General features: G+C 72.0%; 95 protein-coding genes and 4 pseudogenes (1 of these 99 cut by a window edge). 43 read left to right on the top strand and 56 right to left on the bottom strand.

Features of this window, described 5'->3' with window-relative positions:
• Positions 1-409, bottom strand: partial view of a SigB/SigF/SigG family RNA polymerase sigma factor gene (locus AB0D74_RS38930; RefSeq protein ID WP_362597722.1) — the 5' portion only. It extends 422 nt beyond the left edge of the window; the window shows 409 of its 831 coding nt (coding positions 1-409); the start codon lies at positions 407-409; the stop codon falls past the left edge of the window.
• Positions 410-646: 237 nt separating this feature from the next.
• On the bottom strand, positions 647-1,066 hold the full coding sequence (locus AB0D74_RS38925) for an ATP-binding protein (protein WP_362597719.1): 420 nt from the start codon (positions 1,064-1,066) through the stop codon (positions 647-649).
• 400 nt (positions 1,067-1,466) lie between these two features.
• Here AB0D74_RS38925 and AB0D74_RS38920 point away from each other — a divergent pair, with 400 nt between their 5' ends.
• Positions 1,467-1,916, top strand: a complete 450-nt coding sequence (locus tag AB0D74_RS38920) for a cyclic nucleotide-binding domain-containing protein (protein ID WP_362597716.1) — start codon at positions 1,467-1,469, stop codon at positions 1,914-1,916.
• 4 nt (positions 1,917-1,920) lie between these two features.
• On the opposite strand, the gene AB0D74_RS38915 is transcribed toward AB0D74_RS38920, so the two are convergent.
• Together AB0D74_RS38915 and AB0D74_RS38910 are read right to left on the bottom strand one after the other, a co-directional pair.
• A complete protein-coding gene (locus AB0D74_RS38915; protein ID WP_362597775.1) occupies positions 1,921-3,195 on the bottom strand; it encodes an MFS transporter in 1,275 nt (424 codons plus the stop codon).
• 162 nt (positions 3,196-3,357) lie between these two features.
• Entirely contained in the window at positions 3,358-3,975 is a 618-nt protein-coding gene (locus AB0D74_RS38910) for a LysE family transporter (protein WP_362597713.1), read from the bottom strand.
• A gap of 90 nt (positions 3,976-4,065) precedes the next feature.
• On the opposite strand from AB0D74_RS38910, the gene AB0D74_RS38905 reads away from it, so the two are divergent.
• A complete protein-coding gene (locus tag AB0D74_RS38905) occupies positions 4,066-4,953 on the top strand; it encodes a LysR family transcriptional regulator ArgP (protein WP_362597710.1) in 888 nt (295 codons plus the stop codon).
• Positions 4,954-5,064: 111 nt separating this feature from the next.
• Here the strand turns inward: AB0D74_RS38905 and AB0D74_RS38900 are convergent, their stop codons facing one another.
• Positions 5,065-5,757, bottom strand: coding sequence for a TetR/AcrR family transcriptional regulator (locus AB0D74_RS38900; RefSeq protein ID WP_362597707.1), 693 nt, complete (start codon positions 5,755-5,757; stop codon positions 5,065-5,067).
• A 122-nt stretch (positions 5,758-5,879) separates the two neighbouring features.
• Here AB0D74_RS38900 and AB0D74_RS38895 point away from each other — a divergent pair, with 122 nt between their 5' ends.
• Together AB0D74_RS38895 and AB0D74_RS38890 are read left to right on the top strand one after the other, a co-directional pair.
• Positions 5,880-7,094: a saccharopine dehydrogenase C-terminal domain-containing protein gene (locus AB0D74_RS38895; RefSeq protein ID WP_362597703.1), complete on the top strand. Its 1,215-nt coding sequence runs from the start codon at positions 5,880-5,882 to the stop codon at positions 7,092-7,094.
• Between the two features lie 114 nt (positions 7,095-7,208).
• The gene (locus AB0D74_RS38890) at positions 7,209-7,463 is read left to right on the top strand and encodes a WhiB family transcriptional regulator (protein ID WP_362597700.1); all 255 of its coding nucleotides are present in this window, start codon (positions 7,209-7,211) and stop codon (positions 7,461-7,463) included.
• Here AB0D74_RS38890 and AB0D74_RS38885 read toward each other — a convergent pair.
• The 4 genes from AB0D74_RS38885 to AB0D74_RS38870 form a co-directional block, all read right to left on the bottom strand.
• Positions 7,456-9,342: a HAMP domain-containing sensor histidine kinase gene (locus tag AB0D74_RS38885; RefSeq protein WP_362597697.1), complete on the bottom strand. Its 1,887-nt coding sequence runs from the start codon at positions 9,340-9,342 to the stop codon at positions 7,456-7,458. The genes AB0D74_RS38890 and AB0D74_RS38885 overlap by 8 nt on opposite strands.
• The gene (locus AB0D74_RS38880; RefSeq protein WP_362597694.1) at positions 9,339-10,040 is read right to left on the bottom strand and encodes a response regulator transcription factor; all 702 of its coding nucleotides are present in this window, start codon (positions 10,038-10,040) and stop codon (positions 9,339-9,341) included. Before AB0D74_RS38880 ends, AB0D74_RS38885 begins: the two co-directional genes overlap by 4 nt.
• 19 nt (positions 10,041-10,059) lie before the next feature.
• Complete coding sequence (locus tag AB0D74_RS38875; protein ID WP_362597691.1) at positions 10,060-10,803, bottom strand: L,D-transpeptidase family protein; 744 nt, start codon at positions 10,801-10,803, stop codon at positions 10,060-10,062.
• A 122-nt stretch (positions 10,804-10,925) separates the two neighbouring features.
• Positions 10,926-12,329, bottom strand: coding sequence for a M1 family metallopeptidase (locus tag AB0D74_RS38870; protein ID WP_362597688.1), 1,404 nt, complete (start codon positions 12,327-12,329; stop codon positions 10,926-10,928).
• A gap of 166 nt (positions 12,330-12,495) precedes the next feature.
• Between AB0D74_RS38870 and AB0D74_RS38865 the strand changes: the two genes are divergently transcribed.
• Positions 12,496-12,843 carry a DUF488 family protein gene (locus tag AB0D74_RS38865; protein WP_362597686.1) on the top strand — a complete coding sequence of 116 codons (348 nt, stop codon included), beginning with the start codon at positions 12,496-12,498 and terminating at the stop codon, positions 12,841-12,843.
• 106 nt (positions 12,844-12,949) lie between these two features.
• Here the strand turns inward: AB0D74_RS38865 and AB0D74_RS38860 are convergent, their stop codons facing one another.
• Positions 12,950-14,623, bottom strand: coding sequence for an FAD-binding dehydrogenase (locus tag AB0D74_RS38860; RefSeq protein ID WP_362597683.1), 1,674 nt, complete (start codon positions 14,621-14,623; stop codon positions 12,950-12,952).
• A 14-nt stretch (positions 14,624-14,637) separates the two neighbouring features.
• The gene (locus AB0D74_RS38855; protein WP_362597680.1) at positions 14,638-15,267 is read right to left on the bottom strand and encodes a TetR/AcrR family transcriptional regulator; all 630 of its coding nucleotides are present in this window, start codon (positions 15,265-15,267) and stop codon (positions 14,638-14,640) included.
• A gap of 165 nt (positions 15,268-15,432) precedes the next feature.
• Here AB0D74_RS38855 and AB0D74_RS38850 point away from each other — a divergent pair, with 165 nt between their 5' ends.
• From AB0D74_RS38850 to AB0D74_RS38840, 3 genes are all read left to right on the top strand, one after another.
• Positions 15,433-16,059, top strand: coding sequence for an alpha-ketoglutarate-dependent dioxygenase AlkB (locus AB0D74_RS38850; RefSeq protein WP_362597677.1), 627 nt, complete (start codon positions 15,433-15,435; stop codon positions 16,057-16,059).
• Between the two features lie 86 nt (positions 16,060-16,145).
• Entirely contained in the window at positions 16,146-16,895 is a 750-nt protein-coding gene (locus tag AB0D74_RS38845) for an MBL fold metallo-hydrolase (protein ID WP_362597674.1), read from the top strand.
• A 24-nt stretch (positions 16,896-16,919) separates the two neighbouring features.
• Positions 16,920-18,155 carry a DUF4032 domain-containing protein gene (locus AB0D74_RS38840; protein WP_362597671.1) on the top strand — a complete coding sequence of 412 codons (1,236 nt, stop codon included), beginning with the start codon at positions 16,920-16,922 and terminating at the stop codon, positions 18,153-18,155.
• A gap of 34 nt (positions 18,156-18,189) precedes the next feature.
• Here the strand turns inward: AB0D74_RS38840 and AB0D74_RS38835 are convergent, their stop codons facing one another.
• Positions 18,190-19,059, bottom strand: coding sequence for a universal stress protein (locus AB0D74_RS38835; protein ID WP_362597668.1), 870 nt, complete (start codon positions 19,057-19,059; stop codon positions 18,190-18,192).
• A 532-nt stretch (positions 19,060-19,591) separates the two neighbouring features.
• On the opposite strand from AB0D74_RS38835, the gene AB0D74_RS38830 reads away from it, so the two are divergent.
• The 6 genes and pseudogenes from AB0D74_RS38830 to AB0D74_RS38805 all read left to right on the top strand — a co-directional run bounded on the left by AB0D74_RS38830 (position 19,592) and on the right by AB0D74_RS38805 (position 26,862).
• On the top strand, positions 19,592-22,300 hold the full coding sequence (locus AB0D74_RS38830; protein WP_362597665.1) for a tetratricopeptide repeat protein: 2,709 nt from the start codon (positions 19,592-19,594) through the stop codon (positions 22,298-22,300).
• A 353-nt stretch (positions 22,301-22,653) separates the two neighbouring features.
• Positions 22,654-22,795 (top strand): annotated as a pseudogene (locus AB0D74_RS38825) (IS5/IS1182 family transposase); the annotation flags it as partial.
• Between the two features lie 352 nt (positions 22,796-23,147).
• Complete coding sequence (locus AB0D74_RS38820; protein ID WP_362597779.1) at positions 23,148-23,660, top strand: hypothetical protein; 513 nt, start codon at positions 23,148-23,150, stop codon at positions 23,658-23,660.
• 290 nt (positions 23,661-23,950) lie between these two features.
• Positions 23,951-24,172, top strand: a pseudogene (locus AB0D74_RS38815) (transposase); the annotation flags it as partial.
• Positions 24,173-24,450: 278 nt separating this feature from the next.
• A complete protein-coding gene (locus tag AB0D74_RS38810) occupies positions 24,451-26,052 on the top strand; it encodes a S53 family peptidase (protein ID WP_362597662.1) in 1,602 nt (533 codons plus the stop codon).
• Positions 26,053-26,235: 183 nt separating this feature from the next.
• Positions 26,236-26,862, top strand: a complete 627-nt coding sequence (locus AB0D74_RS38805; RefSeq protein ID WP_362597659.1) for a hypothetical protein — start codon at positions 26,236-26,238, stop codon at positions 26,860-26,862.
• Positions 26,863-26,866: 4 nt separating this feature from the next.
• Here the strand turns inward: AB0D74_RS38805 and AB0D74_RS38800 are convergent, their stop codons facing one another.
• Positions 26,867-27,781: a hypothetical protein gene (locus tag AB0D74_RS38800; protein WP_362597656.1), complete on the bottom strand. Its 915-nt coding sequence runs from the start codon at positions 27,779-27,781 to the stop codon at positions 26,867-26,869.
• Positions 27,782-28,203: 422 nt separating this feature from the next.
• Positions 28,204-28,815, bottom strand: a complete 612-nt coding sequence (locus tag AB0D74_RS38795; RefSeq protein ID WP_362597772.1) for a recombinase family protein — start codon at positions 28,813-28,815, stop codon at positions 28,204-28,206.
• Between the two features lie 107 nt (positions 28,816-28,922).
• On the opposite strand from AB0D74_RS38795, the gene AB0D74_RS38790 reads away from it, so the two are divergent.
• From AB0D74_RS38790 to AB0D74_RS38775, 4 genes are all read left to right on the top strand, one after another.
• Complete coding sequence (locus tag AB0D74_RS38790) at positions 28,923-30,596, top strand: FAD-dependent oxidoreductase (RefSeq protein WP_362597653.1); 1,674 nt, start codon at positions 28,923-28,925, stop codon at positions 30,594-30,596.
• The gene (locus AB0D74_RS38785) at positions 30,593-32,071 is read left to right on the top strand and encodes an ATP-binding protein (protein WP_362597650.1); all 1,479 of its coding nucleotides are present in this window, start codon (positions 30,593-30,595) and stop codon (positions 32,069-32,071) included. Before AB0D74_RS38790 ends, AB0D74_RS38785 begins: the two co-directional genes overlap by 4 nt.
• A complete protein-coding gene (locus AB0D74_RS38780; RefSeq protein ID WP_362597648.1) occupies positions 32,068-32,421 on the top strand; it encodes a UBP-type zinc finger domain-containing protein in 354 nt (117 codons plus the stop codon). Before AB0D74_RS38785 ends, AB0D74_RS38780 begins: the two co-directional genes overlap by 4 nt.
• A 123-nt stretch (positions 32,422-32,544) precedes the next feature.
• Positions 32,545-35,421: an AAA family ATPase gene (locus AB0D74_RS38775; protein WP_362597645.1), complete on the top strand. Its 2,877-nt coding sequence runs from the start codon at positions 32,545-32,547 to the stop codon at positions 35,419-35,421.
• A 65-nt stretch (positions 35,422-35,486) separates the two neighbouring features.
• Here the strand turns inward: AB0D74_RS38775 and AB0D74_RS38770 are convergent, their stop codons facing one another.
• The 5 genes from AB0D74_RS38770 to AB0D74_RS38750 form a co-directional block, all read right to left on the bottom strand.
• A complete protein-coding gene (locus AB0D74_RS38770; protein WP_362597642.1) occupies positions 35,487-36,800 on the bottom strand; it encodes a GDSL-type esterase/lipase family protein in 1,314 nt (437 codons plus the stop codon).
• Positions 36,797-39,142, bottom strand: a complete 2,346-nt coding sequence (locus AB0D74_RS38765; protein WP_362597639.1) for a glycoside hydrolase N-terminal domain-containing protein — start codon at positions 39,140-39,142, stop codon at positions 36,797-36,799. The genes AB0D74_RS38770 and AB0D74_RS38765 overlap by 4 nt, the downstream gene beginning before the upstream one ends.
• Positions 39,143-39,256: 114 nt before the next feature.
• Positions 39,257-41,053: a CBM35 domain-containing protein gene (locus AB0D74_RS38760; protein WP_362597636.1), complete on the bottom strand. Its 1,797-nt coding sequence runs from the start codon at positions 41,051-41,053 to the stop codon at positions 39,257-39,259.
• 31 nt (positions 41,054-41,084) lie between these two features.
• Positions 41,085-42,275, bottom strand: coding sequence for an ROK family transcriptional regulator (locus tag AB0D74_RS38755; RefSeq protein WP_362597632.1), 1,191 nt, complete (start codon positions 42,273-42,275; stop codon positions 41,085-41,087).
• A 205-nt stretch (positions 42,276-42,480) separates the two neighbouring features.
• Positions 42,481-44,262: a M4 family metallopeptidase gene (locus AB0D74_RS38750; RefSeq protein ID WP_362597629.1), complete on the bottom strand. Its 1,782-nt coding sequence runs from the start codon at positions 44,260-44,262 to the stop codon at positions 42,481-42,483.
• Between the two features lie 307 nt (positions 44,263-44,569).
• Here AB0D74_RS38750 and AB0D74_RS38745 point away from each other — a divergent pair, with 307 nt between their 5' ends.
• The 7 genes from AB0D74_RS38745 to AB0D74_RS38715 all read left to right on the top strand — a co-directional run bounded on the left by AB0D74_RS38745 (position 44,570) and on the right by AB0D74_RS38715 (position 52,598).
• Positions 44,570-45,796: a serine hydrolase domain-containing protein gene (locus AB0D74_RS38745; RefSeq protein ID WP_362597626.1), complete on the top strand. Its 1,227-nt coding sequence runs from the start codon at positions 44,570-44,572 to the stop codon at positions 45,794-45,796.
• A 103-nt stretch (positions 45,797-45,899) separates the two neighbouring features.
• Positions 45,900-47,243, top strand: a complete 1,344-nt coding sequence (locus AB0D74_RS38740) for a CAP domain-containing protein (protein ID WP_362597623.1) — start codon at positions 45,900-45,902, stop codon at positions 47,241-47,243.
• 56 nt (positions 47,244-47,299) lie between these two features.
• The gene (locus AB0D74_RS38735; RefSeq protein ID WP_362597620.1) at positions 47,300-47,977 is read left to right on the top strand and encodes an AIM24 family protein; all 678 of its coding nucleotides are present in this window, start codon (positions 47,300-47,302) and stop codon (positions 47,975-47,977) included.
• Positions 47,978-48,110: 133 nt separating this feature from the next.
• On the top strand, positions 48,111-49,070 hold the full coding sequence (locus tag AB0D74_RS38730; protein WP_362597770.1) for a threonine/serine dehydratase: 960 nt from the start codon (positions 48,111-48,113) through the stop codon (positions 49,068-49,070).
• Positions 49,071-49,270: 200 nt separating this feature from the next.
• Entirely contained in the window at positions 49,271-50,899 is a 1,629-nt protein-coding gene (locus AB0D74_RS38725; protein ID WP_362597617.1) for a serine/threonine-protein kinase, read from the top strand.
• Between the two features lie 135 nt (positions 50,900-51,034).
• A complete protein-coding gene (locus tag AB0D74_RS38720) occupies positions 51,035-52,069 on the top strand; it encodes a hypothetical protein (protein WP_362597614.1) in 1,035 nt (344 codons plus the stop codon).
• 103 nt (positions 52,070-52,172) lie between these two features.
• Complete coding sequence (locus AB0D74_RS38715) at positions 52,173-52,598, top strand: SsgA family sporulation/cell division regulator (protein ID WP_362597611.1); 426 nt, start codon at positions 52,173-52,175, stop codon at positions 52,596-52,598.
• A gap of 16 nt (positions 52,599-52,614) precedes the next feature.
• Here the strand turns inward: AB0D74_RS38715 and AB0D74_RS38710 are convergent, their stop codons facing one another.
• The 3 genes from AB0D74_RS38710 to AB0D74_RS38700 all read right to left on the bottom strand — a co-directional run bounded on the left by AB0D74_RS38710 (position 52,615) and on the right by AB0D74_RS38700 (position 55,133).
• Entirely contained in the window at positions 52,615-53,100 is a 486-nt protein-coding gene (locus AB0D74_RS38710; RefSeq protein ID WP_362597608.1) for a DUF6328 family protein, read from the bottom strand.
• Positions 53,101-53,183: 83 nt separating this feature from the next.
• On the bottom strand, positions 53,184-54,167 hold the full coding sequence (locus AB0D74_RS38705) for an aldo/keto reductase (RefSeq protein WP_362597605.1): 984 nt from the start codon (positions 54,165-54,167) through the stop codon (positions 53,184-53,186).
• Between the two features lie 69 nt (positions 54,168-54,236).
• Positions 54,237-55,133 carry an SDR family oxidoreductase gene (locus AB0D74_RS38700; RefSeq protein WP_362597602.1) on the bottom strand — a complete coding sequence of 299 codons (897 nt, stop codon included), beginning with the start codon at positions 55,131-55,133 and terminating at the stop codon, positions 54,237-54,239.
• A 133-nt stretch (positions 55,134-55,266) separates the two neighbouring features.
• Here AB0D74_RS38700 and AB0D74_RS38695 point away from each other — a divergent pair, with 133 nt between their 5' ends.
• Positions 55,267-56,175: a LysR family transcriptional regulator gene (locus tag AB0D74_RS38695; protein WP_362597599.1), complete on the top strand. Its 909-nt coding sequence runs from the start codon at positions 55,267-55,269 to the stop codon at positions 56,173-56,175.
• Here the strand turns inward: AB0D74_RS38695 and AB0D74_RS38690 are convergent.
• The 3 genes from AB0D74_RS38690 to AB0D74_RS38680 form a co-directional block, all read right to left on the bottom strand.
• Entirely contained in the window at positions 56,172-56,861 is a 690-nt protein-coding gene (locus tag AB0D74_RS38690) for a TetR family transcriptional regulator (RefSeq protein ID WP_362597596.1), read from the bottom strand. The two genes, AB0D74_RS38695 and AB0D74_RS38690, sit on opposite strands and share 4 nt — an antisense overlap.
• Positions 56,858-58,351 (bottom strand): MFS transporter, encoded by a 1,494-nt coding sequence (locus AB0D74_RS38685; RefSeq protein WP_362597593.1) that lies wholly within the window; start codon positions 58,349-58,351, stop codon positions 56,858-56,860. The genes AB0D74_RS38690 and AB0D74_RS38685 overlap by 4 nt, the downstream gene beginning before the upstream one ends.
• Before the next feature lie 98 nt (positions 58,352-58,449).
• Positions 58,450-59,640, bottom strand: a complete 1,191-nt coding sequence (locus AB0D74_RS38680) for an FAD-dependent monooxygenase (protein WP_362597767.1) — start codon at positions 59,638-59,640, stop codon at positions 58,450-58,452.
• 343 nt (positions 59,641-59,983) lie between these two features.
• Here AB0D74_RS38680 and AB0D74_RS38675 point away from each other — a divergent pair, with 343 nt between their 5' ends.
• Both AB0D74_RS38675 and AB0D74_RS38670 read left to right on the top strand, forming a co-directional pair.
• Positions 59,984-60,454 (top strand): tyrosinase cofactor, encoded by a 471-nt coding sequence (locus tag AB0D74_RS38675; RefSeq protein ID WP_362597590.1) that lies wholly within the window; start codon positions 59,984-59,986, stop codon positions 60,452-60,454.
• Positions 60,455-60,480: 26 nt separating this feature from the next.
• Positions 60,481-61,311, top strand: coding sequence for a tyrosinase family protein (locus tag AB0D74_RS38670; RefSeq protein WP_362597587.1), 831 nt, complete (start codon positions 60,481-60,483; stop codon positions 61,309-61,311).
• 74 nt (positions 61,312-61,385) lie between these two features.
• Here AB0D74_RS38670 and AB0D74_RS38665 read toward each other — a convergent pair whose 3' ends face one another.
• A complete protein-coding gene (locus AB0D74_RS38665) occupies positions 61,386-62,090 on the bottom strand; it encodes a ribonuclease H (protein WP_362597583.1) in 705 nt (234 codons plus the stop codon).
• A 47-nt stretch (positions 62,091-62,137) separates the two neighbouring features.
• Complete coding sequence (locus AB0D74_RS38660; protein ID WP_362597580.1) at positions 62,138-62,932, bottom strand: VOC family protein; 795 nt, start codon at positions 62,930-62,932, stop codon at positions 62,138-62,140.
• 148 nt (positions 62,933-63,080) lie between these two features.
• Between AB0D74_RS38660 and AB0D74_RS38655 the strand changes: the two genes are divergently transcribed.
• The 4 genes from AB0D74_RS38655 to AB0D74_RS38640 all read left to right on the top strand — a co-directional run bounded on the left by AB0D74_RS38655 (position 63,081) and on the right by AB0D74_RS38640 (position 67,764).
• Complete coding sequence (locus AB0D74_RS38655) at positions 63,081-64,088, top strand: zinc-binding alcohol dehydrogenase family protein (protein WP_362597764.1); 1,008 nt, start codon at positions 63,081-63,083, stop codon at positions 64,086-64,088.
• 229 nt (positions 64,089-64,317) lie between these two features.
• On the top strand, positions 64,318-65,760 hold the full coding sequence (locus tag AB0D74_RS38650; RefSeq protein WP_362597577.1) for a family 2B encapsulin nanocompartment shell protein: 1,443 nt from the start codon (positions 64,318-64,320) through the stop codon (positions 65,758-65,760).
• Between the two features lie 17 nt (positions 65,761-65,777).
• A complete protein-coding gene (locus tag AB0D74_RS38645; protein ID WP_362597574.1) occupies positions 65,778-66,830 on the top strand; it encodes a family 2 encapsulin nanocompartment cargo protein terpene cyclase in 1,053 nt (350 codons plus the stop codon).
• Between the two features lie 49 nt (positions 66,831-66,879).
• Positions 66,880-67,764 (top strand): geranyl diphosphate 2-C-methyltransferase, encoded by an 885-nt coding sequence (locus AB0D74_RS38640; protein ID WP_362597571.1) that lies wholly within the window; start codon positions 66,880-66,882, stop codon positions 67,762-67,764.
• Between the two features lie 60 nt (positions 67,765-67,824).
• Here AB0D74_RS38640 and AB0D74_RS38635 read toward each other — a convergent pair whose 3' ends face one another.
• Positions 67,825-68,307 (bottom strand): VOC family protein, encoded by a 483-nt coding sequence (locus tag AB0D74_RS38635; RefSeq protein WP_362597761.1) that lies wholly within the window; start codon positions 68,305-68,307, stop codon positions 67,825-67,827.
• 157 nt (positions 68,308-68,464) lie between these two features.
• Here AB0D74_RS38635 and AB0D74_RS38630 point away from each other — a divergent pair, with 157 nt between their 5' ends.
• The 3 genes from AB0D74_RS38630 (at position 68,465) to AB0D74_RS38620 (ending at position 71,631) form a co-directional block, all read left to right on the top strand.
• Positions 68,465-69,670 (top strand): epoxide hydrolase family protein, encoded by a 1,206-nt coding sequence (locus AB0D74_RS38630; protein WP_362597568.1) that lies wholly within the window; start codon positions 68,465-68,467, stop codon positions 69,668-69,670.
• 55 nt (positions 69,671-69,725) lie between these two features.
• Complete coding sequence (locus AB0D74_RS38625) at positions 69,726-70,538, top strand: class I SAM-dependent methyltransferase (RefSeq protein ID WP_362597565.1); 813 nt, start codon at positions 69,726-69,728, stop codon at positions 70,536-70,538.
• A 205-nt stretch (positions 70,539-70,743) separates the two neighbouring features.
• On the top strand, positions 70,744-71,631 hold the full coding sequence (locus AB0D74_RS38620; protein WP_362597758.1) for an RNA polymerase sigma factor SigF: 888 nt from the start codon (positions 70,744-70,746) through the stop codon (positions 71,629-71,631).
• Positions 71,632-71,736: 105 nt separating this feature from the next.
• On the opposite strand, the gene AB0D74_RS38615 is transcribed toward AB0D74_RS38620, so the two are convergent.
• Together AB0D74_RS38615 and AB0D74_RS38610 are read right to left on the bottom strand one after the other, a co-directional pair.
• On the bottom strand, positions 71,737-72,189 hold the full coding sequence (locus AB0D74_RS38615) for an ATP-binding protein (RefSeq protein ID WP_362597562.1): 453 nt from the start codon (positions 72,187-72,189) through the stop codon (positions 71,737-71,739).
• Between the two features lie 473 nt (positions 72,190-72,662).
• A pseudogene (locus AB0D74_RS38610) lies at positions 72,663-73,772 on the bottom strand (DUF6777 domain-containing protein); the annotation flags it as partial.
• Positions 73,773-73,957: 185 nt separating this feature from the next.
• Between AB0D74_RS38610 and AB0D74_RS38605 the strand changes: the two are divergent.
• The gene (locus AB0D74_RS38605) at positions 73,958-75,217 is read left to right on the top strand and encodes a streptophobe family protein (protein WP_362597755.1); all 1,260 of its coding nucleotides are present in this window, start codon (positions 73,958-73,960) and stop codon (positions 75,215-75,217) included.
• 27 nt (positions 75,218-75,244) lie between these two features.
• On the opposite strand, the gene AB0D74_RS38600 is transcribed toward AB0D74_RS38605, so the two are convergent.
• From AB0D74_RS38600 to AB0D74_RS38590, 3 genes are all read right to left on the bottom strand, one after another.
• Positions 75,245-75,793 (bottom strand): hypothetical protein, encoded by a 549-nt coding sequence (locus AB0D74_RS38600; protein WP_362597559.1) that lies wholly within the window; start codon positions 75,791-75,793, stop codon positions 75,245-75,247.
• 7 nt (positions 75,794-75,800) lie between these two features.
• Positions 75,801-78,140: an FHA domain-containing protein gene (locus tag AB0D74_RS38595; RefSeq protein WP_362597556.1), complete on the bottom strand. Its 2,340-nt coding sequence runs from the start codon at positions 78,138-78,140 to the stop codon at positions 75,801-75,803.
• A 69-nt stretch (positions 78,141-78,209) separates the two neighbouring features.
• Positions 78,210-78,620, bottom strand: coding sequence for a hypothetical protein (locus AB0D74_RS38590; RefSeq protein ID WP_362597553.1), 411 nt, complete (start codon positions 78,618-78,620; stop codon positions 78,210-78,212).
• Between the two features lie 773 nt (positions 78,621-79,393).
• Here AB0D74_RS38590 and AB0D74_RS38585 point away from each other — a divergent pair.
• The gene (locus AB0D74_RS38585; RefSeq protein WP_362597550.1) at positions 79,394-79,681 is read left to right on the top strand and encodes a DUF1905 domain-containing protein; all 288 of its coding nucleotides are present in this window, start codon (positions 79,394-79,396) and stop codon (positions 79,679-79,681) included.
• A gap of 33 nt (positions 79,682-79,714) precedes the next feature.
• On the opposite strand, the gene mgrA is transcribed toward AB0D74_RS38585, so the two are convergent.
• On the bottom strand, positions 79,715-80,707 hold the full coding sequence (gene mgrA, locus AB0D74_RS38580; protein ID WP_362597547.1) for an L-glyceraldehyde 3-phosphate reductase: 993 nt from the start codon (positions 80,705-80,707) through the stop codon (positions 79,715-79,717).
• Between the two features lie 111 nt (positions 80,708-80,818).
• On the opposite strand from mgrA, the gene AB0D74_RS38575 reads away from it, so the two are divergent.
• From AB0D74_RS38575 to AB0D74_RS38565, 3 genes are read left to right on the top strand one after another with little or no spacing between them, the layout of a single operon-like run.
• Entirely contained in the window at positions 80,819-81,733 is a 915-nt protein-coding gene (locus AB0D74_RS38575; protein ID WP_362597544.1) for a LysR substrate-binding domain-containing protein, read from the top strand.
• A gap of 60 nt (positions 81,734-81,793) precedes the next feature.
• The gene (locus tag AB0D74_RS38570) at positions 81,794-83,287 is read left to right on the top strand and encodes a carotenoid oxygenase family protein (protein WP_362597541.1); all 1,494 of its coding nucleotides are present in this window, start codon (positions 81,794-81,796) and stop codon (positions 83,285-83,287) included.
• Positions 83,288-83,314: 27 nt separating this feature from the next.
• Positions 83,315-83,830: a DinB family protein gene (locus AB0D74_RS38565; protein ID WP_362597539.1), complete on the top strand. Its 516-nt coding sequence runs from the start codon at positions 83,315-83,317 to the stop codon at positions 83,828-83,830.
• On the opposite strand, the gene AB0D74_RS38560 is transcribed toward AB0D74_RS38565, so the two are convergent.
• The 7 genes from AB0D74_RS38560 to AB0D74_RS38530 form a co-directional block, all read right to left on the bottom strand.
• Complete coding sequence (locus AB0D74_RS38560) at positions 83,812-84,882, bottom strand: adenosine deaminase (RefSeq protein WP_362597536.1); 1,071 nt, start codon at positions 84,880-84,882, stop codon at positions 83,812-83,814. The two genes, AB0D74_RS38565 and AB0D74_RS38560, sit on opposite strands and share 19 nt — an antisense overlap.
• 38 nt (positions 84,883-84,920) lie before the next feature.
• Positions 84,921-85,313, bottom strand: coding sequence for a VOC family protein (locus AB0D74_RS38555; protein ID WP_362597532.1), 393 nt, complete (start codon positions 85,311-85,313; stop codon positions 84,921-84,923).
• A gap of 179 nt (positions 85,314-85,492) precedes the next feature.
• Entirely contained in the window at positions 85,493-86,419 is a 927-nt protein-coding gene (locus AB0D74_RS38550; protein WP_362597752.1) for a M48 family metalloprotease, read from the bottom strand.
• A complete protein-coding gene (locus AB0D74_RS38545) occupies positions 86,419-86,799 on the bottom strand; it encodes a BlaI/MecI/CopY family transcriptional regulator (protein WP_362597529.1) in 381 nt (126 codons plus the stop codon). Before AB0D74_RS38545 ends, AB0D74_RS38550 begins: the two co-directional genes overlap by 1 nt.
• 304 nt (positions 86,800-87,103) lie before the next feature.
• Positions 87,104-88,009, bottom strand: coding sequence for an aldo/keto reductase (locus AB0D74_RS38540; protein WP_362597526.1), 906 nt, complete (start codon positions 88,007-88,009; stop codon positions 87,104-87,106).
• Positions 88,010-88,082: 73 nt separating this feature from the next.
• Positions 88,083-88,793, bottom strand: coding sequence for a chitinase (locus AB0D74_RS38535; protein ID WP_362597523.1), 711 nt, complete (start codon positions 88,791-88,793; stop codon positions 88,083-88,085).
• Between the two features lie 128 nt (positions 88,794-88,921).
• Entirely contained in the window at positions 88,922-90,244 is a 1,323-nt protein-coding gene (locus AB0D74_RS38530) for an aldehyde dehydrogenase family protein (protein WP_362597520.1), read from the bottom strand.
• Positions 90,245-90,480: 236 nt separating this feature from the next.
• Here AB0D74_RS38530 and AB0D74_RS38525 point away from each other — a divergent pair, with 236 nt between their 5' ends.
• Together AB0D74_RS38525 and purU are read left to right on the top strand one after the other, a co-directional pair.
• Complete coding sequence (locus AB0D74_RS38525) at positions 90,481-91,530, top strand: acyl-CoA dehydrogenase family protein (RefSeq protein ID WP_362597517.1); 1,050 nt, start codon at positions 90,481-90,483, stop codon at positions 91,528-91,530.
• A 142-nt stretch (positions 91,531-91,672) separates the two neighbouring features.
• Complete coding sequence (gene purU / locus AB0D74_RS38520; RefSeq protein WP_362597514.1) at positions 91,673-92,545, top strand: formyltetrahydrofolate deformylase; 873 nt, start codon at positions 91,673-91,675, stop codon at positions 92,543-92,545.
• 57 nt (positions 92,546-92,602) lie between these two features.
• Here purU and AB0D74_RS38515 read toward each other — a convergent pair whose 3' ends face one another.
• From AB0D74_RS38515 to betA, 11 genes are all read right to left on the bottom strand, one after another.
• Complete coding sequence (locus tag AB0D74_RS38515; protein ID WP_362597511.1) at positions 92,603-93,211, bottom strand: sarcosine oxidase subunit gamma family protein; 609 nt, start codon at positions 93,209-93,211, stop codon at positions 92,603-92,605.
• The gene (locus AB0D74_RS38510; RefSeq protein ID WP_362597508.1) at positions 93,204-96,479 is read right to left on the bottom strand and encodes a sarcosine oxidase subunit delta family protein; all 3,276 of its coding nucleotides are present in this window, start codon (positions 96,477-96,479) and stop codon (positions 93,204-93,206) included. Before AB0D74_RS38510 ends, AB0D74_RS38515 begins: the two co-directional genes overlap by 8 nt.
• Positions 96,480-96,490: 11 nt before the next feature.
• Positions 96,491-97,723 (bottom strand): sarcosine oxidase subunit beta family protein, encoded by a 1,233-nt coding sequence (locus tag AB0D74_RS38505; RefSeq protein WP_362597505.1) that lies wholly within the window; start codon positions 97,721-97,723, stop codon positions 96,491-96,493.
• Positions 97,720-99,015 (bottom strand): serine hydroxymethyltransferase, encoded by a 1,296-nt coding sequence (gene glyA / locus AB0D74_RS38500; protein WP_362597502.1) that lies wholly within the window; start codon positions 99,013-99,015, stop codon positions 97,720-97,722. The genes AB0D74_RS38505 and glyA overlap by 4 nt, the downstream gene beginning before the upstream one ends.
• Before the next feature lie 133 nt (positions 99,016-99,148).
• Complete coding sequence (locus AB0D74_RS38495) at positions 99,149-101,587, bottom strand: FAD-dependent oxidoreductase (RefSeq protein ID WP_362597499.1); 2,439 nt, start codon at positions 101,585-101,587, stop codon at positions 99,149-99,151.
• A gap of 237 nt (positions 101,588-101,824) precedes the next feature.
• Positions 101,825-102,796, bottom strand: a complete 972-nt coding sequence (locus AB0D74_RS38490) for an ABC transporter substrate-binding protein (protein WP_362597496.1) — start codon at positions 102,794-102,796, stop codon at positions 101,825-101,827.
• 13 nt (positions 102,797-102,809) lie between these two features.
• Entirely contained in the window at positions 102,810-104,783 is a 1,974-nt protein-coding gene (locus AB0D74_RS38485) for an ABC transporter permease subunit (RefSeq protein ID WP_362597493.1), read from the bottom strand.
• Positions 104,783-105,874, bottom strand: a complete 1,092-nt coding sequence (locus tag AB0D74_RS38480; protein ID WP_362597490.1) for a glycine betaine/L-proline ABC transporter ATP-binding protein — start codon at positions 105,872-105,874, stop codon at positions 104,783-104,785. The genes AB0D74_RS38485 and AB0D74_RS38480 overlap by 1 nt, the downstream gene beginning before the upstream one ends.
• 21 nt (positions 105,875-105,895) lie before the next feature.
• A complete protein-coding gene (locus tag AB0D74_RS38475) occupies positions 105,896-107,365 on the bottom strand; it encodes an aldehyde dehydrogenase family protein (protein WP_362597487.1) in 1,470 nt (489 codons plus the stop codon).
• 142 nt (positions 107,366-107,507) lie between these two features.
• Positions 107,508-108,344, bottom strand: a complete 837-nt coding sequence (locus tag AB0D74_RS38470; RefSeq protein ID WP_362597484.1) for a 5,10-methylenetetrahydrofolate reductase — start codon at positions 108,342-108,344, stop codon at positions 107,508-107,510.
• A 6-nt stretch (positions 108,345-108,350) separates the two neighbouring features.
• Complete coding sequence (gene betA / locus AB0D74_RS38465; RefSeq protein ID WP_362597481.1) at positions 108,351-110,021, bottom strand: choline dehydrogenase; 1,671 nt, start codon at positions 110,019-110,021, stop codon at positions 108,351-108,353.
• Between the two features lie 149 nt (positions 110,022-110,170).
• On the opposite strand from betA, the gene AB0D74_RS38460 reads away from it, so the two are divergent.
• Positions 110,171-110,968 (top strand): IclR family transcriptional regulator, encoded by a 798-nt coding sequence (locus AB0D74_RS38460; protein WP_362597478.1) that lies wholly within the window; start codon positions 110,171-110,173, stop codon positions 110,966-110,968.
• 126 nt (positions 110,969-111,094) lie between these two features.
• Here AB0D74_RS38460 and AB0D74_RS38455 read toward each other — a convergent pair whose 3' ends face one another.
• The 4 genes and pseudogenes from AB0D74_RS38455 to AB0D74_RS38440 form a co-directional block, all read right to left on the bottom strand.
• Positions 111,095-112,228, bottom strand: a complete 1,134-nt coding sequence (locus tag AB0D74_RS38455; RefSeq protein ID WP_362597475.1) for an aromatic ring-hydroxylating dioxygenase subunit alpha — start codon at positions 112,226-112,228, stop codon at positions 111,095-111,097.
• A gap of 52 nt (positions 112,229-112,280) precedes the next feature.
• Positions 112,281-113,444 (bottom strand): FAD-dependent oxidoreductase, encoded by a 1,164-nt coding sequence (locus AB0D74_RS38450; RefSeq protein ID WP_362597472.1) that lies wholly within the window; start codon positions 113,442-113,444, stop codon positions 112,281-112,283.
• Positions 113,441-113,803 carry a bifunctional 3-phenylpropionate/cinnamic acid dioxygenase ferredoxin subunit gene (locus tag AB0D74_RS38445; protein ID WP_362597469.1) on the bottom strand — a complete coding sequence of 121 codons (363 nt, stop codon included), beginning with the start codon at positions 113,801-113,803 and terminating at the stop codon, positions 113,441-113,443. Before AB0D74_RS38445 ends, AB0D74_RS38450 begins: the two co-directional genes overlap by 4 nt.
• A 261-nt stretch (positions 113,804-114,064) precedes the next feature.
• Positions 114,065-114,352: pseudogene (locus AB0D74_RS38440) on the bottom strand (S-(hydroxymethyl)mycothiol dehydrogenase); the annotation flags it as partial.

Genomic DNA, 114,352 nt, shown 5'->3' with positions numbered 1-114,352 from the left:
GTACCCGGTTGCGCAGTTCCTGCACCCGGCGCGGAACGCGCAGTGCCCACATCCGGTCGCGGAAGTGCCGCTTGACCTCACCGGTGATGGTGGGCACGGCGTAGCTCTCGAAGGCGCCGCGGGAGGGGTCGTACCGGTCCACGGCCTTGACCAGCCCGAGGGCGGCCACCTGCCGCAGGTCCTCGACGGACTCGCCGCGGTCGCGGAAGCGGCCGGCGATGCGGTGGGCCATGGGCAGCCAGGCGGCGACCAGTTCGTCGCGCAGGGCCTCCCGTTCGGGGCCGTCGCCGAGTTCGGCGAGGCGGGTGAAGCGGGCCGCCGTGTCGGGCGCGTCGTCGTGGGCGCGGGGCGTCGTGCGGGTGGTGGTGCCGAGTGTGCGGGAACGGCTGGTCGACAGGTCGGTGGGCATGCGGAATCGCTCCTGAACTGTGGTTTCAGGGCGTCACCGGAACGTGGTCCCGGGACTCGGCCCGAACTGCGATGTCAGGGTCGCCGCGGAAGCACCACCCGGACCGCTCTCTGCGGGCCCGGGGGCTGTCGTACGACTGCTCCCGTCGGCGCGCGCCTCCGGTCCGAAGCACGAAACTCCGTCTGCCCCTTCGGGCCGGGCGCAAACACCGTCCCCGGTACCGGCCGGTCCGCGGGATCAGCCCAGGGGCACGACGGCGGTGATCCGCTTGCCGCCGCAGGGCAGTCCGGCGACCTCCACGTCCCGGGCCAGCCGGCAGACGATGGGCCAGCCCCGGCCGCCGGACCGCCACCGGTGCCGGTCGTCCGCGGCCCGTTCGGTCACCGGTATCTCGTCGCTGCGGTCGCTGACCGACACCCGTACCGCGCGGCCCTCGACGTCGACGGCGAAGCCGGTGATCCCGCCGCCGTGCAGGATCGCGTTGGTGGTGAGTTCCGAGGTGACGAGCAGGGCGTCGTCGAGGGCCCGGTCGGGGCACGGCACTGCGCGTCGGGCGAGCGCGCCGCGTACGGCGCTGCGGGCGTCGGCGGGGCGCAGCGGCGGGCGGGGGGAATCGGGTGGTGCCGTCGTCGACTCGGTCCGGTAGTTGTCGTACATCCTTTCGCCCCCTGGGTGGTGGACCGGTGGGTGGGGTCTGCCCCGTCGTATCGGGGCTCTTCTCTTCGCCTCACCGGTCGGGGCGCGGCCAAACCCGTTCGCGGGCGGCAAGGGGCTCCCCAAAGTGAAACGGGTCACGTACCCTGTTCACGACTACGCGAAATAGCTCTGGATGGTTTACCGTTCATCCATAAGTGGTCGAGGAGTTGACAGCAGGTCCTCCGCGAACCACCTTTGAACGGCCCTGGCTGGCCTCCCCCGTCCAGCCAGGGCTTTTTCATGCCCGGACGGGTTCCCGGCGGCGATTCTCACCTTCTTCGAGGTGCCCGGCGGGGCGGCAGCGGCTGAAATGGGCGTAGGGAAAGCACCCCGTACCCTCGCCGGCGAGGAGCCCCGTGCCATGACCAAAGCGATCAAACTGCTCACCGCCCTGCCCCAGGCCCAGCGCGAGCGCCTCATGGAACTGGCTCACGAGGTGTCCTTCCCGGAGGACTCCAGGATCTTCGAGGCCGGCGGGACCGCGGACCGGTTCTGGGTGATCCGCTCGGGCGCGGTCAACCTGGACCAGGAGGTGACCGCCCGCAAGCGGGTCACCGTCGCCACCCTGGGCGCCGGCGACCTGCTCGGCTGGTCCTGGCTCTTCCCGCCGTACACCTGGGACTTCGGGGCGGTGGCCTTCAGCCAGGTACGGGCCTACGAGTACGACGCCTCGGCGGTGCTGGCGCTGTGCGTGGAGGACCCGCTGCTCGGCCTGTCGCTGGTACGCACCGTCGCCGAGATCCTCGCCAGCCGCCTGGAGGTCACCCGGGGCAAGCTCCTCGACGCCTACGTCGGGCGGCGCCCGGCGTGACCGCTCAGACGCGGTAGCGGCGCAGCGCCGGGACGGCGGCGGCCAGGGCCAGCATCACCGCCACCACCAGCAGCCCGCCGCCCGCGACCGCGGCGCGCGGCCCGAAGACCGAGCCGGCGGTGCCGTGCAGCACGTCGGCCAGCCGCGGACCGCCCGCGACCACGACGGTGAACACGCCCTGCATCCGGCCGCGCATCTCGTCGGTGGCGGCGGACAGCAGGATCGCGCCGCGGAAGACCATCGAGACCATGTCGGCGACCCCGGCGGCGGCCAGGAAGGCCACGGCGACCCAGAGGTTGCGGCTCAGCCCGAACCCGGCGACGGCCGCACCCCAGCCGACCACCGCGGCGATCACCATCAGGCCGTGCCGGCGGGCCCGGGAGAAGGTGCCGGAGAAGAGCCCGCCGAGGACCGCGCCGACCGGGATCGCCGCGAACAGCAGACCGAGCGCGAGCCCCTCGCCGTAGGCGCCGTAGGTCTCCGCGGCGAGCTGCGGGAACAGGGCGCGGGGCATGCCGAAGACCATCGCGATGATGTCCGCGAGGAACGACAGCAGCAGCACCTTGTGCATGGAGATGTACCGGAAGCCCTCGGCGATCTCGCGCACCCCGGCCCGCCGCGCCGTCGCGCCCGCCAGCGGCGGCAGCGCGGGCAGCCGGTAGACCGCCCACACCGTCACGCACAGCGCCAGCGCGTCGATCAGGTACAGCTCGGGCAGCCCGATGACGGGGATCAGCGCACCGGCGAGCAGCGGACCCACCACCTGCCCGGTCTGCATGACCGTCGAGCCGAGCGCGTTGGCGGCGGGCAGCTGCGCCTCGGGGACCAGCCGGGCGATGGAGGCGGTACGGGCGGGCGCGTTCAGTCCCCAGAACGCCTGCTGCATCGCGAGCAGCACCATCAGCGCGGCCACGGACTCCATGCCGACGGCCGCCTGGACGAAGAACAGCAGCGAGGTCACGCCGATGCCGATGTTCGTGATCAGCAGCAGCCTGCGGCGGTCCATGGTGTCGGCGACCGCGCCGCCCCACAGCGCGAACACGATCAGCGGCAGCAGCCCGGCGAGGCTGGCCGCGCCGACCCAGGCGGACGACCCGGTGATGTCGAAGATCTGCTTGGGCACGGCGACGGCGGTCAGCTGGCTGCCGACCGAGGTGACGATGGTCGACGTCCACAGCCTGCGGTAGGCGGGGATGCGCAGCGGGCGGGTGTCCATCGCCCAGCGCCGCCAGCCGCTCCGGGGCGGGGCGGCCGTGGGGTCGTCGTCGGGGGTCTGTATGCCGGACTGGGTGCCGCTCTCGCTGGTGTCCACGGAGTTCCTGGTGTCCTGGTCTTCTCGGTGCCCGCTACATCTTTTCTGTTGCAGGTTCACTATCGCAGCAACTTCCGTGGCCGCCGAACCGCCTGTCCCAGCATGCGGCCGGCGGCAGGCCCGAGCGCCTCAGGATCCCGTCACGAGCATCAGGCCGAGCCCGATCATGGTCAGCGCCACCAGCCCGTCCAGCACCCGCCAGGCGGACGGCCCGGCGAGATACCGGCCGAGCAGCCGGGAGCCGAAGCCCAGGGCACTGAACCAGCAGAGGCTGGCCAGGGCCGCGCCGAGGCCGAAGGTCCAGCGCAGGTCGCCCCGGTCGGCGGCGAGGGAGCCGAGCAGGAAGACGGTGTCCAGGTAGACGTGCGGGTTCAGCCAGGTCATGGCCAGGCAGGTGAGCACCGCCCGGCGCCGGGACCCCGCCGCCTCGCCCTCGGTGCGCAGGCCGCCGGTGCCGGGCCGCAGGACCCGGCGGGCGGCCAGGGCGCCGTAGCAGAGCAGGAAGGCGCCCCCGACCAGTCCGACCGCGCGCACCGCGCCGGGCCAGGCCACGACGATCGCGCCCACCCCGCCGACGCCGAGCGAGATGAGGGCGGCGTCGGAGAGCGCGCAGATGCCGACGACCACGAGGACCGCGTCACGGCGGATGCCCTGGCGCAGCACGAAGGCGTTCTGGGCGCCGATGGCGACGATGAGCGAGAGGCCGCTGCCGAAGCCCGCGGCAGCGGCGGCGAGAGAGCTGGACATGCCCTCGACGCTACGGAATCGATCACTGTGGGTACAGCTAAAGATTTTTACGTACCCTTAGCACAACTGAAGACAGACGGGAGTGGGCCGGTGGAGCTTCCCCTCGACCAGGTTCGGACGCTGCTGGCGGTGGTGGACGAGGGCACGTTCGACGCGGCTGCCGCGGCCCTGCATGTGACGCCGTCGGCGGTCAGCCAGCGGGTGAAGGCGCTGGAGCAGCGCACGGGCCGGGTGCTGCTGCAACGCACCAAGCCGGTGCGGCCGACGGAGTCGGGCGAGGTGCTGGTCCGCTTCGCCAGGCAGCTGGCCCGGCTGGAGCGGGACGCGCGCGGTGAGCTGGGCATGAGCGGCGCCGGGGAGCCGACCCGGGTGCCGGTCGCGGTCAACGCGGACTCGCTGGCGACGTGGTTCCTGCGGGCGCTGACCGGGCTGCCGGGCGTCTACGTCGAACTGCGGCGGGAGGACGAGGACCACACGGCGGCTCTGCTGCGGGAGGGGCTGGTGATGGCGGCGGTGACCTCGTCGCCGGACGCGGTGCCGGGGTGTTCGGTGCGGGCGCTCGGGCGGATGCGGTACCTGCCGGTGGCTGCGCCGGAGTTCGCAGCGGCGCGGCTTTCGGGGGCGCTGCCGGATGTGCTCGCCGAGGCGCCGGTGGTCGTGTTCGACCGGGTCGACGACTTCCAGGACGGGTTCGTACGGCGGCTGGGCGGTGCGGGCGCGAGTGCGCTGCGGCACTACGTGCCGACGTCCGAGGGGTTCGTGGACGCGGTGACGGAGGGGCTGGGGTGGGGGATGGTGCCGGAGCCGCAGGCGGAACCGCGGTTGCGGGACGGGCGGTTGGTGCGGCTGGGTGGGCGGCGGGAGCTGTGGGTCGACGTGCCGTTGTTCTGGCAGCAGTGGAAGCTGGATTCACCGGCGCTGGGGGCGGTGGCGGAGGCGGTGGTGCGGACGGCGGGGGGTGCGTTGCGCCAGCCGTAGGGGGGGCGGCCGATGGTCGTGCGGGTGGCTGGGGGTGGGTCGCGCCCACGCGGCGGAGCCGCACATTTGCACAGCCCCGCGCCCCTGAAGGGGCGCTCCGGGCCGGGGCGTTCACAAGGACCGTTCCGCGCTGTCCAGGAGCATTTCCAGGGCCGTCGGGTAGGCGCTCGTCACCATCCGCTTCGCCAGCAGGCGGGACGCCTCCGCGATGCGCGGGTGGGTGGTGTGCGGGAGGCGGGCGTAGGTCGAGTGCCATTTGTCCTCGTCGGCTCGCTGGGAGTCCTTCGGCAGGGTCAGGGAGGCGGCGTCGAGGGCGGCGAAGGCGAGGGTCTGGTCGATGAAGGCGTGGTAGACGCGCACGGTCTCGGCGAGTGAGAAGCCCGCCGTGCGCAGGACGTCCAGGACCGCCTCGTCGGCGGCGAGTTCGTGGGCCCGGCCGGTCACGCGGCTCGTCGTCAGCAGGGCCGCCTGCGGGTGGGCGACGTACTGCGCGTGGATGCGCAGGCCGATGGCCCTCAGGTCCGTCCGCCACTCCCCCGTCGGGGTCCAGCCGGCCAGCGCCTGGCCGATGAGGGCGTCGCCGATCGCCAGGGTCAGGTCGTCCATGCCCCGGAAGTAGCGGTACAGGGTGCTGGGGTCGCAGTCGAGGGCGAGGCCCAGGCGGCGGGCGGTCAGGCCGGTGCTGCCGTGCTCGCGCAGCAGGCGCAGCGCGGTCTCCACGATCAGCCGCTCGGAGAGCACCGTGCCGCTGCGGGTGGGACGCCGCCGACGCCGCTTTTCCTCCGGTACAACCGTTTTGGGCATCGTGTGCTCCCTGCCGTTCTTATGCCAACGCCATTGACCTTACGTGACCACCCGGCGTTTCATTCCGGCCAAGGCGCCCCCCATGTCCGACTTCGCTCTCTGGCACAGAAGGAGATTCCCGCATGCGTGTACTGCTCGTGGGAGCCGGTGGTGTGGGCACCGCCGTCACCCGGATCGCGGCCCGGCGGCCGTTCTTCGACCTGATGGTGGTCGCCGACTACGACCCGGCCCGCGCCGAGGCGGCGGTGACGGCCGTCGGCGACGACCGGTTCCGCGCCGAGCGCGTCGACGCCGGTGACGAGGCGGCCGTGGCCGCGCTGCTGGCCCGGCACGGCTGCGACGTGCTGCTCAACGCCACCGACCCGCGCTTCGTCATGCCCCTGTTCCGGGCCGCCCGCAAGGCCGGCGCGGACTACCTCGACATGGCGATGTCGCTGTCCCGTCCGCATCCGGAGCGGCCCCACGAGGAGTGCGGCGTCAAGCTCGGCGACGAGCAGTTCGCGCTGGCCGGGGAGTGGGAGCAGACGGGCGCGCTGGCGCTGGTCGGGATGGGGGTGGAACCAGGTCTTTCGGACGTCTTCGCCCGGTACGCGGCCGACGAGCTCTTCGACGAGATCGAGGAGATCGGCATCCGCGACGGCGCGAACCTGACCGTGGACGGCTACGACTTCGCGCCCTCCTTCAGCATCTGGACCACCATCGAGGAGTGCCTCAACCCGCCCGTCGTCTACGAGCGGGAGCGCGGCTGGTTCACCACCGCGCCGTTCAGCGAGCCCGAGGTGTTCGACTTCCCGGACGGGATCGGACCGGTCGAGTGCGTGAACGTCGAGCACGAGGAGGTGCTGCTGGTGCCGCGCTGGGTGGACGCGCGGCGGGTCACCTTCAAGTACGGGCTCGGGCGCGAGTTCATCGAGACGCTCAAGACGCTGCACCTGCTGGGTCTGGACCGCACCGCCCCGGTGACGGTGCCCGGCCCGGACGGCCCGGTCGCGGTCTCGCCCCGGGACGTGGTCGCCGCCTCGCTGCCGGACCCGGCGACGCTCGGCGAACGCATGCGCGGCAAGACCTGCGCGGGCACCTGGGTGCGCGGGCTGAAGGACGGACGGGAACGGGAGGTGTATCTCTACCACGTTGTGGACAACCAGTGGTCCATGGCGGAGTACGGTTGTCAGGCCGTGGTGTGGCAGACGGCCCTCAACCCGGTCGTCGCCCTCGAACTCCTGGCCACCGGCGCGTGGTCGGGCTCGGGCGTCCTCGGCCCGGAGGCGTTCCCGGCCCGCCCGTTCCTCGACCTGCTGACCGAATACGGCTCCCCCTGGGGTCTGCGCGAGCAGTGACCGCCCGCGAATCCTGCGGGACTTGGCCGTTTCAGCCGCGCCCGGACCGGTGACCCGGAACCGAGCAACACGCATCTGAAACGGCTGAGTCGACTTGGATCGCAGGTGACTTCGATGGACGACTGGCGAGACCACGCCGAGTGCCGCTACGAGGACCCCGACCTCTTCTTCCCGATCGGGACCACCGGACCGTCGCTGCACCAGACCCGGCGTGCGAAGGCGGTGTGCGAGCGCTGCCCGGTGCAGGACCCCTGCCTGCGCTGGGCGATGGAGACCGGGCAGGCCGTCGGCGTCTGGGGCGGCACCACCGAGGCGGAGCGCCGGCTGCTGGCGCGGCGCCGGCAGCGGGCGGCGCGCCGGTTCAGCTGACGTCGGCCGGGGCCGGCGCGGCCGGCAGCCGGAGGGTGAACTCGGCGCCCTTGCCGGGTTCGCTGCGCACCTCGGCGGTGCCGTCGTGGGCGGCGAGCAGATGGCGCACGATCGGCAGGCCGAGGCCGCTGCCCCCGGTACGGCGGCTGCGGGACTTCTCCGCGCGCCAGAACCGCTCGAAGACGTGCGGGAGATCGTCGGCGGCGATGCCGGGACCGGTGTCGGTGACGGTGAGGACGACGACGTCACCCGCGCGGCGGGCGGACAGGGTCACCGTGCCGTCGGCGGGGGTGTGCCGGATGGCGTTGGAGACCAGGTTGCCGAGGGCCTGCCGCATCCGTACCGGGTCGGCGTCGAGCCAGGCGGTGCCGTCGGTGTCGGTCAGCAGGGTGACTCCGGTCGCGTCGGCGGCGACGCGATGGGCGGCGGCGACCTGCTCGACGAGGTCGGCGGCGCGCACCGGTTCGCGGTGCACGCGCAGGGTGCCGGCGTCGGCGGCGGCCAGGTCCTGGAGGTCGTCGATGATCCGCTGCAGGACCAGCGCCTCCTCGTGCAGGGAACCCAGCAGGGCCGGGTCGGGGTCGACCAGGCCGTCCCGGGTGACCTCCAGCCAGCCGCGGATGTTGGTGAGCGGGCTGCGCAGTTCGTGGGCGATGTCGCTGACCATCGCCTTGCGCTGCTCCTCCAGGCGTTCCCGGCGCTCGGTGAGGTCGTTGAACGCCTCGGCCAGCAGCCCGGTCTCGTCCCGGGTGCGCACCGGTGCCCGCACGTGCAGCTCGGGCGGCTGCTGCGCGGCGGCGGTGAGCGCGCGCAGCGGTCGTACCAGGCGCATGGCGACGACGGCGGTGACGGCGACCGTGACGGCGAGGACCAGGCCGGCCGCGCCGACGATCTTCGTCTTGTTGGCCCGGGACATGTCGAAGCGGGGTGCGGTCTGGTCGCCGATGCCGAGGAAGAGCTCGGCGGCCGGGGCGACGTACGGTTCGAGCTGGGTGCGCCGGGCGTTGAGAACACAGCTCTTCGCGACCTGGTCCATCGCCCGTCCGGCGTCCCCCTTGTTCGTCTCTTCCTTCTCGCCCTTCCTGGTGAAGAGGAAGCCGCCGGTGACCGGGGTGCGCCCGGTGGTGTCGTAGGTGAGGAAGAGCTTGCCGCCCAGGTCCATGTCGTGGGCCTGGAGGCAGGGGCGGGCCAGGCCGGTCAGCGCGGTGAGGGCACTCGTCTCGCTGCCGGTCGGGAAGTCGAGCGTCGAGTTCCGGCCGGTGACCCCGGTCATGACGAGGTCGCCGCAGCCGTACTTGTAGGAGAAGGAGGTGTCCGTGCCGTCCTCGACGACCAGATAGGGCCGCCCGCTCGGGGTGTGCTGGACGCTGGTGCCGGCGGTGAACCGGTCGAAGCAGGACTTCTGCTTCTCCGCGACCAGGTCCATCTTCCTGCGTTCGGCCGCGGTGAGCCGGTACGGGCCGACCGCGCGCGGGTCGATGCCGCTGAGCTGGGCGCCGAACTCGGTGTAGGTGTCGGTGTGCAGGGGGTCCACGGCGGCGGCCGGCCGGGGTGGCAGCGGGGTGTCCTGGGGTGCCGAGTCGGCGATCAGCGTGCGGTCGGCGGTGGTCAGGGCGATCCTGCGGCCGGTCTTCGCGGCCAGCGCCCGCACGGTGTGCCGGACCCCGCTCCAGTCCGGGTGGTCCGCCGCGTACCCGCTGAGCTCGGCGAGGATCCTGTTGTCGGCGGCCAGGTCCTGCCCCTGTTCCTCCTCCAGTGCGCTGGTGGTGGTGGTCACCGCGAGCCAGGCGGTGGCGGCCACCGAGCAGACGGCGATCAGTACCGAGGTGAACAGCAGCCTGACCAGCAGCCGTTTGCGCCACGGTATCCGGGGCCTCACGGCTGCCTGCCGCTCAGCTTGTAGCCGACGCCGAACACGGTCACCAGCCGCACCGGCCGCCGGGGATCGGCCTCGATCTTCCGGCGCAGGTTCATCACGTGGACGTCGACGGCCCGTTCGGTGGAGGACCGGTCGAAGCCCCGGGTGCACTGGAGCAGCTGCCGCCGGGTGAAGACCCGGTCGGGTTCCCCGGCCATGGCGAGCAGGATCTGGAACTCGGCCGGGGTCACCTCCACCGGCTCCCCGTCGCAGCGCACCGCGTGCCGCACCGGATCGACGCTGATCCCGGCGGCGGTCACGGCGGGTTCCTCCTCCCGGACCGGGGCGGCCCGCCCGCTGCGCCGCAGGACGGTCCGGATCCGGGCCATCAGCTCGCGCGGGCTGTACGGCTTGGTCATGTAGTCGTCGGCGCCCAGCTCCAGGCCGAGCAGCACGTCGTCCTCGTCGGAGCGGGCCGTGAGCATCAGCACCGGGATCTCCGGGTCGCCGCCGCGCAGCACCCGGCAGACGCCGAAGCCGTCGATCACCGGGAGCATCAGGTCGAGGACGACCAGGTCGGGCCCGAGCCGCCGGGCCGCGTCCAGCGCGGCGGCCCCGTCGTGGACCACGGTCGCGCTGTGCCCCTCGGCGAGCAGCGATCTCCGGATCAGCTCGGCCTGCATCTCGTCGTCCTCGGCGACCAGCACATGCGCACACACGAGTTCGAACCCTAGCTCTCTACCGGGCGAGCCAGTCGGCGTGCCCCATGACGACGACGGGATGCCGGTCCGGGTCGAGGGTGCGCAGCAGCTCCTTCATGTGCGCCTTGGCGACACTGACGCAGGCGTGCGTCGGACCGCCGTGGTCGACATGCAGCCACACGCCGCCGCCCCGCCCGGCGCCCATCGGCCGGGTCCAGTCGAGCGGTGACGTGCCCGGCTCCCGGTTGTAGTTGATGGCGATCACGTAGTCGAAGGACCCTTCCAGCGGCTCGCCCTCGAACCCGGTACCGGGCGAGGTGAAGCCGTAGGAGTGGTGGTACGGCAGCCTGCTCCCCGGGTCGGCGAGCAGGCCCCCGGCGTCGGTGAGCCCGTACACGCCGACGGGCGAGCGCAGGTCCCCGGCCATGTGGTGCTCGCTCCAGCCGTCCCTGCCGTTGTGCGCGGGCCAGGTGGCACCGGTCTGCCAGACGTCGTCGTCCCGTTCGTACAGGGCGACGGAGGACACCGGTGAGTTCCTGCCCCGCCCGCGGGCGACGACGACCTGCTCCGCCCGCCCCGGTATGGCGGCGGTCGTCTTCGGCCCGAGCCCGGGTATGCCGCTCGGCTGCGGGCTGTTGCTCTCGGGTGTGGGGGAAGCCGTCACCTGCACCGGCCGGTCGTCCCCCGACCGACTCGGCGCGGCCTCGGCGCCTCCCCCGCATCCGGAGAGCAGGAGGGGGGAGGCGGAGAGGAGGGCAACAGCAGTTCTGCGATGGATCATGCAACCGACCCTGACCGACGAATGTAAGAAACTCGTCAGCTTTCAGCGCCCGTTGCCGAAGGCGCCCCGTCAGGGGCGCGGGGAACTGCGCGAGAACCCCCCACCGGCCGGCAGCCGAACCGCTACGGCTTGCCCTTCTTGTACAACCACGTCTGGAACAAGGAACCGAGGTCCTTCCCCGACTGCACCTCCGCCAGCTTCACGAACTCCGCGGTGGTCCCGTGCCCGTACCGGTGCTCCGAGGCCCACGCCCGCAGAATCCGGAAGAACACCGGATCCCCGACCGTCTTGCGCAGCTCGTGCAGGGCCATCGCGCCCCGCGCGTACACCGGCTCACCGAAGATGTTCTCGCCGCTGCCCGGATCCCCCGGCGGGTACTCCCACAGCGCGTCGCTCGCCGGCTTCGCGTACAGCGCGTCGAAGGTCTTCTGCGCGCTGTCGCCCCCGTGCTGCTCGCTGTACAGCCACTCGGCGTACGTGGCGAAGCCCTCGTTGAGCCAGATGTCCTTCCAGGCGGTGAGGGAGACGGAGTCGCCGAACCACTGGTGGGCGTTCTCGTGCACGAGCGTGCTCAGATCCGGCGCCGAGTCGTAGATCGGCCGGCCCTGCGTCTCCAGCGCGTACCCGACGCTCGGCGCGTGGTCGACGATCGACCCGGCGGAGCGGAACGGATACGGCCCGAACAGCTTGCTCTCCCACTCCAGCACCGAGGGCAGCTTCTTCAGCACGGCCGCCGACCCGCTCGCCTCGCGCGGGTCGACCGCGTTGTAGACCTTGATCCCGTCCCGGGTCGTGTACTGCTGCACCGTGAACTTGCCGACGGTGGCGGTGGCGAGGTAGGCGGCCATCGGCTCGGCCTGCCGCCAGCGGAAGGTCGTGCTGTTCCCGGACGTGTGCCGGGCGACGAGGACGCCGTTGGCGACGGCGGTGCGGCCCTTGGGGACGGTGATCGTGAAGTCGTACGACGACTTGTCCTTGGGGTGGCTGTTGGCCGGGAACCAGGTCATCGCGCCCTGCGGCTCCCCGGCGACGAACGCGCCGTCGTCCGTGCGGATCCAGCCGTCGGCCGAGCCGTCGGGGTCGGTGACCTGCTTGGGCGTGCCGTTGTACGCCACGGTGACCCGGAAGTCCCGGCCCTTCGCCAGCGCCCGCGCCGGCGTGACGACGAGTTCCTGTCCGGTGCGGCTGAAACGGGCGGTCCGGCCGTCGACGGTCACCCGGGTGACCTTCAGGCCGCTGAGGTCGAGGTCGAAGCGGGTCAGCTTCTCGGTGGTACGGGCGGTGAGGACCGCCTTGCCGTCGAGGTGCCGCGAGGTGGTGTCGTAGCGGAGCGTCAGGTCGTAGTGGCTGACGTGGTAGCCGCCGTTGCCGCTGAGCGGGAAGTACGGGTCGCCCGCGCCCGCGGCGCCGACCGTGCTCGCCGAGGCTGTCCCGGCGGCGGCGAGCAGGGCCGCCACGGCGACCGGGACGGTGCCGAGGACGGCCTCGCGGCGGAGGACTGCGGTACGTCTGCTTGCGCCCTGCACATGGACTCCTAGGGGGGTGGCCGATGATCAGTGGCCCACAGACTAGGCGCGCGGGTGTCCGCGTTTCCCCCTCATTCTGGTCAAGCCGCGCCGCGTCGGCAGCTCGTGGAGCGGGGCCGCCGCTTACGCTCGCGGCACCGTCAGCGAGCCGAGAGGTGCATCGACCGTGAGCGTGCGCGTGCGCAGGATCTATGAGTCGCCCGAGCCTGCGGACGGGCTGCGCGTCCTGGTGGACCGGCTGTGGCCGCGCGGGCTGTCCAAGGAGGTCGCGCACGTCGACGAGTGGCCGAAGGGCCTGACCCCGTCGGACGAGCTGCGCCGCTGGTTCCACGCGGGCGGGACGTACGAGGAGTTCGTCGGCCGCTACGAGGCGGAACTGGCCGCCCCCGAGGCCGCCGAACTCCTCGACGGCCTCCGGGAGTTGACCCGTAAGGGCCCAGTGACCCTGCTCACCGCGTCCAAGACCCCCGACGAAAGCCACGCCACGGTACTGGCGCGACTCCTGACCGCCTGAGCGGCAAGCGCCCCGAAAGGGGCGCGGGGAACTGCGCGACCAGCCACGACGGAGCCGCAGACGAAGACGGCGCAGGCAGCGCGTCGCGGCACTTCCGGCACACCTCTCAGGTGGTCTGCTTCGCCGCCGCCCGTCCCGCCGCCCGCCCCGAGAACAGGCAGCCGCCGAGGAACGTGCCCTCCAGCGCGTTGTACCCGTGCACACCGCCGCCGCCGAAGCCGGCCACCTCGCCGGCCGCGTAGAGCCCGCCGATCGGCTGCCCGTCGGCACCGAGGGCCCGGGAGTCCAGGTCGGTCTGGATGCCGCCGAGGGTCTTGCGGGTGAGGACGTGCAGCTTGACGCCGATCAGCGGTCCGGCTGCCGGGTCGAGGATGCGGTGCGGGGTAGCGACCCGGCCGAGGCGGTCGCCGATGTAGCGGCGGGCGTTGTGGATGCCCTGGACCTGGGAGTCCTTGCTGTAGGAGTTGCCGATCTGCAGGTCGCGGGCGACGATCTGGCGGCGCACCTCGGCGGCGTCGAGGAGCGCCTTGTCGGTGAGGCCGTTCATCTTCTCGACGAGCTGGTCCAGCGAGGTCGCGGTCACGAAGTCCGCGCCGTGGTCGAGGAAGGCCTGCACCGGGCCGGGCGCGCCCTTGCCGAGCAGCCGGTCGCGCAGCACGGCCTTGCGGTCCTTGGCGGTGATGTCGGGGTTCTGCTCGGAACCGGAGAGCGCGAACTCCTTCTCGACGATCTTCCGGGTGAGGACGAACCAGGAGTGGTCGTACCCGGCGATGTCCTCGGTGGTGCGCAGGTGCCGCAGGGTGCTGAGGGTGTCGTAGCCCGGCAGGCAGGGGTCGGGCAGGCGGCGGCCGAGGGCGTCGAGCCAGACGGAGGACGGGCCGGGCAGGATGCGGATGCCGTGGCCGGGCCAGATCGGGTTCCAGTTCTGGATGCCCTCGGTGTAGTGCCACATGCGGTCGCGGTTGACCAGGCGGACGCCGGCCCCGGCGCTGATGTCGAGCATCCGGCCGTCCACGTAGGCGGGAACGCCGGTGACCATCTCGGCGGGGGGCGTGCCGAGGCGTTCGGGCCAGTAGCGGCGGACGATGTCGTGGTTGGCGCCGATGCCGCCGGTGGTGACGACGACGGCCTGGGCGGTGAGTTCGAAGTCGCCGATGCGGTCGCGGTTGGAGGAGACACCGCGCGCCGAGTCGTCGGGGGCGAGGACGGTGCCGCGGACGCCGCGCGCCTCGCCGTCCTCGATGACGAGCTCGTCGACCTGGTGGCGGTGGTGGAAGGTGAGCAGTCCGTCGCGGGCGGCCTGCCTGGCGTACCGGACGAAGGGCTCGACCACGCCGGTGCCGGTGCCCCAGGCCACGTGGAAGCGGGGCACGGAGTTGCCGTGGCCGTCCGCCCGCAGGTCGCCGCGCTCGGCCCAGCCGACGGTCGGCAGCAGGCTGATGCCGTGGCCCTGCAGCCAGGGCCGCTTCTCCCCGGCCGCGAACTCGACGTAGGCCCGGGCCCAGCGCACCGCCCAGGAGTCCTCGTCCTCCTTGCGGTCGAACTGGGCGCTGCCCTGCCAGTCGTTCCAGGCCAGGTCGAGGGAGTCCTTGATGCCGAGCCGGCGCTGCTCGGGCGAGTCGACGAGGAAGAGCCCGCCGAAGGACCAGAACGCCTGGCCGCCGAGGTTGGCGGCGTTCTCCTGGTCGACCAGGGCGACGCGCCTGCCCCTGCTGGTGAGTTCGTGCGCCGCGACCAGGCCGGCGAGACCGGCTCCGACGACGATGACGTCCGCGTCCATGGCGTCGCCCCTTCTTATCCGAATCGGGTGCTGCCGTCCGTCAGCAGCGCGGTGAGCAGTTGTTTGAGCCAGGCACGGGCCCGGTCCACGTCCTTGTCGAGCAGCAGCTGGGTGGTGACTCCGTCGTACGCGGCGACCACGGCGTGCGCGGCGTCCTCGACGCCGCCGAGGACGGCGGGGAGCGGGGCGTGGCCGCGAGCCCGGAAGAGCCGGTCGGCGATGGCCTGGCGCAGCCGGGCGCGGTGGTCGAGGAGGGCTTCGGCGACGGCCGGGTCCCGGGCCGCGTGCACCAGGAAGTCGGTCTTCACCAGCAGCCAGTCCACGTCGAGGAGGAGCACGTCGGTGACCCGGTCCACGGAGGCCGGTACGTCCAGGTCGGGTCCGTCGCCGGCGAGGGCGTCGGCGACCTGCTGGGCGATGAGGTCGGCGCGTTCCCGGTAGAGGGCGAAGAACAGCTCGTCGAGAGTGGCGAAGTTCGAGTAGAAGGCGCCCCGGCTGAACCCGGCGGCCTCGCAGACCTCCTCGATGGAGACCCGCCCGAAGCCCTTGGCGGCGAACACGGTGAACGCGGCGTCGAGCAGCCGGGCGCGGGTCTGCACCCGCCGCCGGGTCACGCGCGGGTGCGCACCGCCGTCCACTGCCATGTGCCGACCTCCGTTCGATACGCGAATGTATCGAATACATCGATGTATCGAAAGAGGCCGGCACAAACCCGGCCGTCGCAGATCTGGCCGCCGCAAGCCCGGCCGTCGCGTACCCGCCGGAGAGCAAATAGGAACAGATTTTCGATTACGGAGTACGCTTGGCTCATGGCCACGCACCTCCAGGGCTCCCTGTTCGACCAGACCGACGAGCTGCGGCTCGGCACCCTCGACGGCATCGGCCGGACCGTGCTGGGCTCCGGCGCCTGGATCGACGTGCTGCCCGGCTGGCTGAGCGGCGCCGACGCGCTGTTCGAGGAGCTGGCGGCGGACGTCCCCTGGCACGCCGAGCGCCGGCAGATGTACGACAACGTCGTGGACGTACCGCGCCTGCTCGCCTTCTACGGCGCCGCCGACCCTCTCCCCCACCCCGTCCTCACCGCGGCCCGCGAGGCGCTCACCCTGCACTACGCCGAGGAGCTGGGCGAGCCGTTCGCCACGGCCGGGCTCTGCTACTACCGCGACGGCCGGGACAGCGTGGCCTGGCACGGCGACCGGATCGGGCGGGGCGCGCGAGAGGACACCATGGTCGCGATCGTCTCCGTGGGCGCACCGCGTGACCTGCTGCTGCGCCCGCTGCGCGGCGGCCCCTCGGTCCGCCGCCCGCTCGGCCACGGCGACCTGATCGTGATGGGCGGCTCCTGCCAGCGGACCTGGGAGCACTGCGTGCCGAAGACGGCCCGGGCCGCCGGACCGCGGATCAGCATCCAGTTCCGGCCGCACGGGGTGCGCTGACCCGGATCCCCGTCAACCGGTGCCCCCGTTCATGTGGTTGGCTGTCCTCCGTTTCGAACTGCACGAACGGGCGGGCCGGGGAGATCATGCGCGCTGAGGTACACGAAGTCGCCACGGGCACCTATCTGGTGCACGGGCACCACACCAACTGGGTGATCCTCAAGGACGGGGACGCCGTCACGCTGGTGGACACCGGCTACCCCGGGGACCGGGAGGGGCTGCTCGGCTCCCTCGCGGAGGTGGGCAGTTCACCGGAGGCGGTCGCGGCCGTCCTGATCACGCACGCGCACAACGACCACCTCGGCTCGGCCGAGTACCTGCGCGACACCCACGGCACGCCGGTCTACCTGCACGAGGCCGAGGTGCCGCACGCCCGGCGGGACTACCTCCAGCAGGTGGCCGTCGGCGACGTGCTGAAGAACGCCTGGCGGCCCGGTGTGGTGCCGTGGCTGGTGCACGTGCTGCGCGTCGGCGGCACCGAGCAGCACCCGGTCAAGGCGCCCGAGGCGTTCCCGGTCGCCGAAGGTCCTCTCGACCTGCCGGGCCGCCCGGTCCCGGTGCACACCCCGGGCCACACCGACGGGCACACCGTCTACCACCTGCCCGGCGCCGGTCTGGTGATCTCCGGGGACGCGCTGGTCAGCGGCCACCGCACCTCGCGGATCGAGGGCCCGCAGCTGCTGCCCGACATGTTCCACCACGAGCGGGCCCGGGCCGTCGCCTCGCTGGAGCTGATCGGCGCCCTCGACGGCGACGCCCTGCTGCCGGGACACGGCCCGCTGCACCGGGGTTCGGTGCGGGCCGCCGCCGACCGGGCCCGGGAGCTGGCGTCGTAACCCGCCGGCCTTAAGGTTCCTCCCATGGCCTTGCAGATCAACGCCACCAATCCGGAGCACCCCGCGCTCCTGCTCGAACTCCCCTGGGACGTCCCGCTGGAGGAGTGGCCCGAGGACTACCTCGTGCCGCTCCCCCGCGGCATCTCCCGGCACGTGGTGCGCTACGCCCGGGCCGGCAGCGAAGTCATCGCGGTGAAGGAGCTGGCGGAGCGCCCGGCGCTGCGCGAGTACGAGCTGCTGCGCGACCTGGACCGGCTCACCATCCCCGCGGTCGACCCGCTCGCCGTGATCACCGGCCGTACCGACCCCGCGGGCGAACCCCTGGAGTCGGTACTGGTCACCCGGCATCTGGGCGGCTCGATGCCGTACCGCTCGATGTTCGAGACGACCATGCGCCCGGCCACCATGCACCGCCTCATGGACGCCCTGGCCGTCCTGCTGGTCCGTCTGCACCTGGCCGGGTTCGCGTGGGGCGACTGCTCGCTGTCCAACACCCTGTTCCGGCGGGACGCGGGCGCCTACGCGGCGTACCTGGTGGACGCCGAGACCGGCGATCTGCACTCGCAGCTGAGCAACGGGCAGCGGGAGTACGACCTCGACCTGGCCCGGGTGAACATCAGCGGGGAACTGCTCGACCTGGAGGCCTCGGGGGCGCTGCATCCCTCCCTGGACCCGATCGAGTTCGGCTTCGAGATCTGCACCCGGTACGGCGAGCTGTGGGGGGAGCTGACCCGGACCTCGGTGTATCCGGCGGGCAAGTACCACTACATCGAGCGCCGGATCCGGCGCCTGAACGACCTCGGTTTCGACGTCGCGGAGATGCAGATCCAGCACTCCTCCAACGGCGACTCCGTCACTTTCGTGCCGAAGGTCGTCGACGCCGGCCACCACCAGCGCCAGCTGCTGCGGCTGACCGGCCTGGACGCCGAGGAGAACCAGGCGCGGCGGCTGCTGAACGACCTGGAGAGCTGGATGGCCACCCAGGACGACTACGCCCCCGGCGATCCCCTCGCGGCCCGCCCCGAGGTGCTGGCCCACCGCTGGGTGCGGGACGTCTTCCGTCCGACCGTGCGGGCCGTGCCGCTGGAGCTGCGCGGCTCGATGGACCCGGCCGAGATCTACCACGAGCTGCTCGAACACCGCTGGTACCTGTCCGAGCGGGCACAGCACGACATAGGCCTCGACAAAGCGGTCGAGGAGTACATCGAGAACGTGCTGCCCAAGGCGAGGGAGACGCTGGAGCCGGTCACCCCGGAGTGAGCCCGGGGTGAACCCGGCCGGGCCGGCGCGCGGGTCAGTCGTGCGGGACGACGGCCACCGGGCAGTCGGCGTGGTGCAGCACCCCGTGCGCGACCGAGCCGATACGGGCGCCGACCGCCGTCCGGTGGGCGCGCCGCCCGACGACCATCAGCTGGGCCCGGCCTGCCACGGAGAGCAGCACCTGCCCCGCGCTGCCCATCTCCACGTGTTCGGCGACCGGCACCTGCGGGAACCGCTCGCGCAGCGGCCGGACCGCCTCGGCCAGCGCCTTCTTCTCGAAGGGCTCCATGCCGCCGGCCTCGTCGAGGAGCTTCAGGGAGCCCGGGCTGTAGGCGAAGACCGGCGGCAGGGTCCAGGCCCGCACCGCCCGGACCGTCGCGCCGCGGGCCGCCGCGGTCTCGAACGCGAACTCCAGGGCTGCCGCGCTGTCCTCCGGGGTGCCCTGCTGGCCCACGACGACCTCCCGTCCGGCGGCCTCCGCGGTGGGCCGGTCACCGGCGCGCACCAGGACCACCGGGCGTACGGCCTCGGCGATCACCTGCTGTCCGACGGAGCCGAGCAGGAACCCGACGACCCGGCCGTGCCCGCGCGAGCCAAGCGCCAGCAGCTCGGCCCCGGCCGCCGCTTCGGCCAGCGCCTCGACCGGGCCGCCCTCCACCACGTCCACGCTCACCGCGAGCCCCGGATAGCGTCCGGTGACGGTCCGCACCGACTCGGCGACCCCGTCGGACACCCATCCGCGCTGGGCCTCCCGGTCACCGCCCAGCGCCTCGTGCTCCTCGTACCGCCAGGCGTGCACCGCCCGCAGCGGGAGCCCCCGGCGGACCGCTTCCCGGGCCGCCCAGTCGAGAGCGGCGAGGCTCTCCTCCGTACCGTCGACCCCTGCCGTGAGCGGGCGTGTCATGCGCCGGCCTCCTCGTCTGTTCCGTGTCCGTGTGATCAGTTTTCCGCACTGACAGGTGCCCGCTGTGCACCCTCGTACCAGAGCGAAGGCAGGCGAACCCTGGCTCACGTCGCCGGCCGCGGTCGTGGAGGTCGTCGAGGCGGACGTCCCCGCGGCCGTCGCAGGCTGTCGCGCGGGGCGCGGCCGTCCCGGACCAGGCGGTCGAGCAGGTCGCGCGCAGCTGACCTCGCGGGATCCGGACCGGTACTTCGCCAGGCCGGGCAAGCCGGGTCGGCACCCGACCATGCGGTCGAGGCCGGCGAGGATCGACGGCTGCTTCGCCTTCCTCGAACAGCGCTGCGCGGGCGAGATCCTGCGGCGGTTCGGGGGCCGACTTCTTCGCCGGGTTGACGGTCGAAGACGAGCAGGAGGTGATCTCGTTGCCTGCCCTGCCTGCCGGCGGGAACCGCGGTTGAACGCGTGCAGCTCGCTGACTGAGAATGGTCTGGCTGGCCTGTGCCGTTTCGGCGGCTAACCGTTTTCAGGGGGGAAAATGGGCGGTAGCGCCTTTGGGGAGCTTCTGCGTGACTGTCGGCTCTCGACCGGCTGGACGCAGGAGGAACTGGCCGACCGGTCAGGGGTGTCGGCCCACTCGATCAGCGTGTTGGAGGCGGGGCGGCGACAGCCCCGGCTCTCCTCGGTGAGTCGGCTCGCGGAGGCCCTCGCGCTCGATCCGCGCCGCCGCGAGCAGTTCCTCGCGGCGGCGCGGATCGTCTCCGCTCCGGCCCGCTCGGCCGTCGCCCCCGCAACGGGGCAGCTGCGCCCGGGTGCGCCCTGCCAGCTCCCTTACGACACCCGGCTGTTCACCGGCCGGGTCCGGGAGCTCGACCAGCTGCTGGCGCTGTCCAGGTCGGCGCCCGCGGGCAGTGCTTCCGGGATGGTGGTGATCTCGGCGATCGACGGCATGGGCGGCGTGGGCAAGTCCGCGCTGGCTGTTCGCGTCGGGCACCGCGTGCGTGCGCAGTTCCCTGACGGGCAGCTCTTCGTGGATCTCCACGGCCACACGGCCGGGATCGCCCCGATCACCCCTGCCGACGCCCTGGACTGGCTGCTGCGTTCGCTGGGCGTGCCGCCGCAGCAGATACCCGAGGAACTGAGCAACCGAGCCGCCCTGTACCGGGAACGGCTCGCCGACACGCGCACCCTGATCGTCCTCGACAACGCTGCCAGCAGCGCGCAGGTGCGCCCGCTTCTGCCTGGCACGCCCGGCTGCCTGGTCCTGATCACCAGCCGCAATCGACTCACCGGCCTCGACGACGCACACAGCCTCGCTGTCGACGTGCTCCCCGACACGGACGCGGTGGCGCTGCTGTGCGAAGGCGCGGGTCCCGGTCGAGTCCCCGCCGGCCATCCGGCGGCCGACGAGCTCGTCCGGCTCTGCGGCCATCTGCCGCTGGCGATCCGCATCGCTGCTGCACGGCTGCGCCACCACCGCGGCCTGGACCTTCAGGACCTGGTGGACAGGCTCCGCGACGAGCACCGGCGCCTGGCCCATCTGACGGACGAGGACCGCAGCCTGACCGCTGTCTTCGCCACCTCCGTCGCCTCCATCGCTCCCGACGAACAGGGCCTGCTGCGGCTGCTGGGCCTCTTCCCCGGCCACGACGTCGACACCTGCGCTGTCGCCGCCCTGGCCGGCATCGACCACCGCACAGCGGAGCGGCTGCTGGAATCCCTGCTCCACCACAATCTGCTGGTCCAGCGCACCCCGGGCCGCTACCTCTTCCACGACCTCGTCGGTCTCTACGCCCGGTCGATGGCCGAGGACCAGACCTGGGAGACGGACCGCAACGCCCCGCTGCACAGGCTGGCGGACTACTATCAGGACGCCGCCGCGCGGGCCAACGAACATCTGGCACGCCGCACCCGCCCCGGCCGACACCTCGAGTCGGCGGCACCGGCCACCCTCCCCGCGCTGACCGACCGGCCCAAAGCCCTGGCCTGGATGCGCAACGAGCACCGGAACCTGTTCGCACTCCTCGGCCACCCCGCCCTCGCGGCCCGCCCCTCGTTCACGGTGTCGCTCTCCGCCGACGTGGCGGCATTCCTCCTGCTGGAGGGGCGCTGGAGCCAAGCCGCCGCACTGCACCAGTCCGCAGTGACCGCGGCGGCAACCGCCGGCGACCGCCGCGGCGAGGCGGACGCCCTCTGCGACCTGGGCCGAGCTCGGCATGCGACCGGCGACTACCGGGCCGCCGCAGAGCTGTACGCGAGAGCCCTCGCGATCCACCAGGAACTGGGCGACCGGTACGGCGAGGCCAACGACCTCCACGAGCTCGGCCGCATCCGGCTGCTGACCGGGGAGATCCGCGAGGCCGCCTGGCTGCACGAACAGGCCCTGACCGCCTTCCGGGCGCTCGGCGACCAGCTCGGCGAGGCCCGCGCGCTGTGCGACCTGGGCCGAGCCCGTCACTCCTCGGGCGACTCCCCGGCCGCGGTCGAGCTGACCTCGCAGGTACTCACCCTCTACCGGACCATGGGAGACCGCCGCGGCGAGGCCGCCGCCCTGCACGACCTGGCCTACATCCTGGACGAGATGGGCGACCGGAACAGCGCCGCGGAGTTCTACCAGGAGGCGCTGACGATCTACGAGGACCTCAACAGCGTGCAGGGCGTGGCCAACACTCTGCGCGGGCTGGGCCGAATCCGGCACGCCGTCGGCGACCACCGCGCCGCGGCCGAGCTGCACCAGCGCTCCCTGGACGCCTGCCGGGAGGCGGGCAGTCGGCACGGAGAGGCCGACTCGCTGCTCGGCCTGGGCCGGGCCCGCGACGCACTGGGTGAGGCCCACGACGCCCTCGCGCTCTACCAGCAGGCGCTGACGCTGTACCAGGAGATCGGCAGCCGTCCCGGCGAGACCAGCGCCCTGCTCGACCTCGGAGCCCTGACCGAGCGGACGGCGGACCCGCGCTCGGCGCTGACGCTCCACCAGCAGGCCCTGGAAATCGCCCGCGACACCCGCAGCCCACTGGACGAGGCGCGTGCCCTGGAAGGCGCCGCCCGCTGCGCCCTTGCTCTCGGCGACCACGCCGCCGCCCTGATCGGCCTTGAGGACGCCGTCGCCCTCTACAGCCGACTCGGCTCACCCGCCGCCGCGGAGGCCGCCGCCCGGCTCTCCGCCCTGCGGACCGATCCTGCTCCGGCCGCCGAGGGCCGCCCGCCACAGCGGTCCATCAGCACCTGGGCGCGATCGACTTCGTGACTACGCGATCGCGTGAGCGATGGGAGGGACCATCCGCAGAGCGCGCCGGAGAAGCAGCGCACAGGGTCGACAACTCCCCTCGCCAGGCCGTCGGGCACGAGAACGGCATCGCAGGAGAGACCCACAGGGACCTCGGCCAACTGCCCGCGCCCTCCAGCCGTCAGGTCAAAACGAGGTCCCGGCGTCCGGTGAACTCCGAACAGTTGCAGGGGACCGGCCGGCCCCGCAGCGGCGTCCGTCACCTCCTGGGAGAACACGGCGCGGCCTCAGAAGCACCGCCCATTGAGGCCGCGCTACGGGGAGAGGGTTGAAACCCCCTGATGTCGCGTCGGTTGACGACCAGACGACCAATGGCGACCATCTACGTCCTCGTCAGCGGTTGTGCCTCACGGTCCTTGCCTCCGTGCTTCGGCGTATCGAAGCCGACCGCTCACGGCCTCTTCCTGATCCGGAACCCGGGCCGGTCTCCGGGACCACCTCCACGAAGCCACCCTGTTTCCAGCATGCGGGCGAACATGCCGCTCCAGCCGGAGCCGTATCGCCTCGGTCCGAACGACAGGCGAACGTCAAGCTGCCGTCATGGAGGTGCTGTCCAGGGCCGCCGAGGATGTGATGCAACGGCAGGGCCGAGAACAGGGACCATCCCGGTACCCGTCGCCTCCTGCCGGCAGGAAGGACAGCTCCTATTGCCGTGAGCGCCGGGACGAAGACCCCGCCTGCGTCTCCCGGCTTTCCGTGTACTGCGGCACCGGGGCGCTCTCTTCACCGTGCAATCGACACCTCACACATTGTGTGCCCGGCCCCGCACGCCGGCGCCACCGATCAACCAGCCTGCCAAGGAGACCTCTTGAAAACGCTCGGTCATCTCGCCCGCTTCGCCACCATCGGCGCTCTGGTGCTCGGCGGCATCGCCGTCGGCACCTCTTCCGCCTCCGCCGCGACCAGCAATACGGGCTGCCGCGGCGACCAGCTCGACCGCAACGGGCACCCGCTCGGCTACGTCAATGTCGGCGGCGGTGTGTCCCTGGACTCGTGCATCGAGCCCGCCGCCGACGGCAGCAACGGCTTCTACGGCATCATCCGCGTTCAGGAGGCCCCCGGCAGCATGAGCGTGTTCCCGTGCGCGCAGCTGTACAAGAGTGACGGGTTCGGCCACTGGAACGAGGTGAAGGATCTGCACTGCACCGACATCGGGTGGCTGTCCGGCGGCCCTAACGGCCTGACGTATAACATCGTCACGCAGACGGTCGGTGGCCTGAACGGTGCCTACATGGTGAAGGTCGGCTTCTGGGGTACCCCCGGCGGAGCCCCGTACGGCTACTACGGTGACATCGAGTCGCCGGTCGCGTCGGTCTGGTAGATACACGCCCCTGGCTGACGCGATGGAGACTCCACTCGCCCACCGGGGGGGCAGTCTGGTCGGGCCGCTTCACGCCAGGCCGGCCCGAGCAGCGCAAACAACGGCAACGCGCAAAGGCCCGCAACGGGCCGCCACAGACTCAGAGGGAAGCACGCCTGGTTGGGCTCAAGGCATCACCAAGGCCGCCCTTGCTGGAGTCATCGTCGTCCCAGGCGTGGCTGTCGGCACCGGCAGCGCCTACGCCGACAGCGTGGGGATCGGCTCCTGCCACCACGTAGAGGACGACCGGAGGACGACCGCTGGCCTTCACTGTCACGGCCGGCACCCGCAACGACTGCACCCAGGCCGAAGCCGTCATCGACGCCATTCGCGTCGCCCGGCCCGGCCCGGGGCGTCCCCGCCGGCGCCCTGGAAGGGTCGTGGCCGACAAGGGCTACTCGGCCCGCAACTTCCGGGCCTACCTGCGCAGACGCGGAATCAAAGCGACCATCCCGGAGCGCGTCGACCAGCTGGCCAGCACACTCATCTGGCTCGACACCTGATCGACGAGACGTCCCCCAGGGGGTCACGATCCTGGTCGGTCTCGCTGGACGTGCTGCTCTGGGCGTCCATGTCGATGATCAGCTGCCAGGTCCGGCCCGGCGGCCCGACGGCGTGCCGTGGTTCACGGCGGCGGCAGGCACCGGGGCGGTTGTTTGCCGTCCACACGCCGGGTGAGCAGCGTCTTTGCGCCGCAGGCGATATCGCGGTCGCCGTAATGGGGCATGGCTACGCCTGGTGATGGCACAGGATGCGAACCGCCTGCGTCGGTGGAACGCTCGAAGTCATGGACAAAACGCGACTGGTTCCCCTCCGAGGCAGTGAGCGCAGCGCCCACGCGAATGCGCGCTCGACCGGAGCGGTGAGCGATTCAGAACGCATCGAGGTCACGCTGGTCCTGCGCCGTCGCGCCGAGATCCCGGATGAGTTGGTCGAGGGACCCCAGACGATCACGCGTGCGGAACTGGCGGCCCGTTACGGCGCCGACCCGGCCGACATCGACATGGTGAAGCGGTCAGCGGAGCAGCACGGGCTGACTGTGACGCAAACGGATCCGGCCTCACGTCGGGTCAAGATCTCCGGAACGCTCGGCCAGCTCCGGTCCGTAGTGCAGGCCGACTCACTGACCATGGTCACAACCCCCGACCCGGCGGACGAAGCACGCATGGTAGAACACCGGCAGCGGACCGGCGACCTGCGCATCCTCCCTCAGTGGGACGGCGTGGTGATCGGTGTGACAGGCTTGGACAACCGACCTCAGGCCCGCCCCCACATACAGCGCATGAACGCCCATGCCGCCCAGACATCGTACTCGCCCGTTGACCTCGGCAAGATCTACCGCTTTCCCCAGGGCACGGACGGCAGCGGTCACACGATCGCCGTCGTCCAACTCGGCGGCGGGATCCCGCCAGGCGACCTGGACGAGTACTTCGCCAAGCTGGGCATCCTCACGCCGCGCGTGGATGTCGTCGAGGTGGGCAACGGCAGTAACAGCCCGGGCGACCCGGCCGACGGGGAGGTGATGCTCGACAGCCAGGTGATCGGCGCGCTTGCGCCCGGTGCACGCCAAGTCGTGTACTTCGCGGAGAACAGCGCGCAAGGCTTCACAGACGCCATCAGCACCGCGGTGTTCGCCGATCCCACCCCCACGGCAGTGAGCATCAGTTGGGGCCAGCGCGAGGACCTGTGGACCGCCCAAGGCCGCGCGATCCTCGACGCCGCGCTAGCCGACGCCGCTGCCATGGGCGTCACCGTCTGCGTGGCTTCCGGTGACAACGGCAGCAGCGACGGCGACCCGACGGGCAACCGGCACACCGACTTCCCCTCCTCCAGTCCCCGCGCCCTTGCCTGCGGCGGTACGCACCTGGACGCCGACCCGGCCACCAGCACCGTCAACTCCGAGACCGTGTGGAACAACGGCAACGGGTCCGCCTCCGGCGGCGGCGTCAGCCGCAAGTTCAACCAGCCCAGCTGGCAGGCGAACGTCGGCGTACCCAACGGCAACGGCCAGGACCCCCGACGCGGCGTGCCCGATGTGGCCGCCGCCGCCGACCCGAAGACCGGTTACAGAGTGCTCGTCCACGGCCTGGACGAGATTTTCGGCGGCACCAGCGCTGTGGCACCGCTCTGGGCCGCGTTGACCGTCCGTCTCGCCGAGGCACTCGGCCACCCGCTCGGCATGCTCCAGCCCATGCTGTACGAGGGTGCGGCACCGGGGGTGAGCCCGGCCGGCTTCCGTGACATCACGCTGGGCGACATCGGCGACTTCGCGGCCACGCCCGGCTGGGACGCCTGCACAGGACTCGGTGTCCCGGACGGTCAGGCGCTCCTCACCCGTCTCACCTCGATCTGACAGCCGCGCGCCCGGGCGTGCCGTCCATCAGGAAGCCTCTGGTGGACGGCACGGCGAACCCGCGTGTGACACTCCTCGGCGAGTCAGGCGAACGAAGCGCACCAGGACGCGATAGCCGATCCGACCGCGAGTGGAAGGACCGACGCTATGACTTCAAGGGGTGCCCGTTGCCTTGCCGTCGCCGTGCTGGTCGCCGCGCTGGCGATGACGGGCGGCTGCAAGGAGGACGGTTCGGGTGAAGGAACCACACAGGGGACCAGCCAGCAGGAGTCCAGCGGCCACGAGACTGGGACCGGCATAGAATCGCCGGAGGCGGCAGAGACGCTCGCCTCAGTCTTCCCGGGCAGTGACAACGAGGGTGGCGCCGGGCCGACGATCCACATGTCGCAGGCGAGAGTAAACGAGCCGACCACGGGCGACGTGGCGATCAACGTCCCGGGTGAACAGCAGCCCAAACCGGTGGAGAACCTCGTCTACCGTTCCAATGGCAACGGACAGGGTGAGGTCAAGGGCACCGATTGCCTTAGTCCGCAGCCGCCGAACCCGTGCACGGTGACCATCGAGCACACGCCGGCGCAGCCAGGGCCGTACTCCGGAGAACTGGTCGTCACGACTGCGGACGGCGCCACCACGACCTACCCGGTGGTCGGCTTCGCGGTTGGTGACACGACCTCGACCGCGCAACCCCCCACTCCTGAGACGTCCACGACGATGCCGCCCACGACGATGCCGCCGACGACGACGCCCCCTACTCCCTCCGAACCCACGACCACGCCGCCCCTCACCCCGGACAGCACACCGACGCCGTAGGCCCTCACATCACGCCGCGGATCTCCACCCACACGGTGCCGTCATCGGGCAGCGCGACGACGACGCGGTCTTTCCATCGGGACGTACTGGAGACCAGGTAGAAGCGGTTCGGCGCTTTCGCAAGGACGCGAAAGCCCTGGTACTCGTAGCGGTAGGGGCCGAATCCGGGGCCCCGGTCTCTGGGGGTGATGCCCGGCGCGTAGTGGGCCAGGGGCACCCGCGAGTGGACCACGACCCACGGGGTGTGCTGGTACCCCCCGTCGATTTTCGACCTCCCGTCGCCGCGGCCGACCGCCCCCACGTACTGCGACATGTCGTAGAACAGACTCAGCGTCAGCAGAGCCAGGAGGAGCGTGCCGCCGGCCAGCCACATCCGGTCGCCGGGCGGGTACCGCCGGTTCCGGGCGTCTGCGTGCGTCGCCAGGCGCACATGGACGGCGAAGACGGCCAGTGTCGCCCCAAGGGCCACCGTCAAGGCCGGGAGGAACTGTTGCGCCCATTGCGTCGGCAAGACTTCCCAGACAAAGAATACGAAACCCAGCAACACCACCCCCACCCCAAGGCCGAGCAGCCACTTGATCGCCGAACGGCGACGGGCAGCCCGCCTGGGTCCGTCCAACCACCGTGCCAGCCAGCCAAGCGCCAGAAACGAGATCAGGCCACCGATCAGGAACAGACACACGGGCAAGAAGATCACGGTCGTGCTGTTGGCGACAGTGCCCTGAATCGAGAACCCGAGATCCTCGGGGAAGACACCGAGGGTGGTGTAGTACGCCTTGTTGTAGACGCTGCCGAAGTAGTAAAGCAACGCGAAGACGATGGTCCCCGGGGCGGCAATGAACGCCGTCTTCCGCAGAAGGGACGTCGCTGGCGAGGGCACGGGCTCCGGGCTGGGTGGCGGCTCTGGCGGGGTGACCATGCCCTCAAGCCTCAGCGTCGCCGGCCTCCGCTGCACCCGGTGGCGTACCGCTCGGGCGTACGAGCCGGCCAGCCCCGCGAACGGCGCTCTTCCGCACTTACCTCGGCCACGGACTTGGCCTGGGAACCGCCGGGGCCGGCGGCCCGGGTGCGCCGCTTGACGCGCATGTTGATCTGATCGTCGGGAATCAGTGCCAAGCCGAGCCGCTGTCCCTCGGGGCCGTTGACCCGCTCACGCAGATTCCTACAGCGTTTCGCCAAAGTGGTGCGGCCGAAGACGTGCTGGGCTGGTGTGAGGTTGCGGTGATGTACTCGCCCCGGTCTGGGGCGTGATCTTCTTCGGGCCTCGCACAGATGGCCGGTGATCTTGTTGTGGCGAGCCACGGTGATCCCGCCGGCCGGGCTTGGCCGCAGAGATCCAGGTCAGGTTGCCCTTCTCGTCAGCCAGTGCGAGAAACAGCAGGCCATGGGCTTTGTGCTTGCCGGAGAAGTTCTTACAGCTCGGCCTCGTGCGGCCCCTCGGCCCTCGGCCGGGTCGGCCTCCTGCGACACCGGACGCGGGCGACCGTCGATCAGCTCGTACGGGCGCCGGTATCCGAAGGGGATCTTGCCGTGGGGGCGGCCGTCGCCGACTGCGGAGTTCACACCACGCAGCCTACGCACCGACAGGAGCCGGGCCTCTTCCTCCGCGTCGGTGATGCCACTGATCAAGGAGTGCCGGTCACCGTAGTTGCGGGGGCTGAAGGTGCGGTCCAGGCTGGTCACGTGGAACAGGTATCCGCCCGCCTCCGCCGCGTCGACCAGGGCCACGCCCCGGCTGGTCTCACGGGCGAGCCTGGACACCTCCCACAGCACGAGGACGTCGCCGGGGTTGCCGAAGGCGCCGGACGTCAGGTAGGCCAGCGGCTTCTCGAAGCCGCCGCGCGCCTTGGTCGCGAACGTGGAGGCCGAACCGATGTCCCTGTACGGCTCGCCCCACGTCCACGGACCGTGATCGGCTTCGGCAGCGATGTTGTCGCGGTGCTGGTCGGTGATGCTGCGCGCGGTCTAGCCCTTGCCCTTGGACACACGCACGTACTCGCGTGCTGCCCTTGTCACGGATCCCGTGGCCATGGCCCCTCCCCGTCCCTTACGGTCGCGTTATGTCACCTTCACAGTCACCCGTAGGTGTAATCATGACCGTGGACGACGACCCGGGGGTCTCCCGTGCCGTCGCCCGGGACCTGCGGCGGCGCTACGGCGCGTCGTACCGGATCGTGCGCGCGGAGTCCGGGGAGTCGGCGCTCGACGCGCTGCGGGAGCTGAAGCTGCGCGGCGACCTGGTGGCGGTGATCCTGGCCGACTACCGGATGCCGCAGATGAACGGCATCGAGTTCCTGGAGCAGGCCCTGGACGTGTACCCGGGTGCGCGCCGGGTGCTGCTGACCGCGTACGCGGACACCAACGCGGCGATCGACGCGATCAACGTCGTCGATCTGGACCACTATCTGCTCAAGCCCTGGGATCCCCCGGAGGAGAAGCTCTACCCGGTCCTGGACGACCTGCTGGACGCCTGGCGGGCCAGTGACTACCGGCCGGTGCCGGCCACGAAGGTGGTCGGCCACCGCTGGTCGGCGCGGTCCTCGGACGTGCGGGAGTTCCTGGCCCGCAACCAGGTGCCGTACCGCTGGTACTCGGTGGAGGAGCCCGAGGGGCAGCGGCTGCTGGCCGCGGCGGGGGCCGACGGGGCACGGCTGCCGCTGGTGATCACGCCGGACGGTACCCCCCTGGTGGAGCCGGAGGCGCCCGAGCTGGCCGCGCACGTGGGTCTGGCGACGACCCCGACGGCGGACTTCTACGACCTGGTGGTGATCGGCGGCGGCCCGGCCGGGCTCGGCTCGGCGGTGTACGGGGCGTCGGAGGGGCTGCGGACCGTGCTCGTGGAGCGGTCGGCGACCGGCGGGCAGGCCGGGCAGAGCTCGCGGATCGAGAACTACCTGGGCTTCCCCGACGGCGTGTCGGGGGCCCAGCTCACCGGCCGGGCCCGGCGGCAGGCCACCAAGTTCGGCGCGGAGATCCTGACCGCCCGCGAGGTCACGGGGCTGGAGATCAACGGGGCCGCCCGGGTGGTGCGGTTCGCGGACGGCTCGGCGGTCGCGGCGCACAGCGTGATCCTGGCGACCGGGGTGCAGTACCGGCAGCTGGAGGCCGAGGGCTGCATCGACCTCACCGGCTGCGGGGTGTTCTACGGCTCCGCGCTCACCGAGGCGACCTCCTGCCAGGGCCAGGACGTGTACATCGTCGGCGGCGCCAACTCGGCCGGCCAGGCGGCGATGTACCTGTCCCGGTTCGCGAAGTCGGTGACCCTGCTGGTCCGCGGCGCCGACCTGTCGGCGTCGATGTCGTACTACCTGATCCAGCAGATCAACGAGGCCCCGAACATCGCCGTGCGCAGTCACACCGTGGTGGACGCCGCGCACGGTGTCGAGCGCCTGGAGCAGATCACCCTGCGCCATGTGCAGAGCGGGGACCGGGAACAGGTCGACGCCCAGTGGATGTTCGTCTTCATCGGGGCGGCACCGCTCACCGACTGGCTCGGTGACACGGTGCTGCGGGACGAACGCGGGTTCATCCTGGCCGGGCCGGACCTGACCGTCGACGGACGGCCACCGGCCGGCTGGGAGCTGGACCGGCCGCCGTACCACCTGGAGACCAGCATTCCCGGCGTGTTCGTGGCGGGCGACGCACGCGCCGAGTCCGCCAAGCGTGTCGCGTCCGCCGTCGGAGAAGGAGCCATGGCAGTGATGCTCGTCCACCGGTACCTGGAGCAGTCATGAGCGGGCAGCTGATGCCGTGCAGCCCGAGGGAGGTCGGCGCGCTGTTCCTGTTCGAGAAGCTGGAGCCGGAGCAGCTCGGGCGGCTGTGCGCGGCGGGCCGGGTGGAGCTGTTCCAGCCGGGCCCGGTCTACACCGAGGGTGATCCGGCCACCTGCTTCTACGTGATGATCGAGGGCACCGTGGTGCTCTCCCGGCAGGTCGGCGGCGACGACGTCGAGGTGACCCGGACCTCGCAGGCCGGGGTGTACGCGGGCGCCATGCAGGCCTACCTCGGGGACCGGGTGCGGCAGGCGTACAACAACACGATGCGGGTGACCGAGCCGACCCGGTTCTTCGTGCTGCCGTCCGACACGTTCGCGGAGATCATGCAGGACTGGTTCCCGATGGCCGTGCACCTCCTCGAGGGCCTGTTCTTCGGTTCGAAGAACACCCAGGCGGCGATCGGGCAGCGCGAACGGCTGCTGGCGCTCGGCTCGTTGTCCGCCGGGCTCACCCACGAGCTCAACAACCCGGCCGCGGCGGCCGTGCGGGCCACGTCGACGCTGCGCGAGCGGGTGGCGAAGATGCGGCACAAGCTCGCCATCATCGCCGGCGGGCCGTACTCGCGCGAGCAGTTGGCGGGCCTGATCGAGATCCAGGAGCGCACGGCGGAACGGGTCGCCAAGGCGTCCTCGCTCAGCCCGCTGGAGACCGCCGACCGCGAGGACACGCTCACCGACTGGCTGGAGGACCGCGGCATCGACCACGGCTGGGAGCTCGCGCCGACCTTCGTGCAGGCCGGGCTGGACGTCGACTGGCTGGAGCAGGTCGCCGCCGCCGTCGACGAGGAGATCCTGCCGAACGCGGTCGGCTGGCTCAACTACACCATCGAGACCGAGCTGTTGATGAACGAGATCGAGGACTCGACCACCCGGATCTCGCACCTCGTCGACGCGGCCAAGCAGTACAGCCAGCTGGACCGGGCGCCGTACCGCGTGGTCGACGTGCACGAACTCCTCGACAGCACCCTGCTGATGCTGTCCGCGAAGATCGGGCAGGACATCCGGGTGGTCAAGGAGTACGACCGTACGGTCCCGCCGGTGCCCGCCTACCCCGCCGAACTCAACCAGGTGTGGACCAACCTCATCGACAACGCGGTCTGCGCGATGAAGGACGGGGCCGGCGAGGGCGACGGACAGGGCACACTGACCGTGCGGACGGCGCTCGACCACGAGCAGCTGCTGGTGGAGTTCCGGGACACCGGGAGCGGGATCCCGCCGGAGATCAAGGACCGGATCTTCGACCCGTTCTTCACGACCAAGCCCGTGGGGCAGGGCACGGGGCTCGGTCTGGACATCTCCTGGCGGATCGTCGTGAACAAGCATCACGGCACCATGCGGGTGGAGTCGGAGCCCGGCGACACCCGCTTCCAGGTGCTGCTCCCGCTGACCGCCGGGGCTCCCGAGGAATCCGAGACATCTGTGGAGGCAGTATGAGTGGCGACACCTCGATAGACCCGAACGTTGCGCCGAGCGGCGCCGGGTGTGTGGAGTGCGACGCGGCGGGGGGCTGGTGGTTCCATCTGCGGCGGTGTGCCCAGTGCGGGCACGTCGGGTGCTGCGACGACTCGCCCTCGAAGCACGCGACGGCGCACTTCCGTGACACCGGGCATCCGGTGATCCGTAGTTACGAACCGGGCGAGGGGTGGTTCTGGAACTTCGCGACGGAGGAATTGTTCGAGGCCGGGCCGGAGTTGGCGCCGCCGGTGAGTCATCCTGCGGAGCAGTCGGTGCCGGGGCCTGCGGAGCGGGTGCCGGAGAACTGGGCGCGAGTTCTGAGGGGCTGAGCGTAGTGCCTACGGGGGTGGGGGGTTCTGTGGCGACGGCGGTTGCGCGTGCGTCGTGGCTGGTCGCGCAGTTCCCCGCGCCCCTTGAGGGTTTCGCCTCGCGCTTCCTGCAAGGATGAGGGCGTGTCGCAGAGATCTTTTGGCAGCCCCCTGATCGGGCGGGACGACGAACTGGGCCGTCTGGAGGCGGTGCTGGAGCGGGCCCGGAGCGGTGGTGGGCAGGCCGTGCTGGTCTCCGGGGACGCGGGGGTCGGGAAGACGCGGTTGCTTGACGAGGTGGCGGTCCGGGCGGCCGGGGGCGGGGTTCATGTCGTCGTCGGGCACTGTGTCGATCTCGGGGACGTGGGGCTGCCGTACCTGCCGTTCACCGAGATTCTCGGGGTGCTGGCCGCCGACGGGCGGTACGCGGAGGTGCTCGCCGCGCATCCCGTCGTGCGGCGGCTGCTCGGGGCCGGGCCGGACTCCTCCCGCGACGCGGACGCGCGGCTGCGGCTCTTCGAGGGCGTCGCCGGGCTGTTCGCCGAGTTGGCGGCTGCGGTACCGCTGCTGCTGATCCTGGAGGATCTGCACTGGGCCGACCAGTCGTCCCGTGATCTGCTGCGGTTCCTGCTCGGCCGTGGGGTGCTGCCCCGGCGGCTCGCCGTGCTGGCCTCCTACCGTGCCGACGATCTCCATCGGCGGCATCCGCTGCGGCCGTTGCTCGCCGAGCTGGTGCGGCTGCCCGGGGTGGAGCGGCTGGAGGTACGGCCGCTCGCGGACGGGGAGGTGGCGCGGCTGGTGCGGGCGCTGGAGGAGCGACCGCTGTCCGAGGCGGCCGTGCGGGACATCGTGCAGCGGGCCGAGGGCAACGCCTTCTACACCGAGGAGCTGGTGGCCGCCGCCGACACGGACGGGATGCCGACCGGGCTCGCCGATCTGCTGCTGATCCGGGTCGAGCAGGTGTCGGAGACGGCCCAGCAGGTGCTGCGGACGGCCGCGGTGGCGGGGCGCCGGGTCGGGCACGACCTGCTGCGGGACGCGGCCGGGCTTCCGGAGGACGAGCTGGAGGCCGCCCTGCGGGAGGCGGTGGGGCGGCAGTTGCTCGTCGCCGGGGACGGCGAGACGTACGCCTTCCGGCACGCCCTCGCGCGCGAAGCCGTCTACGGCGACCTTCTGCCCGGGCAGCGGGCGCGGCTGCACGGCACGTACGCCGGGCTGCTCGCCGCGCGCGGGGGCGGGGCGGCGACGGCCGCCGAGCGGGCGCACCACTACCGGGAGAGCCACGATCTGCCCGAGGCGCTGGCCGCGTCCGTGGAGGCCGCGGGTCACGCCCGGCGGATGGGCGCCCCGGCGGAGGAGCTGCGGCATCTGGAGGCGGCCCTGGACCTGTGGCCGGCCGTGCCGTGCGAGGCGCGGCCCTCCGGCGAGGGTCTGGACCCGGTGAGTCTGACGCTGCGGGCGTCGGCCGCCGCCGCGCACTCCGGGGACGTGCACCGGGCGGTGTCCCTGACCCGGGCCGCGCTGGCCGGGACCGCCCAGGACGCGGATCCCGAACTCGCCGCCAGGGTGCGCTACACCCTCGCCGGGAACCTCATGACCGTCGACAACCTCGCCGCCGCGTTCGCCTACAGCAGCGAGGCACTGGCGATGATCCCCGCCGAACCGCCCTCCCGGACCTGGGTGTGGGCGGCGGCCACCCATGTCATGGCGGCCCGGCAGGTCGGGGACGACGAGACGGCGTTGCGGGTCGCGCGGCAGGCCCTGGAGGTCGCCGAACGGATCGGTGCCACCGCGGCCCGGGCGGACCTGTTGATCTCGCTGGCCCGGCTGGAGGGCGGCGGGCGCCGCTCCCCGGAGGCACGGGAGCGGCTCCGGGAGGCGTGGGAGCTGGCCAGGTCGGCCGGGGACACACCGGTGGAGATGCGGGCGCTGTTCAGCCTGGCCATCGGCTGCTTCGAGTCGGGTGACCTGCGGGAGTGCCTGCCGTGGATCACCGAGGGGCTCGACCGGGCCCGGCGGTCGGGGCTGCTGTCGTCGCCGCACGCGCTGGAGATGCGGTACCTGCGGCTGCTGGTGCTCTTCACGCTGGGGCGGTGGGACGAGTGCGTGCGGGTGGCCCGTGCGGATCCGGCGCCGGGTTTCGCCGAGGGACCCGTCCTGTACATAGCGCTGGCCCGGGGCGAGCCGGATGCCGTGGCGAGGGCGGAGGCGCTGCTCGGGGAACCGTTCGACTGGATGGGCACGTTCGTCGGGGGGATCGTGCTGACGGACGCGGCGGCGCTGCGGGGTGATCCCGAGGAGGCCGTGGCCCGGGCGCGGGACGTGGTGGCGGTGCTCTCCGACGAGTTGGGGCGGGCGCCGCACGTGACGGTCCGGCTCGCCGCGCTCGCGTTGGCGGCTCTGCCGGACCGGGCGGCGGCCGAAGGGCGCGGCGACGGGAGCGCGGACCGCTGGGCCGGTGCCGCCGGTGAACTGGTCGAACTGGCCCGGGCGGCGGCCGTGTCGCAGGGTCCGGAGGGGCAGGCCTGGCTGGCGCGTGCCGAGGCGGAGTGGGTCCGGGCCGTGTCCGGGCCGGGCGTGGCGGCCTGGGAGAAGACGGTGGCCGCGTTCACGTTCGGCGATGTGTACGAGGCGGCCCGGGTGCGGCTACGGTACGCCGAGGCCCTGGCCGCCGACGGGCGGCGGGCCGAGGCCGCGGAGCACGCGCGGGCGGTCCGGGAGACCGCGGTGGAGCTGGGGGCCGTGCCGTTGCGGGAGCGCGCGGACGCGGTGCTGGGCCGGTCGGCGCCGGCGGAGCACGCGGTCTCGCCGCTGACCGCACGCGAGCGGGACGTGCTGCGGCTGCTGGCGCTGGGCCGCAGCAACCGGCAGATCGGCGAGGAGCTGTTCATCACCGGCAAGACGGCGAGCGTGCATGTGTCCAACATCCTCGCCAAGCTGGGCGCGGCGAGCCGTACGGAGGCGGTGGCGATCGCCTACCGGGAACGCCTCATCACCCCCGAGCCGACGGCCCGGGGGTGATCGGACGGAGGTGATCGGACGGAGGTGATCGGACGAGGGTGATCGGACGGGGTGGTCCGGTTGTCTCAGCGGTCGCAGTCGAGGCTTGCCAGGTCGACGGAGTCGGCCATGGCCTGCATTCCCTTGTCGTTGGGGTGGATGTGGTCGCCGCCGTCGAGGAACGGCAGCATCCGCGCCTGGTCGTAGGGGCTGCGCAGGATCCGGTCGAAGTCGGCGATCCCGTCGAACTCACCGCTGGTGCGGATGTACTGGTTGACCTGCTGCCGCACCGCTTCGCCGGCCTGGTCCCACTCCGGCCAGCCCTCGAACGGCCCGACGGTCGAGACGACCACGCACTTTCCGGCCGCGTGCGCCCGCCGGGCGATCTCCCGGTAGCCGGCGATCAGGTCGGCCGCGGTGACCCCGGTGTGGGCCTTGATGTCGTTGACCCCCTCGAAGAGGAAGACGGTTCGCAGGCCCGGCTGGCTGAGGACGTCGCGGTCCAGCCGTTCGAGGGCCGCCTGCCCGGCGCCGTCGGCGAGGACCTGATTGCCGGAGATCCCCTCGTCGGCCACTCCCTTGACCTCGGTGTCGGCCTTCCGGAGCCGCCGGGCGAGGTAGTCGGGCCAGCGCCGGTTCTGGTCGCTGGTGGACGCCCAGCCGTCGGTGATGGAGTCGCCGAGCGCCACCACGGCCCCGGTGTCCGGGTCCTTCGGCCGTACCGAGACCGAGTCCAGGTACCACCAGGAGCCGGTGGTGTCGGTCCAGTTGGCGGCGCTCTCCTCGGCGGTGTGGTCGCCCTGGGTGAGGTAGGAGGTCTGCATGGCCATCCCGTGGCCGGTGGCGGGGCCGGCCGCGTCCGGGCTGTGCAGGCTGACGACCAGGTTGCTGCCGGCGGGCAGGGTGCCGGGCAGCGGGTCGCTCCACGCGGTCGCGCCGGCCGGCACGGTGACCGTGCGGGCGCCGTCGAAGGTCAGCCGCCTGTTGCTGCCCGGCCTGAGGGCGGCGCCCGCGCTCTGCAGGCCGGCGTAGACGCTGTCCAGGGTCAGCGGGCGGTCGCCGAAGGCGTTGGACAGGCGTATCCGCAGGTCGCTGCCGGCCGCGCTGGTGTGCACGACCAGCCGGTAGCCGCGGTCGGCGGTGCCCTGCCCCAGCTGGTCGGCGCTGGCCCCCCAGGTGACGACGTCGTGCCGGGCGGAGGCGGCGGACCCGGCGGCGGGCTGCGCGGACCGGGCGGAGGGCCGCGCGGACGGCCGGCCGGAGAGCTGGGCGGAGGTCGGGCCGGACGACTGGGCGGAGGGCTGTGCCCCGGGTGTCGCCGTGGCGGCCCCGGTCTGGCAGGCGACCGTGGTCAGTAAGACGGCGGCGAGGCCGAGCAGGCGCGCGGACCGGCCGGTCACCGGGCCAGGTCCTTCAGCGTGATCGACGCGCCGGGCTTCAGCGTGATCGTCCGGCTCCTGCCGCCGTAGGCGACCGTCGTCGTACGGCCGCCGACGCTGCGGATCCGGGCCTCGGTCGGCTTGCCGTCCCGCCAGCTCAGGTCGACGACGAAGCCGCCGCGGGCGCCCGCCCCGGTGATCTTGCCGGAGGCGGCCCAGGCGTCGGGCAGGGCGGGCAGGAGCTCCAGGTGGCCGGGGCGGGAGTACAGCAGCATCTCCGCGATCGCGGCCGGAGTGCCGAAGTTGGCGTCGATCTGGAAGATGCCGCGGCCTCCGCCCATGTCCATGATGTCGAAGAGGTTCGACGCGCTGCCGTTGCTGCCGTTCACCGACGGCTTCAGGTTGTTGACGACGAGCTGGTAGGCCTTCTCCGCGTTCTTCAACCGGGCCCAGCACAGGCTGCGCCAGGCGTTGGACCAACCGTAGCTGTCCATGCCGCGGGCGGTCAGCAGAGCCGTCGCACCGGCGAGGACGTCCTTCGGCGTGGAGTCGTCCGGGCGGATCCGGTCGCCGGGGAAGAGGTTGATGAGCGGCGAGAGGTGGCGGTGGGTGGTCTCGCCGAGGTTGTCCGGGGACATCCACTCCTCCAGCCAGCCGGTCTTGGGGCTCACCACCGGCAGGTAGAGACGGTCGCGGAGCCCGCCGACGGTGCCCGCGTAACCAGCATCCCTCTTCAGCTCGGCCGCCGCAGTACGGAAGTTCCCGAACAGGGTCCAGACCAATTCCTGGGCGTAGGTGATGCCCTTGGCGTCCAGCGGCCCCTGCTCGGGCGACCAGTCGCTGTCGGCGATCAGCACCTCCCTGCCGTCGTCGAGGGTGGTGGTGAGCAGCCGCGCCTCCCAGAACTCGACGGCGCCCTTGAGGAGTGGGTAGATCTTCTCCAGATGGGCGCGGGACCGGGTGAACTCGTAGTGCTCCCACAGGCTCTGGCAGAGCCAGGCGTTGCCGGCCGGGTGCCACCACCAGCCGCCTCCGCCGTAGGGGTTGGTGGAGATGGCGACGGTCCAGCCCGCCACCTTGCCGCGGGAGTTGCGGTAGCGGTTGCGGGAGTCCTGGAAGAGCCGCCGGGTGGTGTCCTGCCAGGACGGGAGCTGGTCGACGCAGTAGTCGGTGAAGGCGCCGAAGCACTGGGACAGGCCCAGCCGGTCGGACAGCCAGTAGTTCATCTGGACGTTGATGTCGGTGTGGTAGTCGCCCATCCAGTCCGGGTCGTTGCCGTCCAGCCAGAGGCCCTGCAGGCCCATCGGGAGGCTGTCACGCGATCCCGCGACCATCAGGTACCGGCCGAACTGGGCGTAGGCGGCCTCCAGTTCGGGGTCGGGGTCGCCGGTGGCGGCGCGGGCCTGGACGCGCGCCCAGGTGTCCAGCTCCCGCTGGTCGGCCGTCGAGGTGCCGAGGCTGAGGTCGAACTGCCCGAACAGCGCCCGGTGGTCGGCGGCATGGGTGCGCAACAGCGAGTCGGCCGAGTGCCGGGCGGCTGCCTCGACCTTGGTGCGGGCCAGCGCCACCGGGTTCACGGCGGGGGCACGGTAGCCGGCGGCGGCGTCCGGTGCGTAGTCGGTGCCGCCGCTCAGTACGACGGTCAGCTCCCGGCAGTCGGCGAAGCTGATGTGGGACCCGCTCACTCGTACGCTGCCGCCGTTGGCGTACGCCTTGACGGCGGCCCCGTACTTCAGGCCGTTGGCGAAGGACCCGGCGAACGACTCGGCGGTGCCGCCGGTCTCCCCGTGGGTGCCCTCCAGGGTGATGGTGCCGGTGTGGCGCCCGCCGCCGTCCTGACCGAAGTGCACCACGATCACGTCGTCGGGGCGGCTGGCGAAGACCTGCCGACGGTACGTCACCCCGGAGCGGACGTAGGAGGCTGTCACCACGCCGTTGTCGAGGTCGAGGGTGCGGCGGTAGTCGGAGACGGAGCCCAGGTCGTGGTCGGGTATCTCGACGGTGAGCCGGGCGAGAAGGGTGAGCGAGCCGAAGTCCGCCCGGCCGTAGGGGAACTGGCCGTCGGAGTCGAGGGTGTCGTTGAGCCCGCCGGTCCACAGGGTGGCGTCGGTGACCAGGAGCAGCTCACGGCCGGAGTCGTTGCCGGCGAGGGCGCCGAGCCGGCCGTTGCCGACGGGCAGGCCCTGCGTGATCATCGACCCGTCGTCGGCGGGCGCCTGCCACCAGAGCTGGTGGCGGGTGGTCGTGAGCGGTTCGGTGGAGCGCTGCGGTGCGGCGGAAGCAGTGAAGGAAGGAAGCGAGGCGAGGGCTCCGGTGGCGGCGGCGAGCGCCAGAAAGCCGCGTCTGCTGGGGTGGTTGTCCATGGGGTTCCAATCCGACGTCCGTGAGGGGGCGCCCCTTCAGGGGCGCGGGGAACTGCGCGGCCGGCCCCCACCGGCCGGCAGTTCCCGAACAACGCACGTAACCGAAGCGACCGGCTACCGAGGCGACTTGGGAACGTCGATCCGGTCGACGTCCGGCGCGTACCCCGACCCGCTGTCAAAGCTGATCGTGTTGGCACCGGCCTTCAGCACCACCGGCACGCTCACCGTCGCCACGGTCCCCCAGTCCCCGGTGGACGGGAACTTGTGACCGGTCCCGGCCCCGGAGTTGGCCGCGACGGTGGCCGAGCGGGAGTCACCGCTGATGTAGGCGACCTTCACCAGGTACGTCCCCGCCTTGTCGACGACAACGTTGTTGAAGGTCAGCTTGCCGCCCTGGTACAGGTTTCCGACCTTCTTCTGCCCGGAGCAGGCGTCGCACCCGGCGACGGACGCGTTGCCGCTCAGCGTGTTGCCGCTCGCCTCGGCCTCGTACCCGGTGGACGCCGGCGCGCTGCCCTTCGGCGTCACGGTGAACAGCCGGGAGCCGTGCGCCGGCAGCGCCTCGGTGATCTTGTTCTGGAAGCTGCCGAGGTTCTCCTTGTTCCACACGTCCCGCACCGACGCCTTGCCACTGAAGCCGAGGGCGGTCCAGTCGGCCGTGACCGCCGAAGGCGAGTCCGCGAGGTTGAACAGGGCGACCGTGTACGTGCCGTCGGCGTTCTTCGCGGCCCAGACCTGCTGCGGGTCGGACGGCGTGACCGGCCGGGCCGGCGGGTTGTCGCTCTGGTCGATCGCGATGACGTCGCGGTTGGTCAGCAGCGAGACGCCGTAGTCGTCGAGCTTGGTGAGGTCGTCGCCGGTGAACAGCGGCGACTTGGCGATGGCCCAGAGCGTGGCGTAGCTCTGCCGTTCGGCCTTGGTGAGGCCGTCCATCGCGCCGTTGCCGACGTCGAGGGAGTCGAGGTCGTTCCAGCCGCCGGGGCCCGCCTTGTCGGTCCAGGCAGGGGTGTCGTCCCAGCGGTCGTCGACGGAGTTCTCCCAGCTGACCAGGGTGTTGCAGTAGCACTCGACGTCGGTGTCGATGCGCCAGCCGTTGGTGTACTTCTGCCAGTCGGCGGCGTGCCCGAAGTCCAGGGACCAGGAGGCCTCCAGGTGGATCGGGCGGCCGGTGGCGGCGATCGCCTGGTGCCAGGCGGCGACGTCGGCGACGTTGTCGTACTGGTCGCCGCTCTTGCCGGAGCCGGGGCCGACGCCGTCGAGCTTGAGGAAGTCGTAGCCCCAGCCCGCGATCAACTGGGCCTGGGAGTCTATGTACTTCTGCGCGCAGGGCTTGTCGAAGTCGAGCTTGTAGGAGCTGTCCCAGCCGTTGGTGGTGCGCAGGTCGTCGTAGACGACGTCGGCGGTGGTGCAGCCCTCGGCGTTCCAGATCGGCGTCCTGCCGTCGCCGTAGGCGCCCTTCTCCAGGCCGGCCGGGAGGTAGATGCCGGCCTTGAGGCCCTTGGCGTGGATGTGGTCGGCGACGGCCTTCATGCCGCTGGGGAAGCGGGCGGGGTCGGCCTTCTGACGGCCGTACTGGTCGTAGCCCTGCTTCCAGTTCCAGTCCATCCACCAGCCGGCGTCGATGTTGACGTGGTCGTAGCCGTACTTCTTCAGCTTGCTCGCCAGGGCGTCGGTCTGCTTGAGGACGTTCGCCTCGGTGAGGTAGCTGTAGTCGCCCTTGTCGTTGAGGCCGGGGTACTTGGACGACTGCATGCTCCAACTCGACCAGCCCATGTAGGGCTTGGCGGCGATCGGGGCGGGCGTCTGGGCCTGCGCGGCGGGCACGGTGGCCGCGAAGGCAGCCGTCAGCGCCAGCACGAGGACGGTTCTCAGCCCGCGTACGGGCAGGGCGGAATTCGAAGGTGACCGCATGGGCCCTCCAGGGTTCGGGGTCTTGGGCGGCTCAGCCCTTGCCCGTCGGTGTGGGAGAAGAGGTGATGAAGGACTGGATCGCGGCGGCGGCGGCCCCGCGCGCCCACTCCTCGAAGGCGAGTGGGCGGGTCTGTACGTCGCTCTGCGCGGCGGAGCCGAAGGCCGCCGCGGTGAACGAGTCGAGGATCTGCTCGGCGAAGAGGTCGTAGGCGGCGAGTCCCTCGCCGGAGATGATCACGCGTTCGGGGCCGAAGAGGTTGGCCACCGTGGCGATGCCCCGGCCGATCGCCTCCCCGGCGCGGGCGTACACCTCGCGCGCCCCGGGCACCCCCTCGTGGGCGAGGGCCAGCGCCGCCGCGGAGTCGGCGACCTCACGGCCGGTCACCTCCCGCATGCGGGTGACGATCGCGGCGTCCCCGGCGATCGCCTCCACGCAGCCGCGGTTGCCGCAGTGGCAGAGGGGCCCGGCCGGGTCGATGGCCACATGCCCGATCTCCCCGGCCACTCCGTGCGCTCCGGACACCACCCGGCCGTGGACGACCAGTCCGCAGCCGATGCCCGCGCCGACGGTGACGACGGCGAAGTCGGAGAGCCCGACCCCGGCGCCGAACCACTGCTCGGCGACGGTCAGGGCGCGGACGTCGTGGTCGACGACGACCGGCAGTCCGGTGGTCATCGCGGCGAGTTCGGCGAGGGCCACGTTCCGCCAGTCGAGGAAGGGCGAGTAGCGCACCACGCCTTCGGCGCGGTCCACGTCGCCGGAGACGGCGATGCCGAGGCCGAGTACCGGGGCGCCGAAGTCCTCGGCCTCGGTGCGCAGTTCGTGGGTGAGTTCGGCGACGGAGGTCAGGACGGCCCTGGCCGCGCGGTCGGTGACCGGCAGCCGGCGGGCCAGCAGGATCCGGCAGCACAGGTCGGTGAGGACCGCGATGACCTCGTCGCCGGTCACCTTGACCCCGATGAAGAGTGCGCGTCCGCCGTCCACCCGTACCAGGTTGGCGGGGCGGCCGAGGGAGGGCCGGGCCTCGCCGTCGGCGTCCTCCGCCAGGTACCCGGCCGCCAGCAGCGGCCGGACGGCCTTGGTCACGGCCGCCGGCGACAGGCCGGCCCGGCGGGCCGCCTCCAGCCGGGTGAGGGGGCCGTGGGACAGGACCGTGGTGAAGATCTGCGAGGCGGCCGGCGTGTGGGCCGGGAACGTCTCGGTACGGGAGGTGGAGCGCATGGCCGGGAACTTAGGTGGCTTATTTTCCGCTGTCAATAAAAGAAACAGGAATCACCTGATGGTTGACTGTGAGGCTCCCATGGCCTTCAAATGACGGGTGGGACAGGGGCGTTGGCTCGTGTTCCGCAAGCGTGACCGCAAACGCGACCGATCCGGGTGCCCAGCCCCCCGACGGGGCACCCGGATCAGCGGCAGGGCGCGCCCGTCAGTGGCGGGCGGCCGGCGTGTCGGCCTCGGTGACGTTGACCGCGGCCCAGGCCTGGTCGACCGTGCGGTACTCGGTGCTGCTCGCGCCGTAGAGGTCGGTGGCCGCCTTCAGCGTCGCGATCCGCGCGTCGTGGAAGTCGGTCGAGGAGACCATGTACCGGGTCAGGGCGCGGTAGAAGATCGCCGTGGCCTTGGCGCGGCCGATGCCGGTGACCGTGGACCCGTCGTAGGTCGGCGAGTCGTAGGTGGTGGCCCCGATCGTCTTGCGACCGCTGCCTTCGGCGAGCAGGTAGAAGGCGTGCGAGGAGACGCCGGACCCGGCGTGCACCTCGGCGTCGGCGACCTCCGGCGACCAGTAGTCGACGGTGCCTTCGAGGCGGTCGAGCGAGGGGTGGTCGAGGCGGCGCAGGAACTTCTGGCGCAGGCCCAGCTTCTCGCCGAGCAGGTAGTTCGGCGGGTTCTTCGGGTTGTTGGCGAAGAACTCCACGCCGGAGCCGAAGACGTCGGCGAGCGACTCGTTCAGCGCGCCCGGTTCGCCGTACTGGTTGCCGTCGCTGTCGACGCGCGTCGGTTCGAGCTCGGCGGTGGCGTCCACCACGCCGTGGGTCAGCTCGTGGCCGGTGACGTCGAGGACGACCAGCGGCTTCTTGATCTCGGTGCCGTCGCCGTCTCCGTACAGCATGCAGCCGCAGGTGGAGTCCCAGAAGGCGTTGCCGACCTTGTTGCCCCAGTGGACCATGGCGCGGGCAGGCTTGGAGTTGTTGGCTATGCCCTTGCGGCCGAAGGCCTTCTTGTAGAAGTCCAGGGTCTCCGTGATGCCGTACTGGGCGTCGGCGGCGGCGCTGCCCCGGCTGGTGGTGGTGCCGTTGCCCCAGCTGTCGGTGGTGCTGGTGAACTTGGTGCCCTGGCCGAAGCTCTCGGTCTCCCTGCCCTTGGCGTCCCGGGTCTCGGTGCCGTAGCGGGTGGGGTCCTTGAGCAGGAAGCTCTTGCGGGCGGTCTGCGTGGTGGTGAGCGGGACCTTGCCGACGAAGAGGGACCTGCCGGAGCCGTGGGCGGTCGCCGGGTAGTGGGCGGCGACGGAGACGGACGCGCCGGTGAGGGCCTGGGCCCGGACGCCGGTGCCGAGGACCGGGTCGAGGGTCTCGCCGCGGCTGCGGAGGGTGTCGAGCAGCCGGGGCGAGAGGAACTCGTCGCTGTCCGGCGTGTTGCTGCGCACCCTGCCGGTGAGGGCGTCGACGACGACCGTGCTGGTGCCGCCGGAGCCGTCGACCGCCACCTGGTAGGCGAGGGCGGCGGCGCCGTTCCGGGCGTCCACCACGAGCCGGGCGGTGCCGGGGTCGCCGTCGGCGGCCGAGGCGGCCTTCTCCTCGGCCTGCCGGGCGGTCAGCTTCGCCTCGGTGGCGGCGGGCCTGACGGCGTGGTCGGCCGCCCGGGTGACGCCGGTGTAGGCCAACCGGCGGGAAAGATGGAGGACGAGGTCGCCGCCGAGTACCGGCATCCCCCGGTGGGTGCGGACGAAGCGGACGTGGCGTGCCCCTTCGGGGTCGATCATCACGTCCTGGGGCTGGAGCTCGTCGCCGGCGCCGACTCCGGTCGCCGCGGCATGGGCGAAGGCCGCGGTCCGGGCCGCGGCCACCACCTGCGCGGTCGTCGTGGCGGCGGCCACGGCCTCCTGTCGTTCCCCCGTCGCGGGACCGGCGAAGGCCGTACCGGCCAGGCCCGTGGCGGCCGTCGTCACGGCGACGGCGACCGCCACGCTGCGTATGTGCGCACTACGCACTGATCAGGGTTCCTTCGTTCGAAGACGGCCGTGGTCACCAACCGCCTTGCGGCAGGGCGCCGTTGGGCGCCAAGGGGGCTGGTCGGGCCCCGGCCGCAACCCTTACGGACGAATCATGTCCATGTAAAGCGCAATTCGTCGCTTTTCTTGCTTTTCATGGCAATACTTGGCGAATCCGCACCGCACGGTGATCAAGGAGTGACCAACTGTGCGTCGGCTGTGGAGATGTGACGGGATGCGAGAGGGTTCCCCGAACCCGATGTGACTCATCTCGCATCGAAGACGGCTCAGAGAGGAGCAGGTCCGAATGGTCTCGGCAATGGTGTGCAGAAGTGCGGTGCTCGGGGCGGTGACGCTGTCACTGCTCGCGGTCCCGGCCCAGGCGGCGCCCCTGAAGACGACGGCGAAGGCCCGGACGGCCGCGGCCCTCCCGGCGCCCGACACCGCGGGGCTGACCGCGGTGCTGCGCTCGGTGGTGGCGAAGGGCGCGCCCGGCGCGATGGCCCGCATCGACGACGGCACGCAGGTCTACCGGTCCGCCCAGGGCATCGCCGACCGCGCGAGCCGGCGGGCCCTGACCACCGCCGACCGCTTCCGGGTGGGCAGCGTCACCAAGACGTTCTCGGCGGTGGTCCTGCTGCAACTGGTGGACGAGCACAAGCTCGCCCTGGACGCGCCGGTCAACCGCTACCTGCCGGGGCTGCTGCCGGACGACCGCATCACCGTGCGGCACGTACTGAGCCACCGCAGCGGCCTCTACGACTACACCAACGACATGTTCGCCAGCAGCGTCTCCGGCTTCGAGGCCGTGCGCAACAAGGTCTTCACCTACCGCCAACTGCTGGACCTGTCCCTGAAGAAGGCGCGCACCAACGCGCCGGGCGCCGCCTACTCGTACTCCAACACCAACTTCGTCGTCGCCGGAATGCTGATCGAGAAGCTCACCGGGCACAGCGTGCGCACGGAGTACCAGAACCGCATCTTCAAGCCGCTCAAGCTCGACGACACCTTCTACGTCCACCCCGACACGAAGATCCCGGGCGTGCACGCCAGCGGCTACCTCACCGCGGACCGGGCGGGTGCCGCGCCCGTCGACGCCACGAACCAGACGGTCTCCTGGGCCCAGAGCGCGGGCGCCATCATCTCCAGCGCCCGCGACCTCGACACGTTCTACTCGGCGCTGGTACGCGGAAAGCTGACGTCGACCGCCCGCCTCGCGGAGATGGAGCGCTTCACCCGCGTCAACGCCAACACCTCCTACGGCCTCGGGCTGCGCCGCCGCGACCTGTCGTGCGGGGTCTCGGTGTACGGCCACACGGGCGCCGTGCAGGGCTACTACACGTACTCGTTCACCAGCAAGGACGGCAAGCGCAGCCTCACCGCGCTCGCCAACGCCTCCAACAGCTCCGACGTGCTCAACACGCTGGCGGCCACGCTGGAGCCGGCGTTCTGCGGCAAGCAGAAGTCCCCGCGCAGCGCGGCCGTGCCGCTCGAACGCGAGGACGTTGCACCGGCCGCGCCGCGGGAGCAGTAGCACCCCGGTCCCCGCGGGGAACCTCGCGCCCGGGCCGGACGTTCAACCGGCGACTCCCCCACCGGGCGCGACGTCCGGCCCCCGACCGCACGGAGGCGGCGCGATGAGCGAGCTGGTCCCCGGGGGCAATCTGCCTCTTCCGGGCGGCGCGCTGACCCTGCGGGTGCCCGGCCCCTTCGACGTGTCGGCGCTGATCACCGACGAGAGCGGCAAGGTCGGCGGCGACGCCGACTTCGTCTTCTACAACCAGCCGGACGCACCCGGCGTCCGGCTGCGCGGCGACACGCTGACCGTCGAACCGGCCCTGCTGCGGGCGGGCGCCCAGCGCGTCACCCTCACGGTCACCGCCGCCGAGCCCGGCACCCCGCTCGGCCGGCTGCCCGCCGCCACCCTGCACGTGACCGACCGCCTGGGCCGCACGCTGGCCCGCTTCGCCCCGGCGCGCCCGCAGACGGAGACGCTGCTGCTGCTCTCCGAGATATACCGGCGGGGCACCGGCTGGAAGCTGCGCGCCATCGGCCAGGGGTACGCGGACGGACTGGCCGGGCTGGCCCGGGACTTCGGGGTCGACGTGGTCGAGGACCGGCAGCCCTCCCCCGGCTCCCGCGCCACCATCCCGGCCCAGCGGACGGCGGCCTCCCCGGCCCGCCCCTCAACGGCTGCGCTGCCCGATCCGGACGGCCTGCTGGGCGCGGTCAACTCCGCCCGCGCCCGGGCCGGCCGCCCGCCGGTGGCCCCGGACGCCCGGCTCACCTCGGCCGCCCTCGCCCACGCCACGGCGATGGCCGACGCGGGCCGACTGGCCGGCGAGGGCCCCGACGGCGTCTCCGTCCACCAGCGGATCAGCGCCACCGGGTTCGCCTACGTCACGGTCGGCGAGCACCTCGTCTCCGGCCCCCGCACCCCGGCCGAGTTCGTCGACTACTGCCTGCGCGGCGAGGACGCCCGGCGCACCCTGCTCGACCCGGCGTTCACCCACGCGGGCCTCGCCCACGCCCGTGGCCCGCGCGACGGGGACACCTACTGGACAGCGCTGTGGGCCAGACCCCTCACCCAGGCCGAGCTGACCCGCACCCGCGACGAGGTCGTCGACCTCACCAACCGGGAGCGCACCCGGGCCGGGCTGCGACCGCTCGCGGTGGATCCGCAGCTGGCCACGGCCGCGCAGGCGTACAGCACGGACATGGCGACCCGCGACTTCTACTCGCACACCTCGCCCGAGGGCACCCAGCCGTGGGACCGGGCCGCCGCCGCGGGGTCACGGCGGCGCACCATCGGCGAGAACATCGCCTGCGGCCAGCGTTCCGCGGCCGAGGTGGTGGACGGCTGGATGAACAGCCCCGGCCACCGGGCCAACATCCTGAAACCGGACTTCACCCACATAGGCATCGGCTTCGCCGGGGGCGGTCGGGCCGGCACCTACTGGACCCAGCTGTTCGGTGCCTGAACCGGTACACACCGTGATCTTGGCGGAACGGGTCCGTCCGGGACACCATGCCCGACATGAAGGGTGATCTCTTTTCAAGTCAGCACATGGTGGCCCCGGCGCTCGAGCCGGGCATGACGGCCGAGAACGCAAAGTGCCTCAGGTACGCGGTCAACGGCGAGATGTACGCCCGCCAGGGCGCGATGATCGCGCACCGCGGCAGCCTGAAGTTCGAGCGCAAGGGCCAGGGCGTGGGCGGGATGCTCAAGCGCGCGGTCACCGGCGAGGGGCTGCCGCTGATGTCCGTGCAGGGGCAGGGCGAGGCCTGGTTCGCGCACGAGGCGCAGAACTGCTTCATCGTCGAGATAGAGCCGGGCGACCAGTTCACGGTGAACGGCCGCAACGTGCTGTGCTTCGACGCCACGCTCTCGTACGAGATCAGGACGGTGAAGGGGTCCGGCATCGCGGGCGGCGGCCTGTTCAACAGTGTGTTCTCCGGACACGGCAGGCTCGGCCTGATCTGCGACGGCAACCCGCTGGTGATCCCGGTCTCGCCGCAGGCACCGGTGTACGTCGACACGGACGCGGTGGTGGGCTGGACCGCGCACCTGCAGACCTCGCTGCACCGCTCGCAGTCGATCGGGTCGATGCTGCGCGGCGGTTCCGGCGAGGCGGTCCAGCTGATGCTCCAGGGCGAGGGCCATGTCGTGGTCCGGCCGAGCGAGGCGACCCCGCAGAAGGCACAGCAGCACTGACCTCCGGCGCCCTGGTCCGCGTGGCCCGGCCGCGGCGGCCGGGCCGGGTTGACCAGGGCGGTCCGGCCGGGTGAGGGTGCGAACGGCGCGGACCGTCGCTCCCGCGCCGGAAGGGTGAACCGCCTTGAACGGCATCATCGGCATCTCGGACATCGAATCCGCGGCCCGGCTGATCGAAGGACACGTCGTCCGTACTCCCACCGTGCCCAGCCCCGGCCTGTCGGAGCTGCTCGGCGCGCCGGTCACCGCCAAGCTCGAACTCCTCCAGCGGACCGGCTCCTTCAAGGCGCGCGGTGCCGCGGCGAAGCTGCTGTCGCTGACCGAGGCCGAGCGGGCGGCCGGCGTGGTGGCGGTCAGCGGCGGCAACCACGGCATCGCCCTCGCGGTGATGGCAGCCGCCCTCGACGTGAAGGCGACGGTGGTGATGCCGCGGACGGCGCCCGCACGGTCGCTCGCGCTGGTGGCGGAGGCCGGGGCGTCGGTGCGGCTCACCGACGGCATGGGCTCGGCGTTCGAGCTGCTGCCGCGGCTGCGGGACGAGGGGCTCACCCTGGTCCATCCGTTCGACGACCCGGTGGTGATCGCCGGGCAGGGCACGGTGGGCCTGGAACTCGCCGAGGACGCGGACGACGTCACCGACGTGATCGTCAGCATCGGCGGCGGGGGCCTGATCGCGGGCGTCGCGGCGGCCCTGCGGGCGCGCCGCCCCGGGGTGCGGGTGTGGGGCGTGGAGACGGCGGGCGCGCAGGCGATGTCCGAGGCTGTCGCGGCGGGCGCTCCGCTGCCGGTCGAGGTGTCCTCGATCGTGACGACGCTCAGCGCGCCGTCCGTGTCCCGGTTGACGTACGACCATGCGGCGGCGCTGGTGGAGGAGGTGCTGGTGGTGCCGGACCGGGAGGCGGTGCGGGGCAGTCTGGAGTTCGCCGAGCACGCCAAGGTGTGGGCCGAGCCGGCCGCGGGCTGTCTGCTGCCCGCGGCCCGGCAGGTTCTGGAGCGGGTCGGCGCCGGGGCCCGGATCGGGCTCGTGGTCTGCGGAGGCAATGTGACGCACCAGGAGATCTCGGAGTGGACCGCGCGCTTCGGGCTGGACTGACCAGCGGACCGCAGCCGGGCTTTTACCGTCGGTTACCCGCAGGTCGAAGCCCGGTCATTCATTGTTTTCCTCAAGTGCCCCGCCGTTGCCGCCACTTGAATAAAAGGCAAGAACGGTCCCCGAGTTGCAGATTCTTTGAACAAACCAAGGTATGTCCCGCGTACCTCTGGTCAATGACGAGGCAGGGGTTTCAGCGAGGGATGACGATGGTCAAGGCGCATGTCTCCGCACAAGAAGTGGTCGCAGGAAGGTACCGGCTCCTCGAAGTCGCCGACCGCGAACCGAACCGCGTCAGCTGGTACGCGGAGGACGTGCAGGCCGAGCGACCGCGTCTGGTGACCGAGATCGCGTTTCCCGAGGCGCCCACCGAGGACACCGTGCGCCGGGCCACCGCCCGTATCCTGCGCTCCTCGGAGGTGATGAGCGCGCTGCGACCCGGCCGGGTCGCCATGGTGATCGACGCCTTCGAGGAGGCGGGCGCGCTGTGGACGGTCACGGAGCTGATCGACGGCACGCCGCTCAGCGAACTGCTCGTCCAGCAGGCCACGTTCGACTACGTACGGGCCGCACGCATCGGCCTCGAGGTGCTGGACGTCCTGGAGGCCGCGCACGCGGACGGCTACACGCACGGCGAGCTCAGCCCCGGCCAGATCTTCGTCCGCGACCGGGGCCCGGTGGTCATCACCGGGTTCGGCCTGGCCGGCGCGACGCTGGCGCCCCGGGTCACCGCGCCGTCGTACGCGTCGCCGGAGCAGGCCCGCGACGAACGCATCGGTCCCGCCGCGGACCTGTGGGCGCTCGGCGCGATCCTCTACACGATGGTCGAGGGACGGCCGCCGTTCCGGGACCGGGGCAAGGCGGAGGCGACCCTGAAGGGCGTGGACCGGCTGCCGTTGCGCACCCCGCTGCGGGCCGGTCCGCTGACCCAGGTGGTGCAGGGGCTGCTGCGGAAGAACTCCCGTGAACGGCTGAACCGGACGGTGGTGCGTCAGGCGCTGACACGTGTCCTGGACGAGGACCCCGACACGGCCGAACAGCCCGCGGCAGTCTCCCGGCTGCGCGGCGCCTATGTGGCCGCCCGGGCCTCCGGGTGGAGCAGGACCACCATGATCGGCGGGACCGCGCTGGCCGTCGTGACCGTCTCGGTCGCGGTGCTGGCCGCGACGCAGGGTCTGCCGGGCGCCGCCTCGGCGGGCTCGGCCCCGACCGCCTCGGCCACGGCCGGCGAGCCGGCCAACCGCACGGACGGCAACGCCCCCGGCACCTCCACCTCGCAGACGGCGTCCCCCTCCCCCACCCCGTCGGCCTCCGCGTCCCCCTCCGCGTCCGCGTCCCCCTCGGCGACGGCCACGGCCGGTGCCCTGCCGGCCGGCTTCCACCGCTACACCGCCCCGGAGGGGTTCTCCGTGGCGCTCCCGACGGGCTGGAAGCGACTCGACACCGCCCGGGACGACGTCGCCTACCGCGTCACCTTCGGGCCGGGCGGCGACGACCTGCGCACCCTGGCGGTCACCTACAGCACCGACGCGGGCCCGGACCCGGTCGCGATCTGGCGGGACGACGTGGAGCCCGGGCTGGAGAAGCTGGACGGCTACCAACGGATCGGCCAGATCCAGGCGACCACCTACCAGGGCCACAAGGCCGCGGACATGGAGTGGGAGTCCGGCACGGGCGCCGACCGGGTGCACACCTTCGGCCGCGGCTTCCTGCTCGGCGGCGGTCGCAGCTTCTCGCTGCGCATCACGGCGCCGGCCGCCGACTGGGACGACGCCGCGGACAAGCTCGCCATGAAGACCTTCCTGGCGACGTTCCGCGGCTCGGCAAGCTGATCCGCGGGGTGCGGTGCGCGGCGCGGATCAGCTCGCCGAACCGGTCTTCGACGGTCCGGAAAACCCCGGCCAATCGGTAGATATAGGCTGCCCGTCGGTACGTACGCAGTTCGGCAGCCTTCAGGAGTGTCCTCCGTGACTCTAGCGATCGACCCGTCCGAGACGTCCAGCGCGTCCCCGGCTCCCCTCTCCGACCTGGTGGCGCGGGACGCCCGCGAGTTCGGCGCGTATGTGCGGACCGGAGGCTGGACGTTCGGGCTGATGGTGGCCCGTAGCGTGCGGCCGGGAGGGCAGGGCGCACAGGAGACGGCGAAGGTGCCGGCGAAGGAGTTCGCCGAGCTGGCCGGCTGCTCCGCGGAGCGCGTCATGCGCTACTACAAGGCCTGGGACAAGGCCGCCGACGACGGCCTGGTCCCGCACTTCGAGGCCCTCGCGCCGGGCCAGGAGGTGGAACTCCCGGACTCGGACGTCTGGTTGACGTACTACGTCTCGCGCAGCAGTGCCGGCTCCGAGCGCGGCACCGCCATCGCGGAGGCCGCCGAGGCCGAGGGCATCCGGCCCACCAAGGCCCTGGAGGTCGCCGAGAACCCGACCGCGCTGCGCGCCGCGATCCTCGCCGACCCGTCCACCGCGCGCGCCGCCCGCTCGGCCCTCCTCGACCGCATCAAGGAGGACCCGGACCTGCAGACCGTGCTGGCCCGTGACGTGGTCCGCACCGCCGACCTGAAGAAGGCCGTCGCCACCGAGAGCCGCTCGGCCGACCGGATCGGCTACGTCCGGCAGATCGCCGAGTCCGGCCAGATCAAGACCCCGGCCGGGCAGACCGTCGACGCGCCGTCGCAGCTGCGCCAGGAGGCCGAGCGCCATCTGTCGCTCCTCGACGAACTGGACGACGACGAGGACACCGGCGAGTGGGCGACCGAGGCCTACGACACGATGAAGAACCTGGTCGTGGAGGCGGTGGAGGCCGACCCCGAACTGCGGGTCCAGGAGAAGCGCACCAAGTTCTACAACAGCCTCCAGAAGGCGACCAAGGCGTTCGAGGAGCTGACCTTCGACGACGCCCAGGACTTCTACGAGGACGACATGGTCCAGCGCCTGGAGGACCTCCAGCAGGCCATCGGCTCCTGCCTGGCCGCGCTGCGCGGCACGAACGGCACTCAGGACTAGGAGGCCGCGGGGCCCGCAGGGCAATTCCGCTCACGATTGAGCGTTTTTCCCGTGGGAGGGGTACTAGAGGGCACCAAGCCGATCGTTCTCGGAGGCCACTCGCGTGAACCCCATCGTGCACAGGACCCTGGTCGTCCAGCTCCGGGCGGACGGGACGGGCCGCTGTCCCGTCCTCGCCCATCTGTCGTACGACGCCGGTGACCCGTTCGCCGTCACCGCGGTGTTCACCCTGGACGGCCGGGTGCTCGCCCGGTGGCGGCTGGACCGCGAGATGCTCAACGACGGGCTGAGAGAGCCGGTCGGGGTCGGGGACGTCCGGCTGCGTCCCGTACGGCAGGGGCGCTGGAGGGAAGTGCGCATGGATTTCCTCGGCGACCCGCTGCCCGGCGGCAGCCGCCACCACGCCGTGGTGTTCGCGTGGGCACCCGCGCTGGCCTCCTTCCTGAGCGACACCTACCTGGCCGTGCCGCCCGGCCGGGAGGAGATCCCGGTGGACGACGTGCTCGCGGAGATCCTCGCCACCGGCTGAGCAGCCGTGACGTGGCTCAGCGGGTCGTGTGACGGTGCCGGGACCACAGCGGCAGGCCGTACCAGCACACCAGGTACCAGACGACGACGGCCACCACGACCCAGGTCACCTGGCTGCCGCCGGTGGCCACCCGGAGGATCAGCACCAGGGAGGCGGTCATGGTGGCCAGCAGCAGGAAGAGGCCGATCGAGGTGAGCCGGGACGCCGTCCGCACCGCCTGCGGCTTCACCTTGCGCCCGGCGACCAGCCGGTGCAGCGACACCGGGCCGATGAGGGCGCCCGTGGCGGACGCGCCCAGGATCACGGTGACGATGTAGATCGTTTTGTCCGTGTCGGAGAGCTGGGCGTACTTCTGCTGGAAGGCCACGGTGAGCAGGAAGCCGAACAGGATCTGCACACCGGTCTGGGCGACGCGCACCTCCTGGATGAGCTCGCCCCACATCCGGTCGGCGCGCTCCTCCTCCGTCTCGTCACGCCCGCTCGGCCTCTCCTGGTCGGTCATGGAGTACGGGTAACCGCCGGCCCGGTGCCCCAAACGGAGCGCGGCCGGGAGCGGCAGGGCTGCGCTCCCGGCTCGCACCGCCGCTACCAGCGGGTTTCCACCTGCTCCTTGATCCGGCGGTCGTACAGCTCGCGGATCGCGGCGACCGTCTGCCCGGGCAGCTCCGGGAGGCGCGCGGCAGCCGCGTTGGCGCGGGCCTGCTCCGGGTTGCGGGCGCCCGGGATCACCGTGGTCACGCCCGGCTGGTCGATGATCCAGCGCAGGGCGAGCTGGGCCGGGGTGTACCCCTCGGGGGCGAGGGCGGCGAACTCGGCGGCGGCCTCGACGCCCGTCGCGTAGTCCACGCCGGAGAAGGTCTCGCCCTGGTCGAAGGCCTCGCCGTGCCGGTTGTAGGTGCGGTGGTCGTCGGCCGCGAAGACGGTGTCCTTGGTGTACTTGCCGGACAGCAGCCCGGAGGCGAGCGGCACCCGCGCGATGATGCCGACGCCGGCCTCCAGCGCGGCCGGGAGCACCTCGTACAGCGGCTTCATGCGGAACGGGTTGAGGATGATCTGCACGCTGGCCACGCCCGGGCGGGCGATCGCGGTGAGGGCCTCCGCGCTGGTCTCGACGCTGACGCCGTAGGCGGCGACGCGCTCCTCCTCGACCAGGGTGTCGAGGGCGTCGTACACCTCGTCGGAGGAGTAGACGGGGGTCGGCGGGCAGTGCAGCTGCACCAGGTCCAGGCGGTCCACGCCGAGGTTGCGGCGCGACCGGTCGTTCCACGCGCGGAAGTTGTCCAGGACGTAGTTCTCCGGGATCTGGTCGACCCGGCGGCCCATCTTGGTGGCCACCAGAACGTGCAGGTCCGGCCTGCCGCGCAGGAAGGTCGCGATGGTCTGCTCGCTGCGCCCGTCCCCGTACACGTCGGCGGTGTCGAAGAAGGTCACCCCCGACTCCGCCGCCGTCTCCAGAACGGCGAGCGCCTCCTTGTCGTCCACCTCGCCCCAGTCGGCACCGAGCTGCCATGTGCCGAGGCCGACGACCGATGCCCGCTGTCCCGACCTGCCGATTACGCGTTCGTCCATGGCGTCAGTCTGTCATCCGCCGCCGACAACGGTGTCACGGGCCGGTCCGTGCGTGCCCGCCCTGAACCCTCACGGGGCGCCGAAGTAGTGGCCCTCCGCCAAGTCGGCGAGCAGGTCCGGGTGTTCCGGCGTCCAGCCCAGCAGCTTTCGGGTCCGCTCGCTCGACGTCGCGTTGTCGACGGCCGCCGCCATGCCGAGCCAGCCGAAGTGGGCCTGCGCCTCTTGCGCCGGGATGCTCCTCAGCGGGACGTCGAGGCCCCGTCCCGTCGCCGCCGCGATGTCCTTGAAGGGGATTCCCTCGTCGGCCGCCGCGTGCAGGCCGGTGCCCGCCGGGGCGGACTCCAGGCCCAGCCGGAACAGGCGGGCCGCGTCCAGGCGGTGGACGGCCGGCCAGCGGTTGGCGCCGTCGCCGACGTACGCGGCGACGCCCTTCGCCCGGGCGACGTCGATCAGCCGGGGCACGAAGCCCTGGTCGCCGCGGCCGTGCACGGTGGGGGCCAGGCGGACCACCGCGCTGCGCACGCCGCGCTCGGCCAGGGCGAGCGCGGCGAGGTCGGAGTCGGCGCGGTAGGTGCCCGGCACCGGGGTGTCCTGCTCCGTCGCCACGCCGTCGACCGAGGCGAGCATCAGGGTTCCCGAGGTGACCACGAAGGGCCGGTCCGAGCCCTCCAGCGCGGCGCCGACCGCCTCGATCACGCGCAGGTCGCTCCCGGCCGCGAGGGTGAGGTCCGGGAAGTCGTCGTGGTTGAAGGCCAGGTGGATCACGCCGTCGGTACCGGCCGCGGCGCGGGCCAGGCCCTCGGGGTCGTCGAGGCTGCCGCGGTGTACCTCGGCGCCCGCGGCCCGCAGGGTCTCGGCCGACCTGTCGGAGCGGGCGAGGGCGAGGACCCGGTGGCCCGCGCCGAGGAGTTCGGGGATGACGGCGGAGCCGATGAAGCCGCTGCCGCCGGTGACGAATACCCGCATGGTGGATGCTCCTTCGAGGGAGGGGGTGGTGCCTCCATCGTTCGGCCGACGCGGGGCGGGAGTCCAAAGCCTGTTTCGACATGCGCAATGCGTTTCAGGCATCGTCGCAGGTGGTGGGCGCTATTCTGGAGACATGGCTGATCCGGCTTCCGTTCCTGACCTCGATCTGCGGCTCGTCCGGTACTTCACCGCGGTCGCCGGGGAGCAGCACTTCGGGCGGGCCGCCGGCGCCCTGCACATCACGCAGCCGGCGCTGAGCCGGCAGATCCAGCGGCTGGAGCAGGTGCTGGGGGCCCGGCTCTTCGACCGCACCCCGCAGGGTGCCCGGCTCACCGAGGCCGGCGAGGTGTTCCTGCCGCGGGCGAAGGCGTTGCTGCGGGCCGCGGGCGAGGCCGCGGCCGTCACCCGGGCCGCCGCCGAGCCGAGCCGGATCACCGTCGGGTACATCAACGGGATCTTCGTCACCCCGGCCGTGCGGGATCTGCGCCGACGCTTCCCGGACGCCGACGTGCGGACCCTGCACCTCGACTGGGGCGAGACGCGCGAGGCCCTGCTGACGGGGCGCGTGGACGCGGCGGTGACCCGGCTGCCGCTGCGCACCGACGGGTTGCGGGTGACGGTGCTCCACGACGAGCCGCGTGTCCTGGTGGTGCCGCTGGACCACCGGCTGGCCGGGAAGGAGTCGGTCACGCTCGACGACATCGCCGACGAGCCGCTGCCGCGGGGGAAGGACCCGCTCTGGAACGCGTTCTGGCGCGTCGACCCGCGGCCGGACGGCAGCCCGGCGCCCGACGGTCCGCTGATCGGCGCGGTGGAGGACAAGTTCGAGTTCGTCGCCGCCGGGCAGGCCGTGGCGATCGTGCCCCTGGTGCCCGGCGCGAGCATCCGCCCCGACCTCACCGCGGTCCCGCTGCACGGTGTCGAGCCGAGCCACGTGGTGCTGGCCACCCGCGCCGGGGACGGCAACCGGCTGACGGCCGCCTTCCGCAGGTCGGCGGAGGCGCTGCTGACGGGACCGGCGCGGGAGCCGGACGGTTCCTAGGGCGTCAGCTGGGCCTGGACCGCGGGGCCGTAGCGGTCGGCGACGTCGCCGATGCCGGTGGCCGCGGAGTCGCGCAGCCGTGGGCCGCGGGCGATGCCGTACATCACGCCCAGGCCGATGAGCTGGGCGACGGCGAGTTCGGCGCGCAGGTCCGGGTCGGGTCCGGTGAGCCGGGCGGCGAGGGCGTCGATCACGTGGGAGCGGAAGTTGGCGCGCAGCACCTCGCCGTGGTCGCCGTGCAGGGGTGCGAAGGCGATGCGCAGCAGTGGGTCGGCGCCGCGGTCGCGCTGGCTCTCCAGGACGTGCCGGACCATGTGCCGGCCGAGGTCCTCCAGGGGTGCGTCCAGCAGGGCCGCCGCGTCGGTGTCGAAGGACATGACGCGGGCGAACAGGCTGTCCTTGTTGCCGAAGTACTTGAGGATCAGCGGGGCGCTGACCCCGGCGCGTTCGGCGACGTCCTTGAGGGTGATGTCGGCGTGCGCGTGCCGGGCGAGGAGGTAGCGGGCCGCCTTGAGGATGGCCGCCTTGGTGGCCTCGGCGTCCCGGCGGGCGGGGGCCGGGGCGGGGGCGGACCCGGTGGGTGCGGGCGCTGCGGGTGCGGGCGCTGCGGGTGCAGGCGCTGCGGGTGCGGGCGTGGCGGGTGCGGGCGTGGCGGGGGTGCCGGGGCGGGTGTTCACGGCGCTCATGCTCCCTCCAGAGCCCCGTCCCTGGCGCTCGCGGCCCGGCCCCGGGCGCGGGAGGTGTCGTCGGGGCGCTTGTCGCCGGGGATGGAGAGGGCGGCGGCACCGGCCGCGAGGGCGACGACGCCGGCCATCGCGAAGGCCAGCAGGTAGCCGTGGAGCGTGGCGATCGGGGCGCCGCCGACGAGGCTGGTGTGGTGGGTGAGGACGGCGGCCACGGCGGCGCTGGAGGTGGCCTGGCCGATGGTGCGCATGAGGACGTTGACGCCGTTGGCGGAGGCGGTCTGGCCCGCCGGTACGGCCCGCAGGATCAGCGTCGGCAGCGCCGAGTAGGCGAGGGTGGTGCCGGTGGCGACGACGGTGGCGCCCAGGATGATCATCCACAGGTCGCGGCTGTCGGCGATGCGGACCACGTATCCGCAGGCGATGACCGCGGTACCGAGGGCCAGGGTGATGCGCGGTCCGCGGGAGGCGGAGATCCGGGCGGAGACCGGTGAGAAGAGCAGCATGGTCACGCCGCCGGGGAGCAGGCACAGGCCGGTGGCCACGATGGACAGGCCGAGGCCGTATCCGGTGGCCTTCGGCGCCTGCACCAGCTGGGCGGTGACGAGGGAGTTGGCGTAGAAGGCGAACCCGGTGAGCAGGGCGGCGACGTGCGAGAGGCCGACCCGCGGCCGGGTCACCAGGTGCAGGTCGACCAGCGGCTGCTCGGTCCGCAGCTGCTGCCACCACCACAGGGCCAGCACGACGACGGTGGCGGCGAAGAGCCCGAGGACGCGGGGGCTGCCCCAGCCCCACTGTCCGCCCTGCGAGACGCCGAGCAGCAGGCAGGTCAGCCCGACGGCCAGCCCGAGCGTCCCGAGGACGTCGAACCGGCCGCTCTCGCGCACCGGCGACTCCCGCACCGCCCACCAGACGCCCGCGACGCCCAGCGCCCCGAGGAGGCTGGTCAGCCAGAACATGGTGTGCCAGTCGTAGTACTGCACGACGAGCGCGGCCAGCGGCAGGCCCAGCGCGGCGCCGATACCGACGGTGGAGCTCATCAGCGCCACCGCCGATCCCCGGCGCTCGGGCGGGAGTTCGTCGCGCAGGATGCTGATCGAGAGCGGTACGACGGAGGCGGCGGCGCCCTGCAGGGCGCGGGCGACGATGAGCACGGTGATGTCGGAGGACAGGGCGCACATCACGGAGCCCACGGTCATCAGCGCGAGGGCCCCGGTGAGCACCCGGCGCTTGCCGTACATGTCTCCTGCCCGGCCCAGCACCGGGGTGAGGACGGCCCCGGCGAGCAGGGTCGCGGTGACCGTCCAGGAGACGGCGCCGGCCGAGGAGTGGGTGAGCCGGGGCAGGTCCGGCAGGAGGGGGACGACCACCGTCTGCATGACGGCCATGAGGATCCCGCCGAAGGCCAGCACCGGGATGGTCAGCCGCTGCCGCAACGGGGGCGGGGCGGTGGCCGGTCCCGGGTGACCGGCTGTCGGGGCGGGCTGGTCCATCGGCACTCCTGCGGGCGGCGCGAATGAAGAAGGTGAATACCAATTCACCCTATCGGGTGAATGACCTTTCACCCAATCGCACCGCGGCCGTATACCGCCTACGACCGGACGTGCAGGGCGCGCGCCGCCCGCGGCCCGATCCACCGCTTGAGCCTGCGCAGCACCTCCAGCCGTCCGGCGGCCTTGTCGAGGCCGTAGTAGAGCTGCGGCGGGACATACGGGAGCAGCGGCGAGTGGCGCTGCCCGAGCAGGGCGAACATGCGGTGCGGGGGCAGGCCGATGTAGCGGGGCAGGTTCTCGTACCACTGGGCGCTGAGCCGGGCGGCGCTCTGCGCGGAGACCAGTTCGGCCCTGCGGCGCCGTTCGTAGGCGGCGAGGGCCTCGGGCAGGGCGGCGTGCTCGCGCAGGGCGTCGGCCAGGCACATGGCGTCCTCCAGGGCGAGGGTGGTGCCGGCGCCGATGGAGTAGTGGGTGGTGTGGGCGGCGTCGCCGAGCAGCACGAGGTTCCCGTGGTGCCAGGTCCGGTTGGTGAGGGTGCGGAAGGCCGGCCAGGCCGCCGAGGAGCCGCCGGTCAGCGGGTGGCCGTCGAGGATGCCGGCGAACAGCTTCTCCAGCAGGGTCAGTTGGCCGGCCTCGTCCATCGCGTCGAGGCCGAGGCCGGCGAGGGTGTTCGGGGCGCACTCGATGACGCAGGTGCTGTGCCCGTCGTCGTACGGGTAGCCGTAGCACCAGACCCAGCCGTGCCCGGTCTCGGCGAAGGCGAAGGTGAAGGAGTCGAAGACCCGGGTGGTGCCGAGCCACACGTAGTGGTTGCGGCCCTCGGTGGCCTCGGTGCCGAAGTGGCCGGCGTGCCGGGTGCGCAGGGCGCTGTGGATGCCGTCGGCGGCGACGACCAGGTCGGCCTCGGGGAGGTCCCCGGGGGTGATCTCGTCCTCGAACTCCAGCCGGACGCCGAGGCTACGGGCGCGGTCGGCGAGGATCTCCAGGAGGCGGTGGCGGCCGATGCCGTGCCCCACGTCTCCGGGCTGCCGGGCCACCTGGTCGCGGACATGGGCGACACCCTGGGTCCAGCGCACCGAGCTCGCCTCGACGGCCCGCGCCGACTCGGGGTCGTAGGTGTGCAGCCGGTCGAGCAGGGCGCGCCAGTAGGTGACGCCCCAGCCGTAGGTGGAGCCCTCGGGGTTGCGTTCGTGGACGGCGATGTCGTGGGACGGGTTCTGCCGCTTGAGCAGGATCGCGAGATACAGGCCGGCGGGCCCGCCTCCGACGCAGACGACCTTCACGCACACACCCCTGGATTTCACCGAACGTGGTCAATTGGCACCGGAGGGTAGCAGCGCGGAAACGCCCGGCCGGGTTTTCGAATCGCGCCAGATTGCCACCGTGAGCCACACCACCCGGACGGCGGACCACGGAGAAAGATCACCGGCAAGCCGCCCGGCCGCGCAAGGAATTACCCGTTCCGGGTCCGGCCGGGCTGCCGCCACAGCAAGATCATCTTTGTTCAATCTTGTATGACATGTGACTAATTGTCCTGATCGTAGCCAACCCGATCCGGGCGATTTCTCCCGCTCCGAGACCGCCGGATAGGCATACGGGGTCAGCACCCGCACCCGTCACAGGAGCATCCGTATGTCCGAACTCACCCGCCGCCGCGCCCTCACCGCGGCTGCCGCCCTCGCCGCCGCGGCCGGCGCCCAGGCCCTCCTCGCGCCCGGCGTCTCGGCCGCCGGCCACTCGCACGAGGGATCACTCGAACCCTTCGACGAGGTCTACAAGGGCCGTCGAATACAGGGCCGACCGGCCGGCATGGACGGCATGGACGGCATGGACGGCATGGACGGCATGGACGGCATGGACGGCATGAAGGGCATGAAGGGCATGAAGGGCATGAAGGGCATGGACGGCGGTCACCACCACGGACACGGCGCCGGATACGCGGTGTTCGTGGACGGGGTCGAACTGCACGTGATGCGGAACGCCGACGGCAGCTGGATCAGCGTGGTCAGCCACTACGACCCGGTCGCCACCCCGCGCGCCGCCGCCCGCGCCGCGGTCGACGAGCTGCAGGGCGCCGCGCTGCTGCCCTTCCCCGCCAACTGACCGCCCGCACAAGGAGTTTCCCGCACATGACCGTACGCAAGAACCAGGCCGCACTGACCGCCGACGAGAAGCGGCGGTTCGTCGCCGCCGTCATCGAGCTGAAGCGCAGCGGGCGTTACGACGACTTCGTGCGCACGCACAACGCCTTCATCATGTCCGACACCGACGACTCCGAGCGCACCGGCCACCGTTCGCCGTCGTTCCTGCCCTGGCACCGCAGATTCCTGCTCGACTTCGAGCGGGCCCTGCAGTCGGTGGACGCCTCCGTCGCGCTCCCCTACTGGGACTGGAGCGCCGACCGGACCGTCCGTGCCTCGCTGTGGGCGCCCGACTTCCTCGGCGGCACCGGGCGCAGTTCGGACGGGCGGGTGACGGACGGGCCGTTCGCCGCCACCGGCGGGAACTGGCCGGTCGACGTCCGCGTGGACGGCCGCACTTATCTGCGCAGGTCGCTCGGGACCGGAGTGCGCGAGCTGCCGACCCGGGCCGAGGTCGACTCGGTCCTGGCCATGGCGACGTACGACATGGCGCCCTGGAACAGCGCCTCGGACGGCTTCCGGAACCATCTGGAGGGCTGGCGCGGGGTCAACCTGCACAACAGGGTCCATGTCTGGGTCGGCGGGCAGATGGCCACCGGGGTCTCCCCCAACGACCCGGTGTTCTGGCTGCACCACGCCTTCGTCGACAAGCTGTGGGCCCGGTGGCAGCGCCGGCACCCGGACGCGGCCTACGTGCCGGGCGGCGGCACGCCGGACGTGGTGGACCTGGACGAGACGATGAAGCCGTGGAACGACGTGCGGCCGGCGGACCTGCTCGACCACACGAGGTTCTACACGTTCGACACCCTGGAGGCCTGACCGGGCCGCCGTCCCGCCGCCGCGTGCCACCGTGTGCCACCGCGTGCCGACGTGTGCCGCCCTCGCGTCGGTGGTCAGGCCTCGGCCGGCGTACGGCACTCCGGGTGGCCCCAGCCCTGCGCGTTCTTGGCGATGGACTCGCCGGCCGCGTAGGACCGGCCGCACGGGCACCGGCCGGGGAACTTCGCCTTGATGGTGCGGGCCGAGGAGCCGCCCGCAGCGCTCTTGCGGGGTGCCGCCTTGCGGCGCGGGGCCCCGGAGGAGGCGGCGGGGGCCGGTGAGGGCGGCGGTGTCGGGGACCCGAGGGCGCTGCCCGCGGCCTCCTGGACCACGGCCGCCTGGCTGGCCGCGCGGTCGGCGAAGTCGTTCAGCGGGTCGCCGTCGACCTGGTGGGCGGGGACGTACCGGAAGTCGACCGTGCGGCCGTCGAGGAGTTCGTCGATGCGGACGACCAGGTCCTGGTTGGCGACCGGCTTGCCCGCGGAGGTCTTCCAGCCGTTGCGCTTCCAGCCGGGCAGCCAGGTGGTGACGGCCTTCATCGCGTACTGCGAGTCCATCCGCACTTCCAGCGGCACGTCCGGGTCGGTGGAGGCCAGCAGCTGTTCCAGGGCGGTCAGTTCGGCCACGTTGTTGGTGGCCTTGCCGAGCGGCCCTGCCTCCCAGCGGGCGGGCGTCGCCGCGTCGTCGGACACCACCCAGGCCCAGCCCGCCGGTCCCGGGTTTCCCTTAGAAGCCCCGTCGCACGCGGCCACCACTCGTTCACGCATGGCCCCGATCATGCCACGGCCGGGCCGGGCGTCCGGCCGTGGTCCGGGATCCGCCCAGGTCAGACGTCCGAGGCCGACGGCATCCCGCCCTCGGTGGTCGTGACGTCGATCACCGAGAAGTTGGCGCCCTGCGGGTCGGTGAGCGCCGCCATCCGTCCGAAGGGGCTGGTCATCGGCCCGAAGCGGACCACGGCGCCGAGCTTCGTCGCCTTGGCGACGGCCTCGTCGCAGTCGGCGACGGTGAAGTACACGTTGACGTACGAGGGCACCTCGGGCGGGAAGTCGCCGGTCATCCGCATCCGGCCGAGGACAGGCCGGTCACCGAGGCTGAACGTGCGGAAGTCGACGTTGTCGTCCTCGATCTGCCGGACCGTGTAGGGGAAGACGCCCGCGAAGAAGGGGTCGGCCTTCTCGGGCTCGCGGGTGAAGACCTCCGCCCAGCAGTAGGCGCCGGGCACGGCCGTGGCCTCGAAGCCCTCGTGGACGCCGCCCTGCCAGATCCCGAAGACCGCGCCGCTGGGCTCGCGGGCCAGGCACATCGTGCCGAAGTCGCCGACCTGCATCGGCTCCATCAGCACCTCGCCGCCGTGCTCCCGGATCCGCGCGGCGGTGGCCGCCGCGTCCGGCGAGGCGAGGTACAGGCACCACTGCGACTGCCCCTCCTGCCCGGGCATGGGCGGTACGACGGCGGCGACGGCCTTGCCGTCCGCGTAGGCCTGCGTGTAGTTGCCGTACTCCGAGGACGACTCGCCGAAGGTCCAGCCGAGGACCTCGCCGTAGAAGCTCTTGGCCCCCGCCAGGTCGCTGAACATCGCGTCGGCCCAACAGGGGGTTCCTTCAGGTTGTACCGCCATCGCCGCGGCCCTTCCGATCGAGCGGGTTCTCCCGGTTCCTCACGCTAGCCACCGGGAGGTCCGCCCGCGCGCCGAACGCCGGACTCCGGCGGAGACTGGGAAGGGAGTCGGCGGCCTTCGGCGGACGGGGCGCGGTATGGCGGACGTGATGCGGGCGTGGGCGGTGGCACGGCCCGGGCCGGTCGAGGGGGATCCGCTGCGGCTGGTCGAGCGGCCGGTGCCGGTGCCCGGTGCGGACGAGCTGCTGGTGCGGGTGCGGGCCTGCGGGGTCTGCCGCACCGATCTGCATGTCACCGAGGGTGATCTGCCGGTGCACCGGACCGGGGTGGCGCCGGGGCACGAGGTGGTCGGCACGGTCGCGGGGACGGGCGCCGGGGTGGCGGACTTCGCGGTCGGCGACCGGGTCGGGGTGGCCTGGCTCCGGCGCACGGACGGGGAGTGCGCGTACTGCCTGCGGGGCGCCGAGAACCTCTGCCCGTACTCGGAGTACACGGGCTGGGACGCCGACGGCGGCTACGCCGAGTACACGACCGTGCCGGCCGCCTTCGCCTACCGGCTGCCCGGCACCCTCGACGACGTCGCGTCGGCCCCGCTGCTCTGCGCCGGGATCATCGGCTACCGCGCGCTGCTGCGGGCGTCGCTCCCGCCGGGCGGGCGGCTCGGTCTGTACGGCTTCGGGGGCAGCGCCCACCTGTGCGCGCAGGTGGCGCTCGCCGAGGGCGCCCGGGTGCATGTGCTCACCCGGGGCGCCGAGGCGCGGCGACTGGCCCTGGAGCTGGGCGCGGCCTCGGCGCGGGACGCCTACGAGGCACCGCCCGAGCCGCTGGACAGCGCGATCCTGTTCGCGCCGGTCGGCGACCTGGTGCCGCTCGCGCTGCGCGCCCTGGACCGGGGCGGGGTGCTGGCGGTCGCGGGCATCCACCTGAGCGACGTGCCGTCGCTGAACTACGAGCGCGAGCTGTTCTACGAGCGGGAGTTGCGCAGCGTCACGTCCAACACCCGTGGAGACGGACGGGAGTTCCTCGCCCTCGCCGAGCGGCACGGCGTGCACGCGACCACCCATGCCTACCCGCTGTCGGAGGCCCCGCGGGCGCTGCGGGACCTGAAGGCCGGGCGCTTCGACGGGGCCGCGGTGCTGGTGAACGACCTTTCCTGAGTCCAACCCCGGCGCGGCCCCGGGCGTGAGAGCGGGCGACCGGCGCACGACCGGCAATCACAACCCTTTCCACCCCGAACTCCAGGTTTGCGCAACTAAGGCATGCAACCGCCCCTTTCGCGCCGTACCCGTAGATCACCAAGGCTGTTTGGCTTGTCGGTGCGCACCACCACCTCGCACACCACCGACCCTCCGGGTCACCGTTGTTCACCTCTCTGCTGGAGGGAATGTGTCCACACCGGACAGCGTCATCGGGTCCGCCGTCGACGAGCCCGAGCCGGATCCGACCGCCGACGGGCAGCTCACCAGCCTGAGCACCCGGGCGGCGCGCCAGCTCGCCACGACCACCAAGTCCGAACCGCAGATGCAGGCCATCACCTCCCGGTGGCTGCTGAGGACACTGCCGTGGGTGGACGTCAAGGGCGGCACCTACCGGGTCAACCGACGCCTCCAACTGCGTACCGGGCGGGGCCGGGTGAGCTTCGAGCACAACGGCGGGGACGACATCCGGGTCATCCCCGGGACCCTCACCGAGCTGCCGATCCTGCGCGGGTACGACGACGCGGACGCGCTGACCCAGCTCGCCGACCGCTTCCAGCCCCGCGAGGTGCGTGCCGGGCAGGTGCTCTTCGAGGCGGGGCAGCCGGTCACCGAGACCTACCTGGTGGTGCACGGCCGGTTCATCCGGTACGCGGCCGGCAAGTACGGCGAGGAGGAGGTCGTCGGGGTCGTCACCGACGGCGACCAGATGGGCGACGAGGCGGTCGGCCAGACCGATCCGCTCTGGCTCACCTCGGTCCGGGCCGAGACGGCCGGCGTGGTCCTCGCACTGCCCTGGGCGGTCGCCCAGGAGATCATGGACCGGGTGCCGTCGCTCGGCGCCCACCTCCAGGCCTACGTCGACCGGCAGCGGCTGCCGATGAACCGCAAGGGCGAGGCCGAGGTGCCGGTGCAGGCCGGCCACACCGGCGAGCCGACCCTCCAGGGCGGCTTCGTGGACTACGAACTCGCGCCGCGCGAATACGAGTTGTCGCTCACCCAGACCGTTCTGCGGGTGCACTCCCGGGTCGCCGACCTCTACAACCACCCGATGGACCAGACCCAGCAGCAGCTGCGCCTCACGGTCGAGGAGATCCGCGAGCGCCAGGAGTGGGAGCTGGTCAACAACCGGGAGTTCGGGCTCCTGCACAACATCGACTACGGGCAGCGGATCAGCTCCTTCACCGGTCCGCCGACCCCGGACGACATGGACGAGCTGATCTCCATGCGCCGCAAGACCAAGGTGATCCTGGCGCACCCCAAGGCGATCGCGGCCTTCTTCCGGCAGTGCAACCGGCGCGGCCTCGTGCCCCCGTCCACCCATGTCGACGGGCACGAGATCCCGGCCTGGCGCGGGGTCCCGATCTACCCGTGCAGCAAGATCCCGATCAGCGACGACCACACCACCAGCATCATCGCGCTGCGCACCGGCGAGGCCGACCAGGGGGTCATCGGCCTCTACCAGACCGGCATCCCCGAGGAGTTCCAGCCCGGCCTCAACGTCCGCTTCATGGGCGTCAACGAGCAGGCCGTCGTCAACTACCTCGTCACCGCCTACTACTCGCTCGCCGTCCTGGTCCCCGACGCGGCCGGGATCCTGGAGAACGTCCAGCTCGGCCGCACCGCCGACTGACGGCCTGGAGCACAACCATGACCACGACCACCACCTCCTACGCCCTGCCCGGGCCGCCGAACATCGCGGAGCGGCTGCGCCCGGCCAGACGCACCGGGGCCGTCCCCGGACTGCACTACCGGCCGGCCGTGCCCGCCGACCCGGAGAAGGCCGCCGAACTCGACCGCCGCCTGGAAGCCTGGGCCCGGGATCTGGAGCTGTTCCCGGCGGCCTGGAAGGGGGACTTCTCGGACTTCCAGTTCGGCCGGGCCGTCGCCCTCCAGCACCCGGGCGGCCTCGACCTGGACCGGCTCACCGCCGCCGGCAAGCTGCTGCTCGCCGAGAACATCGTGGACTCCTGCTACTGCGAGGAGGACGAGGGGCGGGGCGGCTCCCGGCGGGGACTCGGCGGACCGCTGATCATCGCCCAGTCGGCGCTCGACCCCTACCACGGCATCCCGGAGCTGGAGGAGGAGTGGCGCGAGGGCATCCGGGCCACCGGCCCGCTGCGGTCGTACCACTTCGCCCTCACGGACTTCGCGGCCGTCGCCTCGCCCAGCCAGACCGACCGGTTCGTGCACGACATGGCCCGGCTGCACCTCGGCTATCTCGGCGAGGCCGCGTGGATGGAGACCGGGTACGTACCGCGGGTCTGGGAGTACCTGGTGATGCGGCAGTTCAACAACTTCCGGCCGTGTCTGTCGATCGTGGACGCGGTGGACGGCTACGAACTGCCCGAGCAGCTCTACGCCCGCCCGGAGATCCAGCGGATCACGGCGCTGGCCTGCAACGCCACCACCATCGTCAACGACCTGTACTCCTTCACCAAGGAGCTGGCGAGCGACCCGGACCACCTGAACCTGCCCCAGGTGGTGGCCGCCAACGACCGGCGCGGCCTGAAGGCGGCCTATCTGAAGTCCGTCGACATCCACAACCGGGTCATGGCCGCCTTCGAGGAGGAGTCGGCCGCCCTGGGCGCCACCTCGCCACTGGTCGCGCGCTATGCCGAGGGACTCGCCGCCTGGGTCGCCGGCAACCACGAATGGCACGCCACCAACACCAACCGCTACCACCTGCCCGACTACTGGTAGCCACCGAACCATCCCGAAACACCGTCAGAGACACTTCGAGGAGAACCTGTTGACCACCGCCCCTGTCGCTCGGAAGACCACCACGTCAGCCCCGGTGCCGACCCAGTCCAGGTACCAGAACAGCGTCGCGGAGTACTGGAACGCCGAGGAGAACCCGGTCAACCTCGAACTCGGAAAGATCGACGACCTGTACCACCACCACTACGGCATCGGCGAGGCCGACTGGTCGGTGCTCGACGAGACCGACCCCGCGCTGCGCAAGGAGCGCGTCACCAGTGAGCTGCACCGTCTGGAGCACGCCCAGGCCGAGCTGCTCGCCTCCCGTCTCGGCGCCCTCACGCCGGCCGACCGGGTCTTCGACGCGGGCTGCGGCCGAGGCGGCGGCAGCATCGTGGCGAACCTGCGCTACGGCTGCCACTCCGACGGGGTGACCATCTCCGCCAAGCAGGCCGACTTCGCCAACGAGATGGCCCGCAAGCGGGAGGTCGGCGACAAGGTCCGCTACCACCACCGGAACATGCTGGACACCGGCTTCGAGACGGGCGCGTACGCGGCCTCGTGGAACAACGAGTCCACGATGTACGTCGAGCTGGAGCTGCTGTTCGCCGAGCACGCCCGGCTGCTGCGCCGCGGCGGCCGTTACGTGACGATCACCGGCTGCTACAACAACGCCTACGGGCAGGCGTCCCGCGAGGTGTCCCTGATCAACGCGCACTACATCTGCGACATCCACCCGAGGTCGGAGTACTTCCGGGCGATGGCCGCCAACCGCCTGGTGCCGGTCCACGTGGAGGACCTCACCGCGGCGACGATCCCGTACTGGGAACTGCGCAAGCAGGCCGACCACCTGGTGACGGGGATCGAGGACGCGTTCCTCACCGCGTACAAGAACGGCAGCTTCCAGTACCTGCTGATCGTGGCCGACCGGGTCTGACCCGGCGGCGTGTGCCCGAGGGGGCGGTGTCCGCGGACACCGCCCCCGTCCCCGTACGGCTCACTCCCCCGCGTAGGCCTTCTTCAGCGCGGCGATGTCGAGCTTGCCCATCGCGTACATGGCCCGCGTGGTACGCGCGGCCTTCTCCGGGTCGGCGTCGCCGATCATCTCGATCAGGCCCTCCGGGATCACCTGCCAGGACACGCCGTACCTGTCCTTGAGCCAGCCGCAGGGCCCGGGCTCGCCGCCGTTCTCGGTGAGCTTGGCCCAGTAGTGGTCGACCTCCTCCTGGCCGTCGCAGTAGACCTGGAAGGAGATCGCCTCGGTGAACCTGAACTGCGGGCCGCCGTTGATGGCGACGAACTTCTGCCCGTTGGCCGTGAAGTCGACGGCCAGCACGGACCCCGCCTCCCCCGGCCCGGCCTCGTTGTACCGGCCGACCTTCCCGATGCTGGAGTTCTTGAAGATCGCCACGTAGTAGTGGGCGGCCTCCTCGGCCTGCCCGTCGAACCAGAGACACGTGGTGAATCCGTCGGCGGTCATGAACACCTCCTGGAGCGTGGAACGGGTCATCTGTACCGACCCTCGCTCATCGAGAAACTCATCGCTCAGCGCCCCTTTTAGGGGCGCGGGGAACTGCGCGATCAGCCCCCACTGCGCCGCAGACAACCGACGACCGACCGCACCTAGCATCACCGACATGAACTCTTCGTCGCCGGACATCCGTCCCTTCCGCATCGCGATCCCCCAGACCGACCTCGAAGATCTCCATGCCCGCCTCGACCGCACCCGCTGGCCGGCCGAGCTTCCCGGTGCGGGCTGGGCGTACGGCGTCCCGACCCCGTATCTCAAGGAGCTGACGCACTACTGGCGACACGAGTACGACTGGCGGGCCGCCGAGGCGGAGCTCAACGCGTGGCCCCAGTTCACCACCACGATCGACGGCACGAACGTGCACTTCGCCCACGTCCGCTCCCCCGAGCCGAACGCCACCCCGCTGATCGTCACCCACGGCTGGCCGGGCTCCGTCGTGGAGTTCCTGGACGTGGTCGGACCGCTCACGGATCCCGCGGCGCACGGCGGGGACCCGGCCGACGCCTTCCACGTGGTGCTGCCGAGCATCCCGGGGTTCGGGTTCTCCGGGCCCACCACGGAGTCCGGCTGGGAGGCGGGCCGGGTCGCGGACGCCTGGGCCGAGCTGATGCACCGGCTGGGCTACGCGCGGTTCGGGGCGCAGGGCGGCGACTGGGGCGCGGCGATCTCCCGGGAGCTGGGCCGCGCCCATCCCGGCCGGGTGATCGGCGTCCACCTCAATCTGCTGCCGGGCGCCCAGCAGGCCACCGAGCCCACGGCCGAGGAGCTCGCGGCGCTGGATGCCGAGGAACGGGCCAACACCCTCGACTCCTGGGACCGATGGGCCGCCTGGTCCAAGGAGAGCACCGGGTACGCGATCCTGCAGTGCACCCGCCCGCACACGCCCGGCTACGCGCTGACGGACTCGCCGGTGGGTCAGCTCGCCTGGATTGTCGAGAAGTTCCGGGAGTGGACGGACTCCGCGGAGCTGCCCGAGGAGGCGGTGGACCGGGACCGGCTGCTCACCAACGTGATGCTGTACTGGCTCACCGGTACGGCCGCCTCCTCCGCCCGCATCTACTACGAGCGGGCTCACGCCACCGGCGCCCGGGCCGCCGCCCCGACCGAACCGTCCACGGCACCGACCGCCCTCGCCCTGTTCCCGGCCGAACCCCAGCGTCCGCTGCGGCACAAGGCGGACCGCACGGAGAACATCGTCCGGTGGACGGAGTTCGACCGGGGCGGGCACTTCGCGGCGATGGAGGAGCCGGATCTGCTGGTGGGGGACGTCCGGGCGTTCTTCCGGCAGCTGCGGGAGCCGGGCCGGGGCTGAGGCGCCGCCGAAAAGCGCTGGCCCCGCGGCCGGGGGCGCCTGCATCCTGCCCTGCGTGGACGCACTGGAATTCAGGGTGAAGGACCCGGGCCTGCGGGACATCTTCGACCAGGACGCCGAGCTGTACGAACGGGCCCGGCCCCGCTACCCCGCCGCGCTGACCGAGCAGCTGGTCCGGGTCACGGGGGCCGGGCCGGGCGTCCGGGTGCTGGAGATCGCCCCGGGCACCGGCAAGCTCACCGTGGACCTGGCCGCGTCCGGCTGCTCGGTCACCGGTGTGGAGATCGGCCCGGGCATGGCCGCCGTGGCCCGCCGGCGCCTGGCGGCGTTTCCCGAGGCGGACGTGGTGGTCGCGGCCTTCGAGGAGTGGGAGCTGCCGCCGGAGCCGTTCGACGCGGTGGTCTGCGCGACCGCCTTCCACTGGATCGACCCTGCGGTCCGGGTGCCGAAGGCGGCCCGGGCGCTGCGGCCCGGCGGGCTGCTCGGTGTCGTCTCCACCCACCACGTGGCGGGCGGCACCGAGGACTTCTTCGCCGAGGTCCAGGAGTGCTACGAGCGCTGGGATCCGGCCACCCCGCCGGGGCTGCGCCAGACCCGCGAGGCCGACCTCGCGACCGACACGGGCGAGTTCACCGGCTCCCCGTACCTCACCGACGTCGCCGTGCAGGGGCACGCCCAGGAGATCACGTACACCACCGGCGAGTACCTGGACCTGCTGCTCACCTACTCGAACCACCGGGCACTCCCGGAGCCCGCCCGGAACGGGCTGCTCGCGGGCGTCCGGGAACTGATCGACTCCCGGTACGGCGGTGTCGTCGCCAAACGGTACTGGCACGAGCTGATCACCGCCGTACGCGTCGGGCCGTAGCCACCTCGTCCGCCGACCGCCACCGGTGGTTTTCCGCCAGGGCGGGAAACAGGACGCATGCGTCGCGTCACCCCGGGTACCCGAGGATCGAGGCACGCATGAGACGTTCGGATCCGGGTACCCGGTCCGGGCGACACCTGGACAGGGCCGGGACGACACCGGCCGAAGAGGCAGCCGCCGCAACGTGAGTGACCTGGGAGAGGACATGAACACCGCCGGGATCCGGTCGGAAGCAGTGAACACCGCCCACCCTGCCGAGGTACGGACCCCGCAGGGGGCACTGCCGGGAATCGAGGACCCGAGGACCGTCGCCCCGCGCGACGCACGTGAGCTGTCCCGTCAGTTCTTCCAGCGGATCGCGGAGCTGGAGGAGGGCACGCCGGAGTACCAGTACGCCCGCAACACGCTCATCGAGATGAACATGTCGCTGGTGCGGTTCGCGGCCGGACGGTTCCGCAACCGCGGCGACGACATGGAGGACATCGTCCAGACCGGGATGATCGGCCTGATCAAGGCCATCGACCGGTTCGAGCTGTCGCGCGAGGTCGAGTTCACCTCCTTCGCGCTGCCGTACATCGTGGGCGAGATCAAGCGGTTCTTCCGTGACACCACCTGGGCGGTGCACGTGCCGCGCCGGCTCCAGGAGCTGCGCGTGGAGCTGGCCAAGGCGCGCGAGGAACTCTCCAGCCGCCTGGACCGGGAACCGACCGTCGCCGAGCTCGCCACGCTCATGAACCTGTCCGAGAACGAGGTGGTCGAGGGCCAGCTGGCCGCCAACGGCTACAACTCCTCCTCCCTGGACGCCGCGCTGACCGGGGACGGCCCGGAGGACGGCGAGGCGGTCCTGGCCGACTTCATCGGCGTCGAGGAGGACGGGCTGCGGCTCGTGGAGGACTTCCAGTCGCTGGCCCCGCTCATGGCCGAGCTGAGCGAACGCGACCGGGAGATCATCCATCTGCGGTTCGTGGAGGAGGCCACCCAGGCGGAGATCGGCGAGCGGCTCGGCTGCTCCCAGATGCACGTCTCCCGCCTGATCAAGCGGATCATCATGCGGCTGCGTCAGGGAATGCTGGGCGAGCTCGGCTGCGCCTGACGGTGAAGTAGTCACGGGCGCTGCCCCGCACCGGCGCGTGGGGCAGCGCCCGTGGCGACTCGCCGACCGACGAATCGCCGACTCACGGCTCACCGACTCACCGACTCACTCCGGGAAGCGCACCAGCGCGCGTACCCGTTTGCCGACCGGCACCCGTTCGGCCATCACCTCCGCGGCCACGGCGTGGACGATCTCCAGGCCGTGCCGGCCGACCCGCTCGGGGTCCCGGGGGAAGCGCCGGGGCAGGGTGGCGCTGCTGTCGTACACGGAGACCAGGACCGCACTGTCCGTGCCCTCCAGTTCGAGGATGTACGGGCCGTTGCTGTGCCGGTCCGCGTTGGTGACCAGCTCGCTCACCACGAGGAGCAGTTCACCGTCGGCCCGGGGATCGATCTCGGCGCACCATTCGGTCCTGAGCTGCTCCAGGAAGCCGGCCGCGAAGTCCCGCGCCTCGGCGATGCAGCCGGGCTCGCCGGTGTAGTGCGCCGCGCGCCGCAGCGGCTCCACGGGTACGTCGAAGCCAGTCGGTATCACTGCCCCGCCCAGGTTTTCGATCATGCGTGTCTCTCCAGGAGGCCGGCTCGGCCCGTCGCTGTTGCATCCATGCTCGTACCCCGAGCGGGCTCCGGCAGTCCCCAGAGGCGTTCGCCGACCGCGCACACCGCACGTCGCGCTGGTCACAGCCCCGGCGCGGCGGGGGACAGCGCGGACTCCGGGCCGGGCGACCCCGGGGACGGCGGGCCCGGCTGCTGCGCCGACGAAGGCGGCCCCGGGGAGACGGGCCCCTGCGACGCGGGCGGCTGCGACGCGGGCGACTCGTTCTTCGGGGGTTCGTTCTTCGGGGACTCGGTGCGCGGGGACTCGTTGCCGTGCTTCGGGGGCTCGGACTTCGGCGGCTCGCTCTTCGGAGGTCGGCTCTTCGGGGGCTCACTCTTCGGCGGCTCCGACGAGGCCGCCTCGGAGGACGGAGGCTTCGAGCCCGGTGATTGCGCGGACGGGGGCCCGGAGGGCGCCGACGGCGACTCGGAGGAGGGCGGCTTCGAGGACGGCTTCCCGGACGGCGACTGCGACGGCGTGTTCGAGGACGGCGGGCTCGACGGCGAGTTCGACGACGGGGGCCTGGAGCCGTTCCCCGGCGTCGACGGGCCGGACGAGGCCGGCGGGCACGGGGTGGTGCCGGGTTTCCCGGACCCGGGCGGGCAGCCTTGGTGGCCCGGCGGGTTGACGGGGTCCGGATTGGCCGGGGGCCTGGCCGGGCGGTCCTGGTGCCCGGTGTGGTCACCCCGGTGGCGGCCGAACCAGTCGTCGTGCTCGTGGTCGAAGACGACGAACACCTTGATGATCTGTGCGGCCGGCGCGACGACGACCACGTTCGCGGGCCGGTACGCGGCCCAGGCGGCACCGGTGGTCTTCGGGGTGGTGCGCTGCGCGACCGGCGGGGCCAGCGGGTTGCCGCAGGCGCACCGGAGCCGGGGCACGCCGTGCCCGTCGACGAGGACGGCGGTACCCGACTGGAGGACGGACTGGTAGGTGGTCGCCTTGCCGTCGCGGTAGCCGTGGGCGGTGACCCGGGTGTCCGCGCGCAGCTGTACGGGGGTGAGCGAGCGCAGGTAGGCGGGAACCCCGGACGGCTGGACGCCGACCTGGGAGGCGAACGCCCTGTTCCGGGACGGCGAGGACTGGAAGTACCTGACCTGCTGTTCGACGTCGCAGCTGGCGCTGTTCTTCGTGCCGCTGTAGAGGCCGGGTGCCCCGCCGTCCACCCCGCGCACCTCGTTCGCCGGCGCCGCCGACCCGGCCGGGGCCGCGGACAGCGGCGCCGCGGAGCTCTTCCTGGCGGTGGACTCGGTGAACGGGTCCTGGCCAGAGCTGTTGGCGGCCTGCAGGAAGACCTCGCCGCGTTTGCCGGAGCTGTCGCCCGAACGGGTGAGGACCACGACCAGGGCGGCGGCGACCACCACGGCCGTGGTGAGCGTCGCGACCCGGGGCACCGACCTCCACCACGGCCGGTGCGGCTCCCCGCCCTGCCCCTCGCCGCCGGGCGGCTGCGAGGGGGGTCCTGGGGGTGGTCCGGAGGCCCCGGACAGGGGTCCGGAAGGGGGTCCTGTGGGACGGCCGGACGACGGCGGTTCGACGCTCACGCGCTCATCTCCCCAGTGCGGTAAACGGCATTCATGAAAAATGCCTCAATTGGGGCATGTCGAGCCCAATGTGCGCCGGTCCGGTACCGCCCGCAAGCCGACGCGGACGGACCACCCGGCGGGCGGCGGGCGCGGGGGTTGCCTAGCGTGACAGCGTGCGTCCCCGAATCGCCTCAGAGCGGCCGGTGGCCGCGCCGGCCGGCCGGTCCGTGGCCCGGCACGGCTGGCCGCAGGCCCTGGCCGTGGTGCTGGCCGCGTCGCTCGCGATGCTCGTGGTGTCCGCCGCGGGGCTGTGGGCGGCGGGCGCGGCGGACCTGCCGAAGGGCGCGTTCCCGCCGGTGGTCCTCGCGACCGTGGTGACGGCGGTCGGCGGCAGCGTCGAGCTGTCCGGGAACGCGGGCGAACTGGCCCGCACGAACGCCGGGCTGACGGTCGTACCGCTGTCGGTGACGCTGGTCGGGGCGCTGGTCGCCGCAGGAGGCTTCCTGCGTCCGCTGCGGCACCGGGCAGTGGCCGGGGCCGGGGAGCTGGCCGGGTGGGCGGCCCGGATCGCGGTGCTCTGGCTGCTCGCGCTGGTCGGGCTCGCGTCCGGTGCCCGGCACACCTTCGCGGTGGACGTGGGCAGCGGCACCCTGGGCGATCTCACCGACGTGCTGGACGCGGCACCGCGCGCGGGCTTCACGACGGACGTGCCGCCGACGGCCGGGTTCGGACTGCTGTGGCTGGCGGGGATCCTGCTGCTGGCGCTGCTGGTGTCGCGCGGGGCGCCGCTGCCGGGGCGCCTGCTGCGCTTCCAGGCCTCGGTGCGCCCGGCGGCGCACGCCATGGTCGCGCTCGTCCTGGCGTACGTCGTCCTGGCCCTGGTGGCCGCCCTGGTCACGATGGTGACCCGCGGTCACACCCGGGAGACCCTCGCGGTGATCCTGCTCGGGCTGCCCAACCTGGCCTGGCCGGCGCTCACGATCGGGCTCGGCGCCACCTGGAAGGGCAGGGTCGACGGCCCGTTCGGGCTGCCGGTGCCGAAGGTGCTGGCCGAGGTGCTGCGCACGCCGGACGTCTCGACCCTGAACCTGCGCACCGTCACGGCCCACGACGGCCGCTGGTGGTGCCTGGCCGGGGTGGCCGCGGTACTCCTGCTGGCCGCCGCGTTCCTGATGGCGGCCCGCTCCCCGGCCCGGATCCGCGCCTGGCAGCACGCCCTGCACCTGGCGGTCGCCCTGGCACTGACGATGCTGACGCTGTGCCTGATCGGACGGATCTCCGCCCACTACGGCCTCGCCCTGCTCGGCATCGGCGACCTGGGCGGGAATCTCTCGGGCGAACTGCTGCTCCGGCCCGTGCTGTGGTCGGCGGTGGGCCTGGGATTGCTGTGGGGACTGGTCGCCGGGTTCCTGGGCGCGCTGCTGGCCCGCCCGGTGCACCGGCGGGGCGAGGTGGCCCCCTGAACGCGGGCGGCAGGGCGCCGGCGGCCGTCAGCGGTCACCGTCGAGGGTGACCACCCGGGTCGGATCGCGACCGGGTCCTTCGCCGCCCGGCCCGGCGCGGTCGGTGACGTACGTGGACAGCCGCCGCCCGTCGCCGTACAGCCAGCGTCCCTCGGCCGGGTCGTACAGCCACATCGACTCCCCGTCGACCACCACGCCGATGCGCAGCCCGTGCGTACGGCCGCGGAAGGACTCCCCGTCGAGGCCGCCGACGGCCAGCTCCTCGACGGCGGCCCGGTAGCCGCTGAGCGCCTCGGCGGCGCGGGCGAGGAGCGGGCGCGGGTCGGTGGCCTCGGTGGCCGGGCCGCCGGTGACGGGCGGGTCCTGGGGTACGGCGACGAGGTAGCGGCCGTCGACCCAGGCGGACCAGCCGTTGGCGCAGCTGATCCGCGCCCAGTCGCCGTGCCGCTCGACGAGCTGGACGGGCAGCAGCGCGTCGAGGGGCACAGTGGGCCGGCCCGGGTCGGGGGCCTCCCAGGCGGGCATGCCGTCGCCGGGGACGACATGGGTGGGCCGGAATCCCGGCGTCGTCGTCATCGGTCGCCTACTTCCGCATCACGGCGGGTTCGTGGCGGCGCAGCAGCCGGGACAGCACCCAGCCGAAGACGACCGCCAGTACCACCAGCATGGCCATGTTCCGCAGCCAGACGCCCGTCGAGTGCCGGAAGAGGGGGTCGTCGGTGAAGGAGCCGGGCACGATCCGGTGCAGTTCGACGGTGCCGGCCATGGCGCCGAGTGCCCACCGCGAGGGGACCAGCCAGGCGACCTGTTCGAGTCCGGGCACGCCGTCCAGTTTCAGCAGGGTCCCGCAGAAGACGACCTGGACGACGGTGAGCAGCACCAGCAGCGGCATCGTCACCTCCTCCTTGCGGACCAGTGCGGAGATCAGCAGGCCGAGCATCATCGCGGTGAAGGAGAGCACGGCCACGGCGACGGTGATCTCCAGCAGGGGCGGCATCAGCACCCCGTGGCCGCCGGGCGCGTTGAGGTCGACGCCGGCCAGGCCGACCTGGGTGAGCACGATCGCCTGGAGCACGGTGATGGCCCCGAGGACGACGACCTTCGACATCACGTACGCCGATCTGGGCAGGCCGACGGCTCTCTCCCGCTGGTAGATGACCCGCTCCTTCACCAGCTCGCGGACGGCGTTGGCCGCGCCGGTCAGCACGCCGCCCACGCAGAGGGTGAGCAGGGCGTTGGTCGCGGTGTCGAAGGTGAGCTTGTTCCCGGCGACGGCCCGGGCCATGGCGCCCATCACGAACGGCAGCCCGACCATGATGGCGAGGAAGGTCCGGTCGGCGAGGAGCGCGGCCGTGTAGCGCCGTACCAGGGTGGAGAACTGGGCGCTCCAGCTGCGGGGCCTGGGCGGCGGGGCGGCGGCCACCGGTCCGGAGCGCGGCATCACCGGCTGGGCACTGGAGTTCACGATGTACTTGCGGTGGTACGACGACGCGCGGTACTCCCCCGCCCAGTCCCGGCCGGTGTCCCGCTCGAACGCCTCGAAGGCCTCGGGCCACTCGTCGAACCCGAAGAAGCCGAGGGCGTCGCCGGGCGGCCCGAAGTAGGCGGTCCGGCCGCCCGGTGCGAGGACCAGGAGGCGGTCGCAGACGTCCAGGCTGAGGACGCTGTGGGTGACGACGATGACGGTGCGGCCGTCGTCGGCGAGGCCGCGCAGCATGTTCATCACCGACCGGTCCATGCCGGGGTCGAGTCCGGAGGTCGGCTCGTCGAGGAAGAGCAGGGACGGTTTGGTCAGCAGTTCCAGGGCCACGCTGACCCGTTTGCGCTGCCCGCCGGAGAGGCTGTGCACGGGTTGTTCGGCGCGCTGTTCAAGGCCCAGTTCCCGGATGACCTCGTCCACCCGCTGTCTGCGCTCGGCCTTCGCGGTGTCCTCGGGGAAGCGCAGTTCGGCGGCGTAGGTGAGGGCGCTGCGCACGGTCAGCTGGACGTGCAGGATGTCGTCCTGCGGGACCAGGCCGATGCGCTGGCGCAGTTCGGCGTAGTCGCGGTAGAGGTCGCGGCCGTCGTAGAGGACGGTGCCGTGCTCGGCGGGGCGCTGGCCGGTGAGGGCGTTGAGCAGGGTGGACTTGCCGGCGCCGCTCGGTCCGACCACCGCCAGCAGGCACTTCTCGCCGACCGGGAAGGAGACGTGGTCCAGCAGGATCCTGCGGCCGTGGTCGACGGCGACGGTCAGTCCCTGGACGTCGAGGGAGACCTCGCCGGTGTCGACGTACTCCTGCAGTTCGCCGTCGACCAGGCAGAACGCGGAGTGGCCGATGCCGACGACGTCCCGGGGGCCGAGCGGTGCACGGGTGACCGGGCGGCCGTTGAGGTAGGTGCCGTTGTGGCTGTCGAGGTCGACGATCTCGTGGCTGCCGTCGGGGTGGGTGCGCAGTTCGGCGTGGTGGCGGGAGACGATCAGGTCGTCGACGACGACGTCGTTGTCGGGGGCGCGGCCGATGCGGACGGTGCGGGCCGGGAGCCGCCGTACCGAGGAGGGCTGCCGGAAGGTGCCGGTCCGGGCGGGCAGGGAGACGGCGGAGGGACGGTCCGTGGCGGGTGCGGGGCGACCGCTCAGGACGGCGGACGGGCCGTCGGCGGGGCTGCCGAAGCGGATCACCGTGCCCGGTCCGACCTCCCACTCACGGATGCGGCGCCCGTCGGCGTAGGTGCCGTTGGTGCTCTGCTCGTCCTCCAGGGTCCAGTGGCCCTCGTCGGGCCGCAGCACCGCGTGGTGCCACGAGACCCGGGCATCGTCGATGACGATGTCGCTCAACGGGTCCCGTCCGACGTGGTAGTCACGGCCCGGGCTCATCACCGTGGATCCCGTGTCGGTCTCCAGGACGAGTTCGGGCGCCGTCGAGGCGACCGGCCGCTCCGCCATGGGCAGAATTCTACCGATCCGCACCCTTCTGTGCCTGGTCAGGGCCGCCCGGGTGGCGGCTGTCGCATGTCAGGCGACGGGGACGACGAGAGCGGGGATGGTGCGCTGCATCCGCAGGGCGTCGATGGACTCGGCGAGCAGTTCGTACTCCGTGGTGTCGTCCTGGAGCGCGATCCGCACCAGCCGCCCGTCGGCCAACTCGTCGGCGACCAGCTCCTGCCGGGCCGTGTCGGCGCACCAGGCGCGCAGCACGCCGGGTATGTCGGAGACGGTCTCCGCGACCGGGACCAGCGCCCCCTGCGGGAACCGGGGGTTCTCGGGTAAGGGGTCGAGGCGTTCCGCGATCCAGGAGGCCCGGTCCCGTAACCACCACAGCGCCAGTGCCAGGGTCGGCGCACGGTAGGTGCCGAGCGGAACGCCGATGCGTTGCCCGCCGCACATGCCGTATGCCGTGACGTGGCACAGGAATTCGTCGTGCACGATCACTCCCCCGTAGCTCGCCGGTGTGCCGTCGCGGCCGGGTTTCCGTGCGGCTCCTGTGCGGTGAAGTGCTCCTGACATTCGAGTATGTTCACTTTCGAAACACTGTCACCACACCTTTCCGGCCAGTCTCTTGGCATATTCCCCCTGCGAATTGGCCGAAATGGGCGAGCTGCACCGCCCGGCCTTCACTTCCCGAGGTCCGGGCGGCCCGTCGCGCGGACCGGGGCACGGTGGCGCCGACGACTCACCGCAGGCTGCGCCCCCTCCTCTGACCAGCGATGACGACCTCGGCGAGGACTGATCCGCCGGGCCCGTGAACACCGACCGTCACCGGGCTGCCGCCCGGCGGCCGTTTCGAGTCCTGGAACGCCACCGGGCCTGAGGCGTCGGCGGACCCGACCGCCGCGACCCGGCCCCGGAGGACAGCGGCACCGGCCCTCGCGCGGCGGATGCCGCCCTACCTCGCCAGGTCACGGCCGTGATCGCAGCTGTGCACGGACGGTCCCCCGACCCCGCGGTCCGCCCGGTCGGGGACGCCGACGACCGCCATGAATCGGGCCGCCCAGGCCGGGAACCGGTGCATCAGGCGGAAGGTCCGGCTCCGGTGGCCGGTTTTGGCGCGGTCACGCTGAGTGACGGCGGACGGATCCTCCGGGAAAGGGCTTCCTGGACCGATTTCCGGCCGGACCGCGAGCCGGCGCCCGCGATGAGTTCCCGCGCTCGCGACGGTCTCCTGATGAAAGAGAGACCGTCGCGACCGGAGGACCGCCATGAGTACGACCGCACTGCTGGACGTGGAATTCACCGCCGTACTGCGCCGCAGCCCGGCCAGGGGCGGCTGGACCTACGTGGTCTGGCCCGAGTCCGCCGTGTTCTTCGGCACCCGGGGGCTGGTGAAGGTCCGGGGCACGGTCGACGGACGGCCTTTCCTGAGTTCCTTCATGGCCCTGGGCGACGGCACGCACAAGCTCCCGGTGCGGGCCGACGTCCGCAGGGCGATCGGGAAGGGCGAGGGGGACGCGGTGTGCGTCCGCCTCACCGAACGGATCACCGGTTGATCAGCGGATGATCACCGGTCGGTCAGCGGTTGATCAACGGTTGACGATCGCGTCGATCCGCGCCAGTTCCTCCGCGTCGAAGTCGAGGTTCCCGATGGCGCCGACGCAGTCCTCGACCTGCTGCGGGCTGCTCGCGCCGATCAGCGCGGAGGTCACCCGGCCGCCCCGCAGCACCCAGGACAGGGCGAGCTGGGCCAGCGTCTGGCCACGGCCCTTGGCGACCTCGTCGAGGTCGCGCAGCTGGGCGACCAGGTCCGCGGTGACCGCGTCCGAGTTCAGGAACGGGCTGTCGCTCGCGGCCCGCGACCCCTCGGGGATGCCGTCGAGGTAGCGGCCGGTGAGCAGGCCCTGCTCCAGCGGGGAGAAGACGATGGAGCCGACCTGGAGCTCGTCGAGGGCGTCCAGCAGGCCCTCGGTCTCCGGGCGGCGGTCGAGCATCGAGTAGCGCGGCTGGTGGATGAGGAGCGGGGTGCCGAGCTCGCCGAGGATCCGGGCCGCCTCGCGGGTCTGCTCCGCCGAGTAGTTGGAGACGCCGACGTAGAGCGCCTTGCCCTGCTGGACCGCCGAGTGCAGGGCACCCATCGTCTCCTCCAGCGGAGTCTCCGGGTCCGGGCGGTGCGAGTAGAAGATGTCGACGTAGTCCAGGCCCATCCGGGTCAGGGACTGGTCCAGCGAGGAGAGCAGGTACTTGCGCGAACCCCACTCGCCGTACGGGCCGGGCCACATCAGGTAGCCGGCCTTGGTGGAGATGACCAGCTCGTCGCGGTCGGCCGCGAAGTCCGCCTTCAGGGCCTCGCCGAACGCGGACTCGGCGGCGCCGGGCGGCGGGCCGTAGTTGTTGGCGAGGTCGAAGTGGGTGACGCCGAGGTCGAAGGCGCGGCGCAGGATGGCGCGCTGGGTCGTCACGGGCCGGTCGGGGCCGAAGTTGTGCCACAGGCCGAGCGACAGCGCGGGGAGCTTCAGGCCGCTACGACCGCTGCGGCGGTACGGCATGTCGGCGTAGCGGTCGGGGTGTGCGGTGTACAACGCGACTCCAGAGGGGTTGCCACAGGATCTACCGATGCCACTCTTTCCCGAGCCCCGTGCAGTGGTCCAACAGGAGAATCCGATGGAATTGTGCGGCTAGTCTTCTCAATCATGGAACTGCGCCACCTCCAGCACTTCGTCGCCGTCGCCGAGGACCAGCACTTCACCCGGGCGGCCGAGCGGCTCATGGTGTCCCAGTCGGGTCTGTCGGCGTCGATCCGGGCCCTGGAGCGGGAGCTGCGGGCGCCGCTGTTCGTGCGGACCACCCGCCGGGTGACGCTGACCGAGGCGGGCCGGGCGCTGCTCGGCGAGGCGGAACGGATCCTCGCCCAGGTGCGCTCCGCACACGAGGCGGTGGCCGCCGTGCAGGGCGTGCTGCGCGGGACGCTGGCGCTGGGCACCGAGCAGTGCATCGCCGGGGTGCACGTGGCGGGGCTGCTCGCCGCGTTCCGGCGCCGCCACCCGGACGTGGAGATCCGGCTGCGGCAGGCCGGCTCGGGCGCGCTCGCCGAGGAGGTGGCGGCGGGCCGGCTCGACCTGGCCTTCGCCTACCGCACCCAGGACGACACCGACCAGCTGCGCTCGGTGTCGCTGACCGGGGAGCCGATGACCGTGCTGTGCCATCCCAGCCACCGGCTGGCGACGGCCGGCGCGGCGGTGACCCCGGAGGATCTCGGCGGCGAGGTGTTCGTCGACTTCCACCCGGACTGGGGCCCGCGCCGCACCACCGACGCGGCCTTCGCCTCGGCGGGCGTGCGGCGGACGGTCGCCCTTGAGGTCAACGACGTGCACAGCCTCCTCGACCTGGTCGACGAGAACCTCGGCGTGGCCGTCGTACCGCGCCACTTCCGGCACAAGTGCCCCGCGCTGACCGCGCTCGCGCTCAAGGACACGGACGAGACCGCGTACGAGACGGTCGCCCTGCTGCCGCCCGAGACGGCCACCAGCCCGGCGGCCCGGGCGCTGATCACCCTCCTCGAAACAGGGGGTCTGGCAACACCCCCGGACGGGGCCTGCCCCTCCTGACCCGGGCCGCCCGTCGCCGCAGACTCGTGGAAGTCCACGACGACGACGGGGAGTTCGGAGATGGCGGAACACACACGGCGTACGGTGCTGCGCGGGGCTGCGGGCATCGCGGCGGCGGGCGCGCTGACGGGAGCGGCGATCCGGCCGGCCACGGCGGCAACGGCGACAACTGAACCGACGGATCATCACTATCCCTTCCTGGAGGGCGCGTTCGCCCCGGTCACCGAGGAACTCACGGCCTTCGACCTGCCGGTCACCGGCCGTATCCCCGGTGACCTGAACGGCCGTTACCTGCGCAACGGCCCGAACGTGCTCGGTCTCGAGGATCCGCGCGCCCACCACTGGATGCTGGGCGCGGGCATGGTGCACGGGGTGCGGCTGCGGGGCGGGCGCGCCGAGTGGTACCGCAACCGCTGGGTGCGGTCCGCGCAGGTGACGGCGGAGCTCGGGGAGACCTACCCCGGTCCGGTCCCGCCGGACGACTTCGCCTGCAACACCCATGTCGTCCCCTACCGGGGGCGGATCCTCGCGCTCCAGGAGAGCGGCCCGCTGCCGTACGAACTCGACGGCGAGCTCAACACCGTGGGCAGCTACGACTTCCGGGGCACCCTGGAGGGCGCGTTCACCGCGCACACCAAGTACGACGCGCACGCGGACGAGTTGCACGCGATCGCCTACTACCCGACCTGGGACCACGTCCGGCACCTGGTCGTGGGCCCGACCGGCCGGGTCGCCCGCACCACCCGGATCCCGGTCCGGGACGCGCCGATGATGCACGACTTCGCGCTCACCGAGAAACACGTGGTCGTCTTCGACGTCCCGGTCACCTTCGACGCCGAGGCCGCCGGGGCGGGCGCGCCGGTGCCGTACGTGTGGAACCGTGAACACCCGGCCCGGGTGGGCGTGATGCCCCGGTCCGGGGGCGCCGTCCGGTGGTTCGGCGTCGACCCGGTCTTCTACTCGCACACCCTGAACGCGTACGACGAGGGCGGGTCCGTGGTGATCGACCTGACGACCTATCCGGCGCCGTTCGACGTCGCGGGCGCCACCACCGACGGACCGCACGCGGTGGGCACCGCGAGGCTGGAGCGCTGGACCGTCGACCTGCACCGCGGGCGGGTCCGCAGGCGCACCCTCGACGACCGGCCGCAGGAATTCCCGCGCGTCAACGAGGAGTTGGTGTCCCGCCGGCACCGCTACGGCTACTCGGCGGCAGCCGCCGAGATGTCCGTCGCCTATCTGGCCGGCGACGGCAACCCACCGGACCGCGCCTTCTCCAACGCCCTCTTCAAGCACGACCTCGCGCGCGGCACGGCCGAGGTGCACCGGCTGCCGCGGGGCGCGGCGGCGGGTGAGGCGGTGTTCGTGCCGGGCGGACACGGGCGGCGGGAGGACGACGGCTACGCGATCGCCTACGTCCACAACCCGGACCGGGGCGCCGCCGACCTGCTGATCCTCGCCGCGCAGGACTTCACCGGCGAGCCGCTGGCCCGGGTGCACCTGCCGGGCCGGGTGCCGCTGGGGTTCCACGGAAGCTGGATTCCGGACGCATGACGACCGGCGATGCGCGATCGTGGTCGTATGCATGCAAGGGACATCCTCATCGACGGCTTCGGCCGCATCCAGGAAGAAGTCCATGCCGCCCTCGACGGCGCCGACCCCGACCTGCTCAACAAGCTCCCGGCCCCCGACGCCAACTCCATCACCTGGCTGGTCTGGCACCTCACCCGGATCCAGGACGACCATGTCGCCGACGCCTTCGACCTCGACCAGGTGTGGCTGGCCCAGGGCTGGGAGAAGCGTTTCGGCCTCGGCCTGCCGCCCCGTGACCACGGGTACGGCCATACGCCGGCCGACGTCGCGAAGGTCACGGTGGACTCCGGCGACCTGCTGACCGGCTACTACGACGCGGTGCACGAGCAGACCCTGGGTGTGCTGCGCGAGCTCCCGGCCAAGGACCTGGAGCGGGTCGTGGACACCCGGTTCGACCCGCCGGTCACGCTGGGCGTACGGCTGGTGAGCGTCCTGTCCGACGATCTCCAGCACGTCGGACAGGCCGCCTACATACGGGGACTGCTTCAGAGCGCGGCGGCGTAACCCGGCAGGACGACGTCCTCGACGAGGGCCCTGCGCTCGTCGAACGGGATGAACGCGCTCTTCAGGGCGTTCACCGTGACCGTGCGCAGGTCCTCGACGGTCCAGCCGGCCTCCGCCACCAGCAGGGACATCTCCCGGGTCATCGTCGTCCCCGACACCAGCCGGTTGTCCGTGTTGAGGGTGACCCGGAAGCCCAGCTCCTTCAGCGCGGTGATCGGGTGCTCGGCGATCGAGGTGGCGCAGCCGGTCTGGAGGTTGGAGGTGGGGCACATCTCCAGGGCGATCCGGCGGTCGCGCACCCAGCTCGCGAGGCGGCCGAGCTTGCCGTCGACGATGTCCTCGGTGATCCGGACCCCGTGCCCGATGCGCTGGGCGCCGCACGCCTGGATCGCCTGGTGGATGCTGGGCAGGCCGAACGCCTCACCGGCGTGGATGGTGAAGGGCACGTTCTCGCCGCGCAGGAGCTCGAAGGCGTCCAGGTGGTCGGCGGCCGGGAAGCCGTCCTCGGCGCCGGCGATGTCGAAGCCGACGACACCGGCGTCCCGGTAGGCGACGGCCAGTTCCGCGGCCTCGCGGACCCGGTCGAACATGCGCATCCCGCACAGCAGGGTGCCGACGCGGACGGGCGTGCCCGCGGCGGCGGCCTTCGCCATACCGGCGGCGAGCCCCTCCTGCACGCTCTCCACGACCTCGTTCAGCGTGAGCCCGCCCCTGACGTTCAGCTCCGGGGCGTAGCGCACCTCGCCGTAGACGACACCGTCGGCGGCCAGGTCGAGGACGTACTCCTCGGCGACCCGGCGCAGCCCCTCCTTGGTCTGCATGACGGCGAGGGTGTGCTCGAAGGTGGCTATGTAGCGGACCAGGTCGCCGGAGTTGGCGGCCTCGAAGTACCAGGCGGCCAGCTCGTCGGGGTCGGTGGCGGGCAGGGTGTGACCGACCTCGGCCGCGAGCTCGACGAGGGTGGCGGGGCGCAGGCCGCCGTCGAGGTGGTCGTGCAGGACGGCCTTGGGAAGGCGACGTATCACGTCTGCGTCTACGCGCGTAGCGGTCATGGTGGGGCTTTCCTCGGCAGGTGGTTCGGAGTGGTCGGTCAGGCGGCGGGCTGGAGCAGGTCCCAGCGGTTTCCGTAGAGGTCCTGGAAGACGGCGACACTGCCGTACGGCTCGTGCCGCGGCTCTTCGAGGAACGTCACGCCGGCCGCGGTCATCCGGGCGTGGTCGCGGGCGAAGTCGTCGGTGTGCAGGAAGAAGCCGACCCGGCCACCGGTCTGGTCGCCGACGCGGGCACGCTGGCCCTCGTCCTTGGCGCGGGCGAGCAGCAGTCCGGTGCCGTGCCCCTGCCCGCCGGGCTCCACGACGACCCAGCGGGACCCGTCGGGGCGCGGCGCGTCCTCGGCCAGCCGGAACCCGAGGGCCTCGGTGTAGAAGCGGATCGCGTCGTCGTAGTCGCCGACGACGAGGGTGACCAGGGCGACGCGTCGCATGGGGGCCTTTCGGTGGAGCGGTTAGCGGGAGAGGTTATACGTAAAACTCGGGGGATGCCAGTCTGCTCTTTCCGAGGGCGAGTTCTTGGCGACGGCCCCTGAAGGTGCCCCGTCAGGGGCGCGGGGAACTGCGCGACCAGCCACCACGGACCCGCACCCGACTACCGGGCCGCCGCCCCCTACCGCTCCGCTTCCCCCTGAGCGACCTCCACCCGATGATGAAAGTCGGCCATCCCGGTCGCGGACGCGACACACGACACCCCGGCGCACGCCACGAGCAGCACCGCGACCCACCCCCCGGCCCGCCGTCGCGCCCGCGGCGCCAGCAGCGCCTCGACCCGCCGCGGCACCGGCCCGGACGCGGCACCCGGCACGAACGCCGGCCGCTCCGCACCCCCGCCCTGCCTCGCCAGCGCGGCCCGGGCGATCGCGCGGGCCGTCAGCCGCCGGTCGCCCACCGCGCTCGCCGCGGCCTCGTCCGCGGCGCGCTCCGCGGCCAGCCGGATGACGTCCCGGACCCCGCGCAGCGCCGGATGGCAGTGCGCCGCGAGCTCGGCCGCGGCGAGGAAGTAGTGGTGGCCGCCCGCGTTGTGTGCGCGTTCGTGCGCGAACAGCGCCTCCCGCTCGCTTCCGTCGAGGCTGCGCAGCATCCCGGTGGTGACCACGATCCGGTGCGGCCTGCCGGGCAGCGCGTACGCGTCCGCGCACGGCGAGTCGACCACGCACAGGTCACCGGCGGCAGGCCCGTGCCCGGCCTCCGTGCGGGCCGCGCGGAAGGCACGGACCTGCCGGAGTACCGACCGCGCGAGCGTCCAGGCAAACACGGCGAGGCCGCCCACCGACACGGCGGCCAGCGGCAGCACGTAGCGGTCGGAGGCGGTGTGCAGCGGCTGGATCAGGTCGCCGAGCGCGGCGAAGAACGGCAGCCTGAGCAGCCCGGTGAGGACAAACGCGCCGAGCGCGGCGAGCGAGCACCCCGCGAGGGCGACGGCCGAACCCGTGACCGCCCGGAGCGCGACGGCCGGGGCCAGCCGGTCGAGGGCCCGGCGGGCCAGGGGCGGCAGGGCGAACGGCAGCAGCAGCGGCAGGATCAGGAGTGCGATCATCATCCACCGGATTGCTCGTCGGCTTCGAGCAGGCCGCGCAGCACCCGCTCGTCGTCGGGGCTGAGCTGGGCGACGAACCGGGCGAGCACGGTCTCCCGGTCGGCGTCCCGGTCGAGCTCGGTGTGCATCCGCTTCGCGGTGAGGCCCTGGGCGTCCTGGACGGGGACGTAGGCGTAGCCGCGCCCCTGCCGGTGCCGTTCGACCACGCCCTTGTCGTGCAGCCTGGTCAGGATCGTCGTCACCGTCGTACGGGCCAGGTCGGTGCCGAGGCTCCGCTGTACCTGGCCGGGCGTCTGGGGCGCGCCGGCTGCCCAGAGAGCGGCCATGACACTCGCCTCCAGTTCGCCGGCCGGCCGGCGTTCGTCCTTCGGGTCGGCCATGGAAGGTTCCTCACCCCTTCGTCGTCCTCGGTCCGCGGACCGTCTACGGCAGTGTAGTCAGCCGGGCGGCGGCCGGCGCCCGGGAATCCATTATGGGCAGCCCGTCGCGGGAAGGGGCCCGGCCGCCGGTCGGGAGCTTCGCGGCCGTGGAGATCACGAACCCGGCCCGCTCCCCCGGGCGGGGACGGCCCGTCGTGCGCGTTCTTCCGGATCCGGCCGTACGCCGCGCCGGCCTGGCACGGCGTACGGGCTGCGTGGCCGACGGCTGATGCGGGACAGGGTGTGGGCGGTCCGAGCCGGACCGTCAACCGGCCTTGCCGTGGAGGGCGTTCAGCCGGGTCAGCTCGTCCTCGGTGAGCCGGACGGCACCGGCCGCCACGTTCTCGGCCAGGTGGTCCGGGTTGCCGGTGCCGGGGATGGCGAGGACGTGCGGGCCCTGGTGCAGGGTCCAGGCGAGGCGGATCTGGGCGGGGGTGGCGTCGTGGGCGCGGGCGACGGCGAGGACCTCGTCGTCGTGGTTCTCCGTGGCGCCGTGCGCCCCGGCGTCACCCGCGACGGCGAAGAACGGCACGAAGGCGATGCCCCGTTCGCCGCAGACGCGCACGACCTCGTCGGTGGCCGGGTCCGCCGCGTCGAGTCCCCAGCGGTTCTGCACGCACACCACGGGGGCGATGGCCAGCGCCTCGTCGAGGTGGCGCGGTTCGACGTCGGAGACGCCGAGGTGCCGGATCAGCCCGGCCTCGCGCAGTTCGGCGAGGGCGCCGAAGTGCTCGGCGATCGAGTCCTGGCGCATCCGGCGGAGGTTGACCACGTCGAGGTGGTCGCGGCCGAGCTGGCGCAGGTTCTCCTCGACGTGCCCGCGCAGCTGGTCGGGGCGGGCGGAGGTGCCCCACTCCCCGTGGTAGTCGCGGTAGGGGCCGACCTTGGTGACGACGACCAGGTCGTCCGGGTAGGGGGACAGGGCGGTGTTGATGAGTTCGTTGGCGGAGCGCAGCGCGGAGAAGTAGAAGGCCGCCGTGTCGATGTGGTTCACGCCGAGCTCGACGGCCCTGCGCAGGACGGCGATCGAACGGTCGCGGTCGCTCGGGGTGCCGTGGTGGAAGGCGGCACTGCCCGTCAGCCGCATCGCGCCGAAGCCGAGGCGGTGGACGGGCAGGTCGCCGAGTCTCCAGGTGCCGGAGGCGTCCGCGGTGATCGTTTCGGAGGTCATCGACGGAGTCTGGCACACGATCCCGACGAGGGTCCCGGCGATCCCGGCGATCCCGGCGCTCCCGGCCACGGGTTCAGCAGTAGAGGTTGCCGCCGGTCGCGACGCCGAGGATCTGGGTGAACCTCTGGTAGGCGCTGACCCGGCTCTGCACCTGCGCCGGGTTCTTGCCGTCGCACTCCAGGGACCCGTTGATGGAGCGGATGGTCTGGCCGAAGCCGGCCTGGTTGACCATGGCGTTGTGGCCGGTCATGGTGCCGGGGCCCTTCTGGGTGTTCCAGTACCAGAGGCCGGTCTTCCAGGCGACGGCGGAGTTGTTCTGGACCTGCCACGGATTGTTGAGCAGGTCGATGCCGAGCGCGTCGCCCGCGGCCTTGTAGTTGAAGTTCCAGCTGAGCTGGATGGGCCCTCGCCCGTAGTAGGCGGACTGGCCCGCGGGACAGCCGTAGGACTGGCTCCGGTCGCAGTAGTGCGAGTAGTTGGCGGTGTTCTGCTCGACGATGTAGACCAGGCCGCCGGTCTCGTGGCTGACGTTGGCGAGGAAGGCGGCGGCCTCCTGCTTCTTGACGGTGTCGCTGCCGGTGTTGGCGAAGGCCGGGTAGGCGCTGAGGGCGGCGGTGAGGCCGCTGTAGCTGTAGAACGAGTTCCGGCTCGGGAACATCTGGTTGAACTGCGCCTCGCTGACGACGAAGCCGGCGGCGGAGGCCGAGGGGGCCGCCTGGAACACCAGGACGGAGCCGCCTATGGCCAGCGAGGTCAGGAGGGCGGCGATACGGCGCCTCAACACGGATCAACTCCTTTGCGGAGCACGGCCGCGCCCCTGGAAGGGGGTGCGGCCGCGGTGGGGGGTGTGAGGCACACTCAACTGCTTTGGTCTGTACCAGTCAAGGGTGTAGACCAGTCAACCGGTGGGGTTCAGCTCAGGGGCTTGGCGAGGACCGCCTTGCGGTGGCTGAACGTCTCGATGGAGTACCGGCCGTGGTAGCTGCCCATACCGCTCTCTCCCACCCCGCCGAACGGCAGGTCGGAGACGGTGAGATGGGCGAGCGGCAGGCCGTGGCCGAGGGCGCCGGAGGACGTCTCGGCGGCGATCCGCTCGCGGGTGGCGTCGGACTCGCTGAACACGTAGAGCGCGAGGGGTTTGTCGCGGTCGTTGATGAAGCCGATCGCGCCGTCGAGGTCCGGGACGGTCACCACGGGCAGGATCGGGCCGAAGATCTCCTCCCGCATCACCGGGGAGTCCGGGTCGACGTCGGCGAGCACGGTGGGCGCGATGTACCTGGCGGCCCGGTCGGTGTCGCCGCCGACGGCCACCCGGCCCGAGCCGAGCAGACCGCTGAGCCGGTCGAAGTGGCGCTCGTTGACGATCCGGCCGTACTCGCCGGACTCCTTGGGCTCGCTGCCGAACAGCCCCTGGACGGCCTCGGCCAGGGCGGGTTCCAGGGCCGCGGCCGTCTCCGGGTCGGTCAGGACGTAGTCGGGGGCCACGCAGGTCTGCCCGGCGTTGAGGAACTTGCCGCGCGCCAGCCGCTGCGCGACCACGGTGAGGTCGGTGCCGCGGTCCACGAACGCCGGGGACTTGCCGCCGAGTTCGAGGGCGACCGGGGTGAGGTGCTCTGCGGCGGCACGCATCACGACACGGCCCACCACGCCGTTGCCGGTGTAGAAGATGTGGTCGAAGCGCTCGGCCAGCAGGGCCGTGGTCTCGGGGATGCCGCCCTCGACGACGGCGACCGCCTCGGTGTCGAGGTAGGCCGGGAGCAGCCGGGCCAGCGCGGCCGAGGTCGCGGGGGCCAGCTCGCTGGGCTTGGCGACGACCGCGTTGCCTGCGGCGAGGGCGCCGGCAACGGGCGCGAGCAGCAGCTGGGCCGGGTAGTTCCACGGGGCGATGACGAGGACGACGCCCAGCGGGTCGTACTGCGTCCAGGCGGTCGCGTCGTCGCCCAGGTGCTTCGGGACCGGCGCGGACTCGGGGCGCAGCCACTCCGCCAGGTGGTCGAGGGTGTGGTCGATCTCCCGGACGGTGAAGTCGATCTCCGTGCCGTAGGCCTCGCGTGTGCTCTTGCCCAGGTCCGCGCGGAGAGCCGCGGCGATCTCGTCGCCACGCTCCGTGAGCATGGCGCGCAGCCGGCGCAGCTGGCCGGTGCGCCACTCGACGGGCTTGGTGCGGCCGGTGCGGAAGGTGGCGCGCAGCCGGGCAACGATGTCGGCGGGCTGCTCGGGGGTGGGCTGGTTCACGGATGCCTCGCTGGTGATGCGCTCGGGCCACAGGGCCCGACCGGGGTCTCGACGATCAGATGCATATTGCAACCTTTCATGGACCGAAGTAAATTCCGGCAGCCCGAAACTACCGGGTTTGACGAAGGTCACACCGGCTCCGCCGGGGGGTTCGCACCAGCGCCGTTCGAGGTGTACCCGTTCGGGCAGGCCCCCGGACCGGCATCCCGCACCGCGGAACCTGAAGAATCCCCTCCATGACCATCGCCGCGCATCTGCTCGTCGCCCGCGCCCGGGAACTCGCCGACGGCCTCCTCTCCCCCGCCGCCGAGCGCGTCGACCAGGAGGGCGTCCCGGCGAGCCACATCGAGGCCGTCAAACGCTCGGGCCTGCTGGGGCTGAACGCGCCGGTGGCCTACGGCGGCTCGGCGGCGCCCGCGGCCGTGGCGCGGGAGACCGCGGAGATCCTGGCCGGGGCGTGCTGCTCGACCTGGTTCGTGCAGACGCAGCACCACACGCCGGTGCTGACCCTGACCGGGTCCGTCCTGCCGGTGCGGGAGCGCCTGCTGGGTCCGCTGGCCCGCGGTGAGCTGCTGGCGGGGGTGGCGTACGCGCATCTGCGGTCCTATCCGCGGGTTCCCGTCCGGGTCCGGCGGGAGGCGGGCGTACGGGTCTTCTCCGGCACCGTGCCCTGGTTCACCGGCTGGGGCCTGAACGACGTCCTGCTGCTGGCCGGGGTGACCGAGGCGGACGAGGCCCTGTTCGCCTTCGTCGAGGCGCGCGAGCAGCCGGGCCTGCGACCGTCGGAGCCGATGCGGCTGGCCGCGCTCACCGCGTCCCGGACGGTGTCCCTGGACCTGGACGGCCTGCGGGTCCCCGAGGAGGCGGTCGCGCTCCGGATGCCGTTCGAGCAGTGGGCCGCGACGGACCGACCGAAGTCCCGCAACACGAATCCGGCGGTCTTCGGGATCGCGGAGGCGGCACTGGCGCTGGTGGCGGAGGAGTACGCGGCCGGTCTGCGGGACCGCCTGGCGGAGATCCGCGGCCGGGCCTACGCACTGGCCGACCATCCGGTGCCGTACGAGCACACGGAGGAGCGGCTGGCGCTGCGGGCGGAGGCGTTCGCGCTGATGCGTACGGCCACGACGGCGGCCGTGGTGACCGGCGGCGGCCGGGCGATGTCGCTGCACCACCGCGCCCAACGGCTGGCAAGGGAGGGTCTGTTCCTGCTGGTCCAGGGCCAGACGAGCGAGTCGCGCACGGCGCACCTGGCGGACCTCGCGCGGCGCCACCGCGCTGTTCGTTGACCCGGCCGCCGGACACATGCGTTGCGCATCGCACGACACAGTGCGTCAAGTGGAACGCGACCTCTTGACCCGTCGGCCCTCCAGGCTGGACCATGTTGCGTATCACTCATGTCGTTGCGCAATGCGCATCAGGGAGGATGTCATGTCTCCTCGACCGCAGCCCGGCCGCGAGTTCGTCCTCACCCTTTCGTGTCCCGACCGGGCCGGTCTGGTCCACGCCGTCACCGGGTTCCTGGTCGGCCACGGCGGCAACATCCTGGAGAGCCAGCAGTTCGACGACCGGGCCGAGGACCGCTTCTTCATGCGGGTGCACTTCGACGTCCCGGCCGGCGCCGGCTCGCTGGAGGAGCTGCGCGCCGGTTTCGTCCCGGTCGCCGAAGAGCACCGGATCACCTGGCGGCTGACCGACGCGTCGACCCCGACCCGCACCCTCATCATGGTGTCGAAGTTCGGCCACTGCCTGAACGACCTGCTGTTCCGCAGGTCCACGGGCGCGCTCAACATCGAGATTCCGGCGATCGTCTCCAACCACCGCGACTTCGAGCCGCTGGCCCGGACCTACGGCATCCCCTTCCACCACATCCCGGTGACGCCCGACACCAAGGCGGAGGCGGAGGCCCGGCTGCTGCGCCTGGTCGGCGAGCTGGACGTCGACCTGGTGGTGCTCGCCCGCTACATGCAGATCCTCTCCGACGACCTGTGCAAGCGGCTCGACGGCCGGGCCATCAACATCCACCACTCGTTCCTGCCGAGCTTCAAGGGGGCCCGGCCCTACGTCCAGGCGCACCGGCGCGGCGTCAAGCTGGTGGGCGCCACCGCGCACTACGTGACGCCCGATCTGGACGAGGGCCCGATCATCGAGCAGGACGTGGTCCGGGTGAGCCACTCGCACGCCCCGGACGAACTGGTCGCGCTCGGCCGTGACGTGGAGGCCCAGGTGCTCGCCCGCGCGGTGCGCTGGCACAGCGAGAGCCGGGTGCTGGTCAACGGCCGTTGCACGGTCGTCTTCCGCTGACGTCGCGAAGGGCGGGCCCGCACCCCCGTGGGGTGCGGGCCCGCCCTTCGCGGTGCCTCACACGTGTTCCACGGCCGCGTCCAGCAGCCAGTCGACCAGGTAGCCGGCGAAGGAGGAGCGCACCAGCACCCAGAACCCGGCCCTGGTCTCGTCCCGTGCCACCAGGACGACCTGGGTGCGGGCCAGCGTGGTCTGGGCGCAGCGGCCGGGGCCGAAGGCGCGGGGGTGGAGGTCCAGGGCGCAGCCGTGGGCGAGCAGGTCACGGGCGCGCGGGCCGCCGACGAGGAGGGTGGTGCGCTGGGCGGAGACGTCCGTGACGGTGACGGCGGCCTCCGCGTCCCCGGCGGCCGTGCGGATCCGGCTCTCCAGCTCCCGCTCGGTGCCCGGCCGGCCCACCACCAGCCATTCGTCGGGGCCGAGCCAGACCGCGGTCACCTCTCCCGCGTGCACCACGGTGTCGGGTTCCAGGGGCAGTTGCACGCCCAGGGCCAGCCCGACCGCGTCCGCCGCAGGGCTCTTGGCGTCGAGGCGGACGTTCACCTGGGCCAGGAACGGGAGTTCGGCGAGGCGGAGCGCGCCCCGGGAGGAGCGGGTCACGGCGGCCAGCCGGGGCGAGGCGTCGGCCAGGGGGCTGCGCCGGGATGCGGTCGGGGCGGTGTCAGCCATCGCGGCGGGCTCCCTCGGGGTCGTAGAGAACGGGGCTTGCGACGGTCACCGGCAGCAACTGTGCGCCGACGGGGGCGTAGAGGCGTTCCCCGATGCGGTCCCGGCCGCCCTTGACCAGGGCCAGCGCGAAGGTCCGGCCGAGGGCGGCGCTGCGGTAGCTGGAGGTGACGTGGCCGAGCATCGGCACGGGCGGCGGGGGCAGTTCGCTGTCGGCGACCAGGTGCGTGCCCTCCGGGAGGAAGGCGGCAGGGTCGTCGGTGAGCAGGGCGACCAGGTGCTTGCGGTCGGCCCGGACGGTGTCGGCACGGGCGTAGGAGCGCTTGCCGATGAAGTCGGGCTTCTTCTTCGACACCGCCCAGCCCATGCCGAGATCCTGCGGGGTGACGGTGCCGTCGGTGTCCTGGCCGACGATCGGATAGCCCTTCTCGGCACGCAGGACGTGCATGGTCTCGGTGCCGTACGGGGTGATGCCGTACGGGGCGCCCGCCTCGTGGAGCGCCTCCCAGAGCGCGACCGCGTGCCACGGCGACACGTTGATCTCGTAGGCGAGTTCGCCGGAGAAGCTGATCCGGCAGACGCGGGCGCCGAGGCCGGCGACGGTGGTGTCCCGCCAGGCCATGAACGGGAAGTCGTCGTTGGACACGGCCAGTTCGGGCGCGAGCGAGCCGAGGACGGCGCGGGAGCGGGGGCCGACCAGCGCGACGGTCGCCCAGTGCTCGGTGACCGAGGTGCAGTGCACCCGCAGGTCGGGCCACTCGGTCTGCAGCCACTCCTCCATCCAGTCCAGGACGGCCGCCGCGTTGCCGGTCGTGGTGGTGACCAGGAACCGGTCGGGGGCGAGCCGGATGACGGTGCCGTCGTCGAACACCATCCCGTCCGGGCGGCACATCACGCCGTAGCGGATCATGCCGACCTTCAGGGTGCTCATCATGTTCGTGTAGAGCAGGTCGAGGAAGCGCCCGGCGTCCGGGCCCTGGACGTCGATCTTGCCGAGCGTGGAGGCGTCCATGAAGGCCACGCCCTCGCGGGCGGCACGGCACTCGCGGAGCACGGCGGTCTCCATGTCCTCGCCGTCCTGCGGGTAGTACCAGGGCCGCTTCCACTGCCCGACGTTCTCGAACAGCGCGCCGTGCCCGGCGTGCCAGCCGTGCAGGGCGGTCGTACGGACCGGGTCGAGGAGCGTGCCCCGGTCGCGCCCGGCGAGGGCGGCGAAGGAGACGGGGGTGTACGGCGGGCGGAAGGTGGGCAGGCCGAGCGCCGAGACGTCCACGCCGAGGAGTTCGGCGACGACCCCGCTCGCCAGGAGTCCGCCGGTCTTGCCCTGGTCGTTGGCGGTGCCTGCCGTGGTGTACCGCTTGGTGTGCTCCACCGAGTGCAGGCCCGCGCCGGTCGCGCGGGTCAGGTCGGCCACGGTGACGTCGCGCTGGAGGTCCACGAAGCGGGGGGCCTCGCCGGGGACGGTGAAGACCGGCATGGGCGGGGTGTACGGCTGTGCGGCCACGGCGGGGAGGGCGGGGGTCCCGGCGGTGTAGCCCTCCGCCTCCACCGCACGGGTGCCGGCCGCCGTGCCCTGGACGAGGGCCGTGGCGAGGTCGAACGCCCCGTTCGCGGCGCCCACCGCCTCCACCGCCTGACGGCAGCCGTCGGGCACGAACGTGCCGAGCGCCTCGTCGTGGCGGAGCTTGCCGCCTGCCTGGCTGAACAGGTGGGCGACGGGGTTCCAGCCGCCGGAGACGAGGAGGAGATCGGCGGCGAACTCCCGCTGCGCGAAGGTGGGTTCGGGGCCGTACGGGGCGACGGTCACGGCGGTGAGGCGGGCGCCGCCCGTGGTGCCGGTGACCGCGTGGCCCGCCAGCACCTCGATGCCGGCCGACCTGGCGCGTGCGGCCCACTCCCCCGGGTCGGGGCGCGTGTCGACGATCGCCGCGACGGTCGCTCCGGCCGCGGCGAGGTCGAGGGCGGCGGCGTAGGCGCTGTCGTTGGTGGTGAACACGACGGCTCGGCGGCCGGGCAGGACCGCGTAGCGGTGCAGGTACGTGCGGGCCGCGGCGGCCAGCATCACCCCGGGCCGGTCGTTGTCGCCGAAGGCGACGGAGCGCTCGTGGGCGCCGGTGGCGAGGACGACGTGCCGGGCACGGATCCGCCAGACGCGTTCGCGGGAGACGTGCGGCGGGGCGGCGGCGCCGAGGTGGGCGGTGCGGCGCTCCACGGCGAGGAGGTGGTTGTCGTCGTAGTGGCCGAAGACGGTGGTGCGGGGCAGGACGCGTACCTCGGGGGCGGCTTCCAGGCGGGCGCGGGTCGCGGCGACCCAGTCGAGGTGCTCGCCGCTGCCGAGCAGGCTGCCGCCGGGTTCCGGCTGGTCGTCGGCGAGGATGACGCGGGCGCCGGTGGTGGCCGCAGCCGCTGCCGCGGCGAGGCCGGCGGGGCCCGCCCCGACGACCAGGACGTCGCAGTGGGCGTGTACGGCGTCGTACCGGGCCGGGTCGGGGGTGGTGGCGAGGCGGCCCTGGCCGGGGAGGCTGGTGGCGACGAGGCCGTCGTGGAGTTCGACGGTGGTCGCGGGGAGCATGGGTTCGGGGAAGGGGGCCTCGATCTGCACGACCGCGTTGGGTTCCTCGACGCCGGCGGAGAAGATGCCTCGGGGGCGGCCGAGCCTGATGCTGGTGGCGGCCTGGACGACGCCGTTGGCGAGGAGGGCGGAGGCGAGGGTGTCGCCGCGGTAGCCCTGGTATTCGGTGCCGTCGAAGGTGAAGGTGAGGGGGGTGGTGCGGTCGATCCGGCCGCCGGTGGGGGTGCGGTGGGATTGGTCGCCCCCGCCGCCCCTGCCCGTCCCGTCCTGAAGGGGCGCTGCCCCTTCCACCCCGCTGGGGGCTGCGCCCCCAGACCCCGCTTCGGCCTGAACGGCCTCGTCCTCGAACGCCGGACGGGCTGAAAGCAGCGGCGTCGGCCGAGAAGATCCTGCCGGACGGGCAGGCTTCGGTGGGCGGGGCTGGCCGGTCGCCGGGCGTGGCTCGCCCGGGCGGTACGTCGTCAGGATTTCGTTCGTCGACGTGTCGCGTACCGCGTTGAACCATCGCCGGCAGCCTGCCGCGTGGCTCCAGCGCTCCGCGAAGGGGCCCTTGGGGTTGTCGCGGAAGAACAGGTACCGCGCCCACTCCTCGTCGGTGAGGGAGGCCGGGTCCTCGGGGTAGGCGACGTGCGCCTGGCCGCCGTAGTGGAACTCGGTCTCGTCGCGGGGCCCGCACCACGGGCAGGGGATGAGCAGCATGGTTGGGCTCCCTAGTGGGCCACCGCGGCCGCGCCGTGCTCGTCGACGAGCGCGCCGGTGGTGAAACGGTCGAGCGAGAAGGGGGCGTTGAGGTGGTGGGGGCTGTCGTGGGCGATGGTGTGCGCGTAGACCCAGCCGACCCCGGGGGTGGCCTTGAAACCGCCTGTTCCCCAGCCGCAGTTGAGGTACAGGTTGCCCACCGGGGTGAGGCCCACGATCGGTGAGGCGTCGGGGCTGACGTCGACGATGCCGCCCCAGGTGCGCAGCACGTGGGCGCGGGCGAAGACCGGGAAGAGTTCGAGGGCCGCCGCCATCTGCTCCTCGATGATGTGGAACGCGCCGCGCTGGGTGTAGGAGTTGTACGCGTCGATGCCCGCGCCCATCACCAGCTCGCCCTTGTGCGCCTGGCTGACGTAGACGTGCACCGCGTTGGACATGACGACGGTGGGGTGGACGGGTTCCAGGAGTTCGGAGACGAGGGCCTGGAGCGGGTGGCTCTGCAGGGGGAGGTCGATGCCAGCCATCGCGGCCAGGACCGAGGTGTGGCCGGCCGAGCACAGGGCCACCTGGCCGGCCGCGATCGGGCCGAGGTTCGTGCGGACGCCGACGACCCGGCCGCCCACCACGTCCAGCCCGGTGACCTCGCAGTTCTGGATGATGTCGATGCCGGCCGCGTCCGCGGAGCGGGCGAAGCCCCAGGCGACGTAGTCGTGTTTGGCGATGCCGGCGCGCGGCTGGTAGGTGCCGCCGAGGACCGGGTAGCGGACGTCGGGTGAGGTGTTGACGATCGGGCAGACCTCTTTGACGCCGTCCGCGTCGAGCCACTCGGCGTCGACTCCGTTGAGGCGGTTGGCCTCGACCCGGCGGACGCTGTCGCGCACGTCCTGGAGGCTGTGGGCGAGGTTCAGGACGCCGCGCTGGGAGAAGAGGATCGGGTAGTCGAGTTCCTCCTCCAGGCCCTCCCAGAGTTTCAGGGCGTGTTCGTAGATGCCCGCGCTCTCGTCCCACAGGTAGTTGGAGCGGATGATCGTGGTGTTGCGGGCCATGTTGCCGCCCGCGAGCCAGCCCTTCTCCAGGACGGCCACGTTGGTGATGCCGTGGTTCCTGGCCAGGTAGTGGGCGGTGGCGAGGCCGTGCCCGCCGCCGCCGACGATGACGACGTCGTACGACCGCCGGGGCTCGGGGTTGCGCCAGAGGAAGTCCGGGTGGTCGGGGAGGTCGGCGCCTGGGGTGTGGGGGCTCATCGGACGGCTCCGTCGGGCGAGTGGGCGTGCGAGAGATGGGGGTAGAGCGGGTGCCGTGCGGCCAGTGCCTCGGTGCGGGCGCGCAGGGCGGGTACGTCCGGCTCGGGCTGGAGGGCGCGGGCGATGACGTCGGCCACCTCGGCGAAGTCCTCCGCCGTGAAGCCCCTGGTGGCCAGGGCCGGGGTGCCGATGCGCAGGCCGGAGGTGACCATGGGCGGGCGCGGGTCGAAGGGGACGGCGTTGCGGTTGACGGTGATGCCGATCGCGTGGAGGAGGTCCTCCGCCTGCCGGCCGTCCAACGGCGACTCCCGCAGGTCGACCAGGACGAGGTGGACGTCCGTGCCGCCGGTGAGCACCTTCACCCCGGCCGCCGCCGCGTCGGGTCGCGTCAGGCGCTCGGCGAGGATGCGGGCGCCGGCCAGGGTACGGGCCTGGCGTTCGGCGAACTCGGGGGTGGCCGCGACCTTGAAGGAGACGGCCTTCGCGGCGATGACGTGCTCCAGCGGGCCGCCCTGCATCCCGGGGAACACCGCCGAGTTGATCTTCTTGGCGAGCTCGGCGTCGTTGGTGAGGACGACCCCGCCGCGCGGTCCGCCGAGGGTCTTGTGCGTGGTCGTGGTGACCACGTGGGCGTGCGGGACCGGGCTCGGGTGCAGCCCCGCCGCCACCAGGCCCGCGAAGTGCGCCATGTCGACCATGAGCAGGGCCCCGACCTCGTCGGCGATCCGGCGGAAGGCCGCGAAGTCGAGCTGCCTCGGGTACGCCGACCAGCCCGCGATGATCATCTTCGGCCGGTGTTCCTTGGCGAGCCGCTCCACCTCGTCGAGGTCCACGAGGTTGTCGGTCTCGGCGACGTGGTACGGCACGACGTTCAGCATCTTGCCGCTGTAGTTGAGGCGCATGCCGTGGGTGAGGTGGCCGCCGTGCGCGAGGTCGAGGCCGAGGATCGTGTCGCCGGGCTTCAACAGGGCGAAGAGGACAGCCGTGTTGGCCTGGGCTCCCGAGTGCGGCTGCACGTTGGCGAAACCGGCCCCGAAGAGCGACTTGACCCGCTCGATCGCCAACCGCTCGGTGACGTCGACGTGTTCGCAGCCGCCGTAGTAGCGGCGGCCGGGGTATCCCTCGGCGTACTTGTTCGTCGCCACCGACCCCTGCGCCTCCATCACGGCGACGGGCGCGAAGTTCTCGGAGGCGATCATCTCCAGGGTGGACTGCTGCCGCTCCAACTCGGCACGGAGCGCCGCATGGACTTCGGGGTCGAGCTCGGCCAGGGGCGTGTTCAGCGCGTTCATATGAGGTCCGTGATCCTTTCAACGACTCTGGCGAGGCGCCCCGTCAGGGGCGCTGGGGGTCCCCCCGGCCGGAGGCTGGGGGAGGAACTGCGCGACCGGCCACGACGAACACGCAGCCGAACGACAACACACCTCACCCACGAAGACGACTCATCGCCGGATCGAACAACGGCTCCTCGGCCACCACCGCGTCCACGCGCTGGTCGAAGTACCCGATCTGCACCCCGGTCCCCGGCACCGCCAGCTCCGCCGGCAACCACGCGTACGCGATCCCCTTGCCGATCGTGTAGCCGTACGCCGCGCTGGTCACGTAACCCACCGCACGCTCACCGTCGTAGACCGGCTCCTTGCCCATCACCACGGCGGCCGGGTCCTCGATCGTGAGGCAGCTCAGCCGGCGCCGTACCTCCGCCCCGCGCCGCTCCAGCGCGGTCTTCCCGACGAAGTCGCCCTTGTCGGGCTTGACGGCGAACCCGACGCCGGCCTCGTAGGGGTCGTGCTCGTAGGTCATGTCGGTGCCGAAGGAGCGGTAGCCCTTCTCCAGCCGGAGGCTGTTGAAGGCGCCGCGGCCCGCGATGATCCCGCCGAGCGGTTCGGCCGCCTGCCAGAGGGTGTCCCACAGCTTCAGCCCCTGGTCGGCGGTCGTGTACAGCTCCCAGCCGAGTTCGCCGACGTACGACAGCCGCATCGCGGTGACCGGCACCGAGCCGATGTAGGCGCGCTTGGCGCGGAAGTACTTGAGGCCGTCGCCCGAGAAGTCCTCGTCGGTGAGGGGCTGGAGGACCTCACGGGCAAGGGGACCCCACAGGCCGATGCAGCAGGTGCCCGGGGTGATGTCACGGACCTGGACCGTGCCGTCGACGGGAAGGCGGCGCGCGAACCAGTCGAGGTCGAGGTTGCCGTTGGCGCCGACCTGGAAGAGGTCGCGGGCGAGGCGGGCGACGGTGATGTCGCTGCGGATGCCGCCGTCGTGGTCGAGGAGCAGCGTGTACGTCACCGAGCCGACGGACTTGGCGACCTTGCCGGTGACCAGGCCCTCCAGGAAGTCGGCGGCGCCGGGGCCGCTCACCTCCAGGCGCTTGAGGGCCGTCATGTCGTACATCGCGACGGTCTCGCGGGTGACCTGGGCCTCGGCGCCGACGATCGGGGACCAGTAGCGGGCGGCCCAGTCGTTGGGGGTGGGGATCGAACGGCCTTCGACGAGGCCCGCGTTGGCCTCGTACCACTGGGGGCGCTCCCAGCCGTTGGCCTCCAGGAAGAACCCGCCGTGGGCCTGCTGGCGGGCGTGGAAGGGGCTGGTGCGGATCGGGCGCGGCTTCCCGGACGGCTGGAGGGGGTGGAGGATGTCGTAGACCTCGACGAAGTTCTGGCAGTCGCGGGCGAGGACGTACTCGGGGGCGAGCTGGTGCGTCTCGAAGCGGTTGACGTCGCACTCGTGCAGGTCGAAGGACGAGCAGTGGCCGTCGACCAGCCATTCGGCGACCGCGCGGCCGACGCCCGCGGAGTGGGTGACCCAGACGGCCTCGGCGACCCAGAAGCCCTTGACGTCCGGGGACTCGCCGAGCAGCGGGTAGCCGTCGGTGGTGAAGGAGAAGAGGCCGTTGATGCCCTCCTCGATCTTGGCCTCGCGGGTCGCGGGGAGGAGGGAGCGGGTCTCGGTCCAGGCGTCCTCGAAGTCCTCCTCGGTGAACTTCAGGACGGAGGGCATCTGGTCGGCCTCGTCGACGGAGAGGATGTCGTCGGCGGAGACCGGCATGGGGCGGTGGCCGTAGGAGCCGATACCGAGGGCGTCGAAGCGGTCGCGGTAGTAGAGGTCGGCGTCCTGGTGGCGCAGGATCGGGCGGACCGCCTCCTCGGTCTGGCCGGCGAGGGCGGGAACCGGGCCGGTCCAGGCGAGCTGGTGGGCGAGCGGGGTGAGCGGGAGGTTCATGCCGACCATGCGGGCGATCCTCGGGCCCCAGATGCCGGCGCAGCAGACCACGATGTCGGCTTCCAGGTCGCCCTGGTCGGTGCGGACGCCCGTCACCCTGTCGTCGGCCTGGAGCACGTCGAGGACCTCGTGGCGGGCGAGGAAGCGGACGCCGCGTCCGGTGGCGCGGCGGATCTGGGCCTCGACGGCGAGGACGGCCTTGGCGAGGCCGTCGGTGGGAACGAGGAGACCGCCGAGGACCCGGTCGGGGTTGACCAGCGGGTGCTGCTCGACGCACTCGTCGGGGGTCAGCAGGCGCGCCTCGATGCCCCAGGCGGTGATCCAGCCGTGGCGGCGGTGGAGTTCGGTGAGGCGCTCGGGGGTGGTGGCCACTTCGAGGCCGCCGACCTGGAGGAAGCAGGGCCGGCCGTCGACGTCGAGGGAGCAGAACTTCTCGACGGTGTAGCGGGCCAGCTCCGTCATGGTCTTCGAGGGGTTCGTCTGGAAGACCAGTCCCGGGGCGTGTGAGGAGGAGCCGCCGGTGGCCGGGAGGGGGCCCTGGTCGACCACGGTCACCTCGGTCCAGCCGCGTGCGGAGATCTCGTCCGCGAGGGCCGCTCCCACGACGCCCGCTCCGATGATGACCACTCGGGGTCCCGCCATCGCCCAACCTCCGAACTTGAGACCGGTGCAGTTGCTTTGTGCGCAACGTGATTCAGGCTGCGCAACTCAATGTGCCCGTCGCCGAGGAGGGGTGTCAAGGGGGCGGCGACCCGGCGGAACAGCTCCCGGAGCGGCCCGGTCGCGGCCGGAAAGCGGCAACGCCCGGCGGGCGGCGCGCACAGCTGCGCACCGCCCGCCGGGCGTCCCGGAACGACTGCTCTCGCGGCCCTCGCTACGTCAGCCGGACTTCAGCCAGGCCTTGACCTTGTCGGGGTTGGCGTCGACCCACTTCTTGGCCGCCGCGTCGTCCGACATCTTGTCCACCGCGATGTACTTGGCCACGGTGTTCTGGTCGTCGTTGGTCCAGTTGAAGTTCTTCACCAGGTCGTAGGCCGGGCTGCCCGACTTGGCGAAGCTCGCGCTGACGATCTTGTCGAGGTCGTAGACGGGGTAGTCGCAGGCGACCTTCGCCGCGTCGGCGTCGCAGCCCGTCGTGTACGCCGGGAGGGAGACCTTCTTCAGCGGCACCTCGGACAGGAACCACTGCGGTTCGTAGAAGTACCCGATCAGCCACTGCTTGTTCTTCTCGGCCGTTCTGAAGGCCTGGATGAGCGCGGTCTCACTGCCCGCGTACACCACCTTGAAGTCCAGCTTCAGATTCTTCACCAGGGCCGCGTCGTTGGTGACGTACGACGGGTCGCCGTCGAGGAGCTGGCCCTTGCCGCCCGACTCGGACGTCTTGAACTCGGACGCGTACTTGTCGAGGTTCTTCCAGTCGAGGATGTCGGGGTGCGCCTTGGCCAGCCACGGCGGCACGTACCAGCCGATGATGCCCTTGTTGCCGGTGGAGCCGGCCTCGACGGCCGTCTTCTGGCCGGTGACGTACTTCTTCTTCAGGTCGTCGTGGCCCCAGTTCTCGAGGACGGCGTCGACCTCGCCGGTCCCGAAGCCCTGCCAGGCGATCTCCTCCTTGAGGTCCTTCTTGGTGACCGTACAGCCGAGGTCGTGCTGCGCGACGTACGCGACGACCGCCGCGTCCGCCTCGTAGCCCACCCAGGGGTTGACGGCCAGGTTGAAGGTGCCGCACTTGCCGCCGGAGGACGTCGAGCCGGCGGAACTGCTGTCGCCGACCTTCGCCCCGCCGCAGGCCGTGAGGGTGAGGCCGAGGACGGCCAGGCCGGCCGCGCCGGCTCGCCAGTGTTGTGCCATGGTGTCGAGCTCCTTATGCCCTGGTGCGTCGTGCCGCAGCCTGAGTGATCCGGTCGAACATGACTCCGAGCAGTACGATGGCGAGCCCTGCCGCCAGCCCCTTGCCGTACAGCTCGCTCTGCGAGAAACCGGCCACGACGTCGTAGCCGAGGGCGCCCGCTCCTACCAGGCCGCCCAGCACAACCATCGACAGCACGTAGATCAGGCCCTGGTTGGTCGCGAGAGTCAGGGCGCCGCGTGCCATCGGCAGCTGGACCTTGGTGATGATCTGCCAGGTGTTGCACCCGGCCGAGGTGGCCGCCTCCACGGTGGACTCGGACACGTTCCGCACCCCGTCCGCGATGATCTTGATCGCCACGGGTGCCGCGTAGACGACGCCCGCGATGATCGCCGTGAAGCGGGTGGCGCCGAAGAGCGCCAGGAACGGTACGAGATAGACGAACGGCGGCATGACCTGCGCGGCGTCCAGGGTGGGCCGGATCAGCCGGTCCGCCAGCGTGCTGCGGCCCATCCACACGCCGAAGACGACGCCGGCCAGCATCGTCAGGACGGTGGCCACGACGGTCGAGGCGAGGGTGGTCATGCTGTCCGACCAGAGTCCGGTGCCGACCAGCAGCCCGACGCAGGCGCCCGCCGTCACCCCGGCCCGCCAGCCGCCGAGGACCGCGCCGAGCGCGACCAGGACGGCACCGACCAGCCACCACGGGGAGTCGGTGAGGAGGGTCTGGAAGGGGTTGAGCAGGCCGTTGGTGACGGCGTCCCGCAGGGCGTTGGTGAGGCCGAAGAGATGGTCCTGAAGCCAGGTGGACGCGGTGTCGGCGGCGCTCGCGATGTGGCTGCCGACGGTGCCGTCGCCGGGGAACTCGGCCGCCCAGACGTAGGTGTGGGAGAGGTAGACCAGGACGGCTGCGGCGATCCCGCCCGCTCCGAGCAGTGGGCGCCGCCACTTCGCGAACCGTCCGTCCGAGCGGCGGGTCTCGGTGCGGGCGGCGGCGGCCGTGGTGACCCGGTCGAGCACGATGGCCATGACGACGATGGCGAGGCCCGCGTTGAAGGCGGTGCCGACGTCGAGCGACTGGAGGGCCTGGACGACGGTCTTGCCGAGGCCGGGCGCGTCGATCAGGGCGGCGATGGTGACCATGGCCAGGGCGGCCATGATGGTCTGGTTGACGCCCACGACCACCGTGCGCTTCGACATCGGCAGCAGCACCTTCACCAGTTGCTGCGCGCGGGTGGCGCCGAGTGAGTCGGCCGCCTCGACGGTGGTCTCGGGGACCGAGCGGATGGCGTACGCGGTGATGCGGATGGCGGGCGGCGCCGCGTAGATCACCGTGGTGATGACGGCGGAGGCGCCGCCGATGAGGAAGATCAGGGTGAGCGGAGCGAGGTAGACGAAGGTCGGCATCGTCTGCATGAAGTCCAGGAAGGGCGTCATGATCCGGTTGAACCGGTCGGAGAGCCCCGCCCACACGCCGAGCGGGATGCCGATCAGCAGGGCCACCAGGACCGCCGACAGGGTCAGCGCCAGGGTGTCCATGCTCTCCTGCCACAGGCCCTGGAGCCCGAAGAAGGTGAACCCGGCGACGGCCAGGAGGGCGACCCGCCAGTTGCCCACCGCCCAGGAGACGTAGCCGGTGACGCCGACGACACCGAGCCAGCCGATCTGCGGGACCGGGCGGCCGTCGGTGGGCTGGGAGATCAGGGACTGGACGAAGGTGACCAGGTTGTCGATGACCAGCCGGATCTCGTTGAAGAAGTAGAGGAAGACCGGGTTGGAGTTGCGGTTGGCGCCGATGCTGTCGTTGACGTCGTTCAGCCAGCGGTGCAGGCCGGTGAGGTCGGCGGCGGCCAGGGTCAGCGTCTGCCGGCCCCGGAAGGCGGCGAAGAGCACCAGCCAGACGACCAGGATCGCCGCCACCACCATCGGGCGGCTCATCTTCCTGCGCAGCGTCGCGACCGGCGCGGTCGCGTCGGCGACGGCGGCCATCAGGCGCCGCCGTCCTGCCCGGCGACGACCGCGAGGATCTCCTCGTCGCCGACGATGCCGAGCAGCTTGCCGTTCTCGACGACCTTGACCGGCTTCTCGGCGGCGAGCACCGCACGGGTCGCCTCGCGTACGACCACGTCCGGGCCCAGCTCCGGTCCGTCGAGGGCGTCGTCGGGCTCGGCCGGCCGCATGATCCAGCGCAGGGTGAGGACGTCACCGCGCGGCACGTCCTTGACGAAGTCCCGTACGTAGTCGTCCGCCGGAGCGCCCACCAGCTCGTCGCCGGTGCCGCACTGGACCGTCCTGCCGTCCCGCATGATCAGGATGCGGTCGCCGAGCTTGAGCGCCTCGGAGAGGTCGTGGGTGATGAACACCATGGTCTTGCCGACCTCGTGGTGCAGCCGGATGACCTCGCTCTGCATGTCGCGGCGGATCAGCGGGTCGAGCGCGGAGAACGGCTCGTCGAAGAGGAGGACGTCCGGGTCGCCGGCCAACGCCCGGGCCAGGCCCACCCGTTGCTGCATACCGCCGGAGAGCTGGTCGGGGTAGGAGTTCTCGTACCCCGCGAGGCCCACGAGTTCGACGGTCTCCATCGCGCGTTTCACGCGTTCGGCCTTGCCCATGCCCCGGATCTCCAGGCCGAACGCCACGTTCTCGACGACCTTGCGGTGCGGCAGCAGGCCGAAGTGCTGGAAGACCATGGAGAACTTGCTGCGCCGCAGCTCGCGCAGGCGCCGGGCGTCGGCGTCCCGGATGTCCTCGCCCTCGAAGACGATCTCGCCGGCGGTGGGTTCGATCAGCCGGGTCAGGCATCGCACCAGGGTGGACTTGCCGGACCCGGACAGGCCCATGACGACGAAGACCTCGCCGGGCGACACCTCGAAGCTGACGTCCCGGACGGCGGCGGTGCAGCCGGTGCGATCCATCAGCTCGCGGCGCGTGAGGCCGCACAGCTCCTCGGAGCCCGGCACCTCGTCGGCCTTCGGCCCGAACACCTTCCACAGCCGGCGCACGGAGATGACCGGGGTGCGGTCCCGGGATTCCTCGGACGTGTCGCGCCGCTGCGACGCCTCGGTCTGGGCTGGGGGCATGGTGGGGACCTCTCTTCGGCGTCAGCCGCGGAACCAGTGCTGCGGCCGGGGTTGGATGTTCTGCCAGACGTGCTTGGGCTCTCGGTACTCGTCCAGGCCGGTCGGTCCCAGCTCGCGGCCCACGCCCGAGTGCCCGAATCCACCCCATTCCGCCTGCGGCACATAGGGGTGGTAGTCGTTGATCCACACGGTGCCGTGGCGCAGCCGGCGGGCGACCCGCTGGGCCCTGCCCGCGTCCTGCGTCCAGACGGCTCCCGCGAGGCCGTACTCCGTGTCGTTGGCGATGCGGACGGCGTCGTCCTCGTCCCGGAAGCGCTCCACGGTGAGCACGGGTCCGAAGGACTCCTCGTGCACCACGCGCATGTCCTGCCGGCACTCGTCGAGGACGGTGGGCGGGTAGTAGAAGCCGTTGGCCAGCGCGGGGTCGTCGGGGCGCGCGCCGCCGCAGCGCAGTACGGCGCCCTCGGCGATCCCCGCGGCGACGTACGCCTCGACCTTCTCGCGGTGCTGTGCGGAGATCAGCGCCCCGGTCTCGGCCTCGGGGTCGAAGGGGCCGCCGAGCCGGACGAGCCGGGCGCGGCGCACGACCTCGTCGACGAAGGCGTCGTGGATCGGGTCCTCGACGATCAGCCGCGCCCCGGCCGAGCAGACCTGGCCCGAGTGCAGGAAGACGGCGGTGAGCGCGAAGTCGACCGCGGTGTCGAAGTCGGCGTCGGCGAAGACCACGTTGGGGTTCTTGCCGCCGAGTTCCAGGGCGACCTTCTTCACCGTGGCGGCGGCGGTGGCCATGAGGTGCCGGCCGGTGTGCAGTCCGCCGGTGAAGGAGACCATGTCGACGGCCGGGTGCTCGGCCAGCGGTGCGCCCGCCTCGGCTCCGGCGCCCAGGACGAGGTTGGCGACGCCGGCCGGGAGTCCGGCCTCCTCCAGGGCCTTCATCAGGAGGATCGCGGTCGAGGGGGTCAGCTCGCTGGGCTTGAGCACGATGGTGTTGCCCGCCAGGAGGGCCGGGGCGACTTTCCAACTCGCTTGCAGCAGCGGGTAGTTCCAGGGAGTGATCAGTCCGCAGACGCCGACGGGTTCGTAGGTGACCCGGCTGAGCGCGTCGTCGCGGCCGGTGTCGACCACGCGTCCCGCGCTGGTGCCGGCGATACCGCCGTAGTAGCGGAGGCAGGAGACGACGTCGGCGATGTCGTACTCGCTCTCCACCAGGCGCTTGCCGGTGTCCAGGGACTCGGCGCGGGCGAACTCCTTGGCGTCGCGCTCGATGATGTCGGCGGTGCGGAGCAGCAGCGCGCCGCGCTCGCGCTCGGGGGTGTGCGGCCAGGGGCCCTCGTCGAAGGCCCGGCGGGCCGCGCCGATCGCCGCCTCCGTGTCGGGGCGGGTCGCCTCGGAGACCGTCGCGACGAGGGTGCCGTCCGCCGGACAGCGGATCTCACGGTGGCCGCCGGCCACCGCCGCGCGCCATTTCCCATCCACATACAGATCTGCCACGGCCGCGCCCTTCGAGCCCGAATTCGTTGCGCATTGTGCATTGGATTGCTTTTGGTGGAACACCCTGACCGAATGCACCGACAGCCGTCAAGGGCTCCGCGTATCCCGATTCGGCCGCGAAAACGGCGTCCTCGGGGGTGGGTCAGCCGCCCAGCCGGTCCAGCAGCGCACGGCGCCACCGTTCCGTCTCGGCGACCTGGTTGAAAGTGAACAGATGGAGGCCCGCCACGCCCGCGGAAGGGACGGTGAAGGCCGCCGCACCCCGGGCGAGCAGCCGCTCGGGGTCGTACCCGCCGGGCGTGGCGAACCGCAGGAACCAGGAGGCGTGCCCGGTGAGGAAGCGGGTCGACTCCCCCACCCCGATCTTCGTCGCCATGGACAGCAGCTTGGCCCGCTGGACGGGCCCGGCGACGCCGACGTACACGGGCAGGGCGACGTCACGGCGCCGGATCCGGGTGAGCCAGTCGCCGAGCACGCGCGCGTCGAAGCAGAGGTTGCTGACGATGTAGGTGGCGTGCGTCCGCTTGTCCCACATCGCCTGGATGGTGAGGTCGTCGTGGATGAGGGGATGGCTCTCCGGGTAGCCGGTGATCCCCGTCCGCGCGAAGGGTCTGCCCAGCTCGGTGAGGCGGCGCAGCACCGGCAGGGCTCCCTCGTACGTCCCGGCGGGCGGATCGGCGTCGCCCGCCGGGACGAAGAGGTCGTCGACGCCGGCCGCGCGCAGCCGCTCGGTGACGTCCTTGAGATGCGTGTCGTCGCGGAGCAGGCGCCCCGGGACGTGCGGGACGACCCGGTAGCCGTGCGCCGTGAGCCGCTCGGTGAGGGCGAGGGTCGGCTCCAGGCCCTTGACCGGCGACGCCGTGACCGTGACCACGACGTCGTGGGGCACGTGGGCGAGGACCTTCTCCTCGGTCTCCCGCGTCGGCAGCACCTCGTAGCGGACGTGGGCGAGCAGCGCCCGCAGGTCCTCGGCGCCCATGGCGGTCTACCCGGCCTGTTTCTGGGCGTCGCGGAGCCGGTAGTACACGGCCTTGGAGGGCGGCAGCGGCTCCTTGCCGAGGATCAGGTCGGCCGCCTTCTCGGCGATCATCATCACCGGTGCGTAGATGTTGCCGTTGGTGACGTACGGCATCACCGAGGCGTCCACCACCCGCAGTCCTTCGACGCCGTGCACCCGCATGCTCGCCGGGTCGACGACGGACATCCCGTCGGTGCCCATCTTGCAGGTGCAGGACGGGTGCAGGGCGGTCTCGCCGTCCTTGGCGACCCAGGCGAGGATCTCCTCGTCGGTCGCGACGGAGGGGCCGGGTGAGGTCTCGCCGTCGTTGTAGGGGGCGAGCGCGGGCTGGTTGAGGAGGGTGCGGGCGACCCTGACCGCCTCGACCCACTCGCGGCGGTCCTGCTCGGTGGAGAGGTAGTTGAAGCGCAGGGCCGGGTGCTCACGCGGGTCCCTGCTCCTGATCTTCACCGAGCCGAGGGCGTCGGAGTACATGGGGCCGACATGGACCTGGTAGCCGTGGCCGCCGGCCGGCACCGAGCCGTCGTAGCGGACGGCGATGGGCAGGAAGTGGAACATCAGGTTGGGGTAGTCGACGTCGTCGTTGCTGCGGCAGAAGCCGCCGGCCTCGAAGTGGTTGGTGGCGGCCGGGCCCTTGCGGAAGAGCCACTGGAGGCCGATGAAGGGGGCGCGCCACTTCGCCAGGTACGGCTGCACCGAGACGGGCTGCTTGCAGGCGTACTGGATGTACACCTCCAGATGGTCCTGGAGGTTCTCGCCGACGCCGGGCAGGTCGTGGACGACGTCGATGCCGAGGGCGGTGAGTTCCTTCGCGTTGCCGATGCCGGAGAGCTGGAGCAGCTGCGGGGAGTTGAGCGCGCCGCCGCAGAGGATGATCTCCTTGGCGTGGACCTGCTGGAGGGCGCCCCTGCCGCGCCGGTACTCGACGCCGACGGCCTTCTTGCCCTCGAAGAGGACACGGGTGACCAGGGCGCGGGTCTTCACGGTGAGGTTGGGCCGCTTCCGGGCGGGCTTGAGGTAGGCCTTGGACGCCGACAGCCGCCGTCCGCGGTGCACGTTGCGGTCGAACTTGGCGAAGCCCTCCTGCCGGTAGCCGTTGACGTCGTCGGTGGGCGCGTAACCCGCCTCCTCGGTGGCCTTGAGGAAGGCGGAGAAGAGCGGGTTGGTGGCCGGTCCGCGCTCCAGGACCAGCGGGCCGTCGTGGCCGCGGAACTCGTCGTCCGGGTCGGCGGCGAGGCAGTTCTCCATCCGGCGGAAGTACGGCAGGCAGTGCGCGTAGTCCCAGCTCTCCATGCCGGGATCGGCGGCCCAGCGCTCGTAGTCCATCGGGTTGCCGCGCTGGAAGATCATGCCGTTGATGCTGCTGGAGCCGCCGAGCACCTTGCCGCGGGCGTGGTAGATACGGCGACCGCCCATGTGCTGCTCGGGCTCGGACTCGTACTTCCAGTCGTAGAACCGGCTGCCGATGGGGTAGGTCAGCGCCGCCGGCATGTGGATGAAGACGTCCCACGGGTAGTCGGGGCGGCCCGCCTCCAGGACGAGCACCCGGTTGCCGGGGTCCGCGGAGAGCCGGTTCGCCAGTGCGCTGCCGGCCGAGCCGCCGCCGACGATGACGAAGTCGTACTGCAAGGGAGCCATGGTGCCTCGTCTCGCTCGCGCCGTCGATTGCGCGGCATGCTAGTACGGGTATCGCTATACGCACCAGGTTGCGAACAACGCAACTTGTAAGATCTTTGTTCACATCGCGTTACTTGGAGTGCGTTGTTTACTGCGCGTATAGTTTCGCTATGAGCAACTTCAGTCCGGATACCGAAACGAACGGCTCATCTTCTGGCGGCGTGCAGTCCGTCGACCGCGCCATCAGCGTCCTGGAGATCCTGGCCCAGCGCGGCGAGGCGGGGGTGAGCGAGGTGGCCGCCGAGATCGATGTTCACAAATCGACCGCGTTCCGGCTGCTCGGCGCCCTGGAGGCGCGCGGTCTCGTGGAGCAGTCGGGCGAGCGGGGCAAGTACTCGCTCGGCTTCGGCATCGTACGCCTGGCCGGCGCCGTGACGGGACGCATCGACGTCACCCAGCAGGGCCGGGCGGTGTGCGAGCGGCTGGCCGAGGAGATCGGCGAGACGGTCAACATCGCGGTGATGCAGGAGCACTACGCGATCAACCTCTACCAGGTGCGCGGCGCCGCCGCGGTCAGCGCGCACAACTGGGTCGGCCAGCTGACCCCGTTGCACGCGACCTCCAGCGGCAAGATCATGCTGGCCCACGTGCCCGCCAAGGAGCGCGCCGCGCTGATCTCGGACGGGGGGCTGAAGAAGCTGACCCCGCACACCATCTCCTCGAAGGTGAAGCTGGAGAAGAACCTCGCGGAGGCCCGGGAGCGCGGTTACGCCTGGACGCTGGAGGAGCTGGAGATCGGGCTGCACGCGATGGCCGCGCCGATCCGGGACCGGGACGGGGTGGTCATCGCCTCCATCAGCGCGTCCGGGCCGTCCTACCGGTTCACCGAGGAGCGCATGCACGAGCTGGCCCCGGTGCTGGTCAAGGGCGCGGAGGAGATCAGTCACCGGATGGGGTACCTGGGCTGAGCGCTCCGCGGGACGTGCCGTGATGCGCCGTCGATCGTCCGCGGCGCCGTCATGGCCGGTCGCGCGGTTCCTCCCCCAGCCTTCGGCCGGGGGGTACCCCCAGCGCCCCTTCGGGCGCGGGCACCGTCATTCCGGCTGCCGGGTGCCGAGGCGCTCGGCGATCCAGTCGTGGAAGGCGCCGATGTGGTGCTCGCTGGGCACCAGCACCCCGCCCTTGGCGTACAGCCGTGAGCTCATGCCGGGCTGCGTGCGTTCGCAGGCCTCGAAGTCCTGGCGGTTGACCCGGTCGAAGAGCTCCACGGACCGGCTGACGTCCTTGCCGCTCTCGACGACGTGCGGGAGGTAGAGCCAGTCGCACTCGACGATCGTCCGGTCGACGGCCACCGGGTACATCCGGTGGAATATCACGTGGTCCGGCACCAGGTTGATGAACACCTGCGGCTTGACGGTGATCGCGTAGTACCGCCGGTCCTGGTCCGCCGAGACCCCGGGAATGCGGTCGAGCCCCTCGGAGCCGTCGACGGTGAAGCCCTGGACGTCGTCGCCGAACTCGGCGCCGTGCCCGACGTAGTACTGGGCCGCGTAGCCGTCGGCGAACTCGGGCAGCACCTCGGTGAGTTCGGGGTGGATGGTGGCGCAGTGGTAGCACTCCATGAAGTTCTCGATGATGAGCTTCCAGTTGGCCTTCACGTCGTAGACGATCCGCCGGCCGACGGCGAGGTCCTCGACGCCGTAGCGCTCGATCGACTCGACGTCGCCCAGCCGCTCGACCGCCGCCCCGATCACGTCCTCCTCGAAGGACGGCGGGTTCTCCGCGAGGCACACCCACACATAGCCCAGCCACTCCCGGACGGCCACGTCCACCAGGCCGAACTCGGTACGGCCGACGTCGGGCATCTTGGTGAGGTTGGGCGCGGCGACGAGCTTGCCGTCGAGGCCGTAGGTCCAGGCGTGGTACGGGCACTGGAAGGCACGAGCGACCTCGCCGCTCTCCTCGGTGCGGAGCTTGGCGCCGCGGTGCCGGCAGACGTTGAAGTACGCGCGGATCGACCGGTCCCGGGCCCGGGTGACGAGGATGGACTCGCGGCCCACGTCGACGGTGCGGAAGGCACCGGGCTTCGGCAGGTCGGCCGCGCGGGCCACGCAGAACCACATCGTCTCGAAGATGCGCTCCTGCTCCTGGGCGAAGATCCCGGGATCGGTGTAGGCGGAGCCGGGGAGGGTGGCGATGAGGCTGTCCGGCAGGCTGGTCGAGGTCACGGTGCACTCCTCGGAGAACGTCGTGGATCGGTGGGGTGGCGCGGGCGCCGGGTCAGGACGCGGCGGTGCCGAACTGCTTGCGTGCCCGGGTGAACAGCCGCGGCTGGTTCATCCCGAGCACGGCGACCTGCCGGCCCGCCCGCCGGTACACGGCGAGGAAGCTGCGGTCGTCGGTCGAGCCCTGCTCGACCGTCACGCTGTCGGCCCCGGCGGCGTGACCGACGAACTGGATCTTCACGCCGTACTGGTCGGACCAGAAGTACGGCGGCCGGGGCACTCCCGGTTCCCGCGCGCCGTGCGCGAGCAGCGTGGCGACGGCGGTGTCCGGCCGCTCCAGCGCGCCGGTCCAGTGCTCGACCCTGCGGTGGGTGCCGGTGTGCGGGTCGTACCAGTTGGCGCAGTCGCCGACGGCGACCACCCCGGCCACGCTGGTGCGTCCGTCGGCACCGCACTTCACGCCGTTGTCGAGGGCGACGCCTGAGCCTTCCAGCCACTCGACGCAGGGGCTGGCCCCGACGCCGACGACGACGGTGTCTGCGGGCACGCTGCGCCCGTCCGCGAGCAGGACCGCCGTCACCCGGCGCTCACCGCTCAGCCCCTTCACCCCGACCCCGCACGACAGCCGTACCCCGTGGTCGGCGTGGAGCGCGGAGACGACGGCGCCCATGGCCTCGCCGAGCGGTCCGGCCAGCGGGGCCGGGGCCGCCTCGATCACGGTGACGTCCAGGCCGAGGGCGTACGCGGTGGAGGCGACCTCCGCGCCGACGAACCCGCCGCCTATCACCACCAGCCGGCCGCCCTTCGCGAGGTCCTCCCGCAGCGCGCGGGCGTCGTCGAGGGTGCGCAGCGTGTGGACCCCGGCGAGCCCCTCGGTGCCGGGCAGGGTACGGGCCGCGGCGCCGGTCGCGACGACCACGCCGTCGGCGCGGACCTCCCTGCCGTCGGCGAGCCGGACCGCCCGCCGGGTGCGGTCGAGACCGACGGCCCGGGAGCCGAGCAGCCACTCCGCCCCGAGCTCCTCGTCGTCGCGCTCCAGCGCGAGATCCGCCTCGCCGAGGGCGCCGGCCAGGAACTCCTTGGACAACGGCGGCCTGTCGTACGGGCGGTGGGGTTCGTCGCCGACGACGACCAGCCTGCCGTCGTACCCCCGCTGCCGCAGCGAGCGCGCGGCCGAGAGTCCGGCCAGCGAGGCGCCCACCACGGCGACGGTCCTCACGCCGCGCCCCCGGCGAGGCGGGCGCTGACGCACGGCGGCAGGTTGGGCGCGTCGGCGGAGAGCCGGACGAAGACCGTTCCGTCCTCCACGACGACCTCGTGGGTGCGCACCGGGCGCTTGGCCGGGGGTGCGTCCACGGCGCCGGTGCGCAGGTCGAACTTGGAGGCGTGCAGGGGGCATTCCACCTCGCAGCCCTCCAGCCAGCCGTCGGCGAGCGAGGCGTCCTGGTGGGTGCAGGTGTCGTCGATGGCGAAGAGCTCGCCGTCGTCGGTGTGGAACACCGAGACGGGCGGGTCGATGTCGAGCCGGTGGGCCTCGCCTCGCGGCAGATCCGCGAGACGGCACGCGGGAATCATCATGACACCTCGGTGCGTATAGCGAAACGGATTGCGGTTAGCGCAACGTCAGTCTGGGGGCCGCCGCGAAGCGTTGTCAAGGAGTTCATCCGCCGGTTTGCACGGGTCACGGCCGTGCTCCCAGGGGCACGCCGAAGCGCCCTCGAAAGCAGGCGTGAGCAGGGCGAACAGGCCCTGTGCGAGGTGCGGGTACGGCCCTGCCCCGGTGCCGTGACCGGGGCAGGGCCGCTTCGCGGGCGGGCGGTCAGAGACCGCGGCCGTCCGTCACAGGAGCACCACCGAACGCAGCACGTCACCGTGGTGCATGCGCTCGAAGGCCTTCTCCACCTCGTCGAGCTGGATCGTCTCGGTGACGAAGGCGTCCAGCGGCAGCCGCCCCTGGAGGTGGAGGTCGATGAGCATCGGGAAGTCCCGGGAGGGCAGACAGTCCCCGTACCACGACGACTTGAGGGCGCCACCGCGGCCGAAGACGTCGAGCAGCGGGAGTTCGAGCTTCATCTCGGGGGTGGGCACGCCGACCAGGACGACGGTGCCGGCCAGGTCGCGGGCGTA

Origin of the sequence: Streptomyces sp. NPDC048278, from assembly GCF_040652195.1 — a bacterium.
Lineage (GTDB): Bacteria > Actinomycetota > Actinomycetes > Streptomycetales > Streptomycetaceae > Streptomyces.
The sequence above is the reverse complement of the archived record's forward strand: the minus strand, read 5'-3'. Positions and strand labels throughout refer to the sequence as shown.

Coding starts and splice junctions, on each gene's coding strand:
- AB0D74_RS38925 (WP_362597719.1), bottom strand. CDS start 1,066: ATGTACGACAACTACCGGACCGAGTCGACGACGGCACCACCCGATTCC.
- AB0D74_RS38920 (WP_362597716.1), top strand. CDS start 1,467: ATGACCAAAGCGATCAAACTGCTCACCGCCCTGCCCCAGGCCCAGCGC.
- AB0D74_RS38910 (WP_362597713.1), bottom strand. CDS start 3,975: ATGTCCAGCTCTCTCGCCGCCGCTGCCGCGGGCTTCGGCAGCGGCCTC.
- AB0D74_RS38900 (WP_362597707.1), bottom strand. CDS start 5,757: ATGCCCAAAACGGTTGTACCGGAGGAAAAGCGGCGTCGGCGGCGTCCC.
- AB0D74_RS38895 (WP_362597703.1), top strand. CDS start 5,880: ATGCGTGTACTGCTCGTGGGAGCCGGTGGTGTGGGCACCGCCGTCACC.
- AB0D74_RS38890 (WP_362597700.1), top strand. CDS start 7,209: ATGGACGACTGGCGAGACCACGCCGAGTGCCGCTACGAGGACCCCGAC.
- AB0D74_RS38875 (WP_362597691.1), bottom strand. CDS start 10,803: ATGATCCATCGCAGAACTGCTGTTGCCCTCCTCTCCGCCTCCCCCCTC.
- AB0D74_RS38860 (WP_362597683.1), bottom strand. CDS start 14,623: ATGGACGCGGACGTCATCGTCGTCGGAGCCGGTCTCGCCGGCCTGGTC.
- AB0D74_RS38855 (WP_362597680.1), bottom strand. CDS start 15,267: ATGGCAGTGGACGGCGGTGCGCACCCGCGCGTGACCCGGCGGCGGGTG.
- AB0D74_RS38850 (WP_362597677.1), top strand. CDS start 15,433: ATGGCCACGCACCTCCAGGGCTCCCTGTTCGACCAGACCGACGAGCTG.
- AB0D74_RS38845 (WP_362597674.1), top strand. CDS start 16,146: ATGCGCGCTGAGGTACACGAAGTCGCCACGGGCACCTATCTGGTGCAC.
- AB0D74_RS38840 (WP_362597671.1), top strand. CDS start 16,920: ATGGCCTTGCAGATCAACGCCACCAATCCGGAGCACCCCGCGCTCCTG.
- AB0D74_RS38835 (WP_362597668.1), bottom strand. CDS start 19,059: ATGACACGCCCGCTCACGGCAGGGGTCGACGGTACGGAGGAGAGCCTC.
- AB0D74_RS38830 (WP_362597665.1), top strand. CDS start 19,592: ATGGGCGGTAGCGCCTTTGGGGAGCTTCTGCGTGACTGTCGGCTCTCG.
- AB0D74_RS38810 (WP_362597662.1), top strand. CDS start 24,451: ATGCGAACCGCCTGCGTCGGTGGAACGCTCGAAGTCATGGACAAAACG.
- AB0D74_RS38800 (WP_362597656.1), bottom strand. CDS start 27,781: ATGGTCACCCCGCCAGAGCCGCCACCCAGCCCGGAGCCCGTGCCCTCG.
- AB0D74_RS38790 (WP_362597653.1), top strand. CDS start 28,923: ATGTCACCTTCACAGTCACCCGTAGGTGTAATCATGACCGTGGACGAC.
- AB0D74_RS38785 (WP_362597650.1), top strand. CDS start 30,593: ATGAGCGGGCAGCTGATGCCGTGCAGCCCGAGGGAGGTCGGCGCGCTG.
- AB0D74_RS38780 (WP_362597648.1), top strand. CDS start 32,068: ATGAGTGGCGACACCTCGATAGACCCGAACGTTGCGCCGAGCGGCGCC.
- AB0D74_RS38765 (WP_362597639.1), bottom strand. CDS start 39,142: ATGGACAACCACCCCAGCAGACGCGGCTTTCTGGCGCTCGCCGCCGCC.
- AB0D74_RS38760 (WP_362597636.1), bottom strand. CDS start 41,053: ATGCGGTCACCTTCGAATTCCGCCCTGCCCGTACGCGGGCTGAGAACC.
- AB0D74_RS38755 (WP_362597632.1), bottom strand. CDS start 42,275: ATGCGCTCCACCTCCCGTACCGAGACGTTCCCGGCCCACACGCCGGCC.
- AB0D74_RS38745 (WP_362597626.1), top strand. CDS start 44,570: ATGGTCTCGGCAATGGTGTGCAGAAGTGCGGTGCTCGGGGCGGTGACG.
- AB0D74_RS38740 (WP_362597623.1), top strand. CDS start 45,900: ATGAGCGAGCTGGTCCCCGGGGGCAATCTGCCTCTTCCGGGCGGCGCG.
- AB0D74_RS38735 (WP_362597620.1), top strand. CDS start 47,300: ATGAAGGGTGATCTCTTTTCAAGTCAGCACATGGTGGCCCCGGCGCTC.
- AB0D74_RS38725 (WP_362597617.1), top strand. CDS start 49,271: ATGACGATGGTCAAGGCGCATGTCTCCGCACAAGAAGTGGTCGCAGGA.
- AB0D74_RS38710 (WP_362597608.1), bottom strand. CDS start 53,100: ATGACCGACCAGGAGAGGCCGAGCGGGCGTGACGAGACGGAGGAGGAG.
- AB0D74_RS38705 (WP_362597605.1), bottom strand. CDS start 54,167: ATGGACGAACGCGTAATCGGCAGGTCGGGACAGCGGGCATCGGTCGTC.
- AB0D74_RS38700 (WP_362597602.1), bottom strand. CDS start 55,133: ATGCGGGTATTCGTCACCGGCGGCAGCGGCTTCATCGGCTCCGCCGTC.
- AB0D74_RS38695 (WP_362597599.1), top strand. CDS start 55,267: ATGGCTGATCCGGCTTCCGTTCCTGACCTCGATCTGCGGCTCGTCCGG.
- AB0D74_RS38690 (WP_362597596.1), bottom strand. CDS start 56,861: ATGAGCGCCGTGAACACCCGCCCCGGCACCCCCGCCACGCCCGCACCC.
- AB0D74_RS38685 (WP_362597593.1), bottom strand. CDS start 58,351: ATGGACCAGCCCGCCCCGACAGCCGGTCACCCGGGACCGGCCACCGCC.
- AB0D74_RS38675 (WP_362597590.1), top strand. CDS start 59,984: ATGTCCGAACTCACCCGCCGCCGCGCCCTCACCGCGGCTGCCGCCCTC.
- AB0D74_RS38670 (WP_362597587.1), top strand. CDS start 60,481: ATGACCGTACGCAAGAACCAGGCCGCACTGACCGCCGACGAGAAGCGG.
- AB0D74_RS38665 (WP_362597583.1), bottom strand. CDS start 62,090: ATGATCGGGGCCATGCGTGAACGAGTGGTGGCCGCGTGCGACGGGGCT.
- AB0D74_RS38660 (WP_362597580.1), bottom strand. CDS start 62,932: ATGGCGGTACAACCTGAAGGAACCCCCTGTTGGGCCGACGCGATGTTC.
- AB0D74_RS38655 (WP_362597764.1), top strand. CDS start 63,081: ATGCGGGCGTGGGCGGTGGCACGGCCCGGGCCGGTCGAGGGGGATCCG.
- AB0D74_RS38645 (WP_362597574.1), top strand. CDS start 65,778: ATGACCACGACCACCACCTCCTACGCCCTGCCCGGGCCGCCGAACATC.
- AB0D74_RS38635 (WP_362597761.1), bottom strand. CDS start 68,307: ATGACCGCCGACGGATTCACCACGTGTCTCTGGTTCGACGGGCAGGCC.
- AB0D74_RS38630 (WP_362597568.1), top strand. CDS start 68,465: ATGAACTCTTCGTCGCCGGACATCCGTCCCTTCCGCATCGCGATCCCC.
- AB0D74_RS38620 (WP_362597758.1), top strand. CDS start 70,744: ATGAACACCGCCGGGATCCGGTCGGAAGCAGTGAACACCGCCCACCCT.
- AB0D74_RS38615 (WP_362597562.1), bottom strand. CDS start 72,189: ATGATCGAAAACCTGGGCGGGGCAGTGATACCGACTGGCTTCGACGTA.
- AB0D74_RS38600 (WP_362597559.1), bottom strand. CDS start 75,793: ATGACGACGACGCCGGGATTCCGGCCCACCCATGTCGTCCCCGGCGAC.
- AB0D74_RS38595 (WP_362597556.1), bottom strand. CDS start 78,140: ATGGCGGAGCGGCCGGTCGCCTCGACGGCGCCCGAACTCGTCCTGGAG.
- AB0D74_RS38585 (WP_362597550.1), top strand. CDS start 79,394: ATGAGTACGACCGCACTGCTGGACGTGGAATTCACCGCCGTACTGCGC.
- AB0D74_RS38575 (WP_362597544.1), top strand. CDS start 80,819: ATGGAACTGCGCCACCTCCAGCACTTCGTCGCCGTCGCCGAGGACCAG.
- AB0D74_RS38570 (WP_362597541.1), top strand. CDS start 81,794: ATGGCGGAACACACACGGCGTACGGTGCTGCGCGGGGCTGCGGGCATC.
- AB0D74_RS38565 (WP_362597539.1), top strand. CDS start 83,315: ATGCATGCAAGGGACATCCTCATCGACGGCTTCGGCCGCATCCAGGAA.
- AB0D74_RS38560 (WP_362597536.1), bottom strand. CDS start 84,882: ATGACCGCTACGCGCGTAGACGCAGACGTGATACGTCGCCTTCCCAAG.
- AB0D74_RS38555 (WP_362597532.1), bottom strand. CDS start 85,313: ATGCGACGCGTCGCCCTGGTCACCCTCGTCGTCGGCGACTACGACGAC.
- AB0D74_RS38550 (WP_362597752.1), bottom strand. CDS start 86,419: ATGATCGCACTCCTGATCCTGCCGCTGCTGCTGCCGTTCGCCCTGCCG.
- AB0D74_RS38545 (WP_362597529.1), bottom strand. CDS start 86,799: ATGGCCGACCCGAAGGACGAACGCCGGCCGGCCGGCGAACTGGAGGCG.
- AB0D74_RS38540 (WP_362597526.1), bottom strand. CDS start 88,009: ATGACCTCCGAAACGATCACCGCGGACGCCTCCGGCACCTGGAGACTC.
- AB0D74_RS38525 (WP_362597517.1), top strand. CDS start 90,481: ATGACCATCGCCGCGCATCTGCTCGTCGCCCGCGCCCGGGAACTCGCC.
- purU (WP_362597514.1), top strand. CDS start 91,673: ATGTCTCCTCGACCGCAGCCCGGCCGCGAGTTCGTCCTCACCCTTTCG.
- AB0D74_RS38515 (WP_362597511.1), bottom strand. CDS start 93,211: ATGGCTGACACCGCCCCGACCGCATCCCGGCGCAGCCCCCTGGCCGAC.
- AB0D74_RS38510 (WP_362597508.1), bottom strand. CDS start 96,479: ATGCTGCTCATCCCCTGCCCGTGGTGCGGGCCCCGCGACGAGACCGAG.
- AB0D74_RS38505 (WP_362597505.1), bottom strand. CDS start 97,723: ATGAGCCCCCACACCCCAGGCGCCGACCTCCCCGACCACCCGGACTTC.
- glyA (WP_362597502.1), bottom strand. CDS start 99,015: ATGAACGCGCTGAACACGCCCCTGGCCGAGCTCGACCCCGAAGTCCAT.
- AB0D74_RS38495 (WP_362597499.1), bottom strand. CDS start 101,587: ATGGCGGGACCCCGAGTGGTCATCATCGGAGCGGGCGTCGTGGGAGCG.
- AB0D74_RS38490 (WP_362597496.1), bottom strand. CDS start 102,796: ATGGCACAACACTGGCGAGCCGGCGCGGCCGGCCTGGCCGTCCTCGGC.
- AB0D74_RS38485 (WP_362597493.1), bottom strand. CDS start 104,783: ATGGCCGCCGTCGCCGACGCGACCGCGCCGGTCGCGACGCTGCGCAGG.
- AB0D74_RS38480 (WP_362597490.1), bottom strand. CDS start 105,874: ATGCCCCCAGCCCAGACCGAGGCGTCGCAGCGGCGCGACACGTCCGAG.
- AB0D74_RS38470 (WP_362597484.1), bottom strand. CDS start 108,344: ATGGGCGCCGAGGACCTGCGGGCGCTGCTCGCCCACGTCCGCTACGAG.
- betA (WP_362597481.1), bottom strand. CDS start 110,021: ATGGCTCCCTTGCAGTACGACTTCGTCATCGTCGGCGGCGGCTCGGCC.
- AB0D74_RS38460 (WP_362597478.1), top strand. CDS start 110,171: ATGAGCAACTTCAGTCCGGATACCGAAACGAACGGCTCATCTTCTGGC.
- AB0D74_RS38445 (WP_362597469.1), bottom strand. CDS start 113,803: ATGATGATTCCCGCGTGCCGTCTCGCGGATCTGCCGCGAGGCGAGGCC.